The sequence below is a fragment of the Devosia sp. Root413D1 genome, from assembly GCF_001425235.1.
Lineage (GTDB): Bacteria > Pseudomonadota > Alphaproteobacteria > Rhizobiales > Devosiaceae > Devosia_A.
Genome location: NZ_LMEA01000008.1, coordinates 278483 through 389860 on the forward strand (window position 1 = coordinate 278483; position 111378 = coordinate 389860).

Annotated in this window: 114 protein-coding genes and 1 pseudogene (2 of these 115 only partly in view); 67 read left to right on the top strand and 48 right to left on the bottom strand. The window is 65.6% G+C overall.

The window, feature by feature from the left end:
* Positions 1-253: the start of a transglycosylase domain-containing protein gene (locus ASC89_RS09875; RefSeq protein ID WP_055997211.1), read on the bottom strand. The gene continues 1901 nt to the left of window position 1, outside the view; 253 of the gene's 2154 nt are visible here — the first part of the coding sequence; it begins with the start codon at positions 251-253; its stop codon lies beyond the left edge, outside the window.
* A gap of 192 nt (positions 254-445) precedes the next feature.
* Between ASC89_RS09875 and ASC89_RS09880 the strand changes: the two genes are divergently transcribed.
* Positions 446-901, top strand: coding sequence for a YcgN family cysteine cluster protein (locus tag ASC89_RS09880; RefSeq protein WP_055885318.1), 456 nt, complete (start codon positions 446-448; stop codon positions 899-901).
* 272 nt (positions 902-1173) lie between these two features.
* Here ASC89_RS09880 and ASC89_RS09885 read toward each other — a convergent pair whose 3' ends face one another.
* Entirely contained in the window at positions 1174-1674 is a 501-nt protein-coding gene (locus ASC89_RS09885; protein ID WP_055885321.1) for a GNAT family N-acetyltransferase, read from the bottom strand.
* A 303-nt stretch (positions 1675-1977) separates the two neighbouring features.
* Here ASC89_RS09885 and ASC89_RS09890 point away from each other — a divergent pair, with 303 nt between their 5' ends.
* The gene (locus tag ASC89_RS09890; protein ID WP_197421391.1) at positions 1978-4620 is read left to right on the top strand and encodes an autotransporter outer membrane beta-barrel domain-containing protein; all 2643 of its coding nucleotides are present in this window, start codon (positions 1978-1980) and stop codon (positions 4618-4620) included.
* Positions 4621-4645: 25 nt separating this feature from the next.
* Here the strand turns inward: ASC89_RS09890 and ASC89_RS09895 are convergent, their stop codons facing one another.
* A complete protein-coding gene (locus ASC89_RS09895; RefSeq protein WP_055885324.1) occupies positions 4646-5509 on the bottom strand; it encodes a LysR substrate-binding domain-containing protein in 864 nt (287 codons plus the stop codon).
* A gap of 94 nt (positions 5510-5603) precedes the next feature.
* Between ASC89_RS09895 and ASC89_RS09900 the strand changes: the two genes are divergently transcribed.
* The 3 genes from ASC89_RS09900 (at position 5604) to ASC89_RS09910 (ending at position 8116) form a co-directional block, all read left to right on the top strand.
* The gene (locus tag ASC89_RS09900) at positions 5604-6614 is read left to right on the top strand and encodes a YeiH family protein (RefSeq protein WP_055997213.1); all 1011 of its coding nucleotides are present in this window, start codon (positions 5604-5606) and stop codon (positions 6612-6614) included.
* A gap of 163 nt (positions 6615-6777) precedes the next feature.
* Positions 6778-7506: a PIG-L deacetylase family protein gene (locus tag ASC89_RS09905; RefSeq protein WP_082533276.1), complete on the top strand. Its 729-nt coding sequence runs from the start codon at positions 6778-6780 to the stop codon at positions 7504-7506.
* A 226-nt stretch (positions 7507-7732) separates the two neighbouring features.
* Complete coding sequence (locus ASC89_RS09910; RefSeq protein ID WP_055997219.1) at positions 7733-8116, top strand: DUF2147 domain-containing protein; 384 nt, start codon at positions 7733-7735, stop codon at positions 8114-8116.
* Between the two features lie 75 nt (positions 8117-8191).
* On the opposite strand, the gene ASC89_RS09915 is transcribed toward ASC89_RS09910, so the two are convergent.
* Together ASC89_RS09915 and ASC89_RS09920 are read right to left on the bottom strand one after the other, a co-directional pair.
* Positions 8192-8572 (bottom strand): RidA family protein, encoded by a 381-nt coding sequence (locus ASC89_RS09915; RefSeq protein ID WP_055997222.1) that lies wholly within the window; start codon positions 8570-8572, stop codon positions 8192-8194.
* A gap of 109 nt (positions 8573-8681) precedes the next feature.
* A complete protein-coding gene (locus ASC89_RS09920) occupies positions 8682-10754 on the bottom strand; it encodes an autotransporter outer membrane beta-barrel domain-containing protein (protein ID WP_055997225.1) in 2073 nt (690 codons plus the stop codon).
* Positions 10755-11232: 478 nt separating this feature from the next.
* Here ASC89_RS09920 and ASC89_RS09925 point away from each other — a divergent pair, with 478 nt between their 5' ends.
* Positions 11233-11790, top strand: coding sequence for a GNAT family N-acetyltransferase (locus ASC89_RS09925; RefSeq protein WP_055997228.1), 558 nt, complete (start codon positions 11233-11235; stop codon positions 11788-11790).
* A gap of 33 nt (positions 11791-11823) precedes the next feature.
* Here the strand turns inward: ASC89_RS09925 and ASC89_RS09930 are convergent, their stop codons facing one another.
* Positions 11824-12120: a PRC-barrel domain-containing protein gene (locus ASC89_RS09930; protein ID WP_055997231.1), complete on the bottom strand. Its 297-nt coding sequence runs from the start codon at positions 12118-12120 to the stop codon at positions 11824-11826.
* 279 nt (positions 12121-12399) lie between these two features.
* Entirely contained in the window at positions 12400-13806 is a 1407-nt protein-coding gene (locus ASC89_RS09935; RefSeq protein ID WP_055997234.1) for an MFS transporter, read from the bottom strand.
* 127 nt (positions 13807-13933) lie between these two features.
* Between ASC89_RS09935 and ASC89_RS09940 the strand changes: the two genes are divergently transcribed.
* Genes ASC89_RS09940 through ASC89_RS09950 form a run of 3 tightly spaced genes read left to right on the top strand, consistent with a single transcriptional unit; the run spans position 13934 to position 15740 of the window.
* Positions 13934-14893 carry a LysR family transcriptional regulator gene (locus ASC89_RS09940; protein ID WP_055885365.1) on the top strand — a complete coding sequence of 320 codons (960 nt, stop codon included), beginning with the start codon at positions 13934-13936 and terminating at the stop codon, positions 14891-14893.
* 40 nt (positions 14894-14933) lie between these two features.
* On the top strand, positions 14934-15326 hold the full coding sequence (locus ASC89_RS09945) for a VOC family protein (protein WP_055997237.1): 393 nt from the start codon (positions 14934-14936) through the stop codon (positions 15324-15326).
* Positions 15327-15329: 3 nt separating this feature from the next.
* Positions 15330-15740: a GNAT family N-acetyltransferase gene (locus tag ASC89_RS09950; RefSeq protein WP_055997240.1), complete on the top strand. Its 411-nt coding sequence runs from the start codon at positions 15330-15332 to the stop codon at positions 15738-15740.
* Positions 15741-15761: 21 nt separating this feature from the next.
* Here the strand turns inward: ASC89_RS09950 and ASC89_RS09955 are convergent, their stop codons facing one another.
* Together ASC89_RS09955 and ASC89_RS09960 are read right to left on the bottom strand one after the other, a co-directional pair.
* Positions 15762-16007: a KTSC domain-containing protein gene (locus ASC89_RS09955; protein WP_055997978.1), complete on the bottom strand. Its 246-nt coding sequence runs from the start codon at positions 16005-16007 to the stop codon at positions 15762-15764.
* A gap of 63 nt (positions 16008-16070) precedes the next feature.
* Positions 16071-16301: a DUF2442 domain-containing protein gene (locus ASC89_RS09960; protein WP_055885373.1), complete on the bottom strand. Its 231-nt coding sequence runs from the start codon at positions 16299-16301 to the stop codon at positions 16071-16073.
* Positions 16302-16522: 221 nt separating this feature from the next.
* Here ASC89_RS09960 and ASC89_RS09965 point away from each other — a divergent pair, with 221 nt between their 5' ends.
* The 5 genes from ASC89_RS09965 to ASC89_RS09985 all read left to right on the top strand — a co-directional run bounded on the left by ASC89_RS09965 (position 16523) and on the right by ASC89_RS09985 (position 20925).
* A complete protein-coding gene (locus ASC89_RS09965) occupies positions 16523-16813 on the top strand; it encodes a hypothetical protein (protein WP_055997243.1) in 291 nt (96 codons plus the stop codon).
* 95 nt (positions 16814-16908) lie between these two features.
* On the top strand, positions 16909-17568 hold the full coding sequence (locus ASC89_RS09970; RefSeq protein WP_055885382.1) for a response regulator transcription factor: 660 nt from the start codon (positions 16909-16911) through the stop codon (positions 17566-17568).
* 95 nt (positions 17569-17663) lie between these two features.
* Positions 17664-19082: a sensor histidine kinase gene (locus ASC89_RS09975; RefSeq protein ID WP_055997245.1), complete on the top strand. Its 1419-nt coding sequence runs from the start codon at positions 17664-17666 to the stop codon at positions 19080-19082.
* Between the two features lie 27 nt (positions 19083-19109).
* Positions 19110-19598: a hypothetical protein gene (locus ASC89_RS09980; RefSeq protein ID WP_055885390.1), complete on the top strand. Its 489-nt coding sequence runs from the start codon at positions 19110-19112 to the stop codon at positions 19596-19598.
* A 190-nt stretch (positions 19599-19788) separates the two neighbouring features.
* A complete protein-coding gene (locus tag ASC89_RS09985) occupies positions 19789-20925 on the top strand; it encodes a hypothetical protein (RefSeq protein ID WP_055997248.1) in 1137 nt (378 codons plus the stop codon).
* Positions 20926-21079: 154 nt separating this feature from the next.
* Here ASC89_RS09985 and ASC89_RS09990 read toward each other — a convergent pair whose 3' ends face one another.
* The gene (locus ASC89_RS09990; RefSeq protein ID WP_055997251.1) at positions 21080-23089 is read right to left on the bottom strand and encodes an FAD-dependent oxidoreductase; all 2010 of its coding nucleotides are present in this window, start codon (positions 23087-23089) and stop codon (positions 21080-21082) included.
* Positions 23086-24165 carry a hypothetical protein gene (locus tag ASC89_RS09995; protein ID WP_055879751.1) on the bottom strand — a complete coding sequence of 360 codons (1080 nt, stop codon included), beginning with the start codon at positions 24163-24165 and terminating at the stop codon, positions 23086-23088. Before ASC89_RS09995 ends, ASC89_RS09990 begins: the two co-directional genes overlap by 4 nt.
* A gap of 134 nt (positions 24166-24299) precedes the next feature.
* On the opposite strand from ASC89_RS09995, the gene ccmI reads away from it, so the two are divergent.
* The 4 genes from ccmI (at position 24300) to ASC89_RS10015 (ending at position 28396) form a co-directional block, all read left to right on the top strand.
* Positions 24300-25367, top strand: a complete 1068-nt coding sequence (gene ccmI / locus ASC89_RS10000; protein ID WP_082528131.1) for a c-type cytochrome biogenesis protein CcmI — start codon at positions 24300-24302, stop codon at positions 25365-25367.
* A complete protein-coding gene (gene ccmE / locus ASC89_RS10005; protein WP_055879745.1) occupies positions 25364-25807 on the top strand; it encodes a cytochrome c maturation protein CcmE in 444 nt (147 codons plus the stop codon). Before ccmI ends, ccmE begins: the two co-directional genes overlap by 4 nt.
* A 178-nt stretch (positions 25808-25985) precedes the next feature.
* Entirely contained in the window at positions 25986-27953 is a 1968-nt protein-coding gene (locus ASC89_RS10010) for a heme lyase CcmF/NrfE family subunit (RefSeq protein ID WP_055997254.1), read from the top strand.
* Positions 27950-28396 carry a cytochrome c-type biogenesis protein gene (locus ASC89_RS10015; RefSeq protein ID WP_055879741.1) on the top strand — a complete coding sequence of 149 codons (447 nt, stop codon included), beginning with the start codon at positions 27950-27952 and terminating at the stop codon, positions 28394-28396. The genes ASC89_RS10010 and ASC89_RS10015 overlap by 4 nt, the downstream gene beginning before the upstream one ends.
* Before the next feature lie 3 nt (positions 28397-28399).
* Here ASC89_RS10015 and ASC89_RS10020 read toward each other — a convergent pair whose 3' ends face one another.
* Positions 28400-29005: a LysE family translocator gene (locus ASC89_RS10020; protein ID WP_055997257.1), complete on the bottom strand. Its 606-nt coding sequence runs from the start codon at positions 29003-29005 to the stop codon at positions 28400-28402.
* Between the two features lie 74 nt (positions 29006-29079).
* Between ASC89_RS10020 and ASC89_RS10025 the strand changes: the two genes are divergently transcribed.
* The 6 genes from ASC89_RS10025 to ASC89_RS10050 all read left to right on the top strand — a co-directional run bounded on the left by ASC89_RS10025 (position 29080) and on the right by ASC89_RS10050 (position 34735).
* Positions 29080-29532, top strand: a complete 453-nt coding sequence (locus ASC89_RS10025; RefSeq protein ID WP_055879736.1) for an Lrp/AsnC family transcriptional regulator — start codon at positions 29080-29082, stop codon at positions 29530-29532.
* 244 nt (positions 29533-29776) lie between these two features.
* The gene (locus ASC89_RS10030; protein WP_055997260.1) at positions 29777-30574 is read left to right on the top strand and encodes a sulfite exporter TauE/SafE family protein; all 798 of its coding nucleotides are present in this window, start codon (positions 29777-29779) and stop codon (positions 30572-30574) included.
* 103 nt (positions 30575-30677) lie between these two features.
* Positions 30678-32240 carry a Do family serine endopeptidase gene (locus tag ASC89_RS10035; RefSeq protein ID WP_055879732.1) on the top strand — a complete coding sequence of 521 codons (1563 nt, stop codon included), beginning with the start codon at positions 30678-30680 and terminating at the stop codon, positions 32238-32240.
* A 125-nt stretch (positions 32241-32365) separates the two neighbouring features.
* The gene (locus ASC89_RS10040) at positions 32366-33037 is read left to right on the top strand and encodes a response regulator transcription factor (protein ID WP_055997263.1); all 672 of its coding nucleotides are present in this window, start codon (positions 32366-32368) and stop codon (positions 33035-33037) included.
* Positions 33038-33039: 2 nt separating this feature from the next.
* Positions 33040-34452 (top strand): HAMP domain-containing sensor histidine kinase, encoded by a 1413-nt coding sequence (locus ASC89_RS10045; RefSeq protein ID WP_055879728.1) that lies wholly within the window; start codon positions 33040-33042, stop codon positions 34450-34452.
* Positions 34453-34525: 73 nt separating this feature from the next.
* The gene (locus ASC89_RS10050) at positions 34526-34735 is read left to right on the top strand and encodes a hypothetical protein (protein WP_055879725.1); all 210 of its coding nucleotides are present in this window, start codon (positions 34526-34528) and stop codon (positions 34733-34735) included.
* A gap of 77 nt (positions 34736-34812) precedes the next feature.
* Here the strand turns inward: ASC89_RS10050 and ASC89_RS10055 are convergent, their stop codons facing one another.
* Positions 34813-35433 (bottom strand): hypothetical protein, encoded by a 621-nt coding sequence (locus tag ASC89_RS10055; protein ID WP_055997265.1) that lies wholly within the window; start codon positions 35431-35433, stop codon positions 34813-34815.
* A 123-nt stretch (positions 35434-35556) separates the two neighbouring features.
* Between ASC89_RS10055 and ASC89_RS10060 the strand changes: the two genes are divergently transcribed.
* Positions 35557-38328 carry a bifunctional [glutamine synthetase] adenylyltransferase/[glutamine synthetase]-adenylyl-L-tyrosine phosphorylase gene (locus ASC89_RS10060; RefSeq protein ID WP_055997268.1) on the top strand — a complete coding sequence of 924 codons (2772 nt, stop codon included), beginning with the start codon at positions 35557-35559 and terminating at the stop codon, positions 38326-38328.
* A gap of 3 nt (positions 38329-38331) precedes the next feature.
* On the opposite strand, the gene ASC89_RS10065 is transcribed toward ASC89_RS10060, so the two are convergent.
* Entirely contained in the window at positions 38332-39060 is a 729-nt protein-coding gene (locus tag ASC89_RS10065) for a CPBP family intramembrane glutamic endopeptidase (protein ID WP_055997271.1), read from the bottom strand.
* Between the two features lie 62 nt (positions 39061-39122).
* Complete coding sequence (locus ASC89_RS10070; protein WP_055997274.1) at positions 39123-39548, bottom strand: VOC family protein; 426 nt, start codon at positions 39546-39548, stop codon at positions 39123-39125.
* A gap of 75 nt (positions 39549-39623) precedes the next feature.
* Here ASC89_RS10070 and ASC89_RS10075 point away from each other — a divergent pair, with 75 nt between their 5' ends.
* Positions 39624-40316, top strand: a complete 693-nt coding sequence (locus ASC89_RS10075) for a YafY family protein (protein ID WP_055997277.1) — start codon at positions 39624-39626, stop codon at positions 40314-40316.
* Positions 40317-40385: 69 nt separating this feature from the next.
* Here ASC89_RS10075 and ASC89_RS10080 read toward each other — a convergent pair whose 3' ends face one another.
* Both ASC89_RS10080 and pepN read right to left on the bottom strand, forming a co-directional pair.
* Positions 40386-41642 carry a HAMP domain-containing sensor histidine kinase gene (locus tag ASC89_RS10080; protein ID WP_055879708.1) on the bottom strand — a complete coding sequence of 419 codons (1257 nt, stop codon included), beginning with the start codon at positions 41640-41642 and terminating at the stop codon, positions 40386-40388.
* A 179-nt stretch (positions 41643-41821) separates the two neighbouring features.
* Entirely contained in the window at positions 41822-44461 is a 2640-nt protein-coding gene (pepN, locus tag ASC89_RS10085) for an aminopeptidase N (RefSeq protein WP_055997280.1), read from the bottom strand.
* Between the two features lie 323 nt (positions 44462-44784).
* Between pepN and ASC89_RS10090 the strand changes: the two genes are divergently transcribed.
* The 4 genes from ASC89_RS10090 to ASC89_RS10105 all read left to right on the top strand — a co-directional run bounded on the left by ASC89_RS10090 (position 44785) and on the right by ASC89_RS10105 (position 51219).
* Entirely contained in the window at positions 44785-46635 is a 1851-nt protein-coding gene (locus ASC89_RS10090) for an ABC transporter ATP-binding protein (protein WP_055879959.1), read from the top strand.
* 187 nt (positions 46636-46822) lie between these two features.
* The gene (locus ASC89_RS10095) at positions 46823-48691 is read left to right on the top strand and encodes an ABC transporter ATP-binding protein (RefSeq protein WP_082528130.1); all 1869 of its coding nucleotides are present in this window, start codon (positions 46823-46825) and stop codon (positions 48689-48691) included.
* Between the two features lie 125 nt (positions 48692-48816).
* Complete coding sequence (locus ASC89_RS10100) at positions 48817-49230, top strand: cupin domain-containing protein (protein ID WP_055997283.1); 414 nt, start codon at positions 48817-48819, stop codon at positions 49228-49230.
* Positions 49231-49350: 120 nt separating this feature from the next.
* Positions 49351-51219, top strand: coding sequence for an ABC transporter ATP-binding protein (locus tag ASC89_RS10105; RefSeq protein WP_055997284.1), 1869 nt, complete (start codon positions 49351-49353; stop codon positions 51217-51219).
* 4 nt (positions 51220-51223) lie between these two features.
* On the opposite strand, the gene ASC89_RS10110 is transcribed toward ASC89_RS10105, so the two are convergent.
* From ASC89_RS10110 to ASC89_RS10125, 4 genes are all read right to left on the bottom strand, one after another.
* Positions 51224-51829 (bottom strand): dihydrofolate reductase family protein, encoded by a 606-nt coding sequence (locus tag ASC89_RS10110; RefSeq protein WP_055879697.1) that lies wholly within the window; start codon positions 51827-51829, stop codon positions 51224-51226.
* Positions 51830-51906: 77 nt separating this feature from the next.
* A complete protein-coding gene (locus ASC89_RS10115) occupies positions 51907-52464 on the bottom strand; it encodes a TetR/AcrR family transcriptional regulator (protein WP_162247927.1) in 558 nt (185 codons plus the stop codon).
* A complete protein-coding gene (locus ASC89_RS10120) occupies positions 52448-52864 on the bottom strand; it encodes a DUF4260 domain-containing protein (RefSeq protein WP_055879691.1) in 417 nt (138 codons plus the stop codon). Before ASC89_RS10120 ends, ASC89_RS10115 begins: the two co-directional genes overlap by 17 nt.
* A gap of 224 nt (positions 52865-53088) precedes the next feature.
* Positions 53089-53655 carry a TetR/AcrR family transcriptional regulator gene (locus tag ASC89_RS10125; protein WP_055997290.1) on the bottom strand — a complete coding sequence of 189 codons (567 nt, stop codon included), beginning with the start codon at positions 53653-53655 and terminating at the stop codon, positions 53089-53091.
* A 112-nt stretch (positions 53656-53767) separates the two neighbouring features.
* Here ASC89_RS10125 and ASC89_RS28795 point away from each other — a divergent pair, with 112 nt between their 5' ends.
* Together ASC89_RS28795 and ASC89_RS28800 are read left to right on the top strand one after the other, a co-directional pair.
* Positions 53768-54292, top strand: coding sequence for an FAD-dependent monooxygenase (locus tag ASC89_RS28795; RefSeq protein ID WP_200940438.1), 525 nt, complete (start codon positions 53768-53770; stop codon positions 54290-54292).
* Entirely contained in the window at positions 54253-54936 is a 684-nt protein-coding gene (locus tag ASC89_RS28800) for an FAD-dependent monooxygenase (RefSeq protein WP_200940439.1), read from the top strand. The genes ASC89_RS28795 and ASC89_RS28800 overlap by 40 nt, the downstream gene beginning before the upstream one ends.
* Positions 54937-54974: 38 nt before the next feature.
* Here the strand turns inward: ASC89_RS28800 and ASC89_RS10135 are convergent, their stop codons facing one another.
* Both ASC89_RS10135 and ASC89_RS29180 read right to left on the bottom strand, forming a co-directional pair.
* A complete protein-coding gene (locus ASC89_RS10135; protein WP_055879687.1) occupies positions 54975-55283 on the bottom strand; it encodes a YciI family protein in 309 nt (102 codons plus the stop codon).
* Positions 55284-55316: 33 nt separating this feature from the next.
* Entirely contained in the window at positions 55317-56063 is a 747-nt protein-coding gene (locus tag ASC89_RS29180) for a metalloregulator ArsR/SmtB family transcription factor (protein ID WP_055879684.1), read from the bottom strand.
* A 160-nt stretch (positions 56064-56223) separates the two neighbouring features.
* Between ASC89_RS29180 and ASC89_RS10145 the strand changes: the two genes are divergently transcribed.
* On the top strand, positions 56224-58716 hold the full coding sequence (locus tag ASC89_RS10145) for a glycosyl hydrolase 2 galactose-binding domain-containing protein (protein WP_055997292.1): 2493 nt from the start codon (positions 56224-56226) through the stop codon (positions 58714-58716).
* A 140-nt stretch (positions 58717-58856) separates the two neighbouring features.
* Here ASC89_RS10145 and ASC89_RS10150 read toward each other — a convergent pair whose 3' ends face one another.
* Complete coding sequence (locus ASC89_RS10150; RefSeq protein ID WP_055879678.1) at positions 58857-59846, bottom strand: zinc-binding dehydrogenase; 990 nt, start codon at positions 59844-59846, stop codon at positions 58857-58859.
* A gap of 106 nt (positions 59847-59952) precedes the next feature.
* Between ASC89_RS10150 and ASC89_RS10155 the strand changes: the two genes are divergently transcribed.
* The 4 genes and pseudogenes from ASC89_RS10155 (at position 59953) to ASC89_RS10170 (ending at position 62699) form a co-directional block, all read left to right on the top strand.
* On the top strand, positions 59953-60333 hold the full coding sequence (locus ASC89_RS10155) for a helix-turn-helix domain-containing protein (RefSeq protein ID WP_156384564.1): 381 nt from the start codon (positions 59953-59955) through the stop codon (positions 60331-60333).
* A gap of 26 nt (positions 60334-60359) precedes the next feature.
* Positions 60360-60764: pseudogene (locus ASC89_RS10160) on the top strand (DUF6580 family putative transport protein); the annotation flags it as partial.
* 103 nt (positions 60765-60867) lie between these two features.
* Positions 60868-61779 (top strand): DMT family transporter, encoded by a 912-nt coding sequence (locus ASC89_RS10165; RefSeq protein ID WP_055997295.1) that lies wholly within the window; start codon positions 60868-60870, stop codon positions 61777-61779.
* A gap of 2 nt (positions 61780-61781) precedes the next feature.
* The gene (locus tag ASC89_RS10170) at positions 61782-62699 is read left to right on the top strand and encodes a DMT family transporter (RefSeq protein WP_055997299.1); all 918 of its coding nucleotides are present in this window, start codon (positions 61782-61784) and stop codon (positions 62697-62699) included.
* Here the strand turns inward: ASC89_RS10170 and ASC89_RS28125 are convergent.
* The 6 genes from ASC89_RS28125 to ASC89_RS10195 all read right to left on the bottom strand — a co-directional run bounded on the left by ASC89_RS28125 (position 62696) and on the right by ASC89_RS10195 (position 66785).
* Complete coding sequence (locus tag ASC89_RS28125) at positions 62696-62854, bottom strand: CcdB family protein (protein WP_082533280.1); 159 nt, start codon at positions 62852-62854, stop codon at positions 62696-62698. The two genes, ASC89_RS10170 and ASC89_RS28125, sit on opposite strands and share 4 nt — an antisense overlap.
* A 138-nt stretch (positions 62855-62992) precedes the next feature.
* Positions 62993-63223, bottom strand: a complete 231-nt coding sequence (locus ASC89_RS10175; RefSeq protein WP_055879669.1) for a type II toxin-antitoxin system CcdA family antitoxin — start codon at positions 63221-63223, stop codon at positions 62993-62995.
* 49 nt (positions 63224-63272) lie between these two features.
* Complete coding sequence (locus ASC89_RS10180) at positions 63273-64115, bottom strand: metal ABC transporter permease (RefSeq protein WP_055997302.1); 843 nt, start codon at positions 64113-64115, stop codon at positions 63273-63275.
* Complete coding sequence (locus ASC89_RS10185; RefSeq protein WP_055997304.1) at positions 64115-64972, bottom strand: metal ABC transporter permease; 858 nt, start codon at positions 64970-64972, stop codon at positions 64115-64117. The genes ASC89_RS10180 and ASC89_RS10185 overlap by 1 nt, the downstream gene beginning before the upstream one ends.
* Positions 64969-65892, bottom strand: coding sequence for a manganese/iron ABC transporter ATP-binding protein (locus tag ASC89_RS10190; protein WP_274532702.1), 924 nt, complete (start codon positions 65890-65892; stop codon positions 64969-64971). Before ASC89_RS10190 ends, ASC89_RS10185 begins: the two co-directional genes overlap by 4 nt.
* Positions 65889-66785 carry a metal ABC transporter substrate-binding protein gene (locus tag ASC89_RS10195; protein WP_055879659.1) on the bottom strand — a complete coding sequence of 299 codons (897 nt, stop codon included), beginning with the start codon at positions 66783-66785 and terminating at the stop codon, positions 65889-65891. The genes ASC89_RS10190 and ASC89_RS10195 overlap by 4 nt, the downstream gene beginning before the upstream one ends.
* Before the next feature lie 194 nt (positions 66786-66979).
* Here ASC89_RS10195 and ASC89_RS10200 point away from each other — a divergent pair, with 194 nt between their 5' ends.
* Positions 66980-68368 carry a Xaa-Pro peptidase family protein gene (locus ASC89_RS10200; RefSeq protein WP_055997307.1) on the top strand — a complete coding sequence of 463 codons (1389 nt, stop codon included), beginning with the start codon at positions 66980-66982 and terminating at the stop codon, positions 68366-68368.
* Positions 68369-68562: 194 nt separating this feature from the next.
* A complete protein-coding gene (locus ASC89_RS10205) occupies positions 68563-68772 on the top strand; it encodes a cold-shock protein (protein ID WP_055879654.1) in 210 nt (69 codons plus the stop codon).
* 55 nt (positions 68773-68827) lie between these two features.
* On the opposite strand, the gene ASC89_RS10210 is transcribed toward ASC89_RS10205, so the two are convergent.
* The 7 genes from ASC89_RS10210 to ASC89_RS10240 form a co-directional block, all read right to left on the bottom strand.
* On the bottom strand, positions 68828-69241 hold the full coding sequence (locus ASC89_RS10210; protein WP_055997310.1) for a VOC family protein: 414 nt from the start codon (positions 69239-69241) through the stop codon (positions 68828-68830).
* 60 nt (positions 69242-69301) lie between these two features.
* Positions 69302-70171, bottom strand: a complete 870-nt coding sequence (locus tag ASC89_RS10215; RefSeq protein ID WP_055997313.1) for an AraC family transcriptional regulator — start codon at positions 70169-70171, stop codon at positions 69302-69304.
* A 37-nt stretch (positions 70172-70208) separates the two neighbouring features.
* Entirely contained in the window at positions 70209-71483 is a 1275-nt protein-coding gene (locus ASC89_RS10220; RefSeq protein ID WP_055997315.1) for an NAD(P)/FAD-dependent oxidoreductase, read from the bottom strand.
* A 220-nt stretch (positions 71484-71703) separates the two neighbouring features.
* Complete coding sequence (locus ASC89_RS10225) at positions 71704-72051, bottom strand: helix-turn-helix domain-containing protein (protein ID WP_055997317.1); 348 nt, start codon at positions 72049-72051, stop codon at positions 71704-71706.
* Between the two features lie 58 nt (positions 72052-72109).
* The gene (locus tag ASC89_RS10230) at positions 72110-73663 is read right to left on the bottom strand and encodes a DHA2 family efflux MFS transporter permease subunit (RefSeq protein ID WP_055997320.1); all 1554 of its coding nucleotides are present in this window, start codon (positions 73661-73663) and stop codon (positions 72110-72112) included.
* A gap of 1 nt (position 73664) precedes the next feature.
* Complete coding sequence (locus ASC89_RS10235) at positions 73665-74816, bottom strand: HlyD family secretion protein (protein WP_082533281.1); 1152 nt, start codon at positions 74814-74816, stop codon at positions 73665-73667.
* A gap of 2 nt (positions 74817-74818) precedes the next feature.
* Positions 74819-75283: a MarR family winged helix-turn-helix transcriptional regulator gene (locus ASC89_RS10240; RefSeq protein ID WP_162247929.1), complete on the bottom strand. Its 465-nt coding sequence runs from the start codon at positions 75281-75283 to the stop codon at positions 74819-74821.
* Positions 75284-75374: 91 nt separating this feature from the next.
* Here ASC89_RS10240 and dusA point away from each other — a divergent pair, with 91 nt between their 5' ends.
* Positions 75375-76391, top strand: coding sequence for a tRNA dihydrouridine(20/20a) synthase DusA (dusA, locus tag ASC89_RS10245; protein WP_244488433.1), 1017 nt, complete (start codon positions 75375-75377; stop codon positions 76389-76391).
* Between the two features lie 10 nt (positions 76392-76401).
* On the opposite strand, the gene ASC89_RS10250 is transcribed toward dusA, so the two are convergent.
* From ASC89_RS10250 to ASC89_RS10265, 4 genes are all read right to left on the bottom strand, one after another.
* Positions 76402-76686, bottom strand: coding sequence for a hypothetical protein (locus tag ASC89_RS10250; protein ID WP_055997323.1), 285 nt, complete (start codon positions 76684-76686; stop codon positions 76402-76404).
* Positions 76683-77174: a nucleoside deaminase gene (locus tag ASC89_RS10255; RefSeq protein WP_055997326.1), complete on the bottom strand. Its 492-nt coding sequence runs from the start codon at positions 77172-77174 to the stop codon at positions 76683-76685. The genes ASC89_RS10250 and ASC89_RS10255 overlap by 4 nt, the downstream gene beginning before the upstream one ends.
* 41 nt (positions 77175-77215) lie before the next feature.
* The gene (locus tag ASC89_RS10260; protein ID WP_055879630.1) at positions 77216-77902 is read right to left on the bottom strand and encodes a TIGR02281 family clan AA aspartic protease; all 687 of its coding nucleotides are present in this window, start codon (positions 77900-77902) and stop codon (positions 77216-77218) included.
* A 109-nt stretch (positions 77903-78011) separates the two neighbouring features.
* Entirely contained in the window at positions 78012-78899 is an 888-nt protein-coding gene (locus ASC89_RS10265; RefSeq protein WP_055997329.1) for a LysR family transcriptional regulator, read from the bottom strand.
* Between the two features lie 118 nt (positions 78900-79017).
* On the opposite strand from ASC89_RS10265, the gene ASC89_RS10270 reads away from it, so the two are divergent.
* Entirely contained in the window at positions 79018-79650 is a 633-nt protein-coding gene (locus ASC89_RS10270) for a glutathione binding-like protein (protein WP_055997332.1), read from the top strand.
* Here the strand turns inward: ASC89_RS10270 and ASC89_RS10275 are convergent.
* Positions 79647-80501 (bottom strand): adenosylcobinamide-GDP ribazoletransferase, encoded by an 855-nt coding sequence (locus ASC89_RS10275; protein ID WP_162247930.1) that lies wholly within the window; start codon positions 80499-80501, stop codon positions 79647-79649. The genes ASC89_RS10270 and ASC89_RS10275 overlap by 4 nt on opposite strands.
* A gap of 61 nt (positions 80502-80562) precedes the next feature.
* Here ASC89_RS10275 and ASC89_RS10280 point away from each other — a divergent pair, with 61 nt between their 5' ends.
* The 3 genes from ASC89_RS10280 to ASC89_RS10290 all read left to right on the top strand — a co-directional run bounded on the left by ASC89_RS10280 (position 80563) and on the right by ASC89_RS10290 (position 82984).
* Positions 80563-81027 carry an SRPBCC family protein gene (locus tag ASC89_RS10280; protein ID WP_055997335.1) on the top strand — a complete coding sequence of 155 codons (465 nt, stop codon included), beginning with the start codon at positions 80563-80565 and terminating at the stop codon, positions 81025-81027.
* Between the two features lie 79 nt (positions 81028-81106).
* Positions 81107-82147 (top strand): nicotinate-nucleotide--dimethylbenzimidazole phosphoribosyltransferase, encoded by a 1041-nt coding sequence (gene cobT / locus ASC89_RS10285; protein ID WP_055879615.1) that lies wholly within the window; start codon positions 81107-81109, stop codon positions 82145-82147.
* Between the two features lie 54 nt (positions 82148-82201).
* The gene (locus ASC89_RS10290; RefSeq protein WP_055997338.1) at positions 82202-82984 is read left to right on the top strand and encodes an aminoglycoside adenylyltransferase domain-containing protein; all 783 of its coding nucleotides are present in this window, start codon (positions 82202-82204) and stop codon (positions 82982-82984) included.
* Between the two features lie 69 nt (positions 82985-83053).
* On the opposite strand, the gene ASC89_RS10295 is transcribed toward ASC89_RS10290, so the two are convergent.
* A complete protein-coding gene (locus tag ASC89_RS10295) occupies positions 83054-84586 on the bottom strand; it encodes a HAMP domain-containing sensor histidine kinase (RefSeq protein WP_082528124.1) in 1533 nt (510 codons plus the stop codon).
* Positions 84587-84694: 108 nt separating this feature from the next.
* Here ASC89_RS10295 and ASC89_RS10300 point away from each other — a divergent pair, with 108 nt between their 5' ends.
* The 3 genes from ASC89_RS10300 to ASC89_RS10310 all read left to right on the top strand — a co-directional run bounded on the left by ASC89_RS10300 (position 84695) and on the right by ASC89_RS10310 (position 86841).
* Positions 84695-85369, top strand: a complete 675-nt coding sequence (locus ASC89_RS10300; RefSeq protein WP_055997341.1) for a thermonuclease family protein — start codon at positions 84695-84697, stop codon at positions 85367-85369.
* Between the two features lie 109 nt (positions 85370-85478).
* On the top strand, positions 85479-85958 hold the full coding sequence (locus ASC89_RS10305; protein WP_055879605.1) for an Lrp/AsnC family transcriptional regulator: 480 nt from the start codon (positions 85479-85481) through the stop codon (positions 85956-85958).
* Between the two features lies 1 nt (position 85959).
* Positions 85960-86841 carry a S9 family peptidase gene (locus ASC89_RS10310; protein WP_055997346.1) on the top strand — a complete coding sequence of 294 codons (882 nt, stop codon included), beginning with the start codon at positions 85960-85962 and terminating at the stop codon, positions 86839-86841.
* A gap of 247 nt (positions 86842-87088) precedes the next feature.
* Here ASC89_RS10310 and ASC89_RS10315 read toward each other — a convergent pair whose 3' ends face one another.
* Entirely contained in the window at positions 87089-87370 is a 282-nt protein-coding gene (locus ASC89_RS10315; protein ID WP_156384565.1) for a helix-turn-helix domain-containing protein, read from the bottom strand.
* A gap of 547 nt (positions 87371-87917) precedes the next feature.
* Between ASC89_RS10315 and ASC89_RS10320 the strand changes: the two genes are divergently transcribed.
* Both ASC89_RS10320 and ASC89_RS10325 read left to right on the top strand, forming a co-directional pair.
* Positions 87918-89564: a GMC family oxidoreductase gene (locus tag ASC89_RS10320; RefSeq protein ID WP_055997349.1), complete on the top strand. Its 1647-nt coding sequence runs from the start codon at positions 87918-87920 to the stop codon at positions 89562-89564.
* A gap of 72 nt (positions 89565-89636) precedes the next feature.
* A complete protein-coding gene (locus tag ASC89_RS10325; protein ID WP_055879593.1) occupies positions 89637-90404 on the top strand; it encodes an SDR family NAD(P)-dependent oxidoreductase in 768 nt (255 codons plus the stop codon).
* Positions 90405-90581: 177 nt separating this feature from the next.
* On the opposite strand, the gene moaA is transcribed toward ASC89_RS10325, so the two are convergent.
* Both moaA and ASC89_RS10335 read right to left on the bottom strand, forming a co-directional pair.
* Positions 90582-91622, bottom strand: coding sequence for a GTP 3',8-cyclase MoaA (gene moaA, locus ASC89_RS10330; RefSeq protein ID WP_055879590.1), 1041 nt, complete (start codon positions 91620-91622; stop codon positions 90582-90584).
* A gap of 91 nt (positions 91623-91713) precedes the next feature.
* Positions 91714-92310 carry a L,D-transpeptidase gene (locus ASC89_RS10335; RefSeq protein WP_055879950.1) on the bottom strand — a complete coding sequence of 199 codons (597 nt, stop codon included), beginning with the start codon at positions 92308-92310 and terminating at the stop codon, positions 91714-91716.
* 238 nt (positions 92311-92548) lie between these two features.
* Between ASC89_RS10335 and rpiA the strand changes: the two genes are divergently transcribed.
* The 5 genes from rpiA to ASC89_RS10360 all read left to right on the top strand — a co-directional run bounded on the left by rpiA (position 92549) and on the right by ASC89_RS10360 (position 98881).
* Positions 92549-93241, top strand: a complete 693-nt coding sequence (gene rpiA, locus ASC89_RS10340; protein WP_055997352.1) for a ribose-5-phosphate isomerase RpiA — start codon at positions 92549-92551, stop codon at positions 93239-93241.
* Between the two features lie 140 nt (positions 93242-93381).
* On the top strand, positions 93382-93921 hold the full coding sequence (locus ASC89_RS10345) for a DUF2059 domain-containing protein (protein ID WP_055997355.1): 540 nt from the start codon (positions 93382-93384) through the stop codon (positions 93919-93921).
* A 114-nt stretch (positions 93922-94035) separates the two neighbouring features.
* Positions 94036-95409, top strand: coding sequence for a glutathione-disulfide reductase (gene gorA / locus ASC89_RS10350; RefSeq protein WP_055997357.1), 1374 nt, complete (start codon positions 94036-94038; stop codon positions 95407-95409).
* Positions 95410-95474: 65 nt separating this feature from the next.
* A complete protein-coding gene (locus tag ASC89_RS10355) occupies positions 95475-96857 on the top strand; it encodes a class II 3-deoxy-7-phosphoheptulonate synthase (protein WP_055997360.1) in 1383 nt (460 codons plus the stop codon).
* A 158-nt stretch (positions 96858-97015) separates the two neighbouring features.
* Complete coding sequence (locus ASC89_RS10360) at positions 97016-98881, top strand: PAS domain-containing protein (RefSeq protein WP_055879577.1); 1866 nt, start codon at positions 97016-97018, stop codon at positions 98879-98881.
* Here ASC89_RS10360 and ASC89_RS10365 read toward each other — a convergent pair.
* The gene (locus ASC89_RS10365; RefSeq protein ID WP_055879573.1) at positions 98838-99266 is read right to left on the bottom strand and encodes a response regulator; all 429 of its coding nucleotides are present in this window, start codon (positions 99264-99266) and stop codon (positions 98838-98840) included. The two genes, ASC89_RS10360 and ASC89_RS10365, sit on opposite strands and share 44 nt — an antisense overlap.
* Before the next feature lie 235 nt (positions 99267-99501).
* Between ASC89_RS10365 and ASC89_RS10370 the strand changes: the two genes are divergently transcribed.
* The 3 genes from ASC89_RS10370 (at position 99502) to gltX (ending at position 103951) form a co-directional block, all read left to right on the top strand.
* Positions 99502-100635 carry a hypothetical protein gene (locus tag ASC89_RS10370; protein ID WP_055997363.1) on the top strand — a complete coding sequence of 378 codons (1134 nt, stop codon included), beginning with the start codon at positions 99502-99504 and terminating at the stop codon, positions 100633-100635.
* 108 nt (positions 100636-100743) lie between these two features.
* Positions 100744-102468 (top strand): NAD+ synthase, encoded by a 1725-nt coding sequence (locus ASC89_RS10375; RefSeq protein ID WP_055997988.1) that lies wholly within the window; start codon positions 100744-100746, stop codon positions 102466-102468.
* A 157-nt stretch (positions 102469-102625) separates the two neighbouring features.
* Positions 102626-103951: a glutamate--tRNA ligase gene (gene gltX / locus ASC89_RS10380; protein WP_055997371.1), complete on the top strand. Its 1326-nt coding sequence runs from the start codon at positions 102626-102628 to the stop codon at positions 103949-103951.
* On the opposite strand, the gene ASC89_RS10385 is transcribed toward gltX, so the two are convergent.
* On the bottom strand, positions 103896-105056 hold the full coding sequence (locus ASC89_RS10385) for a DUF2865 domain-containing protein (protein WP_055997374.1): 1161 nt from the start codon (positions 105054-105056) through the stop codon (positions 103896-103898). The genes gltX and ASC89_RS10385 overlap by 56 nt on opposite strands.
* 407 nt (positions 105057-105463) lie before the next feature.
* On the opposite strand from ASC89_RS10385, the gene ASC89_RS10390 reads away from it, so the two are divergent.
* From ASC89_RS10390 to ASC89_RS10435, 10 genes are all read left to right on the top strand, one after another.
* Positions 105464-105937 carry a cytochrome c gene (locus ASC89_RS10390; RefSeq protein ID WP_055997377.1) on the top strand — a complete coding sequence of 158 codons (474 nt, stop codon included), beginning with the start codon at positions 105464-105466 and terminating at the stop codon, positions 105935-105937.
* Positions 105938-106064: 127 nt separating this feature from the next.
* Positions 106065-106511: a hypothetical protein gene (locus tag ASC89_RS10395; protein ID WP_055879557.1), complete on the top strand. Its 447-nt coding sequence runs from the start codon at positions 106065-106067 to the stop codon at positions 106509-106511.
* A gap of 209 nt (positions 106512-106720) precedes the next feature.
* Complete coding sequence (cysS, locus tag ASC89_RS10400; RefSeq protein ID WP_055997380.1) at positions 106721-108121, top strand: cysteine--tRNA ligase; 1401 nt, start codon at positions 106721-106723, stop codon at positions 108119-108121.
* Between the two features lie 5 nt (positions 108122-108126).
* A complete protein-coding gene (locus tag ASC89_RS10405) occupies positions 108127-108516 on the top strand; it encodes a VOC family protein (protein WP_055997991.1) in 390 nt (129 codons plus the stop codon).
* On the top strand, positions 108513-108896 hold the full coding sequence (locus ASC89_RS10410; protein ID WP_055879552.1) for a VOC family protein: 384 nt from the start codon (positions 108513-108515) through the stop codon (positions 108894-108896). The genes ASC89_RS10405 and ASC89_RS10410 overlap by 4 nt, the downstream gene beginning before the upstream one ends.
* Positions 108883-109392, top strand: a complete 510-nt coding sequence (locus tag ASC89_RS10415) for a GFA family protein (protein WP_055997383.1) — start codon at positions 108883-108885, stop codon at positions 109390-109392. The genes ASC89_RS10410 and ASC89_RS10415 overlap by 14 nt, the downstream gene beginning before the upstream one ends.
* Entirely contained in the window at positions 109362-110345 is a 984-nt protein-coding gene (gene pip / locus ASC89_RS10420) for a prolyl aminopeptidase (protein WP_082533285.1), read from the top strand. The genes ASC89_RS10415 and pip overlap by 31 nt, the downstream gene beginning before the upstream one ends.
* On the top strand, positions 110342-110854 hold the full coding sequence (locus tag ASC89_RS10425; RefSeq protein ID WP_055879547.1) for a GFA family protein: 513 nt from the start codon (positions 110342-110344) through the stop codon (positions 110852-110854). The genes pip and ASC89_RS10425 overlap by 4 nt, the downstream gene beginning before the upstream one ends.
* Positions 110847-111335, top strand: coding sequence for a GFA family protein (locus tag ASC89_RS10430; protein ID WP_055997386.1), 489 nt, complete (start codon positions 110847-110849; stop codon positions 111333-111335). Before ASC89_RS10425 ends, ASC89_RS10430 begins: the two co-directional genes overlap by 8 nt.
* Positions 111328-111378, top strand: the 5' end (the start) of a protein-coding gene (locus ASC89_RS10435; protein WP_055997388.1) for a GFA family protein. 438 nt of this gene lie beyond the right edge of the window; 51 of the gene's 489 nt are visible here — the first part of the coding sequence; its start codon is at positions 111328-111330; its stop codon lies off the right edge, out of view. The genes ASC89_RS10430 and ASC89_RS10435 overlap by 8 nt, the downstream gene beginning before the upstream one ends.

Consider the following 111378-nt stretch of genomic DNA (forward strand, 5'->3'; position numbering starts at 1 on the left):
CGAACGCCGGCAATGCCAGCGCGGTGACCAGCACCATGCCGATGGCAAGGAAGCTGAAGCCGTCCGAGAGGATCTCGACGAACAAGCGCTTGATACCGGAAACGCGGAAACGCGAGAAGAAATCCTCGACCCGGGTGTAGCCGCGCCCCAGCGATTGGCCGAACTCATAGAGCGCCGAGTCGAGCCAGGCGTCGGCCGCCAGCATGCGGGTTTTCTTGCGCCGCTTCTCTTTGTGGTAGAACGGATCTTGCACCGAACACTCCGCGGCGTGCCAACAGCGCCCCTATGGTCTTGAATCTCCCCAATTTGGGGCGCATTGGCAAGGCAGTCGCTCGAATATGATCAGCGGACAGTTTGCGCAAGCGCAGTTGCTTTGCGTAGCGGGACCCAAACGGAAGAGTCCACGGCTTTTCCCGGGTCCCGTTCAGCCGTCACAGGAACCTGAATGGCCTTCTGGGAAGAAAAGACGCTCGAGGAAATGACTGACGTGGAGTGGGAATCGCTCTGCGACGGCTGCGGGCGCTGCTGCCTGATGAAGCTCGAGGACGAGGATACCGGCGACATCTACGTCTCGGACGTGCGCTGCCAGCTGCTCGACGGCGAAAGCTGCAAATGCTCGGACTATCCCAACCGGCTGAAGCTGGTGCCCGACTGCATCAAGCTGACGCCGGAGAACGTCCGCACCATCGAGTGGATCCCGAGGACCTGTGCCTATCGCCGCATCGCCGAAGGCAAGGGCCTCGCCTGGTGGCACCCGCTGGTCTCGGGTGACCCCGAAACCGTCATGGCTGTCGGCGTCTCGGTCCGCGGCCGCACCGTGCCCGAGCAATCGGTAAAGCCCGGAGAGTGGGAAGAGCATGTGGCGGATTGGCCGAACTGGGAGCCGCCGGAGGAGATCTAAATGATCTCACGATTGGGCTGCACCGGCGAAACTGATGGGCTCGGCCTTTGAGCCCCGGCTGTCATCCTGGCGAAAGCTCACGTGCGCTAAGTTACCGGATTTCCCGCCCTGATGCGGGGGCCATCGGCGAACCTGTCACCAGAAGGCGCCCCAAACTCGGTGTAACCGGGGTGAGCGCGGTGGTCTGCTCGACCTCGGCGCGTCCCGACTCTCCACCGGCCGGGATTCGCAGGGATGGCCCCGCAGGTAGCTCAACTCACCTGTGAAGAGATCTAGAGCTGCTTGGTCAGCCACAGCAGCAGCTCGTCGTCGATCGGGAAGGTTGCGCCCGGCACGACCGGGGCGTGGCGGTAGGTGATGCCGTGGCCGTCCGGTCTGTAGCCGAGGCGGGTATAGAGCCGTTGCGCCGGGCCGTAGTCGGCGTAAAGGCCGACGCCGAGGCCGGTCACATGGTGGCCGCGCTGGCGCGCCAGGTATTCCAGGGCGGCGATCAGGCTGGTGGCGACACCCTTGCCGCGGTGCTGCGCCTGCGTTGCGAGGTCGTGGACTTCGGGAATGTTGGCGGCGGCGAAGCCTGGGTAGCCCGAGCGCCACAGCAGGCTGCCATAGCCAACCACCTGCGCGCCGAGCACCGCCACCAGTGTGGTGCGCTGCCCCGTCTCGATCTGGGCGAGCACGCCCAGCCAGTGCTCCTCGCGCCGGTTCCAGCCGTTGCCGCCGTCCTGAGCGATGATCGACGCCGCGCGGGTCGGTGTGAGGGGAAGGATGTTCATGCTGTGCCGAAGCTAGCCCATGACAGGCGCACTCGAAAGCAGCCGTCCTCACCTCCAGGCACACGCTCTGCACCGCGCGGTGGCGGATCGAGAACTGATCGGCGGCGTTTCCATGCGCTCCCAACTTGCCGTTGTTTGATCAGTCAAAGCTTTCGTTGCAGATCCGCGGCGGGTGCAGCGTCGTCGCAAAGCTTTCTTAATTATGACAGTGCTTTAGCTCGAAAGCTGTGCTTGTCTAAGCTTCGGGCTCGCGGCAGTTTGAGTCGACACTTTACGTCATATCTTATGGATTTTGAGGGCGGCATGTCTGTTGGGGCAACCGGGCGCGGCTATGCTGATCGCGGCTGGAACCTTGGCAGGGCGAGGCTGCTATCGGGCGTTGGCTTGGCAGCGCTGGCGCTGGCGGCCCTGTGGGCGGGTCCCGCGGCGGCCCAGAGCTGGACGGGAACCACCAGCGACGACTGGACGGTCGGGAGCAACTGGTCCGGAGGAACGGTGCCAGTTGCCGGCACTGTCAACATTGATCCGACTTCGCCAAGCCCGACTGTCCTCGGTAAGAACGGTCCCGCTGTCGGCACGACGGGTTCCCTGACGGTCGGCAATACGCCTGGCAGGTTCGGCAATCTGACAATCCAGAACGGCAGCACGCTGACAAGCACTGGCGCCGAGCACCACATCGCCGACGGCAATGGGACCAATGGCACAATCACGGTCACCGGAGCCGGATCGCAGTGGATCGTGTCCGGTGCCCAGATTGAAGTCGGCGCCGGCGGCGAGGGTGTTCTCAACATTGAGAACGGCGGTAAGGTCGTCGCTCAATCGGGAGTCACTTTCGGGAGCTTTACGAATGGCGACGGCACGATCAACATCAGTGGCGGGAGCACGCTCGAGACCAATAGACTTTCACGTGCCTCTTCCGGCACCGGTCAGGTCAATTTCGACAACGGCATTCTGCGAGCACGGGCCGACAACAACTTCTTCATCTCCGGATTTTCGCCAGGCACGCTCAATATTGCGGCAGGCGGCCTGACCGTCGACACCCAGGCCTTTGAGGTGCGTGCGGGCTCCGGTTTTTCCGGCATCGGCGGGCTAACCAAGACCGGTGCGGGCATCCTCGATGTCCGGGCCGTCAATAGCTATGCCGGGGAGACCGTGCTCCAGGCAGGCACGCTCGAACTGGTGGGCAATGGCTCGATCGCCGCCTCAAGTCGGGTGGTGGTGAACGGAATTTTTGACATTTCCGGTGTCAGTGCGGCCGGTACCAGCATCCAGAGCCTCGCCGGCAGCGGCGTCGTCACGCGCAACGCCAAGAGCCTGACGATCACAGATGCGAAGAACGATGTGTTCTCCGGCATCATCTCGGGCAGCGGCACACTGACCCTCACTGGCGGCACGCAGACGCTGTCGGGCGCCAATACCTATACCGGCGCTACCAGCGTGAACGGCGGCACGCTGCGGGCCGGGGCCGCCAACATCTTCGGCACGACATCGGCCTTCAACGTCGCCTCCGGCGGCACGTTCGACCTTGCCGGCTTCAACCAGACCCTCGTTTCGCTCAACAATGCCGGGATCGTTCGCCTGGGCGGTGCTGGTCCTGGCACCAAACTCACGGTGACCGGCAACTATGTCGGCAACGACGGTACCGTCTATCTCAATACGGCGCTTGGCTACGACAATACCTCGGCCACCGATCAGCTCGTCGTCAACGGCTCCACCTCGGGCAACTCGTCGCTGGTTATCACCAATGTCGGCGGCGCCGGCGCACAGACAGGCAATGCAGGCATCAAGGTCGTCGATGTTCTCGGCGCATCGAACGGCACCTTCTCGCTGCTCGGCGACTATGTGTTCGAGGGCGACCAGGCGGTGGTTGGCGGGGCCTATGCCTACCGGCTGTACCAGGGCACCCAGACCACAGCCGACGGCGATTGGTACCTGCGCTCCGAAATCATCGACGCCGGCCCGCTCTATGCGCCGACCGTGCCGCTCTACGAGAACTATGCCAACGCGCTGCAGGCGTTCAACGAACTGGGCACCCTGCAGCAGCGCGTCGGTGGCCGGCAATGGCTGAATGGCGGGGAGGGCAGCACCGATGGCGCGCTGGCGCCCAACGCCATCTGGGCCCGCATGGATGCGTCGCAGGGGCATTTCGAGCCCGGTGTCTCGACCACCGGCGCCAGCTATGACGTGACCACCTGGCGGCTGCAGGCTGGGCTCGATGGCGTGCTGCACCAGGGTGAGGCCGGCACGCTGGTCGCCGGGGTGAACGCGCAGTTTGGCACCGTCAGCTCGGATATCACCTCGATCTATGGCGCGGGCTCGGTCAACGCCCTGGGTTTTGGCGTCGGCGGCACACTCACCTGGTACGGCGCGGGCGGGCTCTATGTCGACGGCCAGGCGCAACTGATCGGTTATTCGACCGATATCGTCTCCGACGACACCGGCGCCACGCTGGTCGAGGGCAACGATGCCTTCGGCTACGGGCTCAGCCTCGAGGCCGGCCAGAAGATCGGGCTCAACGACAACTGGTCGCTGACGCCGCAGGCCCAGCTCAGCTATTCGGCCGTGCGCTTCAGCGATTTCACCGACCAGTATGACGGCACGGTCTCGCTCGACGATGGCGGCGACACCCTGGTGGGCCGGCTCGGGCTTTCCGCCGACTACGAGAGCGAATGGCAGGACGCGGCCGGCGAGACCAAGCAGACCCACCTCTACGGCATCGGCAATCTCTATTACGATTTCCTCGACGGCTCGACGGTCGATGTCTCCGGCACCAAATTCGCCTCGCAGAACCAGGGGGTGTGGGGCGGTGTCGGTGTCGGCGGTTCGCTGAGCTGGGCCGACGAGCAGTACAGCGTCTTCGGCGAAGCGCTGGTGCGCGGCAGCCTCGACGATTTCGGCAATAACAACGCGATCGGCGCCAAGGTCGGGTTCAACGGCAGGTGGTAAGGGCGCTCAACGGCGCCCACCCACCTCATTCGCGATCCGGCTCCCGGCACAGCGCTTCGAATCGTGCCGCAGCGGCCGAGAGGCGGCGTTCGCGGTGGCGGAGGATCGAGAACTGCCGGGGTGGCAGCTCGATATCGAGCACCTGCAGCTCGCCGCTTCTGACAAACGGGGCGACCACCATCTCGGAGAGGGCGGCGGCGCAACTGCCCGAGCGGACAGCGCTGAGCACGGCCTCGTTGGTGGGCAACACCAGGGCAACCTGCAGTTCGGCCGGATCATAGCCGGCGGCGCGCAGCCCGGCTTCGAACACTGCCCGCGTGCCTGAGCCGCGCTCCCGCATGATCCAACTGAGGTCGCTGAGTGTCGTGCGAGCACCTGCTGTCGCAACCACCACCAGCCGGTCTCGCACCACCGGCGTGCTGGCCAGCACCGGCTCGTCGATACTGCCTTCGACGAGGCCGAGTTCCGCTCGTCCGTCGACCACGGCCGCAGCGACGGCGCTGGTATTGCCGACCTCGAAATTGATTGTGACGCCGGGGTATTGCCGCTGGAAGGCCAAGAGGCGCGGCGGCAGCCAGTAGTTGGCGACGGTCTGGCTGGCCAGCACGTCGAGGATACCAGTCCTGAGGCTGCCCAGTTCGCTGAGCACGGATTCGGTGTTGCGCACCTGCGCCAGGGTGAGCCGCGCCTCGGCCAGCAGCACGCGCCCCTCACGGGTGAGCTCGATCCGCCGCCCGACGCGATCGAACAGGCGCACATCGTAATAGGCCTCGAGCGACTTGATCGCCGCGCTCGCCGCCGACGGCGAGAGGCCGACGGCATTGGCGCCCTGCGTCAGGTGCTCGCGTTCGGCGACGGCGATGAATATCGAGAGCTGCTCCAGCGTCATCGTGCGATCCAGCAGAATGAAACATGCATTTCTATGTCATTATTCAGAATGATCGCAATGCCTATGCTGTCCGCGACTTGGTCTGGAGCATGCTGTGCTAGCGAGGCGGAAAATCGTGGCTGTCCTGCCTGGGCTGGGACTGGCCCTGGGCGTGACGGCAGTGGCCCTGGGCGCGGAGGCGCTGCAGGAGCGGTTGCTGGGCGCGCGCTGCGTTGATGGCCTGGTCATCGCCATCCTCGCCGGCACGCTGATCCATACACTGATGGGCCTCGCGCCACGCTTCGTCGCCGGCGTACAGTTTGCCTCGAAGACCATCCTGGAAATCGCCGTCGTACTGCTGGGTGGCACGATCAGCGCAGCTGCCCTGGCGCAGTCGGGCATTGAACTGATCGCCGCGGTGGCCGCGGTGGTGCTGTTGGCACTGACCACCAGCTACCTCGTCGGTCGTTGGCTCGGGCTGGACGAGCGGCTGGCGACGCTGGTCGCCTGTGGCAATTCGATCTGCGGCAACTCGGCGATCATGGCGACGGCGCCGGTGATCGAGGCGCCGGCGGAGGACGTCGCCGCATCGATCGCCTTCACTGCAGCGCTGGGCATCGTGGTGGTGGTGATGCTGCCGCTGGCATTCGGCGCGCTCGGGCTGACGCAGTGGCAATACGGCGTGGTTGCCGGCCTCAGCGTCTACGCGGTGCCGCAGGTGCTCGCTGCGACCGGGCCGGTGGGCGTCATGAGCACGCAGGTCGGCACCCTGGTGAAGCTCATGCGGGTGCTGATGCTGGGGCCGGTGGTGCTGTTCGTCGGGTTGCGCCACGGGCGGAAGGAGGCGGTGCGACCGTCCTTCTCACTGCTGCTGCCCTGGTTCATCACCGGCTTCCTGCTGATGATGGCGGCCCGCTCGCTCGGGCTTTTGCCGGAGGCGACGTTGCAGCCGCTGCAGGCGGCCTCGTCGCAGCTGACTTTGGTCTCCATGGCAGCCCTCGGCCTGTCGGTCGACCTGCGCAGCGTGCTGTCGTCGGGCGGCCGGGTGCTGGCCGCCGGCTTCATCTCGATCCTGGTGCTGTTGGGCCTCGCGCTGGCCACAGCGTTGATGCTGCAGGCCGGCTAGCTGGCCGGGGACTCGATTGGCACGACCGACGCAATCTCCCGCCGGCACACCCATCAGCAGGCGCGGCGTCATTGCAGCACACATCGGGTTCATATACGGGCTACCATGAGAGCCGCCGGCGCCCCAGGCGAAGATTACTGTCCGTCTGGCAAAGGACAATCGAATGGCAATGTCTTGGGCCCCAAACGGCAATATCTACCTTTCTCCGCATCATGACGACATTGCCTTCTCGCTTGGCGCGCGGATTGCGGCGGAGCCTGGTGGCCGGCTGGTGAACCTCTTCACACGCAGCGGTTATGTCGCCGGCGCGCCGCTCGCCTTGCCCCCGGATGTCGCGACGATCGAGCGGGTCACCACGCTGCGGGTCGCCGAGGACATGGCGTTTGCCGAGCGCTTTCGGTTGGAGCGGATCGATCTGGGCCTGGAGGATGCCCCAGTGCACGGCCGTTCGCCGTGGGATCTGGATGGACTGGCTGACGACATCGTGCAGGTGCGGGCGCCGCTGGCCGAGCTGTTGCGGGAGACTGAAGGCGCCCGGGTGTTCTGCCCCGCGGCGATCGGCGGGCATGTGAACCACCTGGCCGTACGGGCGGTGGTGATCGAGCTGCTGCCGGAGCTGGAGCGGCGTGCCGAGGTGCTGTTCTATGAGGACCTGCCTTATGCCAGCTCGAGCCGGGCGCGGCGGCATTGGCTGCCGGATTTCAGGGCAGCATTGGGCGTCCGGCGACTGTGGCGACGCACCTCGGCAGCGGGGCCCGAGAAGCTGGCGGCAGTGAACCTCTACCCTAGCCAGCATGCCAACACGGTGATCTCGTTGCGGCAGTTCTCGCCGAGGACACTGTGGCCGATCGGGCCGCATGAGGCGGTCTGGCGGGCGTTCACGACTTCGTGATCGGAACTTTATCCCGGCCTTGCCGTTCCGCCAAGGCGAGATTGTGGCAGCGCGGCTGCTCGCAGACTCCTGACGCATAAAGCAAGTCAGCATCGCTGCCATTTCAGGGCCCGTGCCTCGCCGCAAAGATGAACGGCAGATGAACGGAGCCTTTATTCAAGATTCAGCCAAAGTTCCCCTTTATCCGGCCAACCAACCGAACCGACCCGAAATTTTCCGGAGACGCATGACCATGCACCTCGCGACCAAACTTGCCGCCGCCGTGTTCGCCACCCTCTGTGCCGCGGCCCCCGTCTACGCTATCGCTGCCGATCCGACCGGCACCTGGCAGGCCGATGACGGCAAGAGCCGTTACAAGATCACCGAGTGCGGCAGCGGCGCCCTGTGCGCGCGCCTGATCTGGCTGCGCGACAAGGATGACGTGAACCGGCAATACCTGAACCAGGTCATCGTGCAGGGCACGCAGGCTTCCCAGAACAAGTGGACCGGCACGGTCAAGAACGCCGGCGACGTCTATTCCGGTACGATGATCATGACCGGCGAGGACAGCCTGAAGGTCAACGGCTGCCAGGGCGTGTTCTGCCAGACCGTCAAACTTAGCCGCGTTTGAGGCGCTGCTTGAAATAGGCAGCCTCCAAGAACTGCCGTACTTGAAACCCGCGCCTCCGCCGGCGCGGGTTTTTTGTCAGCCCTCGGCGATCATCGCGATCGAGATCCTGAGCCCGGGCACCCGGACCGGCAGCCTGGCGCCCTGCCGCGCCGGCGGATCGACGGGAAACCACTTGAGCCATTCCTCGTTCATCCCGGCGAAGTCATCCTCCTCGGCGAGGATGACGGTCGCGCTCACCGCCCTGTCGAGGCTCGTGCCTGCGGCCGCGAGGATGGCGCTGATATTGCGCAGCGCCTGGGCGGTCTGTTCCCCGATGGTCTCGCCCACGATCTTGCCGGTCTCAGGCGAATAGGGGGCGGTGCCGGAAACGAACACCAGCCCGGCACTCTTTACCGCATGGCTGAAATAGGGGGATGGCTTGGGCAGGTGTTCAGAAGAAACGATGGTGCGCGGCATCCGCTTGACCTCCAGCCGTGATCTCGGACGCGGATAGCGAGCCCGCCGTGAACCACGCCTGAACGGCTGCAGCCCGCCGAACCATCTCGGCGGGCTGTCGTGCTTCGGGTTAGAGCTTACCCCTGATCCCGGCGGTAACGCCGAGGCTGTAGCTGTCGCCGGGGTGGTTGAGGCTGGTACCGAGATTGGCCTCGCCATAGAGCGACAGCGCGCCGCCGGCCCAGTCGATCGAGCCGCCCAGCCCGATGCCGGCCCAAAGCGGGTCGGCCTTGCTGCTCAACGTGTCGCCGCCGACGCTGGTCGACGTGCCCTGAAGGAACTCGTAGGTGAGGTTGGCGATGCCGTAGAGCCGGGTGCTCCCGGTCTCGCCGGCCGCGTCCTGCCACTCGCTTTGGTGGTCGACCGAGAGGCCGAGGCGGCCGAGCAGGCTGTCGCCGCTCTCAAGCGCAACGGTCGAGCCGTAGGAAACGAACTCGTCGAAATCGACCGCCGAATAGGCGAGTTGCGCCTGCGGCGTCACCGACCAGTTGTCGCCGAGCGCGACTTCCTGGCCGGCCTCGAGGCTGAGTGCATAGCCGAACCCGGCATTACCCGAAACGATGGTCGTGCCCAGCGTCTCCGAGTCCAGCCTGCTGTCGAACCAGGTGAGCTTGCCCTGCGCATCGAGATAGAAGCCCTCGTCCCCGTACCAGGTCAGTGTGGCGCCGAGGCCATAGCCGTTGCTCGCGACGCTGCCGCGGCCCGAAGCGGAGCTGATATCGGCGGAGATGACGCCGAACTGCGCGTTGACGCCTGCGACCAGCGAGCCGGCATCGGACCGGTTGAGCACGCCATCGAAGCCTGCCTGCAGTTGCCACGTGGTGACATCGTAGCCGGCGCCAGTGCTCGAATCCGGAGCGATGGAGACGCGAGCGGCTTCGATTCGTCCCCAGAGCCCGTTGCCCTCGCCAGACCAGGAGCGGTTGCCGATGCGCTGCGCGAGACTTTCGGTGGTGTTGAAGGCCTGCAGTGCTGCGCCAACATAGGCTTCGATCACGGGGGCGGCCGGCTGGAACACCGGCTCGTCGTCGATGATGTTGCGAAGGTACCAGTCGCCATCGCCAACGTCCTGGTAAAGGCCATAGAGATAGGCGCCGCCGATCACTGCTTCCTCGCCGTTGTGCACGGTGTCGCCCAGCAGGCTGAAGGTGCCAGCCGAGGTGCCGCCGACCTCGATGATCCTGATGCCCGCGTTAGTGACGCCGCCGGCGCCGCCCATATTGGTGACTGCGACGTTGGTGGTGCCGCTGGTATCGCCGGTGATGACGAGGCGGTCGGTGTCAGAGCTGTCGCCGCCGAGCACGGTGTCGATCCGCAGCGTATTGCCGGTCCCGACGTGGTTGCCGTTGATGGTCAGCTCACCGAGAGCATTGTCGCCACCGGGTGAAATCACGTCCGCAGTCAGCGTCTTGGTACCGAGCACGACTGTGCCGGTGCCTCCGAGATAGGCGGTGGAGAATCCGGCCGCGGTCACTGCAGAGATGTCGAAGGTGCCGTCGGCGCTAATACGAGTTGAGGCGATGGAGCCAGCGCCAGAAAGAGCGAGCGTGCTACCGGCGGCGATTGAGGTATCGCCGGTGTAGATACTGGCCTCTGTGAGGGTGAGCGTACCCGTGCCCGCGACGCTGAGACCGCCGAGGCCGCTGAAGCCCTCGGCGCCGATGGCGAAGCTGCTGGTGTCGATGGTGAGGCCGCCGGCGCCAATGTTGAACTGGCTAACGTTCACGCCAGCTTGACTGTAGACGAAGGTGGCGTTGTCGCCGGTCGCGCGTAGCGTCGCGTTGTCGAAGCTGACCTGGGCCGAACCCAACTGGGTGTAAAGGCTGCCGGTCTCGAGCACGCCGCCACTGCGAATGTTGAGCGTGCCGTTGCCGGCGGCCGAGGCCGCAAGGCGAGTCAGCTGGGAACGCACCGCTGCACTGTTCTCGATGTTGAGCGTCCCTGTGGCGTTAGGGGCGCCGCCGATGCTGAGATGGTTGCCGACGAACCACTGGGACCCGGTTCCTGTCACTGTAACCGTGCCGGTGCTACCGTTGCCGGAAGCAATGCCGCCGAGGCCCGCGCTATTGAGCGTGCTGCCGTTCTGAATCGTCAGTTGACCGCCGGATCCCGCGACGATCAGGCCGTTGGTGCTGCGAGTCACGGCGCCGGAGACACCTAGGACCGCCGGATTCGAGTTGTTGACGGTGACACCTAAGCCACCTAGCGGCACTATGCCACCCGTCCAATTTGCCGGATTGGTCCAGTCCGTGCTGACGCTTCCGCCCCAGTTCTGGGCTAATGCTGGGGTGGCAAGTAGGAAAGCAATCACGGCGCCGGCTAACGCTGGAATCAGGGACGCACACCCGCGGCCCCCGCGATGGCACACGGAATCAACTGCTCGCCCGCTCCGGGCGCTCACTGTCGTGGTCATATTATCTCTCTAGTTGGCGAGTGGCCTCGCCATGGTCCGCCCTATGCATCGGCAAGATCAGATGCGTCTCAATCGCTCAATCTAGACAATGACTTATTCGCAACGAGGCGGACGTTAGCTCAGGCGATCCGTCTTGAGAATGACATCATTGATCACAATTTAGTCGACTTTCGACTAAGCTTGCTGAGACAGGCTTAGGGGTCCCAACATGACAGCGATCAGCATCATCCCGTTCACCGATCTCACCCCGGCGCAGCGGGAGGCTGCCGCCGAAATTCTGGTCGCAGCGCTCGCGCATGTACCGGCTGCGTGGAAGACTGCCGAGGAGGCGCGCGGCGAGATCGCAAAGCTGACGGCTGATGCGGAATGGGCCGGCCTTGCGGCGGTGGAGGGTGATGTCGTGTGCGGCTGGGTCGGCGCCATTGCCAGCTATTCGCACGCCGCGGAGCTGCATCCGCTGGTCGTCGCGCCTGATCGGCAGGGGCAGGGGATCGGCAGCCAACTGGTAGTCGCCATCGAAGACCAGGTCCGCGCCGCCGGCGCGCTGACGCTGTTCCTCGGCAGCGACGACGATTTCGGCGGCACCACCGCGTTCGGCGCCGATCTCTACGCCGATACGCCTGCCACGCTGCGCGAGTTGGCCGCCACACCGGGCGGCAAGCACCCACTCGAGTTCTACCGAAAATGCGGGTTTCGCGTCATCGGCTTCATCCCCGACGCCAACGGGGCGGGCAAGCCGGACATCTGGCTGGGCAAGCGTCTGTAAGGAAGGCGGCCGGGATGCCGGCCGCCTGATGAGTCAGTGGTGATGCTCGGGCATGGCCTCGAGCGCGTCCTTGGTCCACGTCGTCACGGCGTGCACGTCGCCACTCTCGTCGCGCATGAACTCGAGCTGGCTGGCGGACACGGCCACGGGCTTCGCGCCGATGCCGAGGAAACCGCCGACATCGATGATGATCTCGCTGCCGAGGCCGGCGCCGTGGACATGCGAGACAGTACCGACCTTCTCGTCATCGGCGCCGTAAACGGTGGCGCCTTCGAGCACGGCCGGGGTGAGCTCGGTATTGCCGAGGCGGGTGTGGGTGGAATGGTCCATCTGAGGTCTCCTCTGAGGTTAGTGGAATGAACCAAACCCGCCGGGCGGCCGACCGTTCCCAAGTTGCCCGCGATAGGTCGCCGGCGACCATCCACAGCACTCGAAATCTCCACGGATGTCATTCCCGCGCAGGCAGGAACCCAGTGCGATGTCGCAACGCTGGCGGAGGGTGAAGTATCCCACTGGGTCCCCGCCTGCGCGGGGATGACGCCGGTGGGCGGCGAGCGCACGGGTGCATATGATCGCCCCCTCCGCCGGTGCGGGGAGGGGGCGATCCGGTTACTCCGCCGCCTGTGGCACTGCGCTGGGGACGCGGTTGGTTGCCGACCGCGGCCCAACCGCTGCGATCAGCGTGGTGACCACTGCCAGCGCCGCGACGAACGCTCCACCGGCAATGTAGGGCTCCCAGCTGAAGCCCGGTGCCGCCGTGAAGATGGCGGAGACCGCTGCGAGGACAATGCCGCCGCCGATCTGGAACGAGGCGAACAAGAGCCCCGAGGCAAGGCCCGACTTATCGTCTTCGACGTCGGCGAGGGCTGCGACCTGCACCGAGGGGTAGGTGGCGGCGTAGCCGAGGCCGAGGAACAGCTGCGTGATGATGACCAGAGCGATCGGATCGAACCGGCCGATGGCCAGCACCCAGAAGACGTAGCCGATGGCCTGCAGCGCCACGCCGATGGCCATCACCTTGGTCGTGCCGTTGCGCTGTGCCACGCCGGCGAGGCGCGGGGCGAGGAACATCACGCAGGCACCGCCGAGGGCGAAGCTGAAGCCGGTAGCGAAGGCCGACCAGCCATAGACATGCTGGTAGTAGAGCGTCGCGAGGAACTGGAAGCCGACATAGACCCCCTGGAACAGCGCGGCGACGATGTTGGCGTGGCTGAGCTTACGCCGCTTGAAGATCGACAGCGGCACCATCGGATCGTGATGGCGGGCCTCGACGACAAGGAAGATGACGATCAGCGCGATGGACGCGGCCAGCGGCCCCCAGGTGAGCGGGGCGGTAAAGCCGGCGGCCGAGGCGTTGGTGACGCCGAACACGAACAGCAACAGGCCCGGCGTGATGGTGATGGCGCCGGCCCAGTCGAACGAGGCGCGTGACCTGCCGCTAGCCTTATCAGGCGGCAGCACGAACGGCGCGATGAGCAGGACGAGGATGGCGACCGGCGCCGCCATCACCAGCGTGGCGCGCCAGGTGAAGACGGTGACCGCGCCACCCAGCACCATGCCGAGCACGAACCCGGCCGCACCGGTCGAGGCGAAGAGCCCGAGCGCCTTGGCCCGGGCCTGGCCCTCACCGAACACGCTGAGCAGCAGCGCCAGGGCGGCCGGCGCGGTGAAGGCGGCGGCGATGCCCTTGATCAGCCGGGCGGCGATCAGCGTCGGCCCCGAATCGACGAAGGCGCCGGCGATCGAGGCGGCGGCGAAGATGCCGAGCGCCCAGAGGAAGACGCGGCGGTGGCCGAAGATATCGGCAACCCGGCCGCCGAGCAGCAGGAAGCCGCCGTAACCCAGCACATAGGCGCTCACCGCCCATTGCAGCACATTGGGCTCGAGCCCGAGTTCGGCCTGGATGGCGGGCAGGGCGACGCCGATGGTGGAAACGTCCATGGCGTCGAGGAAGTTGGCGGCGCAGAGCAGGAACAGGGCCAGCCCGGCGACACCTCCGATCTTGGTAGAGGTCATCGAAATTATCCCTTTCGCAATGCCGCCGTCGCGTGAGGGAGGAGCGCCGGCCGGCAGAGGGAGCGGAAACTGACGAGCTGCCATCCATATTGCAAATTGATAGTGATCATGCGAGGTATCACTGGCAATGATGAATGATACCGCCCTCCGCAAGATCGATCTGAACCTGCTGCTGGCCTTTTCGGTGCTGATGCAGGAGCGCAATGTCAGCCGCGCCGCCGAGCGGCTGCTACTGGGTCAGCCCGGCCTCTCGGCGGCGCTGAAGCGGCTGCGCGAGGCGCTCGACGACGAGCTGTTCGTGCGGGTGGGGCGCGGCTTGCAGCCGACCCCGCGGGCCCTCGATATCGCGCCGGCGATCGAGGACGCGCTGGGCTCGATCGAGCGGGCCATCCGCATGCCGGATGCGTTCGACCCGCTCAGCTATGAGGGCACTTTCCGCATCGGCATGTGCGACAACCTCGAAACCGCGTTCTTCGGGCCGCTGGCGGCGCGGATCCGCCGCGAGGCGCCCAGGGCGAAGCTGGTTTCGGTGGCTTCTCACACCCACCACCCGGGCCAGCAACTCGATGATGGCGATTTCGATCTCTCGGTCTCGGTGCACCCCGAGCCGGCCTCGTGGCATGTGCGCCAGCCTCTGTTCCACCAGAGTTCGGTTTCCATCTATGACCCCGATCAATTGAAGCTGACGGCACCCCTCACCTTGGCCGATTTCACCCGCGAGGCGCATATCGCGGTCTCCTTCGAGGGCGACATGGCGGGCGATGTCGACGCGGCGTTGAAGAAGGTTGGGCGGACCCGCTCGGTGGTGGCGACAGTGCCACGGTTTTCGGCCCTGCCGACGGCGCTCAGCGCCATGCCGGCGATCGCCACCATCCCCGAATCGATCGCCCGCTGCATGGCATCGCTGCACGGCCTCGCCATCTCAAAACCGCCGGTGGAGCTAGAGGCTTCGCCGGTGTCGCTGCTCTATCGCCGGGTCGACCGGGCCGACGGGCGGGCCCAATGGTTCCGCCGGGTGTTCGTCGAGGTGGCGCGCGAAGCGTTGAAAACCAGCGGCTGCAGCTGCGATATTGCGGTAGCGGCGTGAGCAAGAGCCGGAACGGCTCGGGACTTACTGGAGGAACTACATGACCAACACCGTCCGTGAACTGCGCCTGGTGATCACCGTCGACGATTTCGAAGAGGCGGTAGCGTTCTGGCGGGACAGCATGGGGCTCGAGGAACAGATTTCGGTCGGTGACGATGACGGGCATGTGGCGATCCTCGGCGCCGGGATCGCCACGCTCGAGATCAGCGACAAGAAGCATGCCGAGTTCATCGACAAGATCGAGGTCGGCCGGACCGTCGGCGGGCAGTTCCGCGTGGCGCTGCGCTTCGACGACGTGCCGGCGGCGACCGACCGGCTGGAGGCAGCGGGCGCCAAGGTATTGGGGACGCCCCGGCCGACGCCCTTCCGCTCCACCAATTCGCGGCTCGAGGCGCCCGAGGGCGTGCAACTGACCTTGTTCGATGCGGAGTGAAGCGTGAGCGACTACCAACTGATTGAGCGGATCCCGACCATTGAGGAATATCGCGAGCTGCGCCGGCTGTCGGGGCTGAGCGGCAAATCCGAGGAGGCAGCGGCACGCGGCCTGCCCAACACCATCCATGCGGTGGTGATCGAACACGCCGGCCAGACCATCGGCATGGGCCGGGTGATCGGCGATGGCGGCACGGCGTTTCAGGTGACCGACATCGCCGTGCTCGAAGCGCATCGCGGCAAGGGGCTGGGCAAGCAGATCGTCGCGGCTTTGGTCGATTGGCTCAAGGCCAACGCGCCGCCGACCGCCTATGTCAGCCTAATCGCCGACGGCCCGGCCAAGGCGCTCTACGCCCAATACGGCTTCGCCGAAACGGCGCCAAAATCCGTCGGCATGTACCTGTGGGTGAAGTGAAGCGGTCGCGGTCCTCGCACCTCAGCGGGCGGCGACATGCGGCTGCAGCCTGAGGCGCGGCTCCGCCCGGTCCGATTGGGTGAACGGATAGCTGTCGCGGATATGGGCGTTGAAATACCGCCCCTTCGATGGCGAGTGCCGGAGTGCGTCGTACTCGACCGCGGGGACTTCGAAATAGTCGTAACGGCGGCCCGAGGGGCGGAACCAGACCGAGAGCGTCTGGGTCTCCGGGTCGTAAGCCATGTCGGCGATCACGGTGGATGGCATGTGGAATTCCTCCATGCCCCTCACAACGCGCCGCACGACCGTCCGTTGCCCAGTTGGCGGGGGCTATTCCAGCTCCGCCACCGAAATATCGACGTCGAGGTCGGGCCAGCGCAGGCCCGTGCCGCCCTCGGTGAAGCGCCAGTTGAGGCGGGCGGCGGGCGGACCGTCACGGAGGCGGGGATAGCGGGTGAGCGGAGCGATCAGCTCGCGCCCGTCCTCGAGTTTGACTTCAAGCGTGGCGGTGCCGAAGCGGACGTCGATGGCCCGGGAGCCGGTCTTGGTCGTCGTGCTCATTGGTCCTCCTCCTCAGAGCATCCAAGGCGCTGTCCGGCAGGATTGGAGCCTCCCGCCTTGAAAGCGCAACAGATCACGGCGAGCCTAGCTGTGTTCCGGCGAGTGGAGAAGGTGCGAACTGCGGCTGTCCCGTCCATCGCCAGCGCCATGTCGGCGCCATTGTGATTCCATTCCGGTCCCTGTTCATCCCACATTCAGCCATCTTCCCGCATAACCCTCTGATGAAACAGAAACTGACATTGGTGGCGGCCGGCGTATTGACGCTGGGGCTGGCGTTCGGTGTTGCCGCTCCCGCGGTGGCGCAGGAATGCCTGAGTAAGCGCGAGATCCAGCAGATGATCGACAATGGCGAGCTGGTGCAGCTGTCGCAGGCGATTGCGCAGTCGGGCGTCGACGGCAAGATCATCAGTTCGCAGGCGCGCGTCTGCATGGTTGGCGGCCAGTGGGAATGGCAGGTCAACGTGATGGACGAATATGGCGAAAGCAAACCTGTGAGCTTGCCGGCTCAGTGAAGCCTCACATAAAATCAACGTCGGACACTTCTCGCGCGTAGGGCCGGCCGTTGCCGGGCGCGGGAGTTGTCGTGGCGGCAATAGGGGACTTTTCGATGCGCATTCTCGTCGTGGAAGACGACACTAATCTCAACCGGCAGCTGAAGGATGCGCTGACGGAAGGCGGCTACGTTGTCGACGTGGCGTTCGACGGCGAGGAAGGCCATTTCCTCGGCGACACCGAACCCTACGACGCCGTAGTGCTCGATATCGGCCTGCCGCAGATGGATGGCCTTTCGGTGCTCGAGGAATGGCGCCGTGCCGGCAAGAAGATGCCGGTGCTGCTGCTGACCGCGCGTGACCGCTGGAGCGACAAGGTGCAGGGCATCGACGCCGGCGCCGACGATTACGTCGCCAAGCCCTTCCACATGGAAGAAGTGCTGGCCCGCGTTCGCGCGCTGGTGCGCCGGGCCGCCGGGCAGGCCTCCAACGAGATCAGCGCCGGCTCGGTGCGGCTCGACGTCAAGGCCGGCAAGGTGACGGTGGACGGGCACTCGGTGAAGCTGACCAGCCACGAGTTGCGGCTCCTCAGTTACCTGATGCACCACAAGGGCAAGGTGATCTCGCGCACTGAGCTGACCGAGCACCTCTATGACCAGGATTTCGATCGCGATTCCAACACCATCGAGGTGTTCGTCGGGCGGCTGCGCAAGAAATTGCCGGACGATTGCATCCAGACGGTGCGCGGGCTGGGCTACCAGATCGCCGAGGACTGACACCATTCGTAGCGGGAGAGCACCGGCGGACTATCGGCCCGAGTGCCTTCTCCCGTTGTGGAAGAAGGCGCGACTGAAAGCTCGGGGGCAGGGTGGTGACTGACGCGCCGGGGCAGCCCGTATCGCAGCGCAAGGGGTCGATTGCCGCCTCGCTGTTCCTGTTGTCGGCCGGCTGGCTGATCGTAGCCTTGGTGGCGACGGCGTTCCTGCTCACCGAGCTCTATTCGCGGGCGCTCGACAACAGCCTGGTCGAGACGCTGGAGTTCCACGTCGAGACGCTGACCGACCTCAGCCTCCTCTCCGACACGCCGAAATCGGACCAGATCAAGGTCGCCGATCCGCGCTTCGACCGCACCGGCTCCGGCTGGTACTGGGCGATCCGCGACGAGACGGGCGAACTGCTCAACTTCTCCAACTCCTATGTCGGCATGGTGCTGGGGCCGCTGCCGGGGCCGTTCGACGCGACCAACTCGAAGTCGGCGGTGCTGACCGACCCGTTCAACATCAAGATCCGGGTGATCGAGCGGGCCGTGACGGTGAACGGCATGCCGCTCCACATCATGGTCACCGGCTCGCTCGACGAAATCCTGTCGCTGGTCGACGAATTCCGCGGCCAGACGCTGATCGTGCTCGGCGCGGTGGCGATCATGCTGGCGGTGATGTCGACCATCGTGGCGCGGCTGGCGCTGCGGCCGATCGGGCGACTGCGGCGCGAGGTGGAGCAGGTGCGCGAGGGCGATGCGGCCTCGCTCACCGGCGCCTACCCGGCCGAACTGGCGCCGCTCTCCGAAGAAATCAACGAACTGCTGCGCTCCAACGCGCAGATCGTCGAGCGGGCCCGCAACCAGGTGGGCAACCTGGCGCATGGGCTGAAGACGCCGATCGCCGTGCTGCGCAACGAGGCCAACGCCGACAAGAAGAACGGCCTCGCCAAGGTGGTGGCTACCGAAACCGAGAAAATGAGCCAGTTGGTCAGCACGTATCTCGATCGGGCCCGGCTGGCGGCGCGCTCGACCGTGGTGGGGAAGAAAGCCGACGCAACGCATGTCATGCTGCGGCTGACCCGGGTGATGCAGAAACTCAACCCGCAGGTGACCATCGCCATGGTGCGCCCCGACGCCTCGCTGCCCTGGTTCCGCGGCGACGAGGGCGATCTCGAGGAGATGGCCGGCAACCTGCTCGACAATGCCTGCAAATGGGCAAAGTCCTCGATCGGCGTCACCGTGGTGGCCGAGCGCAGCGGCGGCGCTGCGAACCTCCTGATCAAGATCGACGACGACGGACCGGGGCTGACCGAGGAGGAAGCGACCAAAGTGTTGCGCCGCGGTGTCAGGCTGGACGAGAAGACCCCCGGCTCGGGGCTGGGCTTGGATATCGTCAAGGAACTGGTTGACGTCTACGGCGGCTCCCTGCAATTGAAGCGCTCAGTGCTGGGGGGCCTCCTGGCAGAATTGCGGCTTCCGGCCGCAAAGGTTGCGGGTTTCCGCACTTTTGCCTCAATACGTAAGGAATAAGGGCCCCGGCCACCCCTCGAGACCGACATGCAGCAGATCGTCCGCGCCGTTCCCCTCTTCGCCATGCTCCTGCTTGCCGGTTGCAGCATGGGCCCCTCGACGTCCGACGTCGCCCTGGGGCCGACGCTGCCGCAGCCGAACTCGACGCTGGGGACGCAGCCAACGATTACGCCGGCTTCGCTGCCGGCGCCGGGCGCGATTCAGTCTGCCAACACCACGATGAACGACGTGAGCGCTTTCCTCGACCCCTCGGTGCTTGGCCAGCTCTCGGCCAAGGACAAGTCGGAAGCCGCGAGCGCCCAGTTCAACGCCCTGACCTTTGGTCGCCCCGGCGCGCCGCGCGCCTGGACCGGCGACAAGGGCACATCCGGTAACGTGACCGTCGGGCCCTATGTCCGTGTCAACAACATCGACTGCCGCGATTTCACCCACACCGTGACCATCGGTGGCGCGCCGCACGCTCGCAAGGGCACGGCCTGCCGCGAGGTCGACGGCACCTGGAGCGTCGCCGGCTGAGGTCGGCGCGGTCGCTGCATGCATCGTCGCCTGACAGCGATGTGATCGGCAGCGGGCTTTCGGATAGTCTTTTGTTTACCGTCGCGCGCTAGGTTCGAGGACTATCCTCGGACCCTGATGCCCGCCGGTTTTCATGCCCAATACTGCCACTCGTCTTTCATCGTCTGAGACTGCTCGGTCGCAGCGGGCCGTGCGGCCGTTCTTCGGGCTGATCGATGCGGTGATCGTTCCCGGTACGGCCGGTTTCGATTTCGACGGCGGCATCGCCGAAGCGCATGCGCAGGGCATCTGGACCTGGATGGTGCGCGATGTGGCGCCCGACCTGATCGACCCCAATGCGGCCGATGATGACCAGGCGGCGCGCCAGGCGCTCGATCTCCTCGTGCCCGAACTGCTACAACGCGCCCGCGCCGCCATCTCGGCGGTCGGCACCCCTGACGCGGAGCGCCGGATCCAGCTGCAGATGGGCGGCGATGACGCCTTTCGCCGCGTCGGCGTGGTGCTCAATGCGCTGAAATGCCGAAGCCTGCTCGACAAGGCCCAGGCCTTCGGCCGGGCCGCCAACGGCATGACCGACGAGACGGCGCTGGGCGTGGCGCTGCAGTCGATGCCGCTCAACGATCATGCCGTCTCGGCGCTGCTGTTCCAGGCGGCAATGGGGCAGGTGAGCCACCCCGGCCGGATGATGGCGGCGGCGATTCGGCTGGCCGGCTCCGCCACCGAGGCATCGATGCAGCGCGCCGGCTTCGCGCCGCTGATCGAGGCGATGCTGTCGCATGCGCAGGCCCAGATCCCGGCGCTCTACCAGCACGGCGCCTTTGCCGATATCGATCTGACCTGCCGCGCCATCGACCGGTTCCATCGCTTGATGCGGGCTGTGACCGGCTATGTCGAACTCGGTCGGCTGACCCGCTGGTCGACGGCGGTCGCCGCATTGACCAAAACCGTGTCGGAGCTGGTCGAACCAAAGCTGCGCGACGTATCGCCGAACGTAAACCTGGCGCTGCGCCGCCATTCCGGCCAGGACCGGCTCGATGGCGACCAGGTGCTGGCGGCGCTCAATGGCTGCTACGTGCTGGCGACGATCCGCGATTGCCGCGACTCGCTGGCACTCAACGCCATGTTCGACCAGACCTGGACCCAGGTGGGTCAGGCGCTGGAAATGCACGTGCAGCGCAACCTCGAGCTGTTTCGGCAGAACCCGGGCGACCGGGTGATCGGCGCCCGGCTCGATGCAGCCATCAAGATGGCCGAACTGCGCTTCAACCCCGATTATGCCGACGTACTGCGCCGGGCGCGGGAAACGGCTGAGAAGCGGGCGAGCTAGCAACCTCGCCACAAACGGCCATCCTGCGGACTCTCAACACCCTCGATGTCATCCCAGCGAAAGCTGGGACCCATTTCACAGCCCGCGCCGGGGGAGAGTTGGGTCCCAGCTTTCGCTGGGATGACACCGGTGGTGTGGAGGGCTTAGTGGCCTCTTATCCTGCCTTCGCCTTCAGCCTCTCGGTGAGCCTTGCCGCCACCGCCGTCCCCGCATCCCGCACATAGAGTTCCGCACCCACCGCCTCCGGGACCTTGCCCATCAGCACGATCCCGCCATTGGCGCCCGGGCGGTGCGGGGCGTAGGTGACGCCGATGGCTTTGAGCGGGTCGCGTTGCTCGGAATTCTCGAAGACGAGGCACCCGGGCTCGAACGAGCGGGCGTCGGCGGCGGTCAGCGTCCAGATCTGTGGCTTGTCGCCGAACCGCCCGGCGAGATAGGCGGGTGGCGTCGGCACCTCATCCTCCGGCACGGGCCGAGCCGGGACGCGCCAGCCGGTGTCGCTGATTTCGCCCGACAGCGCGCAGCGTTCGGCGGCGACCGAGCCGGCATCGCGCGCCGCCATGGCGCCGATATCGACTGCGGCGGCGATATCGCCCAGTCCGAGTTGCACTGCGCGGGTGGCGAGGCCGGAAACGCCATGCTTGCTGGCCGCTGCGGCGCGGCGAGTGATCAGCGATTGGCCACGATCGAGATAGGTGGCGCCGCGGGCGGAGGGGCGGAACGGCGCCACCGGATTGCGGGCGTCCGGGGTTTCAAAGGCTTCCTCGATGACATCGTCGACCACCGGCGGTGCGGCTTTGCCGAGAAAGCCGAGGACGGCCGCCTTGCCGCTGCTGAGCGCCGCCGCGGTAGTATGAAGGCCTGCCGCCGAGCCGGCCAGCGCCACGGCGGGCAGGGCGCCGCGCGGGCCAAGCCAGCCATTTGCCGCATCCCAGGCGGCAGCCCCACCGGCACGAAGCCACAGCAGGATTTCGGGCTGCCAGGCGCCGGCGGCCACCAGTTGGTCGGTTTCGATGGCGCTCGAATCCTGGGCGATCTCGTCGATGGCGACGGCGAACCCGACCTTGAGGCCCGGCTTGTTGCGTTCCAGTGGTTCGGCATGGCTGGGGGCGAGCGCCGAGGCGAGCGTGATGCCGGTCGCCTTGGCGAAATCGACGAAGCGCGAGGTGGTGCTGAGCCGGCTGTCGACGATGCGCTGGACTTCGACGCCGGCATCGGCTGCGTGCAGCGCCAGCCGATAAGCGAAGCTGTTGGGGGTGGTGAACAGCGCGCGGCGGCCGGGCCAGACCCCGAACCGTTCGGCGCGCTGGAACGCGGTCAGCGCCCCGACGATGCCGGGCGTGCGGTTGCCCGGAAACAGCGGCAGCCGCTCGAGCGCGCCGGTGGCGAGGATGACGTACTTGGCAGCAACGACCACAATGCGGGACACCGGGCGGCCCGCCTCGACCACCACGTGGTGCACTTTCAACTGCGTGCCGGTGATGGCGAAGGCTTCGGCACGGAGCAGCGGCGTGACCTGGCCCTTGCCATCGAGGCTGGCAACCAGCCGTTCGATCGTGGTGTCGGGCGAGGCCTCGGCATCGACGGCGCCGAAATAGCGGATGGTGCCGCCGAGACTTTGGGTGCGCTCGATCAGCACGGCGCGCTTGCCGGCAGCCGTAGCGGCGGCCGCAGCGCTGAGACCCGCGACGCCGCCACCGACGATGGCAAAATCGGTCTCGATGGTTTCGTCGACCGCGCCATTGTGCCAAGGCTGACTGGCCAGCGGCGTGTCGCCGAAGCGGTGGTTCAGGGTGCGCGCCGGGCCGAGCAGTTTGTGGCGCAGCGCTCCGAGCAGGCCGCCCGAGGCAATCGGATCGCGGCGCGTGCCGATGGTGACGAGGTTGAGCCCGTTCAGCGCCGGGGTGCGCTCCATCGGCAGCGCGCCGCCCTTGCCGGAGCTGACCAGCGGCGCAAAGCTTTCGTCGAGCGCCAGCGCTTCGTCGCCATGGCGACCGGCAATCTGGATGCCGTTGGCCAGTGCGGCAGAGAGCACGGTGTCGCCGGCAAAGCCGTGGATCGTCCGGCCATTGAGGCGAAACTGCAGCGGTGCCTTGCGATCGAGCTCGGCGCCGCCCAGGCCGTGCGGCGCATCGCCGGGGAGACGGTTGCCATGCTCGCTCACGCCGGCACCGCCAGATCGTCAGCGGGCAGGTAATCAGCGGCAAGCAGGCGCTGGTTGCCACGGGCGGGGCCACGCGCCGCGAACCACTCGGCTTCATCCGCTGGAGCGGTTCCGGCAATGTAGCGCGCCAGCGCCGGTGCAAAAAACGCGGCAGCGGGGCCGAGGGCGGCGATGACCATCGCCTTATGGCCACGCGCCGGACCGACCAAGGGCGCGCCATCACTGGTGCGGAGATTATTGACCACGGTTTCTCCGGCGAGACGCAGCGCATCGCCGCGGGAGGCGGCGCTGCCGAGCCGGGCCCGGGCAGTGGCGGGGTCGCCAGTGAGCAGCGCTGACACGCTGACTTTGCCATCCTGCACCAGCACCACGCCCCGATCGAGGAACGACACATAGGGGGCGGGCAGGGGCTTGGCCGCATCGAGCAGCATGGCGGCGCCGGGCACGGCCTCGAGGCTGCGGTCGCGCGCCTCCTCGGGCAGGTGCTCGAGCACGGCATCGTCGCCGGCAAGGATCACCTGAGCCGCCTCGACGCTGCGGCCACTATGGACGATGCGCGCGGTGCCGTCCTTGCGCAGCGTCAGCTCGGTATCGGCGCGATCGAGGTGGCGCACCTCGTGCTTCGACAGCCAGCCTTCGAGCGCTGGCTCGAGCCGGCCGTGGCCGAACAACTGCACATCGCGCACCCTGAGCAGCAAGCCTTCGGCAACGGCCCGATCGGCAACCGGCTCGACCGCATAGCCGAGCCCGATGGCGAGGTGGCGGAAATGACCGAGGGCCGCGATGCTCTCGGGCGTTTCGGCAACCAGCAGCGGATCGACGCGGCTGATGAGGCCCTTGCCCCAGCTGGCGACCAGCTTGCTGGTCTCAGCGGCGGCGCGCTTCAGCAGCAGCAGCGTTTCCGGACGGGTGACCGGCGCGATCGAGACATCGATACTGCGCTGCAGCCGGAACGGCGAGAACGGCTCGCCGACGAGGCAGACGCGTCGCTTGTGCTCGACGGCAAGCAGGCCCGCCAGCAGCCCGGCAAGCGGGGTGGAGCCTAGCACCAGATAGTCGTAACTGTCATCGGCCATGGGATCAGCGAACCATCGTGCGGGCTGCGGCAATGCGCCTCCCACACATCGATGTGTGCGGGTGCATAAATTGCCCGAATGCCTTTATAGATCGGGCGCGTTTCCGCACCTTCGCATGAGGCAGAGCCCTGCACATGATATTTTGGTCGCTCGCTTTTGTGGTCACTGCCGTCGCCTGCGCCGCGCTCTATTATGCGGGGGCCGGGCGAAGGGTCAACGCGACTGCCACTGTTGTAGACAGCCCTGAGATGGCGCACCTGAAGCTGCAGCTGAAAGAGATCGAGTCGGATCTCGCCTTGGGCCGCCTCGGCGCAGCCGAAGCGACAGCGGCGAAGGGCGAACTGGCGCGGGAGCTGCTGCGGCTGAAAGCGACGACGAAGACGGCGACGGAACCGGGCGCGCGCCGCGGCATCGTCGCGGCTGCAGCCGTCGTGACGGCCGTGCTGGCGTTCGGCGTCTATGGCGCAGTGGGTCGCCCTGACCTGCCGGCGCAGCCGCTGGCCGAACGGCAGGACGTGCCGCCGCCGGAAATGACCCTCGACGATGCGATCGCCCGGATCGAGGCACAGCTCAAGGCCAAGCCCGAGGACCTGCGCGGCTGGACGGTGATCGCCCCGGCCTACATGCAGATGGGCCGCTTTGCCGACGCGGCGAACGCGCTGCGCAAGGCGATCGAGCTCGACGGCCCGACCGCCGACCGCGAGACCGATCTCGGTGAAGCGCTTATGATGGCCAATAGCGGCAACGCCGCCGGCGAACCGCTGGCGCTGTTCCGCAGCGCCTCGAACCGCGACGTCACCCATGTGCGTTCGCGCTACTATCTTGCCAGTGAAGCGATGCGCGAGGGCGATTTCGCCACCGCCAAGGCCGAATGGCAGGGCCTGCTGAAGCTCAGCAAGGGTGGCGAGACCTGGCTCGCCAATGCCGAGGCCGGGCTGGCCGCGGCGGAAGCCGGCCTCGGCGGCGACATGCCGGCCAATGCCGACATTGCCGCCATGGTCGAAGGGCTGTCGAGCCGGCTCAACCAGAGCGGCGGCACGATCGAGGAATGGACCCGGCTGGTGCGCTCGCGGCTGGTGCTCGGGCAGACGGAGCTGGCGCAGACGGCCTATGATGCGGCCCGCAAGGCCTACCCGGCGGCGGGCGATCGCGCAGAACTCGATGTTCTCGCAGCGGATAATGGATTGGTAGCAAGTAATTGACTCGTAAGCAGAAACGCCTGGCTATCATTGCCGGTCTGGGCGCCGTCCTCGCCCTCGCCGCGACGTTGATCTTCGTCGCCATGCGCGACCAGATCGTGTTCTTCTATTCGCCCAGCGAGATCCACGAGAAGGCCATCGCCGCAGGCACCTCAATTCGCCTGGGCGGGCTGGTGAAGGAGGGGTCCTGGAAGCGTGTGGGCGAGACCTCCGATTTCGTGGTGACCGATGGCCAGACCGAGATGGCGACGCATTATGTCGGGCTGCTGCCCGATTTGTTCCGCGAGGGACAAGGTGTAGTGATCGAGGGCAGCGTCACGCCGAACGGCACCTTCGCCGCCACCAACGTGCTGGCCAAGCACGACGAGAACTACATGCCCAAGGAACTAGTCGACGAGCTGAAGAAGCGCGGCGAATGGCAGCGCGAGGGGGCGGGAAGTTGATTGGCGTAATTCCAGAAGGCCCCCTCACCCGGATCGCTTTGCGATCCGACCTCTCCCCCCAGGGAGAGGTGGCGAGGGGCACCATCTCGCCACAGCACACCTCTCCCTTTGGGGGAGAGGTCGACGCGTCAGCGTCGGGTGAGGGGGCCTTTGGGTTCCGCCTCGAAGGAGCCCGTGCATGAGCATCGAACTCGGCCATTTCGCCCTTGTCCTGGCTTTTGCCATTTCCACCATCTCGGCGATCGTCGGGCTGATGTTCTGGAAGCGCGAGACGCTGGCGGGCTATCTGCAGCAGGGGGCGGTGCTGCAGTTCGTGCTGGTGGCGGCGGCCTTCGCGGCGCTGATCCAGGCCTTTGTCGTTTCCGATTTTTCGCTGAAGCTCGCCTATGAGCATGCCAATTCGGCGCAGCCGCTGATCTTCAAGATCACGGCGGTGTGGGGCAACCACGAAGGCTCGATGCTGCTCTGGGTGCTGATCCTGGTGATCATGGGCGCCGCCGTCGCCGCCTTCGGACGCAGCCTGCCCAAGGACCTCCTGACCCTGGTGCTGGCGGTGCAGAGCCTGATCGCCGCGGCGTTCACCGGTTTCACGCTCTTCACCTCGAACCCGTTCCTCCGCCTGTCGCCGGCGCCGTTCGAAGGGCAGGACCTCAACCCGATCCTCCAGGATATCGGCCTCGCCATCCATCCGCCGCTGCTCTATCTCGGCTATGTCGGCTTCTCGGTCTGCTTCAGCTTCGCCATGGCGGCGCTGATCTCGGGCCGCATCGACGCCGCCTGGGCCCGCTGGGTGCGGCCGTGGACGCTGCTCAGCTGGTGCTTCCTGACGCTCGGCATCGCCATGGGCTCCTACTGGGCCTATTACGAACTCGGCTGGGGCGGCTGGTGGTTCTGGGATCCGGTGGAGAATGCCAGCTTCATGCCCTGGCTCGCCGGCACGGCGCTGCTCCATTCGGCGCTGGTGATGGAAAAGCGCAACGCGCTGAAGATCTGGACGATCTTTCTCGCCATCATCACCTTCTCGCTGAGCCTGCTCGGTACCTTCATGGTGCGCTCGGGCATCCTCACCTCGGTGCACACCTTCGCCTCGGACCCGACCCGCGGCATGGTGATCCTGGCGCTGCTCGCTGCCTTCATCGGCGGCGCCTTCGCGCTCTTTGCCTTCCGCGCCTCGACGCTGCGGGTGGGCGGGCTGTTCGCGCCGATCAGCCGCGAGGGTGCGCTGATCCTCAACAACCTGTTCCTCGCCACCGCCACCGTGGCGGTGCTGGTGGGAACACTCTACCCGCTGCTGCTCGATGCGCTGGTCGGCGAGACCATTTCGGTGGGCGAGCCGTTCTTCAACCTGACCTTCGGGGTGATCATGGCGCCGCTGCTGATCATCCTGCCGTTCGGGCCGTTCCTCGCCTGGAAGCGCGGCGACGTGATCGCCGTGACGCAGCGGCTGGCCGGCGCAGCGGGGCTTGCTCTGTTCGCCGCGGTGCTATGCTTTGCGCTCACCGGCGGCGAGGTGTCGCTGGCCCCGCTCGGGCTGCTGCTCGGCTTCTGGGTGGCGTTCGGCGCGCTGGCCGAACTGGTCGATCGGGCAAAGTTCTTCCGCACCGATGTCGTCACCTCGTTCAAGCGGCTGTTCGGCCTGCCGCGCACCGCGTGGTCGACGGCGATCGCCCATTTCGGCATCGGCGTCACCGTGATCGGCATCGTCGCCGCCAGCGCCTGGCAGCAGGAGCTGGTCACCACCATGGTGCCGGGTGAGGGCGTGGTGATCGCCGAACACCAGGTGACGTTCGAGGGCATGGAGCATGTCGAGGGACCGAACTTCGTCTCCGACACCGGCCGCTTCGCCATCCGGGCGCCGGGCGGTGGGGTGCGCACGGCGCTGGCCGAGCGGCGCGTCTACAATGCCAGCGGCCAGCCGACCACCGAGGCGGCAATCGAAACCTACGGCTTCAGCCAACTCTACGTGCAGCTGGGCGAACCGCAGGCCGACGGCAAGTCCGTGGTGCGGCTCTGGTACAAGCCCTATGTCACGCTGATCTGGCTCGGTTGCCTGATGATGGCCGGCGCCGGCTTCCTGTCGCTGAGTTATCGCCGGCTGCGCGTCGGCGCGCCGCGCCCGGCCTCCGCCCGGGCGGCAGCCGAATGAGGGCGCTGCTTGCCCTGATGCTGCTGGTGCTGCTGAGCGCGCCCGCGCTGGCGGTGCGCCCCGACGAGGTGCTGGCCGATCCGGTGCTCGAGACCCGGGCCCGGGCGATCTCGGAAGGCTTGCGCTGCCTCGTCTGCCAGAACCAGTCGATCGATGATTCCGACGCCGACCTGGCGCACGACCTGCGCGTCCTGGTGCGCGAGCGCCTGACCGCCGGGGACAGCGACCAGCAGGTGCGCGATTACCTCGTCGCCCGCTACGGCGAATACGTGCTGCTGAACCCGGTGATGGCGCCACACACGGTGCTGCTGTGGATCGCCGCGCCGGCGGTGCTGGTGATCGGCGGCATCGTGGTGTTCATCGGCGCACGGCGCAAACGCGCCGCAGGCCAGACCACCCTGACCGAGGATGAAGCCAAGGCGCTCGAGGAACTGGAGCGCTGAGCGCTAGTGCGCGCCAAACAGGATCGGCACGGTCGCTGCAACCAGCAGCACCGCCGCGCCGATGTTGAAGGCTGTGGCATAGGCCGGCTGGACGAGGAAGCGGCGCAGTACGGCGCCGCCGGCTGACCACACCGAAACACAGGGGATCGAGATCAGCGCCATCGCCGCCGCCGCGAGGGCGAGGTTCAGCGCATAGCCGTCGGCCGGCAGATACGTGGCGGCAGCCCCCGTGGTGATGGCCCAGGCCTTGGGGTTGATCCACTGGAAGGCGACTGCTCCGGCAAAACCGAGCGGCGGACGCTCGTCGGCCTCGACATCGATCGGCCCGCTGCGCGCGATCTTGATCGCCAGCCAGACCAGATAGGCAGCGCCGGCCCAACGCATCGCATCGTGCAGCGCCGGAAACGACTGCAGCAGCGCGCCAATGCCGAGCCCGACGGCCACCAGCTGCAGCGCGACGCCCACCGCGATGCCGGCGACCAGCGGCATCGAACGGCGCACGCCGACCCGCACGCCTGAAGCGAGCGCCATCATGTTGTTGGGGCCGGGCGTGCCGGTGAGCACGACGCAGAAGATGAGGAACGGGATGAGGACGGCTGGATCGGTCATGGCCCGGACAGTACAGCGGTCGACAGGGCGTTGTGTTGCAATCTGCAGCGCTGACTGGCAGTCTTGTGCAACAAATGACCGACCTTGATCGCATCGACCAGCAGATATTGCGCGAGCTGCAGCGCGACGCGCGCATTCCGAACCTGCGCCTGGCCGAACGGGTCGGCTTGTCGCCTTCGGCCTGCCTCCGACGGGTGCAGGAACTGGAGCGGAGCGGCATTATCAAAGGCTACCGCGCCGTGATCGACCGCTCGCGGCTGGGCGCGGGGTTTCGCGCCTATGTGTCGGTGGGCCTCTCGAGCCACACCAAAGCCAGCCAGGAGGCGTTCGAGAAGGCCGTGGCGCTGTCGCCGGAAGTGGTCGAGTGCCACAACGTCACCGGTTCGATCGAATACCTGCTGCGCATCGAGGTGGCCGACATCGAAGCCTACAAGGCATTTCACACCGACGTGCTTGGCACCCTCCCGACCGTAAGCGCCATCACCACCTTCGTGGTGCTGGGCTCGCCTAAGGACGAGCGAGCTTAGGGGGACTTGGGCTCGATCTCTCCGACATCTCTCCCCTTGTGGGGGAGATGTTCTTGGGCTGGTGGGCACCATCTCTCCTCCTCACCGGTGTCATCCCAGCGAAAGCTGGGAGCCATCCATCCGCTGGCGCTGGCGGCGAGTTGGGTCCCAGCTTTCGCTGGGATGACACCTGAGGTGGGGCGCGCACCATGCCTCCAACATCCCTCATTCTCCCGTGCCGATCGTGAGATGAGACGCCCGCCGCTTGTCCCGACTCGGCGCGCGGCGCTACGCCTTCCCCGTGTCTCTCACCGATCTCCTCCCCGCCGATCTCGACCTGACCCTGGCGCTGGCGCTCATCGTCCTCAGCTTCGTCACCTCGCTGATCACTGCGACGTTCTCGCTGGGCGGCGGCACGCTGATGGTGGCGGTGCTGGCGCTGGTGTTCCCGCCGCTGGTCGTGGTGCCGCTGCACGGCGCCATCCAGCTCGGCTCGAACAGCGGGCGGGCGCTGGTGCAGCGCGCCCATATCCAGTGGCCGCTGGTGCTGTGGCTGTCGCTGGGCGGAGCGATCGGCACCGTTGTCGGCGGGCAGTTCGCCAGCCTCCTGCCGGCGACGGCGCTGCAGATCGCCATCGGCGCCTTCGTGCTGCTCACCACCTGGCTGCCGCAACCGAAGATCGTCGGGCACTCGCGACTGGCGCAGGTGCTTGGCGGCGGGGTGATTGCCGCGGTGTCGATGGTGGTCGGAGCCACCGGGCCGCTGGTCGCGGTGTTCATCAAGGGGCTGGCCGACCGGCGACAACTGGTTGCCACCCACGCCATGCTGATGACGCTGCAGAACAGCTTCAAGGTGGCGATGTTCGTTTGGCTCGGCTTTGCCTTCGCCGCCTACCTGCCGTTGATCGTCGTGATGATCGCTTCGGGTTTCGTCGGCACGGCAATCGGCAGCCGGCTGCTGGTGAAGGTGCCCGAGGCGGCGTTCCGCTGGGGCTTCAAAATCGTGCTGACGCTGGTGGCGCTCGACTTGCTGCGCACCGCCCTTTCTCAGGGGCTCCGATAACGTTCGGAACATTACCGATAATTAACGCCCGGGTCACCGTGCAGAAAGGCGATGGGCTCCATATCTCTCGGCCATCAAGAGTGCCTGACTGAAGGAGATCATCATGCCCTCGACTAAGTTCAACGCTCGCCGCTGGCTCGGGGCTTCGGCTCTGGCGATCCTCGCCGGCATCGGTGGTGGTACCGCCTTCGTTGCGGCAACCGCCCCCTCTACCGCACAGACTGCCACACTGGTCCCCGCCGCGCAGATCACCGCGCCGGCCGTGACCAACGCCCCGAACTTTGCCGACCTCGTCGAGGCGGTGAAGCCGGCGGTGGTCTCGATCATCGTCGAGGGCGGCGAGAAGGAAGATGCCCGCGACCTGCAGCGCGGCGGCCCGCAGTTCAAGTTCGATTTCCCGGATTTGCCGAACGACCATCCGTTCCGCGATTTCTTCGAGCAGTTTGGTGACCAGTTTGGCCAGGGCCGTGGCGGCCCGGGCGACAACCAGGCGCGTCCGCAGGCGCCGCGCAAGTTCATGGCGGCCGGTTCGGGCTTCGCCATTTCGGCTGACGGCTACATCGTCACCAACAACCACGTCGTCGACAACGCCGACAAGGTGACCGTGGTGTTCGACGACGGCAAGGAAATGACCGCCAAGGTGATCGGCACCGATGAGAAGACCGATCTCGCGGTGGTCAAGGTCGATGGCGTCACCGACCTGCCGTTCGTCAAGCTGGCCGATAACGAAGTGCGCGTCGGCGAGTGGGTGGTGGCCGTGGGCAACCCGTTCGGCCTTGGCGGCACCGTGACCGCCGGTATCGTCTCGGCCCGTGGCCGCGACATCGCCGGCTCGGCTTATGGTGATTTCCTGCAGATCGACGCGGCGGTGAACACCGGCAACTCCGGTGGTCCGGACTTCAACCTCCAGGGTGAAGTGGTCGGCGTGAACACCGCCATCTTCTCCCCCAACGGCGGTAATGTCGGCATCGCCTTTGCCATCCCGGCCAGCGTCGTCAAGCAGGTGACCGGCCAGCTGATCCAGAGCGGCACCGTGACCCGCGGCTTCCTCGGCGTCGGCATCCAGGACGTCAACCGCGACATCGCCGACAGCGTCGGTCTGAAGGATGCGGCTGGCGCACTGGTCACCGAACCCACCAAGGACAGCCCGGCCGACAAGGCCGGCGTCAAGTCCGGCGACGTGATCACCGCGGTGGATGGCCAGGCCGTCACCAACGCGCTCGACCTGAGCCGCACCATTGCCGGCAAGAACCCCGGCACCGCTGTGGAACTGTCGGTGTGGCGCGACGGCAAGGAGCAGAAGATCTCGGTGACCCTGGGCAAGCTCGAAGAGGCGGCCAAGCCGTCCGAAGAGCAGCAGCAGGCTCCTGCCGAGGAACCGGCCGCTCCGGCCCCGACCAGCGTCGGCCTGACCCTCGTGCCGAACTCGGGCGGTGAAGGCCTCTTGATCCAGGACGTCGATCCGAATTCGGCGGCTGCCGAGAAGGGCTTCGCCGTGGGCGACACCATTCTCGAGGTCAACAACCAGGCCGTGTCGTCGGTCGCCGACTTCGAGAAGGCCGTGCAGGGCGTCAAGGACGCCGGCCGCAGCACTGCCCTGGTCAAGGCGCAGCGCGACGGCAACACTCGCTTCATCGGCTTGCCGATCACCGAAGCCAAGTCTTAATCACTGCCGGGCTCCGGGGCATCTGCTCCGGAGCCCGTTTCCCTTACGTCGTCCTCGCCAAGACCGGGATCCGCAAGGGTTCCGGTCTTTGCCGGAATGACGCAGAATAGCGTGGGGCCTGTCACATGAAGATTCTGCTGATCGAAGACGACCGCGAGGCAGCGAGCTACCTGATCCAGGCGCTCGACGAAGCGGGTCACATCACCCACCACGCCAGCGACGGCGAGACCGGCTACGCCATGGCGTCGTCGATGGATTACGACGTGCTGGTGGTCGATCGCATGCTGCCGCGCCGTGATGGCCTCTCCATCATCGAGAGCCTGCGTGCCGAGGATGACAAGACCCCGGTGCTGATCCTCTCGGCGCTCGGCGAGGTCGACGACCGGGTGACCGGCCTCCGGGCCGGCGGCGACGACTACCTGGTCAAGCCCTATGCCTTCACCGAACTGCTCGCCCGCATCGAAGTGCTGGCCCGCCGCTCGTCGCCGGCCGAGGCCGCGACCAGTTTCGAGGTCGGTGGGCTGGCGCTCGATCGGCTCAGCCGCAAGGTGGAGCGCGACGGCGAGCAGATCCTGTTGCAGCCGCGTGAGTTCCGGCTGCTCGAATACCTAATGAAGAATGCCGGCAAGGTGGTGACCCGCACCATGCTGCTCGAGAACGTCTGGGACTATCACTTCGACCCCCAGACCAACGTCATCGACGTGCACATGTCGCGGCTTCGCGCCAAGATCGACAAGGGTCACGCCAACCCGCTGCTGCACACCATCCGCGGCGCGGGCTACATGATCCGCGACTGACGATGTTCAGGCTCGCCCAGCTCTGGCGCACCACCACCGTGCGCCTCACCGCGCTCTTCATCGCAATCTTCGTGATCTTCGCGGTGGTGCTGCTCGGGCTGATTACCTGGCAGACCTCGGTACAGTTGCAGCGGCAGCAGACCGATGCCATCGACCGCGAGGCGGTGCAGTTCAAGCGGCTCGACAGCGACGGCGGCTTCCGCGCCACTATCATTGCTGTGCAGCGTCTGGCGAGCCAGCCGGGGCCGGGCATCTACTACCTCGCCGATCCCGCTGGGCAACTGATCGTCGGCAACGTCACCGACCTGCCGCCTGAAGTGCTGGCCGAGCCCGGCACCTACAGTTTCAACTATTCCAAGCCCCGGCTGTTCGACGATCCGGACGGCGAAGCCGACGACCCGACGCCGCAGCGCCAGGGCTACGCCATGGTGCGCTCCGACAAGCTGCCGAGCGGGCTGATCCTCGTGGTCGGGCGCGACGTGGTCGAGCGGCGCGGCTTCACCGCCATCGTGCTGCAATGGTTTGCGGTCGGCGCCGGCGGCATCCTGCTGTTCTCGCTGGTGGCTGGTGTGCTGACTGCGGTGCGCGTGCTGCGCCGCATCGACACCATCTCGTCGACCTCCAACAAGATCATGTCAGGCAACCTCAGCGAGCGCGTGCCGGTCACTAGGCGCAACGACGAGTTCGACGCGCTCGCCACCAACCTCAACCTCATGCTCGACCGTATCGAAAAGCTGATGCAGGGGATGAAGGAGGTGACCGACAATGTCGCCCACGATCTCAAAACCCCGCTCACCCGGCTGCGCAACCAGGCAGAATCGGCGCTGCGCGATGGGCAGGGCGAAGAGACGCGCAAACAGGCGCTCGAGACGACGATCGAGGAGAGCGACAAGCTCATCAAGACCTTCAATGCGCTGCTGATGATCGCCCGCGCCGAGGCCGGTACGCCATCGGGCGCACTGAGCGAGATCGACCTGAGCGCGGTGGTGACCGACGTCGCCGAACTCTACGGCCCATTGGCCGAAGATGAAGGGCTGACCATCGAGACCGACATCGCCGAGGGCATCAGGATCAACGGCAACCGCGAACTGCTCGGGCAGGCGCTGGTGAACCTGATCGAGAACGCGCTGAAATACTATGAGCCAGAAGCGGGCAAGGCGGGCCGGATAGCGGTGAGCCTCAAGCGCGACGGCAGCAAAGTCCGCATCGAGGTGGCCGATAACGGCCCGGGCATTCCCGCCGAAGACCGCGGCCGCGTGGTCGAGCGCTTCGTCCGGCTGGAAAAAAGCCGCACGGAGCCCGGGTCGGGGTTGGGCCTGTCGCTGGTGGCGGCGGTGGCGCAGCTGCACAAGGGCGAGCTGCGGCTCGAGGACAATGCTCCGGGCGTACGGGCGGTGGTCGAGCTGCCGGGCTGAGCGCGCCAAACTCCATGCAATTTGCAATCGTCTTGTAAACCTGTGGAGATACAAGCCGTGGCATGAGGCAAGCATGACCACCTTCGTTGTCCACATACCGGCCGCGGAAGTCCACCGGTTCTACATGTTCGATCAGGGCGCCGTGCAAAGGGTGCCCGCACCTCACGTGGTGAGCCTCCGGCCGGACCGCTCGATCATGGTCGTGCGCACCACCTTCCGCACCGTCAGCAAGATGGCCAAGATGTTCCCCGACTGGCATTTTCAGGCACTGCTCGGGGCTTAGTGGGCCTGGCCCAAAGGTATCAGTCGGCGGCCCTCCCCCGTAAACGGGGGAGGATCACAGAAGACTGCACGTCCGGTCTAGTGCGCGGTCTGTACCGACGTCTCGCCGATACCGATGCCGGCGACTTTGCCGCCCTTGATCAGGTAGCCGATATACTGCGCGATGTCCGAATAGCCGCCCGGGCGGTCGGAGCGGTAGGCGATCTTGCTGCCCGAGGCGGCGCCGAAGGTGGCCTTGAGCTCGGCGGTGGAGGCGCCGAGGCCCGGGATGCCGAAGTTCGGCGCGGTGAGCCCGGCTGGCGCGGCGTCACAGCTCTTCGACGGCTTGCTGGCAGCTTCCGCGGCCACCATCATCACGAACTCGTATCCGCCCAGTGCGTTCGAGATGAACCACACATTGGCGCCCTCGGCGCCGTAGCACAGCCAGTCGGCGCGGCCGGTGCCGTCGCCCTCGCGCCGGATCGTGCCGCCAAAGGCCTTCTGCACGTCCTTGAGCTTGGTGCGCTGCAACTGCACGGTCAGCTTGCCGACGCCGATCGCCTTGACCGGCGCCTTCTCGATATTGGCTTTGCTGAAGTTGAAGCTGTTGCCGAAGATCGCCTCGCCCATGCCATCGAGACCGGCAGCGGAGGCAGGGATGGTCGTGAGGACGAGGGCGGCCAGAAGGGTGACAGTAAGGGCGGCAATACGGGTGCGCATGCGGGGCTCTTCGGATTTGGCTGGCGCGGGAACATAGCGGGACCGATGCCGAAATCCAGTGACTTTTAGGCTTAGCGCCTGCGCCGCAATGACATCCGGGGTGGGGCAGGGTATCGAGGGGGCATGAAAGTCGCGCTCGAAACCCTTCTCGCTTCAGCCCCTTACCTCCAAAGTCTCGCCGATCGTCACGCCGACTGGTTCGCCGCGGCGCGAAAGCTGTCGCCCGATACGGCGCTGGCGGCGGTGCTCGATCAGGTGGCGAAGGCCGGGCAGGCAGCGTCGACTGAGGACGAGATCGGGCGCGAATTGCGCATTGCCAAGGGGCGTGTCGCGCTGCTGGCGGCGGTGTCGGAAGTCGAGGGGCGCTGGACCACGGCACAATCCACAGCGGCACTCTCCGATCTCGCCGATGCGGCGCTCGACGCCGGGCTCGAGGTGCTGCTGCGGCTTGCCGCGGCGCGTGGGCTGACCGGGGCGACGGCGGCCAATTCGGGGCTGGCGCTGTTCGCGCTCGGCAAGCATGGCGGGCGCGAGCTCAACTATTCGAGCGACATCGACATCGTGGCGTTCTTCGATCCCGACAAGGGGGCAGTGAAGGAGCGCGGTGAGGAGACAAAGTTCTTCACGCGCATCGTGCAGCGGCTGGCGAGCCTGATGCAGGACCGCACCGAGCACGGCTACGTGTTCCGCACCGATCTGCGGCTCCGCCCCGACCCCGGCGCCACCCCGGTGGCGCTGCCGACCGAGGCGGCGCTCGCCTACTACGAGAGCCGCGGGCAGAACTGGGAGCGGGCGGCCTGGATCAAGGCGCGGCCCTGCGCCGGCGACAGGGAGGTGGGGGAACGGTTCCTCAAGGACCTCGCCCCCTATGTGTGGCGGAAGCACCTCGACTTCGCGACCATCGCCGACATCCAGGCGATGAAGCGCCAGATCAATATCACCAAGAATGTCGGCGATGCGCGCGTCGCCGGGCACAACGTCAAGCTCGGCCTGGGCGGCATCCGCGAGATCGAGTTCTTCACCCAGACCCAGCAACTGATCGCCGGCGGGCGCGACCAGGCGCTACGCGTCCGCCCTACGGCACTGGCGCTGAAGGCGCTGGCGGCGGCCAACTGGATTTCGAGGCGGGCGGCCGAGGATCTGACACGGATCTACTGGTTCCTGCGCGGCGTCGAGAACCGGCTGCAGATGCTGCGCGACGAGCAGACCCATGTGATGCCCGAGGCCGAGGCGGATATCGCGGTGATCGGCACACTGATGGGCGAAACCAATCTGCCAGCGTTCGAAACGGCTTATCGGGCGGCGTTGAATCAGGTTGTGGGGTACTATTCCGACCTCTTCGCCGAGGGCGAAAGCCTCGCGGCGGGCGGCGGCAACCTGGTGTTCACCGGCTCGGACGATGACCCCGAGACCATCGAGACGCTGAGCGGCATGGGCTTCAAGGCCCCCTCCAAGGCCATCGAGACGGTGAAGAAGTGGCACTATGGCAGCTACGCTGCGACCCGCGCTGCGGCAGCGCGAGCCCATCTCACCGAGCTCTTGCCAGCTCTGCTCGCGACCATTTCGGGTGCCGGCAATCCCGACGAGGCGCTGGCGCGCTTCGACGACTTCCTCTCCCGTCTGCCCTCCGGCGTGCAGCTCTTCGCGCTCCTCCGCAACCACGAGAACCTCAGGAGCCTGCTCGTCGCGCTGATGGCCTCGGCGCCGCGCATGGCCGACGCGGTGATCCACCGCGCGCATGTGATGGACGGGCTGATCGACCCGGCTTTCGCCGACGACGTGCGGCGACGCGAGACGCTGCTCGGCAAGATCGAGGCGTTCTTCGCCGATGCGCGCGACTACCAGGATGTGATCGACCGGGCCCGCATCATCGGCCAGGAGCAGATGTTCCTGATCGCCGCGGGCTTGCTCGCCGGCTCGATGGACGCGGCGCGGGCCGGGGAGCAGTTCACCACTTTGGCCGAAGCGTTGCTGACCCGGCTGTTCGACGCCGTGCGGCGCGAGTTCGAGAAGCGGCATGGCGTGGTGCCCGGCGCGCGGGTAGCGCTGCTCGCCTTCGGCAAGATGGCGAGCCGCGAAATGACGGCGCGCTCCGACCTCGACTTCATCATGCTCTACGACACCGCCAGCGCCGACGAGTCCGATGGCGAGAAGCCACTGGCGGCTAGCCAATACTATGCGCGGCTGACGCAGCGACTATTGGCGGCGCTGAGCGCCCCGACCTCCGAGGGGGTGCTCTACGAGGCCGACATGCGGCTGCGGCCGTCGGGCAATGCAGGCCCCTTGGCCACCAGCCTTTTGGGCTTCATCCAGTACCACCACGAGAGCGCCTGGACCTGGGAGCACCTGGCGCTGAGCCGGGCCCGCGTCGTCTATGCCGATGGCGAACTGGGCGCCAAGGTCGATGCGACCGTGGCCGAAATCTTGGCCCGACCACGCGACAGGGCAAAGACCATCGACGACGTGCTGACCATGCGCGCCCTGATGAGCAAGGAGCGGCCGCCGCGCCACGCCTTCGACCTGAAGCTCGCGGCGGGCGGGCTGGTCGATCTCGAGTTCATCGCGCAATCGGCACAGCTGGTGGCCGGCGACACGGTAGCGGCACCGCAGGCTACCACCGGCGTGGTGCTGCGCCGCCTGGCCGAAACCGGCTTGGTGCCCGAAGGGCTGCGGCTGGCCGAGATCCTCGAGCTTTACTCCACCGTGCTGCAGGTGATGAGTGCGGCGCTGGCCGACCCGTTCAAGGACGAAGGCTGGACCGAAGCCTTCCGCGAACTGCTGGCGCAGCGCACCAACACCCCGAATTTCGAGCGGCTCGCCGCCGATATCAGCGAGATGGAAGCCGAGGTCAGCGCCGCAGCCGGGGCGTGGTACGCCAAGGCGCGCGGGCTCTAGTCTTCACGCCCCGATCGGCGCGTGACCAATGGCATAGGCGCCGAGGAACAGCGCCCAGTCGTTGATGATATGCGCGCCCGCCGACACCCAGAGGTTGCGCGTGACGAGGTATGAGAGCGTCAGCACGATACGCGCCGTGCCGATGATGCCGAGGCACTGCACGATGTTCCAGCCATAGGTCGGCAGGTGCAGGGCGGAGAACCACAGGGTCGAAACGACGACGGCGATGGCGAGGCCGACGCGCTTCGACAGGCCGAACCGGCTGACGCAGAGCCACAGCACCGCCAGCAGCGGCAGGATGGTGGTCACCTCCTCGCCGATCAGCTGGATGAAGGTGCGGGCGAGGAACAGCACGAGCTCGGCCGGCCCAATCCCGGCGAGCGACGTCACCGCCGGATTCGCCACCATCGGGGTCAGCAGGCCGAGCAGGAAGCCCGCCGTCCCGGAGACGACGATGGTGAGCACTCCAAAACCGAGCGACTGGCCGAACTGCTTGATGCCATAGCGGCCAAACAGCGCCCTCCAATTGGAGCCGGCGACCATTGCGAGAGCGCCGAGCGGGATGGCGACGAAGAGGACCGTGGGGACGAAGTTGAGGGGAGCATCGCGGAGCGGCAGGGCGACCAGGGCCGCGAAGCCGAGAGCCACGGCCAGCAGAATCAGCAGCCAGCCGCGGCCGGAAATCTCGACCGGCCGTCCATCATAGAACGGCAGGTCCGTGTGTTCGCTCATCTCTGCCCCCGGTGCTCTATCGGCCCACTAGGCCATGGAACCCCTGGTGGCGTCGAGGTGGCTCAGGCGGGGGCGTACGCGACTTCCACATCCAGCACCCAGGTGATGCCGAAGCGGTCCCTGAGCATGCCGTAGAGCGGCGACCAGTTGGCCGGGGCGAGCGGCTGCAGGACCGTCGCGCCAGCCGCGAGCTTCTGCCAGTAGGGGGCGACTTCCTCGGCGTTGCTGCCGCGCACCGAGACGAAGACCGGGATTTCGCCCGGGTTCCAGCCGAGGCGCGATGGCACGTCGTAGGCCATGATGCGGAAGCCGCTCTCGGCCTCCACCTGGCCCCACATCACCTGGTCGGCCTCGTCGGGGCTCTGCACCGCGCCGGCGTCCCTGTAGGTGACGACTGCTTGCTGGCCGCCGAACACCGACTGGTAGAAGGCGAGGGCGGCGCGGGCATCGCCGCGGAAGTTGAGGTGGGTGGTGGTCTTGATGGTCATGGCATGGCTCCTGTTTGCTGGCCTGATGCGACCTGCTATAGCCGGGGCCAACTGCCACTTTCTGTCAGTTGGATGATGGCCCGACCCGACCGGCTTTTCCGCCTGCTGCAGGCGATGCGCGTGCTGCCCGCCCCGATCACCGCCGCTCGCCTCGCCGAGGAGACCGAGGTGTCGCTGCGCTCGCTGTATCGCGACATCGACAGCCTGCGCGCTGCGGGGGCGCGCATCGAGGGCGAGCGCGGCTATGGCTACCGGCTGATCGAGGACTATGCGCTGCCGCCGCAGACCTTCGACCGTGATGAGATCGAGGCGCTGGCGCTGGGGCTGGCCGAAGTGAAGCGGATGGGCGATCCCGCGCTGGCGAAGGCCGCAGCCTCGGTGCTGGCCAAGGTTGCGGCGACGCTGCCGGACGATCGCGAGCAGCATCTGTTCCACGCCGTCTCGCAGGTTTACCGACCGGACGCCCGCTTTGCCGCCGGGCTCGATATGGACCTCGTGCGCCAGGCCTGCTGGCGCGAAGAAGCGCTCGCCATCCGCTACACCGACAAGGCCGGCGCAACCTCCGAGCGCACCATCCTGCCGCTGGCCGTCGTCTACACCGAAGGCACGCTCACCGTTCTCGCCTGGTGCTGCCTGCGCGAAGCGTTCCGGATGTTTCGGGCGGATGGGATCAGCCAGCTGCGGCTGGCCGGGACCAGCTTTCGGCCGCGACGCGTGGTGCTGCTGCGGGAGTATCTGGCGGAGCTGCAGGGGAGGAGGACGGGATAGCGGTAATGTCGCCTTGCGGCTTCACCAAGCTCGACATGGGGGGGACGAGCCCGGTGGCTACCGAAGTCCCTAAGCCGCCTTCGCCGCTTCCTCGGCCAACACCGGCAGGCTCACCGCCACCGTGGTGCCGAGGCCCTGCCGGCTGTCGATGGCGAGGTGGCCGCCCGACAGCTCGGCAATGGCGCGGGCGATGGCGATGCCCAGCCCGGCGCCTTCGCGGTCACGGGTGAGGGCGGCGTCGCCGAACACGAACGGCTGTGACAGCGTGGCGAGGCGTTCGGCGGTCATGCCGATGCCGGTATCGGTGATTTCGAGCACCACGCCGTCGCTGCCGGCATAGGCTGCGAGGGTGACCTTGCCGCCGCGCGGGGTGAAGCGCACCGCATTCTCGACCAGGTTCGAGACCATCCGTTCGAGCGCGAAGCGATCGGCGGTGAGTGGGGCTGTGCAGGGGCCGCCGAGGCCGAAGATCACTCCGGCGTGCTGTGCCTGGCCGGCAAAGCGGCGGAACACCCCAACCAGCAATTCGTCGGCAGTGAAGCGGTCGCTCTTCAGCTCACGCCGGCCGCCTTCGAGTTCGGCCAGCTCGAGGATCGAGCCGAAGAAGCCGAGCAGCCGCTCGCCCGAGGTTTTTACCGCTTCGACGTAACCGAGGTAGCGCGGGTCGCCGAGCGACCCATAGGGCTGCTGCCGCATCATGTCGGCAAAGCCGATAATGTGGTTGAGCGGGGTGCGGATGTCGTGGCTGAGATGGGCGAGGAAGCTGGTCTTGGAGCGGCTGGCGGCCTCGGCGCGGAGCTTTTCCTCATGGTAGCGCCGGGCAAGCAGGCGCTGCTCCTCGCGCACCGTGGTCAGCAGCTGATTGGTGCGGCGGCTCTCGGTGACATCCATCAGCAGCGTGACGAAGCCGGAGCCGGCGAGCGGGCGCTCCTCGATGAGGAGGGTCGAGCCGTCCTCGCGATGCAGCTCGAGCAGGCGGTTCTCGAAATCCTCGCGCACCGATTGCATGTAACCGCCCTGCGCCAGGCTCTTCACCACTTCGTGGTAGGCCGCGCCGGCCGCCAGTGCGTCGGGCGCCACGCCCAGGCGCTCGGCGAAGCGGTCGTTGCTGGCGAGGAGCCGCGCATCGGCGCCCCAGCAGGCGACCCCGAACGGCAGCGTGTCGATCAGCGCGGCATAGCCGCTGGCGGTGTCGCGGCCGGTTGCGCGGACGAGCAGCCACTCCAGCGCGCCGATGATGGTGCGGCGCAGCCAGTTGCCGCGCATCAGTCCATCAGGCGCGCGGAATCGCTTCGCCTCGTCGCCGGATTGCTCCGTCGGCCGCATCAAGTTCTCCGTCTATGTGATTGGAGCGACCCAGTGATTTGCCCCTTGGCGGGGACTTTGAATCGGCTTCGCCGTCACTGTCCAGAGGGGTTTCTGAACGGGAAGACGGCGAAGCCAAAATCATGAGTCGGCTGAATCACTTAGCGGGAAAGAAAAATTCTTCTAGCGCTAAGGTTCTGTTAACCAGCCAGCGTCCGCTCGAGGATATCGGCAGTGTTGCGGCTGAGCCCACCCGATTCCTGCAGCGATTTCAGCGCTTTCTCCGCCTCGCCGCGACGTACGGATTCGAAGCTGCGCCATACGCGGAAGGCCGTAAGCACGCGCGCCGCGACCTGCGGGTTGCGTTTGTCGACATCCCCGACGAACTCGGCGAGGAAGCGGAAGCCCGCGCCGTCCTGGCGCGCGAACTGCGTCGGATTGTTCATGCCGAAGGTCGCCATCAACGCCCGCAGCCGGTTCGGGTTGTTCCGTGGGAAATCCGGCGAAGCAAGGATGGCCTTGATGCGCTCGAGCGCCGCGTCGTCGGCGGCGAGCGCATTGAGCGACAGCCACTTGTCGAGCACCAGCGGGTCGGCGGTGTACTGCCGGTAGAAATCCGACAGCAGCGTATCGGCATCGGCGGTCCAAGACTGCACCACCGTCGAAAGCGCCGACAGCCGGTCGGTCATGTTGAGCGCCCGCTGATATTGCTCGCGCGCCAGCTTGTCCGCGCCCTCGGCCTTGCCGAGCACCAGGAGGGCAAGAGCGGTGTTCTTCATCGAACGCCGGCCGGTCTGCTGGAAATCGGGCGAATAGGCGAGACGGCTGTCATTGGTCAGATAGACCTTCTCCAGCGTCGGGGTGAGGCGGGCAACCAGGGCTGTCACCAGCCCGGTACGCACTTCGTGCACGCGGTCGGGGTCGACATCGCTGCCGACCGCCCGGGCGATGGTCTGTTCGTTCGGCAGGTTCAGCGCCAGCGCCTTGTAAGCCGGGTCGAGCTCCTTGGAAGCCAGCGTCTCCTCCAACGCGTCGGCGATGGCGACGACCTGTGCGTCGCTCCATGGCCTGCCGCCGATTGCCTCGAGCATCAGCCGCATCGACACGTCCTGTAGCGCCTGCCAGCGGTTGAACGGATCGGCATCGTGACGGGCTAGGAACAGCTGGTCGGCTTCGCTGGCGCTGCTGCTCAGCTGCACCGGCGCCGAAAAGCCGCGGAACAGCGACGGCACCGGGCGGTTGGGGATGCCGGTAAAGCTGAGGCTGAGCCTGTTGGTATCCATGACGATCAGGTCGTCGCGCACCTCGCCGCCGGACACCGAGGCCCAGCTCATCGGGCTGCCGTTCGGACCGATAAGGCCGAACTTGATCGGCAGCACCATCGGTTGCTTTTCGTCCTGGCCAGGGGTCGGCTTGTTCTCCTGCACGATATCGAGCGTATAGGTCTGCGTCGCCGCATCGAACCGGTCGGTGACGCTGACCTCGGGCGTGCCGGCCTGCAGGTACCACTGCTGGAAGTGCTGCAGGTTCTGGCCAGAAGTGTCCTCGAACACCTTGATGAAGGCCTCGATGGTGGTGGCCTCGCCGTCATGGCGCTCGAAATAGAGGTCCATCCCCTTGCGGAAGCCGGCTTCGCCGAGCAGCGTTGCCAGCATGCGGACGATCTCGGCGCCCTTCTCGTAGACGGTCGCCGTATAGAAGTTGTTGATTTCCTTGTAGCGGTCGGGCCGCGCCGGATGGGCGAGCGGGCCGCCATCCTCGGGAAACTGCGTCTGGCGCAACTGCCGCACGTCGTCGATGCGGTTCACCGGGCGCGAGCGCTCGTCCATCGAGAACTCCTGATCGCGGTAAACCGTCAGGCCCTCCTTGAGGCAGAGCTGGAACCAGTCGCGGCAAGTGATTCTGTCGCCTGTCCAATTGTGGAAATACTCGTGCGCGATGACGCTCTCGATATTGATGTAGTCGGCGTCAGTGGCGCTCTCGGGTTTGGCGAACACCAGCTTGTCGTTGAAGATGTTGAGCCCCTTGTTCTCCATCGCGCCGAAATTGAAATCGGAGACGGCGACGATGTTGAACACGTCGAGATCGTATTCACGGCCGAAGCGGCGCTCGTCCCAGGCCATGGAGCGCTTCAGCGAATCCATGGCGTAGAGGCACTCGCTCTCCTTGCCGTGCGCGCAGTAGATGCCGAGCGCCACCTTGCGCCCCGAGGCGGTGGTGAACTCGTCATGGATCGAGCCGAGATCGCCCGCCACCATGGCGAAGAGGTAGGCCGGCTTCGGAAACGGATCTTCCCACACCGCGAAATGCTTGCCGTCGGGCAGGGCGCCCTTCTCGACCAGGTTACCGTTGGAGAGCAGGATCGGCGCCAGCACCCGGTCGGCGGTCATCCGCACTTTGAACGGCGCCAGCACGTCGGGGCGGTCGAGATAATAGGTGATGCGGCGGAAGCCCTCGGGCTCGCACTGCGTACACCAGGTGCCGCTGGAGCGGTAAAACCCCATCAGCCGGATGTTCTTTTCCGGCTCGACCGCCACTTCGGTCTCGAGCACGAAACGCTTGTTCGGCGGCTGGTGTATGGTGAGGCTGGTGGCAGTCGCCTCGTAGGCGGTGAGCGCCTGCGGCAGCCCGTCGATGGCGACAGTGCGCAGGGTCAGCTCTTCGCCATCCAGCACCAGCGGCGTGCCGGGCGCGGTGTTGGCGCGCGGCACCAGCGTCAGGAGGGCACGGATCACCGAGGTGTCGGGGGCGATCCGGACGTCCAGTTCGACCTTCTCGATGGCGTAGGGGGTCTCGGCATAATCCTTGAGGAAGACCGTCTCTTCGTTCTCGCCGCGCATTAAATTCTCCGCAACATCAACTCGTTAACCAACTGTGGCGCAGGAGCAACAGCCGAATCCCATGGTTAGTGTATTCTGTGCGGCTGACAACCAGCCAATTTGGACACGATCCTTGCCGATTCCGGCGGTAATGGGATTGGCGCCTGGCTGGCCCGCCAGCACGCACCTCCGTCACGCTATTGGCGTGGCGTGTGCGTAATCCAAAATACAGAAGAGGGCAAAGCCCTCGGATGGCAAGAGCCGCTTGACCTCAACCTATGTTGAGGTCGTAGCCGTGCCGCCATCCTGACGATGGGACGAGGGAGACGGCCGTGTTCGACAGAGTGTTCAAGTGGTTCGAGGATCGGCTCAACCCCTATCCGCTCGGTGAGCCGCAGCAGCCGCCCAAGGGGCTGGTGGCGTTCTGCCTGCACTACTGCAAGGGCGCCAAGCGCTGGCTGATCGCGATGGCGGTGCTGGGCGCGTGCATCGCACTGGGCGAGATTCTGCTGTTCAGCTTCATGGGCTCGATCATCGATTGGCTCGGCACGGCGGACCGCGCCACGTTCTTACAGACTGAAGGCTGGAAGCTCATCCTGATGGCGGTGGTCCTGCTCGCCATCCTGCCGTCATTGCAGATCTTCGACACGCTGATCATCCACCAGACGCTGATCGGTAACCTGCCGCAGCGCATCCGCTGGATGGCGCATCGCTACCTGCTGCGCCAGTCGATGAGCTATTTCCAGGACGAGTTCGCCGGCCGCATCGGCGCCAAGCTGATGCAGACCTCGCTGGCCGTGCGCGAAGTGGTGATGAAGCTGCTCGACGTGACGGTGTTCGTGGTCGTCTACTTCGCCGGCGCCGTGGTGCTGGCGGCGATGAGCGACCTGTGGCTGGCCGTGCCGTTCCTGGTGTGGCTCGCCATCTACGTTTCGCTGCTCTGCTACTATGTGCCCAAGCTTGGCAAGGTCGCCGAGGCGCAGGCCGACGCGCGCTCGCTGATGACTGGGCGCATCGTCGACAGCTACACCAATATCGCGACAGTAAAGCTGTTCTCGCATTCGCACCGCGAGGAAGCCTACGCGCACGAGGCCATGGATCAGTTCATGGGCACCGTGCACAAGCAGATGCGGATGTTCGCCCTCTTACAGATCGTCATCCCGCTGATGAACAACCTGCTGCTGTTCGCGGTCATGGCGGTCGGCATCAACCAGTGGCTCAACGGTTCGATGACCCCTGGGGCGATTGCCGTCGCCACGGCGCTGGTACTGCGCTTCCAGGGCATGAGCCAGTGGGTGATGTGGGAGATGTCGCAGCTGTTCGAAAATATCGGCATCGTCCGCGACGGCATCAACTCGATCTCGCTGCCGCGCGTCGTCGCCGATCAGCCCGGCGCCAAGCCGATCGGCCCGGTGAAGGGCGACGTGCGCTTCGACGATGTCGGGTTCCACTACGGCAAGGCGTCCGGCGTCATCGACCATCTCGAGCTCGCCATCAAGCCGGGTGAGAAGATCGGTCTCGTCGGCCGCTCCGGCGCCGGCAAATCGACCATCGTCAACCTGCTGCTGCGCTTCTACGACCGCGAGAGCGGCAGGATCACCATCGACGGCATCGACATCGCCACCGTGCAGCAGGATACGCTGCGCGAGCAGATTGGCGTGGTGACGCAGGATACCTCGCTCCTGCATCGCTCGGTGCGCGAGAACATCCTCTATGGCCGTCCCGACGCGACCGAGGCGGAGATGCTTGCCGCCGCCCGCCTCGCCGAAGCCGACGTGTTCATCGACGGGCTGGTCGATTTCAAGGGCCGCAAGGGCTACGACGCCCATGTCGGCGAGCGTGGCGTGAAGCTCTCGGGCGGCCAGCGGCAGCGCATCGCCATCGCCCGGGTGCTGCTCAAGAACGCGCCGATCCTGGTGCTCGACGAAGCCACCTCGGCCCTCGACAGCGAGGTCGAGGCGGCGATCCAGGGCCAGTTGCAGCTCCTGATGCAGAACAAGACGGTGATCGCCATCGCGCACCGGCTCTCGACCATCGCCATGATGGACCGCCTCGTGGTGCTGGAGCAGGGCAAGATCGTCGAGCAGGGCACCCATGCCGAGCTGATCACGCTGGGCGGAGTCTACGCCAAGCTCTGGGCCCGCCAGTCCGGCGGGTTCCTCGAGATGGACGTACAGGAGGAGGCGGCCGAGTAGGCCGCCTCGCAACACATAATTTCAACCACCCCAAGGAGGGGACAAATGGAAACTCGCAATCAACCCGGATTCATCGACCTCAGCGCGGGCCCCAACGCCAGCCGGTCCAAAGTGAAGCGAAAACAATCCGTTAGAGCCCTGACCTGACTCGGATAGTCAGTTACCGGGCTCGGAAAATGAGTTCAAAATGCTCAACCGAGTCATTGCCTGGTTCGATGCCCGCTACTCTCCGGTAGCGCTGGCCAAGGACACCCAGCCCCCGATGGGGGTTACCAAGTTCACCATGTATTTCGTCAACCAGTTCCGCGGCGCGTTCCTGCTCCGCATGGTGCTGGTGGCCATCGGCTCGATTGCCGATGCGATGATGCCGGTCTTCGTCGGCGTCGTCGTCGGCCTGCTCGCCACGACCCCGCCGGGGCAGATGTTCGAGCTGCACTGGCAGACCTTCCTCTGGATGATCCTGGTGATCGCCGTGATCCGGCCGATCACCTTCCTGCTCGATACGCTGGTGCGTAACCACGCGATCGTGCCCAACCTCGTCGACATTGTCCGCTGGCAGAGCCATTGGCACGTCATCCGGCAGACCTGGAGCTATTTCCAGAACGACTTCGCCGGGCGCATCGCCAACAAGATCATGCAGGCCGGGGAATCGATCGAAACCTCGGTCAACATGACCATCGATGCCGTCTGGTACGCCGGCATCTTCGTCATCGTGGCGGTGGTCGTGCTGGCCCGGCTCGATTGGGTGCTACTGGTGCCGATTGCCGTCTGGCTGGTGCTCTACGGCATCCTGTTCACCATCGTCATGCCGCTGATCGCCAAGCATTCCGAGGATCTCTCGGAGGCCAAGTCCGTGATGACCGGCCGCGTCGTCGACAGCTACACCAACATCCACACGCTGAAGACGTTCTCGACCGACGGTCACGAGGATGCCTATGTGGCGGACTCGGTGAACGAGCACGCGGTGGAGTTCCGCAAACTCATGCGGGTGTTCACCTACATGTGGTCGACGCTGTTCCTGCTCAACGCCGGCCTCGTGATCTCGATCGCCTGGATCGCGCTCAGCAGCTGGAACGCCGGAACGCTGAACGCCGCCGCAGTGGCGACGGCCATTCCGTTCGCGTTGCAGATCATGAACATGAGTGGCTGGATCCTCGATGTCGGCTCCAACATCTTCCGTCAGATCGGCACCACGCGGGATTCGATGATCACCATCGCCCAGCCGATCACCATGCTCGACAAGCCTGAGGCCAAGCACCTGGTGGTGAAGGAAGGCGGCATCGCCTTCGACAACGTCACCTTCAACTACTGGCGCGGCAAGGAAGGCACTGTGATGGAGGGGTTCAACCTCACCATCAAGCCGGGCGAGAAGGTGGGTCTGGTCGGTCGTTCCGGCGCCGGCAAGTCGACGCTGGTCAACCTGATGCTGCGTCTGTTCGACGTGGAGTCCGGTTCGATCCGCATCGATGGGCAGGACGTTCGCGACGTCACGCAGGAAAGCGTGCGCGCCGCGATTGGCCTGGTCAGCCAGGACACCTCGCTGCTGCACCGTTCGGTGCGCGAGAACATCAAGTACGGCCGCCAGACCGCGACCGACGAGGAGATGATCCGCGCTGCCGAGCACGCCAAGGTGGCCGACGTGATTGCCGGGCTGATGGACCCCAAGGAACGACGGGGCTACGACGCCCATGTCGGCGAACGGGGCGTCAAGCTCTCGGGTGGGCAGCGCCAGCGCGTCGCCATTGCCCGGGTGCTGCTGAAGAACGCCCCGATCCTGGTGCTCGACGAGGCGACCTCGGCGCTCGACAGCGAGGTCGAGGCGGCGATCCAGGAACAGCTGGTGTCGCTGATGCAGGGAAAGACCGTTATCGCCATCGCCCACCGCCTCTCGACCATCGCCGCGATGGACCGGCTGGTGGTGCTCGAAAAGGGGCAGATCGTCGAAGAGGGCACCCATGCCGAGCTGCTCGCCGGCGGTGGGCACTATGCCCAGCTCTGGGAGCGCCAGTCCGGCGGGTTCCTCGACATGAAAGCCGAGGCAGAAGCCGCGGAGTAAATAAGGGGCGGCGGACACCAATCCGCCGCCCTTGCTCTTCCCTTGGGAATATCGTTACTACCGGTATCAATATCGGAACTGTCTTGTCTGCGGCAATGATGCAAGCCGCCAACAGGGAGTAGTCGATGAGCGCTACCGATGAGGGTCGAGCGTCTATTGTTAAGGGGCAGAAGAGCGAAGCTGCTGTGCAAGGCTCGGTATATGCTGCCGGCGTCAGCGCAGAGACCGTCGGAGCGAGATCTCTGTTCCTGGGCGTCGTGACACTGCCGCCCGGCAAACGCACGAAGGCTCACGTGCATGAGTTCCACGAAACGGCGATGTACATGCTGTCCGGCGAGGCGGTGGACATGTACTCGGGTCCCAATCTCGAACACCATGAGCAGCTCAACATTGGCGACTACGTCTATATCCCCGCCAACGTTCTGCATGTCGCCGTCAATCGCAGCTCGACGCCCGCCGTTTTCGTCGGATCCCGCAACGAGGCGACCGTGAACGAGAGCGTGGTCCTGTTCCCCGAGATGGATGGAGTCGTTCCCTAGGCCCGTCCTTCACGATGGCGGCAATTTTCGTTCACGCGAAAACCCTCGAGAACACCCTTTCCGCGATTTCACGTTCCCTTCGTTAGGACTCAAGCTATTGAGTGTTCAACGAGAACACCCATGAAGCTCCTCGAGCCCATTCACCGCTTCTTCGAGCGCTGGACTGACCCATTCGGGAAGTCCGGCGATCTGCAGCCGCCGGCGGTGACCTGGCGGTTTTTCTGGTTCTACATCTCGCAGGCGAAGCTGGCATTCGCCTCTCTGCTGGTGCTCGGCGGGGCGGTGGCGCTGGTCGAGGCGGCGCTGTTCTACTATGTCGGCCGCATCGTCGACATTCTCGATAGCTCCAGCCAGGCCGAGGGCTGGGCCGGGCTGATCGCCGGGTTCGGGCCGGAGCTGGTCTGGATGCTGGTGGTGACGCTGGGCGTGCGCTTCATCATCACCTGGCTGTCGGCCACGGTGGAAGAGCAGACCGTCAACCTCGGCTTCTACAACCTGGTGCGCTGGCAGGCCTACGCCCATGTGATCCGGCAGAACCTCACCTTCTTCCAGAACGATTTCGCCGGCTCGATCGCCAGCAAGGTCTGGCAGTCCGGCGGCGCAGTGGGCGACTTCATGGTCAGCCTGCTGCAGGTGGTGTGGTTCATCGGCATCTACACCGTGACGACGGTGGTGCTGGTCGGCCAGCTCGACTGGCGGCTGGCGGCGGCAGTGCTGCTGTGGGTCGCGGCCTTTGCCGCGTTGGCGCGCTACTACGTGCCGCGCATGCGAAAATACTCGGCCGCCGCCGCAGAGCAGGCCTCGGTGCTAACCGGGCGCATCGTCGACAGCTTCTCCAACATCCAGACGCTGAAACTGTTCGGCACGGCCGAGGCGGACGACAAGTTCGTCAAGTCGGGTTTCGAAAGCTTCATCGCCGCCATGACCAGGTTGGCGCGGACGCTGGTCGGCGTGCGCACGGCAATGGGCATGCTGTCCGGCGTGGCGATTGCCGGCATTGCGGCGCTCTCGGTGCACCTGTGGACCGAAGGGCTGGTGAGCGTCGGCGGCGTCGCCTTCACCACCGGGCTGGTGCTGCGGCTCTATAACCTCCTCGGCCGGCTGATGAACCAGCTCAACGGCCTGATGCGCAACTATGGCACCGCGCAGAACTCGGCCGAACTGATCGCCCGGCCGCTCGGACTGGTCGATGCGCCGGATGCCAAGCCGCTGCTGGTGACGGAAGCCGCGATCAGCTTCAACCATGTCAGCTTCAAGTACGACAATGCCCTGCCGGTGATCGACAACCTGGAGCTTCACATCAAGGCGGGCGAGCGCGTCGGGCTGATCGGCCGCTCAGGGGCGGGCAAGTCGACCATCGTCAACCTGCTGCTGCGCTTTTACGACGTGCAGGGCGGCACCATCACGATCGACGGTCAGGATATCGCGAACGTCACCCAGGAGTCGCTGCGCGCCAATATCGGCGTGGTGACGCAGGATACCTCGCTGCTGCACCGCTCGATCCGCGCCAACCTGACCTATGGCCGGCCCGATGCCACCGACGACGAGATGTTCGCCGCGGCGGCTTCGGCCGAGGCCGACGATTTCATCGAACAGCTGATCGACCAGAAGGGCCGCACCGCCTACGACGCCTTTGTCGGCGAGCGCGGCGTCAAGCTCTCGGGCGGCCAGCGCCAGCGCGTCGCCATTGCCCGCGTGCTGTTGAAGAACGCCCCGATCCTGGTGCTCGACGAAGCCACCTCGGCGCTCGACAGCGAGGTGGAGGCAGCGATCCAGGGCCAGCTGAAGACGCTGATGCAGGGCAAGACCGTGCTCGCCATCGCCCACCGGCTCTCCACCATTGCCGAGATGGACCGGCTGATCGTGCTCGAAGCGGGGCGGATCGTCGAACAGGGCACCCATGCCGAGTTGCTGGCGGCCGGCGGCCACTATGCGACGCTCTGGGCCCGCCAGTCAGGCGGCTTCCTTGATTTGAGGGCGGCGGAGTAGGGGGCTACTTACGCACCCGGTAGTGCAGGTGCGTGACGCCTTCGCCCTCGAGCACCCGCAGCCGCTCCAGGTTGCGCAGGCCAAACCCCAGCGTGTCGAACAGTCGCGTGCCGTCGCCGAGCAGGAACGGCACCTGGTGGAGCATCAGTTCGTCGAGCAAGCCGGCCTTCAGCGCCATCGGCACCAGCGTGCCGCCGCCATGCATCATCACGTTCCGCTCGCCAGCTGCCACCTTGGCTTCGCGCATCGCGACACCGAGATCGTCGACATAGTGCACGTTCGGCCATTTGCGCACCCACTCCGGCGCCTCGTGCCGGCTGACGATGAAGATCTCGACGCCGTCGTGATGATCGCCGTTCCAGCCGCCGGCGGGCTCGAACGTATGGCGCCCGGCGACCACCGCGCCGGTCGCCATCATCTCGTCCCAGATCTGCCGGTTGACGCCCTTGAGCTGCGCGACCGCGGCATCGAAATCGCCGCCTTCGGCATCGCCGAACACCCAGTCGTGGAGGTGCTGGCCCTCGTCGCCGAGACCGTTGTCCGGCCGGACGTTCGGCCCGGTGATGAAGCCATCCACCGATATCGACATGTACAATACGCTCGAACCCATCGTCTTTCTCCTCGGTTGGGCGGCGTTGGCCGCTCTCACCATCCCGACGAGTGAACGCAGCCGGGATCGACAGGCTGCTAGGCTATTTCTCGCAGGATCGTCTCGAGGCTGGAGTCGAACGCCTCCTCGATGCTGCCGCCGAGATTGAAGGCGTTGCCGATCTCCATCAGCACGAAGCCGTGCAGGAACGCCACCAGCGTGCGCGACAGCGGCAGGATGCGTGCCTCGGCAATGCCCGCGGCTTTCAGTTCCTCGAACAACGGTTGCGCCGAGAACAGGCAAGCGGTGCGGATCTCGGGGTCGGTGAAGGCGTTGCCGCTGTAGATCGCCTTGTAGCGATTGGGCGCGGCAAGGCCGAAGCGGCGATAGGCAGTGGCCATGGCGATCAGCCGCGCCTTGGGCGCCACCCCCTTCGTCTCGCGCCGGAGATAGGCCTCGAGCTCGTGGAGGATCCCGATCTCGACCACCTTGAGGATCGCCGCACGGTCGGCGAAGTGCTTGTAGAGCGAAGGCGGCTTGATGCCGGCGCTCGCCGCTACGGCGCCCATGGTGAGGGCGTCGGGACCCGTGGTTTCGACCAGCGTCCGAGCTATGCTCGCCAACTGGGCAGGGGAGGTCTTAGCGGGCGTCGGCACTGCGTGCGGCCTTCTTCGCCGGGCCAATGAGGCCGAGATGGGTGTGGTGGGCGACGCCCGGATATTTGAGGCCATAGCCGACGGCCCGGTCCATGCCGATATGGGCGGCCCAGATCAGTGCGACTTCCGTCAGCCAGAAGATGCCGCCGAACCAGCCGATGGCGCCGAGCACGGCGGGGACCGCATAGGTATGGGCGAGGTTGTAGATTTTCGCCCCGGCCGTTTCGCCGGCATAGAGCCCGAAGAAGCTGAGATCGGGCGCCAGCAGCAGCACCGCGAACAGCCACCAGTTGCCGCCGAGGAACCAGTAGGCGGTGACGGCCGCAATGAGCGCCACCAGCCCTTCGACGCGCAGCGTGGTCACGACGGACTTCGGCGGGAAACCGGTAGTGGTGGGCATGGAAAACCTCAATGGCTAACGTATGTAGCTATGATAGCTATATTCGTTAGCTATGAGAGTCAAGCAGTCGTGTTGCTCTGCCGTCTCACCGAACTCGATGTCATCCCAGCGAAAGCTGGACCCAACTCACAGCCGCGCCAGCCGATAGATGGTCCCAGCTTTCGCTGGGATGACATCGAGTGGCTAAGGGACCTGGTAGCCTGTCATCACCACTGAAGACGCCCTCACTTCCGCACAAACGCCTCGCCGATGGCGTGGAAGGCCTTCACGATGTCGTCGGGGGTAGGGGAACGCACGGGATCGACCAGCCACTGCGCGATGACGCCGGTGGTGACGGCCAGCATCAGCGAGCCGACGGCGCGTTTCGTTTCGACATCGGCATCCGGTTCGGCGAAATCGTCGCCGAGCCCGACTCGCGCGTCTTCCTGGCCGGCCGCTATGATGTGGATGAGCTCGGGCATGCGGATGGCGGTGGCGGCGTTTTCAAAACTGGCAGCCGACAACTGGCGATCGCCTGATACGGCAGCGGCGAGGTCGCGCCAGTGCCTTGCGAAGCGCTCGCCATAATCGGCAATCGATGCCGCCGGCTCACTACCGAACTGGTCGCCCCACTCCCCAAGCATCTCGACGATCGCCTGGGTCATCAGCGCGTCTTTCGAGCCGAAATGGTAGCCGATGGAGGCGAGATTGGTGCCCGACGCGGCGACGATGTCGCGTGCCGTGGTGTTGGCGTAGCCCTTCTCGCGCAGGCATTTTTTGGCGCCGGCGAGCAGATCTTCCTTGTGTCCCATGATCCTTCCTAGCGGCTGCGACGAGTCGTTTCTATACGATCGTATGAAATTCATCTAGACAGATGTTTTATACATACGTATGAATATCGACATCGCAACAGGAGATGCCGTGATGACCCACCACCCGATCCGTACCGTGCTGATCTCCGGGGCCAGCGTCGCCGGCCCGTCCCTCGCCTTCTGGCTCAGCCGCTATGGCTTCCAGCCGACCATCGTCGAGCGGGCCAGGCAGCTGCGCGAGGGCGGCTACGCGGTGGATTTCCGTGGCACCTCGATGGAGGCGCTGCGCCGCATGGAGCTGCTCGATGCGGTGAAGGCCGAGGCGACCAATATGGGCGACATGTACTATGTCGATCGCCACGACCGCGAAGTCGCCACCATGCCGGCCGCCGCCTTCAGCGGCGAACTCGAGATCATGCGCGGCGACCTGGCGCGCATTCTCTACGATGCCACCAAGGCCGGCGCCGAATACATCTTCGGCGACTCGATCGCCGAACTCACCGACCTGGACGACGGCGTCGAAGTCCGTTTTGAGAGCGGCAGGGTCCGGAGCTTCGACCTGGTGATCGGCGCCGATGGGCTGCATTTGTGCGCCGATTGGCCTTCGGTCCGGAGGAGCAGTTCGTCCGCGATCTAGGGCTCTATGCCTCGATCTTCACCGTGCCCAACCGGCTGAACCTCGACTATTCCGGCCGGCTGTTCAGCGCCCCCGGCACCATCGCTGGCGTCTACAGCGCCCGGCAGAACCGCGAGGCGCGGGCGCTGATGTTCTTCGACGGCGATTTCGGCGATTGCGACTATCGCGATGTCGGGGCGCAGAAGCAGTTCGTACGGCAGCGCTTTGCCGGGCAGGGCTGGCACGTGCCGCAGATCCTCGCGGACATGGAGTTCGCCCCGGATTTCTACTTCGACACCATCAGCCAGGTGGTGATCGAGCGCTGGTCGCGGGGCCGCGTCGCATTGCTGGGCGACGCCGCGCATTGCGCTTCGCCGCTCTCCGGCATGGGCACCGGGATGGCGGTGGTGGGGGCGTATGTCCTCGCCCAGGAGCTGAACGCCTCGCCCGACAATCGCCAGGCGGCGTTCGCGAACTACCAGCGCAGGCTGCAGCCGTTCGTCGATGCCAGCCAGACGCTGGCGCACAAGGCCGTCGGCGGCTTCGTGCCGAAAAGCAAGTTCAGCATCTGGATGCGCAACCTGATGATGAAGCTGCTGCCGCTGCTGCCGGTAGAGGCGATGCTGAAGGAGACCTACGCCGCGGCCAACGCCATCAGCATCTGAGGGAAGGGGGCGGCGTCGCGGGGGCGCCGCCCTTCGTATTACATCGGCATCAACTCGGCGACTTCAACCGAGCCGCCGGCGGCATAGATCGGGCAGCCGCGCGCCAGGGAGATCGCGTCGTCGAGGCTTTTGGCCTCGAGGATGGAATAGCCGGTCAGCGCGTTGCCGTTGGTGCTGGCCACACGACCGTCGGCGCCGATGGTCTTGCTCGGCCCAGCCGGGTTGCCCATGTCGGCGACGGCGCTGCCCATGCCCTGGTACCAGGCGACCCATTTCTCCATTGAGCCTTCGAGGTCTGCCGGTGAGGTGGCGGGCGATCCGTGAAAGCCCAGAATGTATTTCGCCATTTTCTTTTTCCCTGTTTTGCCGCTGCTTGATGGTCACATGCTGGTCGGCAGGTTCAGCGGTTTGCCTGTCTCGAGCAGCGTCTTCAGACCCGCGACGACCACCGGCCAACCGGTGTCGATGCCGGCATTGGCTTTCTCGTAGTCGTGGTGGGTGATGGTGAACTTGACGACCTCGCCCATCGGCTCGATCGCGAAGGTGACGAGGGTCGGCTGCGAATTTTCGGCCCAGCTCGGAATGAAGCTCGAGACGATTTTCTTCAGCGGTTCGACCTCGATGACTTCGCCATCAAGCATCACCTGCCCGTCGCCGGTAAGGTAGCGGAACGGCCCCCCGCGCTTCAGCGCGCTGTCGATCCGGGTGCCGTAATAGTAGAGCGCCGTCAGCTCGGGTCGGGTGAGGGCATCCCACAGCGCCTGCGGCGTCGTCCGGATATAGGTCTCGAGCACGAAATTCGGTTTGTCGGCCATCGGTACTGAACTCTCCAACTGGTTCTTCAAATCGAGTGCGAAGCGCGCGAACGGCTTTTGGTAGGGCGCGATCCACCGGTCCGCGACTTCCTGGATCGGGGAGGCGTTGAGGTAGTGGTACTTGAACCGCCCCTCCTTGCGGCTCGTCACCAGCTTCGCCTCTTCCAGCACCTTGAGGTGCTTCATCACCCCGAACCGCGTCATCCCGAGCCCGCTTTCGAGCTCGGTCAGGGTCTGTCCGGCCTTGTCGCGCAGGCTGTCGAGCAGCTGCCTTCGGGTCGGATCGGCCAGGGCTTTGAAGACGGCATCCACAGTCACCACAATAGGTGACCAGATGGTCACATGTCAAGAGTGGGAGGTTGCCGGAGCTACGGGGAGGGGGATTGGCAGCTGGAATGGCAGCGGCTACATCAGTCGCCTGCCGGCGCTGCAATCGATTGCGCGTCGGGCATCTATCGGAGGAACTCCCCACATGGCGAAGACCAGGACCGCGGCTGTGCCTGCCACGACCGGCTACGGCGAACTCGATCTCGCGGGGCAGTTCCAGCTGACGTCGCCGAAGCTGAAGCTCAAGGCGCCGATCACGCTTCCCGGCGACGTGCATACTGCGCTGCTCGACGCCAATGAGATCCCCGACCCATATTTCGGCCAGAACGAAGTCGACGTTATGTGGGTCAACAAAACCCCGTGGACGGTGGAGCGGAAGTTCGAGGCGAGCGCCGCCGACATCGACGGCTACCTGACGCTGACCCTCGACAACGTCGATACCATCGCCACGGTGATCCTCAACGGCGAGGCGGTCGCCGAGACGCAGAACCAGTTCATCCGCTACGACATCGACGTCACCGGCAAGGTGAAGGTAGGGGTCAACACGCTACGCATCGAGTTCGCGGTGACCCGCGATGTGGCCAAGGCCCGCTCCGACGCCCACCCGTTCCCGATCCCCTTCACCTACAACTATCTCTCGAACGGCCTCGAAGGCGTGCACATGAACTTCGTGCGCAAGGCCGCCTGCCACGCCGGCTGGGATTGGGGCATCTGCCTGATGCCGACAGGTGTCTACGGCAAGATGGCGATCCGCCGCTCGCGCCTCGCCCGCCAGGAGAGCGTGACGGTCGAGCAGGCGCATGGCAAGAAATCCGTCGAACTCTCGATCACGACTCGGGTTTTCGCCTTCGCCGAGGGTTCGGTTGAGCTGATGCACGAGGTCGATGGGCAGAAGCTTGTCGACAAGGTGGTGGTGCGGCCGGGCGAGAACGTCTTCACCCACAACGTTACCATCAAGAACCCAAAGCTCTGGTGGCCGAACGGGCAGGGCCAGCAGCCGCTCTACGAGCTCTGGACCACACTCGACGGCGAAGTGACGAAGCGCAAGCTGGGTCTGCGGAAGCTCGAATGGCTGGTCGAGAAGGACGAGATCGACCACAGCTTCAAGGTGCGGATCAACGGCCGCGACATCTCGATGTTCGGCGCCAACTGGATCCCGGCCGACGCCATCCCGTCGCGTATCACTCCCGACACCGTTCGCGACCTGCTCGAAAGCGCCCGGGCGGTAAACATGAACATGCTCCGCATCTGGGGCGGCGGGCAGTACGAGCCGGACTATTTCTACGAGATGTGCGACGAGCTCGGCATCCTCATCTGGCACGACTTCATGTTCGCCTGCATGAGCTACCCATCCGATCGGGCCTTCCTCGCCGATGTGCGCACCGAGATCACCCAACAGATCCGCCGCCTCAGCCACCACGCCTCGATCGCGCTCTGGTGCGGCGACAACGAGGTGATCGGCTCGCTCCACTGGTACCCCGAGACCAAGGCGGCGCCGGAGCGCTACGTCGCCAACTACGACCGGCTCAACTCGATGCTCGGCTATATCGTCGAGGACGAGGATCCGACCCGCCGGTTCTGGCCGTCCTCGCCCTCGCTCGGCTACATGGATTATTCCGACGGCTGGCTGATGGATACGCGCGGCGACACGCACTACTGGAGCGTCTGGCACTCGGCCAAGGACTTTTCCGCCTATCGCGAGGTGAACCCGCGCTTCGCCTCGGAGTTCGGCTTCCAGAGCTTCACCTCGATGAATGTCATCGAGAGCTTCACCAAACCCGAGGATCGCAACCCGACCTCGCCGGTGATGGAAGCGCACCAGCGCAATACCGGCGGCAACTCGCGCATCCTCGAGACCATGACGCGCTATTTCCGCTTCCCCTCGGGCTTCGAGAACATGGTGTTCCTGAGCCAGATCCAGCAGGGCCTCGCCATCAAGACCGCCATCGAATACTGGCGCTCGACCAAGCCGCGCTGCATGGGCACGCTCTACTGGCAGATCAACGACGTCTACCCCGTCGCCAGCTGGTCGAGCCTCGACTATGGCGGGCAGTGGAAGCTGCTGCATTACATGGCGAAGCGCTTCTACAATCCCATCAACGTCGTGGCCGTGCCGGACGGCGACACCATCCTCCTCAAAGCCATCAACGATACCGCCGAAAAGGCTGAAATCGCTGTGGAAGTTCAGGCGGTAGATGCCAATGGCAAGGCCCGCGTCATCGCCACGGCAAAAGTGAAGAGCAACCCCGACAAGGCAGTGGTGGCAACCAAGCTGAAGCTTGCCGATCTGGGGCCCAACGAGTTCCTGTTCTTCTCCTGGACCGCCGAGGACGGCAAGCTGCTGGGCGAGAACGACTACTTCCCCAAAGCGTACAAAGCGTACGATCTTGCCGAAGCCAAAGTGAAGGCGAGCTGGTCGGGCGGCGACAAGGCGCCGGTGCTGACCCTCACCGCCGACAAGCCGGCGGTCTTCGTCACCGCCACGGTCGATGTGCCCGGCTATTTCTCGGACAACGCCGTGACGCTGCTGCCGGGGCGGGAGGTGAAGCTAAGCTTCACGCCGCGCAAGGGGGCGGCGGTGACGAAGGATGCACTGGCCAACAGCCTCAAGGTTGGGCACCTCAGGCAGACGTACTGAGAAGCCGGCGAGGGCAGCCCCCCACCCTTAATCCCTCCCCGCAAGGGGGAGGGAGACGCGAACTGAGATGGTGGTGAGAGGGTCTCCCTCCCCCTTGCGGGGAGGGGGCAGGGGTGGGGGTCCACAGCCACCGGCCTCGCCTACGGCACCAGCACAATCTTCCCCACCGACCCCCGGCTTTCGATCAGCCGATGCGCCTCGGCAGCGTCGGCCAAAGCAAAGCGGTGACCGATCTCGACCGTCAACGAACCGTCCGCCACCGCGCCGAACAGCCGCTCGTACGATGCCGCGAGGGCAGGGCCCCGCCGCATGGGATCACCGAGCAGCGACCACAGCGAGAACCCTGCAATGGTCTGCGCTGCGGCGGTGACACCGGCCATCTGCGCCGGGCTGAAGCCCGGGTAGACCCCGCTCGCCCCGCCATAGACCGCATAGCGCCCCTCCGGCGCGAGCAGGGGCAGGCTCGCCGCGGTGATCTCGCCGCCGGCCGCATCGAAGATCACATCGTAGGGACCGGGCGCTTCCGTGCTCCAGTCCGGCGTCGCCGACAGCACTACGTGATCCGCACCTGCCGCCATCGCCGCGTCCCGCTTCGCCGCACTGCCGACCGTGCCGACAATCCTGCCAACGCCACCAAGCCGGGCCAGCCGCACCAGCAATTGCCCAACGCCGCCGGCTGCCGAATGCACCAGCACCGACTTGCCCGCGACCGGGTTGCGCGCCAGCAGCTGCTCCGCCGTCAGCCCCTGCACGGCCAGCGCTGCAGCGACGTCGAACGACACCGCGTCGGGCAATTTGAACGCCACGTCCGACGAGAGCGCCACGAACTCGGCATAGCCGCCATCGAGCCGCGGCTCAGCAAAGATCGCGCCCAGCACCCGATCGCCGACCCTCAGCCCGCTGACGCCGTCGCCGACTGCTGCCACCGTTCCGGCCACCTCACCACCGGGGATGAACGGCATCGGCAACTCAAGCCCCGAGTGGCCCGAGCGGATGATGGCGTCGCCGAGGTTGAGCCCGATCGCCTCCACCTTGATCAGCACCTGACCCGGCCCGGCGGTAGGTGTCGGCACTACGCCAACCCGTAGCTCCTCGGGACCGCCGAACGCCGAGATCGAAACAACCTTCATGACAAAATCTCCTTGTCGAAGGCGTCCCTTGTTCCGATATCGTCCTCTGCCCGCTACAGACTTTCTGGTGTCATACGCACCATCAGGTGCGCTTGGAGAACCCGCGATGAACCGCCTTTCGACCTGGCCGCTCGAACGCACCCTGCAGATCATCGGCGGGCGCTGGAAACTCTACATCCTGTTCCATGTGCTGGGCGGCCCGCAGCGGCTCTCGCAGTTGCAGCGCGGCATTCCCGGCATCTCGCAGAAGGTGCTGGTGCAGCAGCTGCGCGAGATGGAGGAGCACGGGCTGATCGTGAGGACGGTGTTCGCGGCAGCGCCTCCGCATGTCGAATACAGCGCCACCGAGCTCGGCCTGTCGCTGGCGCCGCTGATGGATACCCTGCAGAACTGGGGTATCCGCCACGCCAAGGCCTCTGGCGACCACGGCCGCATGGTCTATTGCGACGGCTTCGCCGCACAGAACCGGGCAGCAACCGCCGCCTGAACGGTTGATGCTGGCTCGGCGCCTACGCCATCCGCAGCCCCTGGCTGGCGGCGTTCGTCCCTGTTGCAGTGATGGCGCTGGCCGACATCGTGCTCGGCTGGCACAGCTCGGCGCTGTTCACCTATGCCGGCATGCTGGCTGGCGCACTGATCGGGCGCGGACTGCTGCGGCAGCTCTCGGTGCTCCGGCTCGGCGGCGCTGCCATCATCGCCAGCCTCGCCTTCTTCCTCATCTCGAACTTCGGCGTCTATCTCGGCGGCTATTACGGTCTCGGCCTCGACGGGCTGGTCGCCTGCTTCATCGCTGCCCTCCCGTTCTGGGGCCTGAGCCTGATCGGTGATCTTGGCTCCACGGTGATCCTCTTCGCGCTGTTCGTCCTCGCCCGCCGCACTGTCGAGCGTGACACCGGCGCAGCAGGCTCCAGACTTTAGTTCAACTGAACCGATTGCCGCCGCCCTGCCATTGACAGGCCGGGGCGGCGCGCCCTTTGGTGGATCGGCGCCCGCATCCCTCAGCGGCGCACCGGACCTGTCAATGACCTCCACCATCGCCCCCGTCGAGGAGCGCCGCAATCTCGGCATCGGCATCCTGCTGATCTCGCAGCTGTTCTTCGCCACGCTCGATACCTCGGCGAAATACCTCTCCTTCATCGGCCTGCCGTTGGGCGAGATCGTCTTCGTGCGCTACGCCATCCACGTCGTGCTGGCGATTGCACTGTTCCTGCCGCTGCAGCGCGACCTCTTCGTCACCCGCAACTGGCCGCTGCAACTGCTGCGCGGGCTCTGCCTCCTGGGCGTGACGGGCGCCAACTTCCTCGCCATGCGCTTCCTGCCGCTGACCGTCACCGGCGCACTGATGTTCACCATGCCGCTGATGGTGACGGCGCTTTCCGGCCCGTTCCTTGGTGAAAAGATCGGCTGGCGCCGCTGGGCCGCGGTGGGCGCGGGGTTTGTCGGCATCCTGATCATCGTGCGCCCCGGCACCGAGGCCTTCCATCCGGCCTCGCTGATCTGCCTCGCGGGCGCTCTCTCGGCCGCCTTCTACAGCATCATCACCCGCAAGCTCGCCGGCGTCGATTCCGCCGCGACGCAGCAGGTCTATTCGGGGCTGATCGCTCTCACCTGCATCACCCCGTTTGCCTTCAACGAATGGGTCTGGCCCTCGACCGGCGCCGGCTGGTTCGCCTTCATTGCCATCGGCGTCACCGGCATGATCGCCCACCAGCTCAACACCATCGCCCACCGCTATGCACCGCCCTCGGCGCTGGCGCCGTTCAGCTACACCGAACTGCTGCTGCTGGCGCTGGCGAGCTGGCTGATCTTCTCCGAGCCGCCGGACGTCTGGTTCTATGTCGGTGCGCCGGTCATCATCGGCTCCGGCGTCTACATCTGGTTCCGCGAGCGCCAGCTTAACCGCACCGTCACCGTTGCGCCGGTGGAGGACTGAGCGTGGCCGGCCTGGTGAAACCCGTCGAGGATCGCCGACCCTTCGCCATTGGCCTGATGGTCGCGGCGCTGTTCTGTTACACGGTGATCGACAGCTGCGCCAAACTCATGGTGCAGGCCGGGTTGCCGCCGATGGAGGTGGTGTTCGTCCGCTATGCCGGCCAGTTCATCCTGGTGCTCGCCTTCTTCCTGCCGCGCGAACGCAAGGCGCTGGCAAGAACGCGGAACCTGAAGCTCGAGGTGGCGCGCGGGCTGTTCCTGCTGGGCTCGACCATCTTCAACTTCATTGCCGTGGTCTACCTGCCGCTGACCATCACCTCGGCGATCTCCTTCACCATGCCGCTGATCCTGTGCGCCCTGTCGATCCCGCTGCTGGGGGAGACGGTGGGCTGGCGGCGCTGGCTGGCGATCGGCGTCGGCTTCCTCGGCGTGATGATCATCGTGCGGCCGGGCACTGAGGCCTTCCATCCGGCCGTATTGCTCTCGCTCGGCACTGCCGTCTGCGCCGCCCTCTACAACCTCTCGACCCGCCGCCTGGCTGGCGTCGATAGCACCTCGACGCAGCAGTTCTATGCCGCCGGCGTGGCGACAGTCTGCGTGCTGCCCTTTTCACTGGGCGGCTGGACCTGGCCGACCGATCCGGTGATCTGGGGTTGCTTTGCCGGCATCGGCGTCGCGGCGCTGATCGGCCACCTGTTCGTCACCACAGCACACCGCTATGCGCCGGCCTCGGTGTTGGCGCCGTTCGGCTACCTGCAGATATTCTTCATGACCGGCGCCAGCTGGCTCGTTTTCAACCAGCCGCCAGACATCTGGATCTACATCGGCGCGCCGATCGTCATGGCCTCCGGCCTCTACATCTGGCTGCGCGAGCGCCAGCTGTCGAAGAGCGTGATCACCGAAGTGGCGGTGCAGGACTAGAAGCCGTTGAAGATCATGTCATAGGCAAGCTTGATCTGGTCGTAGTAGCGATCGAGGTTGTCGACGCGGACGCCCAGTTCGTGACGGTCCAAGGCAATCATGAATTGGGCGACGGGCACGCAGGTTTGCCCGTCGATGACCACTTCGGGGTTCAGTCGGGGGTGCCGGACCGGAGCGTCGCCGGGCTACATTAGTGGGATAACAAGTCGGTTGTCGAACGAACCAAGCAGGTCCGTTTGAACGTCCAACGCGAGTTCGCCATCTGCCAACCGGTAGACGTCGAACTGCGCCATTCAGAACGAGCGGTACTTTCGCAGCGGCAGCCCGTGGCGTGCGACGTACTCGTTGTTGCTCCGGATGACATCGGCGTTTTCCTCAGCCCATTGGCGCGCCGTCTTCTCCGCGACAATGGCCCGGGCGATACCAGCCTCCGCTGCGCGGGAGAGATTGATGTTCATCGACCTCGCCTCTTCAATGAGGTCGCTGTCCAGGGTCACCTTCGTTGAGCGTCGTGTAGCCGTTATGTCGCCTCCGGCCTGAGCTGCATAATGATGGGGTGGGCAGCGTGTTGCGTCAGGCCACCCGTCGCCGCAGCAATCCGCTGCCCGGCGCGAACAGCAGCGCCATGAGGAACACCCCGGCCTGGATCAGCACGATGCACGGGCCCGTTGCGCCGTTGATGCTGAAGCTGATCAGCGTACCCAGTACGCCCGAGGCGATGGCGACGGTCATGGCGATGGCGAGCATCGCCTCGAAGCGCTTGGCCAGCAGGAACCCGATGGCGCCTGGGGCGATCAGCATGGCGACGACCAGGATGATGCCGACCGCCTTGAGCGAGGCGACGATGGTGATCGAGAGCAGCGCCAACAGGCCGTAATGCAGCAGCTTCACCGGCAGGCCGATGGCGCGGGCGTGTTGGGGATCAAAGGCATAGAGCAGGAAGTCGCGACGCTTGGCGAGGACGATGAGGAGCGTGCCGAGCGCGATGATCGCCGTCTCGATCAGGTCCTGCCAGGTGACGCCGAGCATGTCGCCGAACAGGATGTGGCTCAAATGCTGGTCGGTCTCGATGCGTGAGAACAGCACCAGGCCCACCGCGAACATGCCGGTGAAGACGATGCCCATGGCGGTGTCTTCCTTGATCCGGCTGTTGTCCTTCAGATACCCCGTGCTCACTGCCGCGAACAGTCCGGCGACGAACGCCCCGATGGCTATCGGCAGGCCGATCACATAGGCGATGACAATGCCCGGCAGCACGGCATGCGAGATGGCGTCGCCCATCAGCGACCAGCCCTTCAGTACCAGGAAGCACGACAGCACCGCCGAGACCGCGCCGACGAGGATAGCGACGAGCAGCGCGCGCTGCATGAAGTCGTAAGTCAGCGGCTCGACGAAGAAGGCGTAGAGCGCGTCCATCAGTTCACTCCCGCTTCGCGCAGCGCCCGGCGCCGCGCCGCGAGCCGCCCGTGCTTGGGGGCAAGAAAGAAGGCGAGGAGGAACAGCGCCGTCTGCAAGGAGACGATGACGCCGCCGGTGGCGCCGTCGAGGAAGAAGCTGATATAGGCGCCCACCGCCGCCGTGGCCGAACCAAGGATCACCGCGATGATGAGGAGGTTCCGGAACCGGTCGGTGAGGAGATAGGCGGTGGCGCCCGGCGTCACCACCATGGCGATCACGAGAATGGCGCCGACCGTCTGTAGGGCGGCAACGGTACAGGCGGCGAGCAAAGCGAAGAACAGCACCTGCAGCGCCCGCGGGTTGAGCCCGACGGTCCGCGCATGGTTTTCGTCGAAGAACACCAGCATCAGGTCCTTCCACTTGAGGATGAGGATCGCCAGCGACACCAGCGAGATGATCACCACCTGGATGACGTCGCCGTCTGAGATGCCGAGGATGTTGCCCATGACGATCGCCTGCACGTCTACCGCGGTGGGGTTGAGCGACACGATGAGCAGGCCCAGCGCAAAGAACGAGGTGAAGATGATACCGATGACGGCGTCCTCCCTCAGCCGGGTGCGCGCCCGCACCAGCACCATCGAGGCGGCGGCGAGGCCACCGGCAACGAATGCGCCGGCGGAGTAGGGGAGGCCGAGCAGGTACGCCGTGGCAACGCCGGGGACGACAGCGTGTCCGAGCGCGTCGCCGATCAGCGACCAGCCCTTCAGCATCAGGTAGGCCGAGAGGAAGGCGCAGACGGCGCCGACCAGCGCCGACACCCACATGGCCTTGACCATGTAGTCATAGGTGAAGGGGACGAGCAGCTCCTCGATCATTTCTCGTCCCGCTGCGTCTCTTTGCTGGGCGATGCCGGCTTGCTGCCGCCATTCTCGCCGTAGAACACCACCGGGCGCTCGTCGTCGGTCAAGACGGTGACGCGGCGCTGATCTTTGTCGTCGTGGAGATCTTCGCCGGCGAGATGGAAGTGCCGCAGCACGCCGCCGAACGCTTTCTCGAGATTGGTCTGGGTGAACACTTCGGCGGTGGGGCCGAAGGCCAGCACCGTGCGGTTGACCAGCACCACCTGGTCGCAGAAATCCGGCACACTGCCGAGGTTATGGGTCGAAACCAGCATCAGGTGTCCCTGGCTGCGCAACTCCTGCATCAGCGTAATGATCGCCGCTTCGGTCTGCACGTCGACGCCGGTGAACGGCTCATCGAGGAGGATAATCCGGCCTTCCTGGGCCAGTGCGCGGGCGAGGAACACGCGTTTCTTCTGCCCGCCCGACAGCTCGCCGATCTGGCGCTTGCGATAGTCGCTCATGCCGACCCGGGCCAGCGACTGCTCGACCAGCTCGCGGTCGCGTGCCGAAGGCATGCGGAAAAAGCCCATATGGCCCTGCCGCCCCATCATCACCACGTCCTCGACCAGGACGGGGAAATTCCAGTCGACCTCTTCGGCCTGCGGCACATAGGCGACGATGTTGCGCTTCAGCGCTTCGCGCACCGGCAGGCCGGCAATGCGAACCTCGCCGGCGATGGGCTGCACGAAACCCATAATCGCCTTGAACAAAGTGGATTTGCCGCTGCCATTGACGCCGACGAGGCCGGCAATGGTGCCAGCCCCGAGCCCGAAAGTTGCATCACGCAGCGCCACGTTGCCATTGGGGTAGGCGACCGTCACGCCCTCGACCTCGAGGCTCGGTTGCGGCGCCGGATTCCATGCCTCGTGCGGCACGCTGGCGGTAAGGCTCACTTCCCAAATCCCTTGGCGATGGTGTCGACGGTAACTTCGAGCAGCTTGAGGTAGGTGGGCGTCGGGCCGTCGGCCTCGCTCAGCGAGTCGACGTAGAGGATGCCACCATAGGCGGCGCCGGTTTCCTTGGCGACTTGCTTGGCCGGCTTGTCCGACACCGTGCTCTCGGAGAACACCACCGGGATCTTGTTAGCGCGCACCGCGTCGATGACCTTTCGCACCTGCTGCGGCGTCCCCTGCTGGTCGGCGTTGATCGGCCAGAGATAGAGTTCCTTCATGTCGTAGTCGCGGGTCAGGTAGCTGAAGGCGCCTTCGCTGGTGACCAGCCAGCGCTGCTCGACGGGAATCTGCTCGAGACGGGCCCGCAAAGGCGCGTCGAGCGCCTTGATCTGCTCCGAATAGGCCGCGGCGTTCGCGTCGTAAGTTGCAGCGTTCGCCGGATCGTACTGCACCAGCGCCTTGCGGATGTTCTCGACATAGATCAGCGCATTGTTCGGCGACATCCAGGCATGCGGGTTGGGCTTGCCGGTATAGGGCCCTTCGCCGATGCTCATCGGCTCGACCCCGTCGCTCACCACCACCTGCGGCACGTCCTTCACGTTGTCGAAGAATTTCACGAACCACTGCTCGAGGTTCATGCCGTTCCACAGCACCAGGTTGGCGCCCTGCGCCCTGACGATATCGCGCGGCCCCGGCTGGTAGCCGTGGATCTCGGCGCCCGGCTTGGTGATCGACTCGACCACTGCCGCGTCGCCCGCAACGTTGCGCGCGATGTCAGCGATGATGGTGAAGGTCGTCACCACCTTGAACTTGTCCTGGGCGAGAGCAGGCAAGGCCGTCATCCCGGCCAACAATGCGAGGGCCAGGACGGTGAGGCGGCGGCGCGTAATCATCGGTCGGGGCAATCTCTTGTTGCGAATGGTTCTTAATAGCATCTAGTTTTCGACGCTTGTCAACTCTCTCCAGCATTCCGGCGGTGGGGCAGGGAAAGCACCGTGCGCGGTTGCTTTCGCGGGCGGTTTCTTCCACGATTGCGAAAAACACCGAGCCGCGAACAAATCGCCTCGGGTTTGGGGGAATCCGTCCTATGCCTGCCTTCCGCCTGATCGACGCCAAGCTGCCTGACTTCGGCATTCCAGCAACGCGTCCGGAACTCGACCGTTCCGTCTATCTTGCCCGCTTCGCCGCCCTCGGCCGGGCCCGTCGTGCCGCCGGGCTCGATGCGCTGGTCGTCTATGCGGACCGCGAGCACTCGGCGAACCTCTGCTACATCACCGGTTTCGATCCGCGCTTCGAGGAAGCGCTGCTGCTGATCGCTCCCGACGCCACCCCGACCCTGCTGGCTGGCCCCGAGAATCTCGGCCGCGCCGCCAATGCCGCGATCGAGGTCGAGGCGCGTCTCTACCCCCCTTTCGGGCTGCTTGGGCAGGACCGCACCAAGACCCCGGCGCTGGCCGAGGTACTGCGCAACGCCGGCATCGCAGCGAACCAGCGTGTCGGCGTGCTCGGCTGGAAGTACTTTGGGCCCGATGAGGCTTCCAAGCCCGAGGCCTGGCTCGAGACGCCATCCTACATCGTCGACACGTTGCGCCAGATCGTCGGCGCCGACGGCCGCGTGGTGAATGCCAATGCCCTGCTGATGCACTCGGTGACCGGCCTGCGCGCCGTCAACGAGATCGTGCAGCTCGCCCAGTTCGAGTTCGGCGCCGTCGCCTGTTCGGAAGCGGTCAAGGCGGTGATCGCCAACGTGCAGCCCGGGATGAGCGAGTTCGAAGCGGTGCAGCAGATGCGCCTCGGCGTGCTGCCGCACTCCTGCCACACCATGTTCTCGTCGGGCGACAAGCTGGTCGGCCTCAACAGTCCGTCGGGCAAGAAGCTCAAGAAGGGCGATCCGATGACCTCGGCGGTCGGCTACTGGGGTGGCCTGTCGAGCCGCATGGGCTGGCTGGTCGAGGATGAGTCGGAGCTTCCATCCAATGTTCGCGACTATGTCGATCGCCTCGCCGGCCCGTACTTCGCCTGCGCTGCGGAATGGTACGAGACCATTGGCATCGGCGTCACCGGCGGTGAGCTCGACGCGCTGGCGCGCCGGCACCTCGATACGCCGTTCTTCAAGCTGGTGCTCAACCCAGGCCACCTGATTCACCTCGACGAGTGGATGAACACTCAGGTCTATCCCGGCTCGAAGGAACCGTTCCTGTCGGGCCAGGCGGTGCAGTGCGACATCATCCCGGCGGCCGGTCCGCCCTATTACGGCGCCAACATCGAGGATGGCATCGCGCTGCTCGACGAGCGGGGCAGGGCCGAGCTGAAGGTGGATTTCCCCGAGGTCTGGGGCCGCATCGAAGCGCGCCGGGCCTTCATGGGCGACGTGCTCGGCATTCGGCTGAAGCCGGAGGTGTTGCCGCTCTCCAACCTCGCCGGCGCGATGCCACCCTACTGGCTGTCGCCGAACCGTATCGTTTCCAAAGCGTGATGTGATCGTGCGCGCTCACTTGCCAATCTTGCGCGCGCCGATTATCTCGTTTGCCATCGACATTTGGCTGACTTCCGGCCGTATGCCCCCGCTCTCGGTCAGGCGCACGATAGGACTTCCAAAATTCGACTGACCGGGCAGGGTGATCGCATGTCGTTCTGTCCACCACATCACTGCGAAGAGGGACTCCCCCGATGGAAAAGGGCACCGTCAAATTCTACAACGATCAGAAGGGCTACGGCTTCATTCAGCCTGACAGCGGCGCGAAGGACGTGTTCGTGCACGCCACCGCTCTGCAGCGCGCTGGCCTGACCGGCCTGAGCGAAGGCCAGAAGGTCTCGTTCGAGACCGGCGAAGACCGCCGCACGGGCAAGATCGCCGTCACCGAGATTTCGGCCGCCTGATCTGGCGTAGAAATTGAGTTGAATGGCCGGGTACCGCAAGGTGCCCGGCCTTTCTCTATTCAGGCCGCCGCCACGGGCTGTAGCTGCCGACGCTCCACAGGTGCCCCTCGGGGTCGAGGCAGGCGAAGCCCCGGCCGCCGTAACTCTCGGTGCGAATCTCGCGGACGATCTCGGCGCCGTTTGCCTTGGCCTTCTCATAGACCCCGTCCACATCGTCGACGATCACGTAGGGACTCTGCGTCGTGCCGCCCAGCTTGTCGGGTGTCGAGATGGCGCGGCCGAACTCGGTGTGCGGATGCGGCGAGCCCAGCATGATCATGCCGTCGCCGAGCCGCAGTTCGGCATGCGAGATGCCGCCATTGCCGTCGCTGTTGATCTCGTGCCGGACGAAGCCGAAATTCTCGCACAGCCAGTCGATCATGGCGGGTGCGTCCTCATAGGTGAGGCAGGGGATAACGGTGGAAGCCATTTTCATCTCCGTTGCTGCGGTGAGTCTGGCTCCTGCGCCCGCGCCGGTCTTGGAGATTTGTTACCTCGGCGGCGCCAGCACGCTCCCATCCGGCAGGCTGGCGCGCAGCAGCGCGGTTGGCGATTGGCCGCTCATCGAGCGGAACTCGCCGTTGAAGTGCGACTGGTCGGCATAGCCGCAGGCATAAGCGAGATCGGCCAGCGACTGCACCCGGCCGGAGCGCAGGCCCGCGAGCGCGGACTCGAACCTGAGCAGCCGCGCCACCGTCTTCGGCGCCATACCGATCTCTCGCTGGAACAGCGTGCCGAGGTGCTTGCGGCTGACATCGAGCCTCGCCGCCAGCGCGCTGATATCGAGGTTTCCACCGGCCGCGACGAGTTGCGCATAGCCGGCCTCGACCAGCGGCGTGGGCGACGCGTTGCGGTCGAGCCGCTCGAGCAGGTAGCGCTCGATGATGGCGAAGCGCTGCGACCAGCCGATGGTATGCGCCAGTCGATCCTCGAGCCCACGGAACGCCGCGCCGAGCACAGCATCCGCCGGCACCACCAATCCCGCGATCTCGTGGAGGTCGAGGTCGAGGATGCGGCGGGCGCCGAGCGGGGTGAAGTTGACCTGCATGCAGAAGGCGTGGCCCGGCGAGCCGACCAGCGTCGGCTGGTCGGTGAGGCCGGCGATAAACCCCTGTCCCAGCCGCACGCTTTCCGCGCCATCATCAGCGAAGACGCTGAAGTGATGCTCGAACACCAGGATTAGCGGGATGCCCGAGAATGGCAGCTCATGCCGCACCAGCGGCGCGCCGCCGGTCTCGACATAGCCCTCGAGTTCGATGACGTGTGGTTGCAACAGCGCGGCGGCCTGCTTCCGCCACAGCGTCCAGCGGCCATGTTCCGATGCGTGATCGAACCTGTCGATGCCGGCCAGCTCGTCCATCCGGCAACTCTAGCTCTTCAGGTCGTTAGGCAAAACCTCACTTCTTGCCGCTGCCGGCCTCGCCCCAGGTGATCAGCCGGGCGCTGCGATGGCCGGTGAGGTAGATCCACAGCCAGCTGATCGCCACCGAGATGCGGTTCTTGAGCCCGATCAGGAAGTAGATATGGGCAAGGCCCCAGGTCCACCAGCCGATCCAGCCGGTGAGCTGGAGCCAGCCGAAGTCGATCAGCGCGGCGCTCTTGCCCACCGTGGCGATGTCGCCCAGGTGCTTGTAGCGGAACGGACCGACCGTCTGCCCGGCGAGCCGGGCGCGGATCACCGAGGCCGCATACTTGCCGCCCTGCTTGGCCGCGTCGCCAATCCCCGGCACCGGCTTGCCGTTCGGCGCCAATACCGTGACCGTGTCACCGATGGCGAAGATATTCGGGCTGCCGGGAACGGTCAGGTCGGGTTCGACCTTGATCCGTCCGGCGCGATCCGCCTCGACCCCCAGCCACCTGGCCGCCGGCGAGGCCAGCACGCCCGCCGCCCAGATGATGGTGTTGGCGCGGAGCTCCTGGCCGTCGAAGCGCACGGTGTCGGTCGTCACCTCGGTCACCGGCTGGCCCAGCATCACCTCGACGCCGAGCTTTTCGAGCGCCGACTTGGCATAGCCCGAGAGGTTTTCGCGGAAGTTGGCCAAGACCCGCGGCCCGGCTTCGATCAGGACGACGCGCGCCTCCTCCGGCTTGATCGAGCGGAACTCGTGCCTCAGCGAGGTGCGCGCCAGCTCGATCACCGCTCCGGCCAGTTCCACGCCGGTCGGGCCGGCGCCGATGATGGCGAAGGTCAGCAGCGACTTGCGCTTGTCCGGATCGGTCTCGCGCTCCGCCGCCTCGAAGGCCAGCAGCAGCCGGCGCCGCATCGCGGTCGCGTCTTCGAGTGTCTTGAGGCCAGGGGCGAAAGGCTCCCAGTCGTCATGGCCGAAATAGGCATGCCGCGCCCCGGTGGCGATGATCAGGCTGTCATATGGCACCCGCCCGCCATCCTCAAGCTCGACCAGTTGGGTCGCCTTGTCGATGCCGGTGACATTGCCGAGCAGCGTTGTCACCTCCGGCCGGTGCTTCACCAGCATGCGGATCGGCCAGGCGATCTCCGATGGGCTGAGGGCGGTGGTCGCCACCTGGTAGAGCAGCGGCTGGAACAGGTGATGGTTGCGCCGGTCGATGACGGTGATGTCGACATCGGCGCCCTTGAGCCTCTGGATGGCAGCCAGACCGCCAAACCCGCCGCCGATCACGACGACCCGATGCCGTTGAGCCGAGTTGGTCATTTCAAACCCCACTTGCAGTGCCCGCACTGCATGTAGGTCTTTGATCCGTAATGCTCAATGAACGGCGGCCGCGCCGGGCGCAGGCCTCACATGCGTTGCGGGCACACAAGCGGGATAAGAGAGAACGGAGGGAGCCTTGCACGATCATGCATGGGGTAAGGCTCCCTCCGGCCGGCGCTCTTCGCGCCATGCCCCGCCACGAACCGGCGGGGGGACTGAGCTAAGCGGCTGAGCCGTCGAAATCGCGGCGCGCCGCCTCGATGCTCTGTTGGTTGCGCACCGCGAATGAGCCGAGCGGGCGGACGCTGGCGGCGAAGTCGCGACCGAGCTCGGTCAGCTCGTATTCGACCCGCGGCGGGATGGTGGCGAAGGCGGCGCGCGCCGCGAAGCCGTGGCGTTGCAGGTTCCGCAGTGTCTGCGTCAGCTGCTTCTGCGAGATGCCGTCGACGGCGCGCGAGATCTCGTTGAACCGCAGCTTGCCGTCACGCATCACCGACAGCACGTCGACGGTCCAGCGGGCGCCGGCGAGATCGAGGAGGTCGTGAACAATCTCAAACTGGTTGGCCATGTCGTAATACCCTGTAGTTGTGGTGGTCCACCCGGCCGCGTGCGGCCGGGCTTGGTCGTTATTCGCCCATCGCGTGGGCGCGCTCTTCCGCCGTCATCGGCTTTGCCGCTTTCGGCCGGCGGAGCAGGAAGACGATCGGCAGCGACACGAAGGTCAGGATCATCATCAGGTGGAAGTCGTCGAGGAAGGCGAGCATCGCTGCCTGCTGGGTGATCATCCCGTGGATCGTCCCGACCACGTTGGCAAAGCCGCCATAGGCCGCCGCGAAGTCGCGCAGCGGGCCCGAATCGAGGGTGATCCGTTCCGCCAGTTCGCCATAGTTCACCACCTGCATCTGCGCGAGGATCGTCGTCACCACCGAGATGCCGACACCCTGGCCGACATTACGGATCAGGCTGAACATCGCCGTCGCATCGACCCGGTACTTCGCATTGATGGTGGCGAAGGCCAGCGAGTTGAGCGGCACGAACACAAAACCCATGCCGATGCCCTGCAGGAACCCCGAGATGAGGATCGGCCCCGAGCCCATGACGATGTCGAACTCGGTCATCATATAGAGCGAGTAGCCCATCACCAGGGTACCGCCGACCACCAGCAGGCGCGGGTCATACTTCGACACCAGCCGGCCGACGACGATCATCGACACCATCGTGCCGATACCGCGCGGTCCCATTAAGAGGCCTGTCTCGATCACCGGAAAGCCCATCAGGTTCTGCAGCATCGGCGGCAGCAGCGCGAGGCCCGAGAACAGCGTGATGCCGGTGATGAAGATCAGCACCAGCCCGGTGACCAGGTTCCTGTCCTTGAACATGGCCATGTCCATGAACGGGTTCTCGGCCGTCAGGCAATGGACGATGAACACCCACAGGCCCGAAATGGCGAGCAGCAAATAGAGCCAGATCTCGGCCGAGTCGAACCAGCCGACGCCCTGGCCGCGATCGAGCAGCATCTGCAGCGATGCCACCGCCAGCGCCAGCATGCCGAAGCCGAAGAAATCGAACTTGCGGATCTTGATCACGGTGTTCGGCATCAGCGCCGCCAGCATGAAGAAGGCGACGATCCCGACCGGCAGGTTGACGAGGAACACGGCGCGCCAGTTGAACGTCTCGGTCAGCCAGCCACCCAGCGTCGGCCCGATGATCGGCCCGAACATGATGCCGGCGCCGAAGATCGCCATCGCCTGCCCGAGCTGTTCGCGCGGGTTGATGTCCATCATCGTCGCCTGGGCCAGCGGCACCAGCATGGCGCCGCAGACGCCCTGGATGACGCGGAACGCCACCATCTGCGCGAGGTTGGTGGCGATGCCGCAGAGCAGCGACGCCGCGGTGAAGCCAACGACGGCCGCGAGCAGCAGGTTGCGCCGGCCGAAACGGTCGGAGAACCAGCCGGTCAGCGGCGTCGCGATGGCCGCGGCGACGATATAGGAGGTCAGTACCCAGTTGATCTCGTCCTGCGACGCGCCGAGGCTGGCGCGCATATGGGGCAGGGCGACGTTTGCGATCGTGGTGTCGAGCACCTGCATGATCACCGCCACCATGATGGCGGCGGTGAGCAGGCCCTTGTTCTTGACGACGACTGTGGGGGCCGACACGGAGGCAGCGGCGGCAGCCATTTTAGAGCGCCTTCTGGCTTTCGGCAGCCTCTGCCCCGGCGGGCTTGGTGTCGACGTTGACGGTGGCGCTCATGCCGGCCCGGAGCAGGTCCGTGCCCGTATCGCAGGCGATGTTGACCGGCACGCGCTGCGTGACCTTCACCCAGTTGCCGGTGGCGTTCTGCGCCGGGATCAGCGCGAACTCCGCACCGGTTGCGGCGCCGATCGAGGCGACCTGGCATTCGATCGCGAGGCCCGGATAGGCGTCGACCTTCACCTCGGCCGGCATGCCGACGGCCAGCGTGGTCAGCTGCGTTTCCTTGAAGTTGGCCTCGACCCAGGTGTCGCCGGTTTCGACCAGCGTCGCGATGGTCGAGCCGGTATTGATGAACTGGCCGACATTGAGGCTCGCGACCTGGCTAACGATGCCATTCGCCGGCGCGAGCACCGTGCTCTTGTCGAGGTTGCGCTGGGCGTTGTCGCGCGCCGCGAGGGCCGCACGCACTGCCGGGTGGTCGTCGGTCTTGATGCTGGGGTCGCCGCCGAGCGCTGCCGTGGCGTTGGCCACGTCCTGCTGCTCGAGCGCCACGTTGCTTTGGGCCTGCTGCAGCGCCAGCCGCGAGTCATCGAGCGCCGACTCGGCCGAAATTCCTTGCTTCTGCAGGTTGGAAGCGCGGTCCCACTCCTTCTGCCGGATGGCGAGCGTGGCGTTGGCGGCATCGAGTTTGGCGCTGGCGATCGAGTAGCCGACGCGCAACTGCTCGACATTCACCCGCGCCGTGGCGAGCGCCGCGTCGGCCTGGCTGAGCGCGATGCGATAGGGCTCGGGGTCGATGGCGAACAGCGCGTCGCCGGCCTTCACCGACTGGTTGTCCTTGACTGCCACCGAGACGATGCGGCCCGCCACGTCCGACGAGATCGACACCTTGGGCTGCTGCACATAGGCATTGTCGGTTTCGACATATCGCCCGCCGGTCAGCCAGAAATAGCCGCCACCCACCGCCAGCACCACCGGCACGGCCAGCATCAGCGCCAGCTGTCGACCCGAGCGCTTCTTCTTGGCCGGAGCCTCAGGCGCCGCGGCAGCTGCAGCCTCGGGCTTGCTGGCTTCAACGGCCGACGTGGCGACGGGCTTGGCTTCGCCGGGGGCAGGGGGCGTGACACGGGCGTTCATAATCAGACTTCCTCGAGATCGGCCGTCTGGCCGGAAAGGTTTTCGCGCATCTTCGAGAGCGCAGTGATCACAGTCTGCCGTTCCTCGGGGCTGACCCCCTCGAGCGCGGCCTCATACATCGCCAGCCCGACTTTCCGGGCGGTGGTGAAAATCTCTTCGCCCTCGGCGGTCAGCCGGGCGAGCTTGGCGCGGCTGTCGGTGGGGTCGGGGTAGCGGTCGAGCAGGCCGCGTTTCTCCAGCCGGTCGAGCACGCCCGACACCGTCATCGGGTCGGTGTCGGTCGCCGCCGCGAGCGCCACCTGGGTGATGCCCTCGTTGATCGCCACCTGCGCCAGCACCCGCCATTGCGGTAGGGTGATGCCGTGAACCCGCGCCTCTTCCTCGAAGCGCCGCTTCATCAGCCGGGCTACTTCGTGGATCAGGTAGCCCATCGGGGCCTGGTGCTTGTACGTCTGGTTGGATTTCATAAGCGCACATATAATAAGCGCACATACGAAGTCAACGAACGGAACTATTAGAAACCAAGCTAAATCTGCATGGCTGGCATTTTTGCGCCGCATGCCCTATCTCCCGGCCATGGCACACGACCTCGCAACCGCCCGCCGCTTCTCGGTGGCCCCGATGATGGATTGGACTGACCGTCACTGTCGGGTCCTGCATCGGCTGCTCACCTCCGAGGCGCTGCTGTTCACCGAGATGGTGACCAGCGCCGCGGTGGTGCACGGCCCGCGCGAGCGGCTGCTGGGCTTCGACCAGGTCGAGCAGCCGGTGGCGCTGCAGCTCGGCGGTTCCGATCCGAAGGAGCTGGCCGAGGCCACCCGCATCGCCACCGAGTTCGGCTATCGCGAGATCAACCTCAATGTCGGCTGCCCGTCCGATCGGGTGCAGTCGGGCCGTTTCGGCGCCTGCCTGATGGCCGAGCCGGAGCTCGTCGCCGAGTGCGTCCGCGCCATGCGCGATGCCACCGACCTGCCGGTAACGGTCAAATGCCGTATCGGCATCGACGACCAGGACACCGAGGAAAGCCTCGATCGCTTTGCTGACGCCATGGTGGCGGCCGGGGTCGACGCGCTCTACGTGCACGCCCGCAAGGCCTGGCTCAAGGGCCTCAGCCCCAAGGAAAACCGCGAGATCCCGCCGCTCGACTACCCGCGCGTTCATCGCCTCGCCGCGCGCCTCAGGCCGCTGCCGGTCATGATCAATGGCGGCATCAAGACCATCAAGGACGCCGAAGCGCATATGGCGCACATGTCGGGCGTCATGCTCGGCCGCGTCGCCTACCATGAGCCGATGCTGCTGAGCCTGGTCGATGAGCGCTTCTTCGGCGCGCCCAAGAAATCGATCGAGCTGCGCGATGTGATGGTCGCGATGGCCGACTACGCCGAGCGCGAGATCGGCAAGGGCGCGCGGCTCAACAACATCACCCGCCACATGCTGGGCCTCGCCAACGCCCGCGCCGGCGCCCGCACCTTCCGCCAGATCCTCAGCGTCGACGCGGCGAAGCGCGGCGCTGGTCCGGAAGTGATCATGCGGGCGTTCGAGGCGCTCGAGCCGGAACTGCAGCTGGCGGTTTAGCTCGCCGCCGCTAGCGGTTTCGCCTCGAAGCGTAAGCGAGTGCGACCAGGCCGAGCAGGACGGCCAGGATAGGCACCGCCAAGCCGATTGCGCCAAGGACGATCGAAGACCAATCGAGGCTCGAGACTTCGATGCCGTCTCGAACGTCGAATTTCAGGTAGTCGTCACCGATCTCGTTGGAAACGAGCAACGAGGTGATCGCTGCGGCTGCAATCAGCGAAACGGCAGCACAGATCGCGGCAGGGACCAGCAGTGCCGAGAGCGCTGGCCGGACGCTGGGGAGCTCGAACCTCACCCCTTCTCCTTCCAGAAATCCGCCTGCAGCTGCGCCGCTTCCTCCGCCAGCAACGGTCCGACGATCTCGGTCGGCCGCTGCCCGGCCTCGAACACGATATGGCACGGCAGATCCAGCGTCGGGTTTTCCTCGTGCGCACCAGTCTGCGCCTTCAGGTCGCGCTCGGTCTGGCCGAACACCACCCGGCCAATGCCGGCCCAATAGATGGCGCCCGAGCACATGGCGCAGGGCTCGGCCGAGGTGTAGAGCGTGCAGTCCTTCAGCTCTTCGAGGCTGAGGTTCTTGGCCGCCCACGAAGCCAGCAGCTTTTCGGCATGCGCGGTGCGGTCGCCACCTTCCGAACTGTAGCCGTTCCCCTGTTCACGCAGCACCTTGCCGGCTTTGTCCGCCAGGAGGGAGCCGAACGGATGGTCGCCGCCATCGCGCGAGCGTTTGGCGACGGCAAAGGATTGGCGCAGCAGGGCTTCGTCATAGCTACGTTGTGGCATCGAGGTCTCCGTGATCTCGGGAGACTATGCCCCAGCGCTGCTCAGTCGACCAGTTCCAGCGCGTTGCCGCTCACCGCATAGCGGCTGAGCGTGCCGAGGAAGGTCATGCCGAGCAGGCTCTGCTCCAATGCTCCCTGTTCGGCGATGAAGGCGCGCACATTGTTGCGCACGATCCCACCCACCTCGACCTGGTCGAGCGTCACCGCCGCCGCCTTGCCTGTGCCGTTGGCGGTGGAGACCGAGATATCGTAGCGCAGTGTCTCCGTGGCGTAGCCGGCCTTCTGCGCGTCATCATGCGTCAGCACCACGGCGCTGGCGCCGGTGTCGAAGATGGTCCGGATGTCCGAGCCGTTGATGGTGGCGTTGATCTGGAAGTGCCCGTCGCGACCGCCGCGGAAGGTGGCGCTGCCACGTTCGCCGTCGACCACCGCGATCCCCGGCATCAGCTCGCCGAACACGCGTGACGCCACCAGGGTCAGGTCGTCGCGATAGGTGTAGCCGACCAGCACCACGCCGAAGATACCGGCCCACAGCACCAGGTTGCCGAACAGCTCGGAAAACTTGTAGCGCCGCGAGAACAGCCCGCCGGCGATAAAGATCAGGATCACCACCAGCGGCAGCAACTGCCCGAGCTGGTTCTGCGTGAGGCCAACCATCGACCCGGCGTCGGCGCTGACCAGCAGGGCCAGTCCGATGGCGATGACGAGGGCGAAACCGATGAACAGCATGCAGATCCCCAAGAGCGCTTTCAGGAAAAGTTGTGAGACTTTTCCACCTCGAAAGCGCGACTACTAAGCCACGGCGCTCTCCACGATAATGGGGAGCCCCAGACGCAATTCAAGCACCGCGCCGGCCGGAGAACAGTGAACTCTGCGCGACCAGCCCGTCGCCGACGATATCGAAGAAGGCCCTGACTCGCGCCGTCTTCCTGAGGTCAGCATGGGTGACGATCCACAGCTCGCGTGTCAACTCGATGACCGGCCCGGCGGCGGCGCGCATGAGGTCCGGCTCGATGTCGCCGAGGTAGCAGGGCAGCATCGCATAGCCGATTCCGGCCTTGGCGGCGGTGAACTGGTTGATCAGGCTGTTGGCGCGATAGACGATATGACGCGGCTCGATGTTTTCGCCCAGCCAGTCGGCGGCGGCGATTCCGGTCACCTCGGCGCCCCAGCCGATGAAGTCACGCCCGGCAATGTCGTCCAGCGGTCCGAGCGATGGCGCGCCATAAATGGCCCAGGCAATGTCGGCGAGCTTGCGTCCGAACAGGTCCGGCTCCTTGGGTCGCGTCACCCTGAGGGCAATGTCCGCCTCGCGCCGGCTGAGGCTCAGCACCCGGTTGTCGACGACGAGTTCGACCACGATCCCCGGATGCGCCTCCCTGAACCGCGCCAGCTGCTCGGTCAGCACGCTATAGGCCAGCGTTTCGGACGAGGTGACGCGCAGCGCCCCAACCAGCCGCTGGTCCCGGCCCCCGACCTCGCGGCTCAGGGCATCCGCCTCGGTCTCCACCCGCTCGGCGGTGGTGGCGACCCGCTCGCCCTCGGTCGTTGTCTGGTAGACGCCGCCCGGCAGTCGCTCGAACAGCCGCACCCCGAGCTTTTCCTCCAGCGTATTGAGACGCCGGAAGGCGGTGGAATGGTTGACGCCGAGCGCCGTGGCGCCGCCGCCGAGGGTGCCGGCCCGCGCGATGGCGAGCACCAGCTTCAGGTCGTTCCAGTTTTCCATGCCGTAGACATAGCACTTCCAGCGTTTGCAATCATGCAAATGCTGATGGCGAAATCACCATTCGCCTTTCGTTGGTGCGGCAACTAGCTCTTCGGCATCACCAACCGGAGAGACTGAAATGCAGCTCTACTACCACCCCTATGGATGCTCGCTCGCCCCGGCAATTGCCGCCGCCGAAGCCGGGATCGCGCTGGACCTCGTCTATGTCGATATCCTCGGCGAACCGCACACCCTGGCCGATGGCCTGCTCTATACCGAGATCAACGCCCGCAACTATGTGCCGCTGCTCGGGCTCGACGACGGCACCGAGGTCAGCGAGGCCGGGATCATCCTGCAATATCTCGCCGACCTGAATCCGGCGGCCGGGCTGGCGCCCGCCCAGGGCACGACCGAGCGGCGGGAACTCAACCAGTGGCTGACCTTTCTCGGCACCGAACTGCACAAGACCTACTCGCCGTGGTTGTTCCACCCCGAGGTCGGGGAGGTGGCGCAGGACTATGCCCGCAAGCGCGTCGCCGCTCGCTACGCCATTGTCGAGCAGCAGCTCAGCGGCAAGACCTGGCTCTTGGGTGAGAGTTTCTCCATCGCCGACGCCTACCTGTTCGTGATGGTCAACTGGGCCGCGGCGGCGAAGACGCCGCTGACCGACTTCCCCAACATCCGCGCCTGGTTCGAGCGGATGAAGGCTCGCCCGCAGGTTCGCGCTGCGCTGAAGATGCATTCGGCCAGCCCGGCTGCGCAGGCCGCTTAGACGAACACCAGCAGCACGGTCAGCACGGCGACCTCGATCAGCGCCTGCAGCGCCCCGATCAGGTCGCCGGTCTGTCCGCCGATCAGTTTGCGGCAGACCCACACCCACGCCGCCGCGACGCCTGCCGCCGCGGCGAGCGACAGGATCACCGCGACGACGCTGGTGAACGGTGCGGCGAGGACGAATGCCAGCAGCACCGCAAATCCCATGCCCCCGAAGAACGCTTTCCGCGACACCCGTCCGACTGAGGCCGACGCCCCACCCTCGCGGGCATTGGGCAGCGCGACGCTTACCCACAACGACGCCGAGCGCCCGATCACACTCGAAGCCAGCCAGATCGCACCGGCGGCCAGCGGATTGTACGCCGCTACCGCGCCGATCGCCGTCACCCGCAGCAGCAGGTAAAGCCCGATCGCTGCCACTCCATAAGTGCCGTGCCGGCTGTCCTTCATGATCTCGAGCCGCCGCTCGATCGTCGCTCCGCCGATCAGCCCGTCGGCGCTGTCGGCCAACGCATCGTCCGCCATCGCCCCGGTGGCCACCAGCACCGCGGCGACCCCCAGCGTCGCTGCGAAATAGCTCGGCACCCCGAGCCAGGCGGCAATCATCATCAGCAAGGCCGGCAGGAACCCGATGGCGACGCTGGTGAAGCTGAGCCCCACCGCGATGCGGTTGAGGTTCGGTTTCTCGAACGGACTGTCGCCGGTCGGCAGCCGCGAGAAGAACCTGAGCCCCATGATCAGGTCATCCGCCAGGCGCCAGCCATAGGCTTCGGGCTGCGGCGGCTGAGGCTCTGCGCCCGGGCGATGGTTGTCCTGCCGCGGGGGCGTCCGAGGCGCGTCGTCGCTCACTTGCAGTTCCCTTGCCATGGGTCGATGCTCGCTTGTCCTTCAGCCGAGGGGGCAATGCAAGGTGAGTGTCACTGAGTTCGAACTGGTGTCGCAGTGGCGGATTGCTGCGCCGCTGGACCAGGTCTGGCCGGAGATCTTTGATGTCGATGCCTGGCCCTCGTGGTGGCGCGCCGTCCGCAAGGTGGAGCGGCTCCGCGACGGCGATGCCGGTGGTGTCGGGGCGCTCCGCCGTCTGACCTGGGCGACGGCGCTGCCCTACAGCATCACCTTCGATGTCCTTTCGACCCGTATCGAGCCGATGCACCTGATCGAGGGGCGCGCCACGGGCGAGCTCAGCGGCGTGGGGCTCTGGACCCTGGTTGCCGACGGAGCAGGAACGGCAGTGCGCTACGATTGGCGCGTCGACCTGGGCAAGCCCTGGATGCGAATCCTGGCGCCGGTGCTGCGTCCGGTCTTTGCCTGGAACCACAACGTCCTGATGGGCTGGGGCGAGGCCGATCTCAAGGCTCGGCTGGGCATCGGCTGAGCTCCGGGTCAGTCTTGCTGATCCCCGGGTCAGTCTTGCTGATCCCGATCGCGCTGGACTCTTGGGGCCGGACTCGCCCATGAGTGGCGTCCCCGAGCCGGAGCCGAAATTGCCGTCCCCCTTCGCCGATATCATTGACCTCCTGCACATCGCACCCTCGGGTGATGAAAGCGCGGTCGCCGCCATCCGCCAGCGTGATCGCCAGCTTACCAAGCCGCCCGGCTCGCTCGGCGAACTCGAGCAACTGGTCGAGTTCCTCGGCCGCTGGCAGGGTAAGTCCAAGCCTACCCTGGACAACCCGATGGTCGCGATCTTCGCCGCCAATCACGGCGTCACCGATCAGGGCGTCTCCGCCTTTCCGCGCGAAGTGACGGCGCAGATGGTCGCCAATTTCACTGCCGGGGGCGCCGCCATCAGCCAGATCTGCGCGCTGCATGAGCTGAACCTGCGCGTCTTCGAGCTGGCGCTGGAGCTGCCCACCGGCGACATCACCCGTACCGCCGCAATGGACGATCGCATGTGCGCCGCCACCGTCGCCTATGGCATGGAAGCGGTAGCCGGTAAGCCCGATCTGCTTGCCATCGGCGAGATGGGCATTGGCAACACCACCGTTGCCGCCGCCATCTACGCCGCACTGTTCGGCGGCACCGGTGCCGATTGGGTCGGCCGCGGGACCGGCGTCGACGATGCCGGCCTCGCCCGCAAGGCCGATGCCGTCGATCGCGCCCTGGCGCTGCACCGTGACGCGCTGACCGATCCGCTCGCCATCCTCGCCCGGCTCGGCGGCCGCGAGATTGCTGCCATGCTCGGCGCCATCATCTCCACCCGTCAGCAGAAAATCCCGGTGATCGTCGATGGCTTCGTCGCCACCGCCGCAGCCGCCATCGCGCAGGCGGTGAACCCGGAGGCGATCGAGCACTGTATCTTCGGGCACCTGTCGGGCGAGCACGCCCACGCCCGTGCACTCGAGGCGATGGGCAAGCGCCCGTTGCTCAACCTCGGCATGCGGCTGGGGGAGGGGAGCGGCGCAGCGCTGGCCGCCGTGCTTGCCAAGACCGCGCTCCACCTCCACAACAACATGGCCACTTTCGGCAGCGCCGGGGTCAGCGACAAGAACTGACCCGGGGTCAGCGACAAGAACTGACCCGGGGTCAGCGACAAGGAGAGCTAGGCGATGATCGTGGCCGGTGCGGAGGCAACCATTGACCTCGCTACTGGCCATTTCGTCAGCCTGCTGCAGCGCAACACCGCCGACCTGATCACCGGCCTTCATCTCATCGGCTCCATCGCCGACGGCGACTTCCGTCCGGCCATGAGCGATCTTGATTTCGTTGCCGTGCTGTCGCGCCCGCTGACCGACGAGGATGCCGAGGCGCTGGTGCTGGTTCACCGCAGCTACCGCACCGATCCGACCCTGCCCAACCTCGACGGCATCTGGCTCACCGAAGCCGAGCTCGGCGCCGGCCCCGACCCCATCGGCGATGGCCCGACCTCGCAGCAGGGCGATTTCGTCATCGCGGCCCGGGGCAACCGCAACCCGGTCACCTGGCACGCGCTGCCTGGTGCGGTGACGCTGATCGGCGAACTTGATCGCTCGGCCCTGTGGCAGGATCGCGCGCACCTGGTGAGCTGGGTCCGCGACAATGCGGCCACCTACTGGCGCCGTTGGCTGGCGCGGGCTTCGGGCATCTCGCCCGCCATGCTCGGCCGCGCCGCCCCGATGTGGGGCGTGCTCGGCATCAGCCGGCTGGCCTACACTGGGGTCACCGGCGAGATCGCTTCGAAGTCCGCCGCCGGCGAATGGGCGCTGACAGCGTTCGATCCGCGCTGGCGCCCGATCATCGAGGAAGCATTGGCTTATCGCCGCGGCCAGCCGTCGAACTACGGCAATCCGTTCGCCAGGCGCAGAGATACGCTGGCCTTCGTCGAGATGGCGATCGGCGAGACCGTGGCCTGACGTAGCTGCATGCTCGATGCCCCATCTCCCCCGCAAGGAGGGAGATGGGGCCGGTACCTGCAGCCACCCTCAGCTCGCTTCGGAGTAGATCCGCAACCGCGGCTTCTTTTCCACCACCGGCGCCAGCGCGTCCATGACACGGGCCCGCGGGAATGTCGCGATCACTTCGGTGCCGAAGCGGAGTTTTGAGAACAGGTCGAACCGGCCCTGGTGCAATTCCATGATCTTCTGCACGATGGGCAGGCCGAGGCCCGCCCCCTGTTCCGCCGTCTTCTGCGCCAGCGAACCCTGGCCGAACGAGCTCAGCACCGTCTCGATCTCGCTCTCCGGGATGCCCGGGCCGTTGTCGCGCACGCTGATCAATTGGCCGCCATCGCCCGAACGCGTCACCATCAGGTGCACCTTGCCCGATTGGGGGGTGAACTTGATGGCATTGGAGAGCAGGTTCAATACCACCTGGCGGATCGCCCGCTCATCGCCCCAGAGCTTGGGCAGGTTGTGTGCATAGCTGACACTGAGTTCGATGCCCTTGCCCTTGGCGCGGATCTCGACCATACGCCGGCAATCTTCGGCGATGTCGATCAGCGACACCGCTTCCTCGTTGAGGTCGTACTTGCCCGCCTCGATGCGGCTCAGATCCAGCAACTCGTTGATCAGGTTGAGCAGGTGCTGGCCCGAGGAGTGAATGTCCCCGGCATATTCCTTGTATTGCGGCACGTTGTGCGCCCCGAGCAGCTCGGACTGCAGCACCTCCGAAAAGCCGATGATGGCGTTGAGCGGCGTGCGCAGCTCGTGGCTCATCGTGGCGAGGAACTGCGACTTGGCGATGTTCGCCTGCTCGGCATGCCGCCGGGCTTCGTCGCTCATCTCGCGCGCTTCCTCGAGTTCGTTGATCAGCGCGTCCTTCTCCGACTGGTGCTCGATGGTCTCGAGCTCCGAGGCGTAGAGCTGCTTGGCGAGGTAGACAAAGAACATCTCGCCGCCCACCACCACCGCGGCCAGCGCCCAGTTGAGCGTTCCTCCCGCCAGCAGCAAGGTGATGGTCACCGTGGCCGCTGCGGGGAGGGTGCTCATCAGCGTCGCACCGGGCAGGGTGCGTGTCGCCACCGCATTGGCGGCGATGCCCACCAGCGCGATTGCAAACATCGCCACCAGCAGCGCCATCCGGTCTTCAGCCACCAGGGTGAACAGCGCCAGCAGCGCCCACGCGATGCCGTTGACCAGCTCTGCCGCGATGAACGTCGTGGTCCAGCGGCCGGCATTGAACTTGGCGGGGTCCTCGGTCTTCAGCCGCCGGCACAGCCAGATCACTGCGAGATTGGCGACGATCACCAGCGCTGCCCATCCGGCCGCCGCCAATGGCGGAACCCACAGGCTCGAGAACAGCGCGAGAATGAGGACCAGCGCCGGCACCGCGAGAAGCCCGCCGAGCCGCGAGCTGGCATATTCGTCGAGCAGTTCGAAATCGAAGGAAGCGCGGGTGCCGGAACTGGAGGTGAGGCGCTGTCGCGCGTCGAACACCGCCCGCTGCGAGTTGCGACGAAGCTCGCGGCCCATCTGGGCGCGCACGTCCTGATCGTGCATCGCGGGCTTCAACGACATTTACGCAGTACTCGACTAAACACTACGAACAGGAAACGCGTTCGTTACGCTTGTGCAAAAACCCTTAGCCTCGCATGGTTAAGTTAGGGTGAAGGGCGGGGGCTCGGGATGGGAAAAGCCCGTGGCGAGAAGCAGTTGCAGCCGACCCTCCACCGGGCCATGCCCGCCTGGGCGAACGGCCGCCGCAACCCGCTGCCTCGCCGTCGCAGGTTTCGTTGGCGCAGCTGGCTGGTCATTCTCGCCGGGCTGGGGATCGTCGCCTATCTGCTGCTCGCTGATGCTCCATTCACGCTCGATGGCCCGCTGCTGACCGGTCAGGTCGAGCGGGTGAGCGACGGCGACACCATCGACATCAGCGGGCAGCGCATTCGGCTGCCGGGGATCGATGCGCCGGAATGGAACCAGACCTGCCGGACGGCCAATGGCGGCTCGTGGGATTGCGGCAAGGCCGCGGCCACCCGCATGCGGGAATTGACCCGTAACCGCACGCTGTCCTGCCGACCGGAGGGCCACGATCGCTACCGCCGGCTGCTGGCCGTCTGCCGCGCCGGCAAGGTGGATATCGCCGAGACCATGGTCACCGACGGACTTGCAACTGCAACGGACCGCTACGCGGGGGCCGAGAGCCAGGCGAGGCGGGCCAGGCGCGGGCTGTGGCAGGGGCAATTCGATACCCCGGCGGATTGGCGTCGGCGCGAGGCCGAGGGTGGTGCCGGCGAGGCCGGGAATCCCAGCCGCTTCGAGCGCTTTTTGGCCTGGCTTTGGGGGCTTCTACCCAGTTGACAGGCGCAAGATATTTGCGTTGTATGGCCACCTTATCCGACCATCTTTGCGTCGTGGCGCTGATTTTCTCACAGTCACGCAATCTGATTTCTAGGGGGCTGCCATAGCTTTGGACAAGATCGACCGCAAGATTCTGGCGCTCCTGCAGAAGGATGCGACGACTCCGGTTGCCGAAATCGGCCGCAAGGTGGGGCTGTCAACGACGCCGTGCTGGCGCCGCATCCAGAAGATGGAAGAGGACGGGATCATCAAGGGCCGCGTCGCGGTGCTGGACCCCACCAAGATCAATGCCGGCGTCACGGTGTTCGTGTCGATCCGCACCAACGAGCACAACGATGCGTGGATGCGGAAGTTCGCCGCTGTGGTGGAAGATTTCACCGAGGTGGTCGAGTTCTACCGGATGAGCGGCGAGGTGGACTATCTGCTGCGTGTCGTCGTTCCCGATATCGCGGCCTATGACTCGTTCTACAAGAAGCTGATTTCGAAGATCAATCTGACCGACGTCAGCTCGTCCTTCGCCATGGGCCAGATCAAGTACACCACGGCATTGCCGCTTGAGTTCGCCATCGTCTCCGACGACGACAAGTAACATGGCCATTACCCGTGAGAGGCTGCGCCAGCTCGTCGGGCTGGTGGAACCGGCTGTGTCGCTCAGCGCTGCCCGCATCCAAGAGCGCAACGGCTACGAGGTCGAACACCTGACCTTGCTGCTCGGCGACACCGAGGTACGTGGCATTCTTACCCGGCCGTTGCATGCCGAGGGTAGGCTGCCCGCGATCCTCTACGGGCACTCGCATGGCGGACGCTATGATATCGGCGCCGACGAGCTGCTCGATGGCCGCGAATATCTGCTCGATCCGCTCGGTCCGGTCTTCGCCCGTGCCGGCTATGTGACCCTCTCGATCGACATGCCGGTGTTCGGCAAGCGCTCTACCATCACCGAGAGCGCGGCCGCCAAGGCGCTGCTCTGGTACGGCAAGGGCCTGTTCGGGCAGATGCTCTGCGACCACTCGGCGGCGCTGACCTACCTCGCCTCGCGCCCGGATGTCGATCCTGCCCGCATCGGCGCCTTTGGCATCTCGATGGGCTGCACGTTGAGCTACTGGCTCGCCGCGATGGACGAGCGCATCAAGGCTGTCACCCACCTCTGTTGCTTTGCCGACCTCCGCAAGATGATCGAGCTCGGCAACCATGATGGTCACGGCGTTTACCTGATCGTACCGGGGCTGCTGAACGAGGCGGATGCCGGCGCCATCGGCGCACTGGTGGCGCCGCGCCCGCAGCTCATCTGCATCGGCGAGGCCGACTCCCTGACCCCGCCGGCCGCCGTGGCGCTGGCATGGGAAGAAACCAGCGCCGCCTATGCGAACACGCCCAGCCGGCTGCAACTGGTGTCGGAGCCGGGTGTGAAGCACCAGGAGACGCCGCGCATGCGCGAAGCCGCGCTGAGGTTCTTCGCCGAGAACCTTTAGATTCGGCTGGCTAGGTCGTTTCATGATTGGGCAGCACTATTGCTCCACCAACTCGATGTCATCCCAGCGAAAGCTGGGACCCATCTGTCCGCTGGTGCAGGTGGCGAGTTGGGTCCCAGCTTTCGCTGGGATGACATCCGGTGGGGAGGTGAAGCAGTGGGCCTACCTCGTCCGCCGCATCGCCGCAGGTAAGTGATCCGGTCGTACTGCTCCTGCGTCCCGTGGTTCAACTCACCCGTAAAACACGCTAGCTGCGCCCGGCGATCCCCAGACTGCCATCGGAGTGGGTGACGAAGCGGACGCCATGACGGGTGAATGCTTGGCGGATCGCCGCGACATTCTCGTCGCGCACGGCTCGGTGCCCGGGCATCTCGACCCGGCGAACCGTGGAGAACGACACCCCGGACTCCTCGGCAAGTTCGAGCGCCGTCCAACCCAGATAGGCGCGCGCGGCGCGGATCTGAGCGTGTGACAGGGTATCTGTCGGAGTTTCAATCAGCCCCGGCTGCATGTGCGAATGCTGGTTCACGGGCGGGATCCCTCCCACCACAGATTCGTCCGGTCCTTCGCCTCGCAGTCGCTATGCCCAGTAATGCCTGGTCGCGTATTTATTATTGTCATTTCCCCCACATCAGAACGCTGGTTTGTTGCCCCCCAACGCCTGAAGTCACGCTATCGCCTTCATCACGCACCCTATGCGGCGAAATTGGATCGGGACAGTGCCGGCCACAATCACATTTTGCCGATGAGCAAAAATCGCTCAGTCGATGCAGTGTGTTGATCAAAAAAGAACAAAAACTGCTCTGGATGTATAGTTGCAGTAACTGGACACAATCGGCAGTCCAGTCCGTCGCAACAGAAAATGTAACTTGAGCCCGACTGTCAATGATCAATTGACCACAGGCCCGCCGGGCGCGGCGGTTTCCGTGTATCGGCGTGACGGACGCCAGGAGCAGGTGCGAAAAGTTCGGCGCCTGACCGTTCGACATTTCCCGCGCGCCGTCTATTGTGCTCTGCCAGCAAGGACGAAAACGTCCGTCTGGCGCCGGTCGGCGCAGTCCTGGAGGGGGCGAGAGATGCGGGAGGAATTCGATCACATCGTGATCGGAGGGGGAGCGTCGGGCTGCGTTGCGGCGGCCCGGCTGGTGACCGATGGTGGGCGCCGCGTGCTGCTGCTCGAGGCGGGCCACTCGCACCACCACCCGCTCCTCGACATGCCGCCTGGCATCTTCAAGCTGATCAACGGCTCGAAATACATGACCTATCACCACACGGTGCCGCAGCAGCACCTGAATGGTCGCGTCCACGATATCCCGCAGGGCAATGTGCTCGGCGGCGGCACCTCGGTAAACGCCCAGGTCTATATGCGCGGCCGGCCATCGGACTATGACGAGTGGGACCAGATCCTGCGCGGCAGCAACGATGGCGCGGCCTGGGACTGGTCGACCGTGCTGCAGCACTTCCGCCGCATCGAAGGCAACAACAGGCTCAGCAATGATTTCCACGGCAACGATGGTCCGCTGCTCGTCTCCGATCCTGGCCATGTCGACGATGTGTCGCGCTGGTTCGTGCAGAGCGTGCAGCAGAAGGGCGAACCCTTCACCAATGATTTCAACGGTGTGACGCAGCGCGGGGTCGGCTTCTACCAGTTCATGAACAGGAAGGGGAAACGCTCCAGCGCCGCCTACGCCTATATCGAGCCGCTGAAAGACGACCCGCGCCTGACCGTGCGGCTCCGCGCCGCCGTGCAGAAAATCAACATCGAGAACGGCCGTGCCGTCAGCGTCACCTATCGCGATGGCAGAGGGGCCGAGCATACCGTCCATTCGTCCGGCGATATCGTGCTCAGTTCCGGCGCCTTGGTGACGCCCAAGCTGTTGATGCTCTCGGGCCTCGGTCCCGCCGAACAGCTCGACAGCCACGGCATCAAGACGCTGGTCGATCTGCCCGGCGTCGGGCGCAACCTGATCGACCACCCGGAGGTCCCGGTGATCTCTGTGGCCAACGGCCCCTACGGCTACTTCAGGCAGGGCGTCGGCTGGCGCATGCTGAAGAACGGCCTCAACTTCAAGCTGTTCGGCAACGGCCCGATCCTCTCCGCCGGCTTCGAGGCAGGCGCCTTCATCAACCCCGTCGACCGCGACGCACCGCCGTCCATCCAGGCCTTCTGCGTGCCCATCGTCTATCTCGACCGCGACCTGCTCAAGGTGTTCGACGACACCTATGGGGTCACCATCACTACGGTGCTGGTGAAACCCAAGTCGCGCGGCTATGTCGAACTCCGCTCCGCTAACCCGGCCGATATGCCGCTGGTTTCGCCGCACCTGCTGCAACACCCCGACGATATGCGGATGATGGTCGAGGGCCAGCGCTTCTTCCGCGACGTGCTGCTGTCGGGCGCACTTGGCAAGCGTATCGAGAAGGTCATCGCGCCACCCGGTCCCGATCTCAGCGACGAAGTGATGGCCGAACATTGCCGACGCTTTGTCAAGACCAATTACCACCCGGCCAGCACTGCGAAGATGGGCGCCGACGGCGATCCGATGGCGGTGCTCGACGCGCGCCTGCGCGTCCGCGGCGTCGACAACCTCAGGGTCTCCGATATGTCGGCGGTGCCCAACATCAATGCCGGCAATACGACGGCGCCCGCCATGATGCTGGGCGACCGCTGTGCCGATTTCATCCTCGGCCTCGATCGGCCGCCGCACGCCGCAACGCACTGAAGTCTTGGTTGTCGCGTGGTCGAGCTGGAAAGGTCTGCAACTTTTCCTGACCACGCCTTGGAGGGAAATACGATGATTTTCGATCTGTTTCGTCTGGACGGCAAAGTCGCGCTGGTCACCGGCGCCACCCGTGGCATCGGCCTCGGCATCGTCGAAGCGCTGAGCGATGCCGGCGCCCACGTCATTCTCTCGTCCAGGGTGCCCAAGCCCGATGTGGTGCAGCGCTTCAAGGACCTGGGCCGCCAGGTGGACTACCTGCAGGGCGACGTGCAGGATCCGGCAGTGCCGGCGCAACTGGTGGCCGAGGCCGTAAAGCTCGGCGGCGGCAGGCTCGATATCCTCGTCAACAATGCCGGCGTTGCCCAGCACGGCGACACCCACAGCTTCCCCGAAGAGCAGTACCGCCGGCTGATGGATATCAACGTCGACAGTGTCTTCCGCGCCTGCCAGGCGGCGCTCGGCCCGATGCGGGCCCAGAAGAGCGGCGTGATGCTGAACATCGGCTCGATCTCCGGCCTCATCTCCAACATCCCGCAGCCGCAGGCCGCCTACAATGCGTCAAAGGCCGCGGTGCACATGCTGACCAAGAGTCTCGCCTCCGACTATGCCGATGACGGCATCCGCGTGAACGCCATCGCCCCCGGCTACATTACCACCGACATGACCAATGGCGGCCTCGCCGACCCGGTCTGGGGCCCGGTGTGGCGTGACATGACGCCGATGAAGCGCCCGGGCTCGGCCATCGATATCGGCGCCGCGGCGCTCTACCTTTGCTCGCCGGCGTCCGGTTACGTGACCGGCGAAGTGCTGGTGGTGGATGGCGGGTACACGGTTCGCTAGTTGGGGCTGACGGAAACAGACGGCCCCCTCCCATCCTCCCCCATGAAGGGGGAGGTGCCGCATCCAGTGCTGGGCACGATTGAAGACAGAGCCTCAACTCTTCACCTCCCCCTTCATGGGGGAGGCCGGGAGGGGGCCGTCTCTATCAGTAAGGCACTACTCCCCGCGGGCGAGACGCTACCCCCCCGTGACACTCATGTGCCGGCTCAAGGCCGGTGCAGTGTGGTCGCGATCCAGCACGAAATCGTGCCCTTTGGGCTTCAGCAGCATCGCCCGATCCAGCGCCGTGTCCAACGCTTCCGGGCCGCCCTCGCGGATCGCCGCGCGCAGGTCGACCATGTCGTCCTGTCCCAGGCACATATAGAGCTGACCGGTTGCGGTCAGCCGGACCCGGTTGCAGCTCTCGCAGAAATTGTGGCTCATCGGCGTGATGAAGCCGACCAGCCCGTTGGTCTCAGCCACGTAGTCGTAGCGCGCCGGCCCGCCGGTGCGGTGACCGGTGGGCTCCAGCGTGTACTTGGCCTGCAGCCGCTCGCGCATTTCCTTGAGCGGCAGGTAGGTGTCGACCCGGTCGATGCCGACCTCGCCCAGCGGCATGCCTTCGATCAGCGTCAGCCCGAAACCGCGGCCATGCGCCCAGTGCAGCATCGGCTCGATCTCGTCTTCATTGACGCCGCGCATCGCCACCATGTTGATCTTGATCTTGAGCCCGGCATCATCAGCCGCGTCGATCCCATCGAGCACATCGGCGATCCGACCGCGACGGGTGATCTCGGCGAAGCGCTGCTCGTCGAGCGTGTCGAGCGATACGTTGAGCCGCTTCACTCCGGCGCGCGCCAGGCCCTCGGCATGACGGCGCAGCTGGCTGCCGTTGGTGGTGAGCGTCAGTTCCTCGAGCCCGTGCCCGATATGGGTGCCGATCTTCTCCACCAGTTCCATGATGTCGCGTCGCACCAGCGGTTCGCCGCCGGTCAGCCGCACCTTCCTCACCCCGCGGGCGACGAAGGCGTTCACGATGGTGTCGATCTCCTCGAAGCTCAGCACGTCCTTTTTGGGCAGGAACGTCATGTGCTCCGACATGCAGTAGACGCAGCGGAAGTCGCAGCGGTCGGTCACCGATACCCTGAGGTAGGTGATCCGCCGGCCATAGCGGTCGACGAGCGGGCGCTCCGCACCGGTCGGAGCGAGGTTCGGCTGTTCGAGAAGCGTCAGGGACATTCCCCTTTTTACCGCACGTTTGCCCGGACAGCAAAACAAGAAAGGGCCGGCTCCGTGGAGCCTGCCCTTCCGAATTCGCAGTGCTCTGCCGTTACTGGTGCACGACCACCAGGGCGCCGACCTTCACACGCTCGTAGAGATCGGTGACATCTTCGTTGGTGAGCCGGATGCAGCCCGAAGATACGGCCTGGCCGATGGTCCAAGGCTCCGACGTGCCGTGGATACGGTAGAGCGTCGAGCCGATGTAGAGCGCGCGAGCGCCGAGCGGATTGTCCGGGCCACCCGGCATATAGGCCGGCAGGTCGGGAACACGCTTGCGCATCTGCGCCGGCGGCGTCCAGCCCGGCCACTCGGCGGTGCGGGTAATGCGGTGCTGGCCCGACCAGCGGAAGCCGTCACGGCCGACGCCGATGCCATACTTCATCGCCTTGCCGTCCTGGAGCACAAGGTAGAGCCGGCGCTCGGACGTCTCGACGACGATCGTGCCCGGCTTGAACTTGCTGTCGTAGTCGACGATCTGCTTGGCGATTGCACTGCCGCGCCTGGAGCCGGCCTTGACCGCGCCAGCTTCCGACCAGGTGTCGGTGGCGGGATCGTAGACACGCCTCGCTGCCGTGGCCGGAGCGGCTAGTGACAGCGACAGGATCGCCGACAAAAGAGCGGCGACCACAATCTTGGTCTTGGAGATTTTCTTCAAACTGCGCCTCTTGACGTAATCGACCCTGATTCTGAGCCAGTTCCGGATGGTTGATAAACTGTTCCTAACAGGCAGTGAACGGGCCATGCCACGATTCGGACAAACTCAGAACACCACAGCCACAATGTGTTGCCTCGATGTGACATTTCCATTCACCTCTGCGTGAAAAGGCTAGGTTGACAGGCCTTCGCGCCTCTCCTAGGTCCGGCCGGAAGGGGAGGACTGCTTGATGAGCGATGACCAGAAGTACCGCGCCGCCGAGGCGGCAATGGCCGAAGTCACGAGCGGCATGCGATTGGGCCTGGGCACCGGTTCAACGGCCAAACACTTCGTCGATATCGTCGGCCGTGCCGTGCAGAACGGGCTGGATGTGATCTGCATCCCGACCTCTGAAGTCACTGCGGCTCAGGCAAAGGGCCTCGGCATCCCGCTCACCGACCTCGAAAAGACGCCCGAACTCGATCTCACGGTCGATGGTGCCGATGAACTCGGCCCCGGCCTGGCGCTGATCAAGGGTGGCGGCGGCGCCCTGCTGCGCGAAAAGATCGTCGCTGCGGCCTCCAAGCGGATGATCGTCATTGCCGACCAGAGTAAGCGGGTCGAAATGCTCGGCCGATACCCCCTGCCGATCGAGGTCAATCACTTTGGTCTCGGCGCCACCGCGGCCGCCCTTGGCGCCGTGATGGCCGATTTCAATGCCGAGGGTGACCTGCGTCGCCGCCTGAAGCCCGATGGAACGCCCTTCGTCACCGACGGCGGACACGCCATCCTCGACGCTTTTTTTGGCCGTATTCCTCAGCCAGAAGCACTGGCGAAAGCCTTGGCCGACATTCCGGGCGTGGTCGAGCATGGCCTGTTCATCGGGCTCTGCAAGCGGGCCTACGTGGCTGGTTCCGCGGGTGTCGACGTTCTGGACGGCTGATTGCCGCTCGGATAGAGGCTAAGAGAGCTTCCGGGAAAAGTGCAGACTTTTCCGGTTCGGAAGCGCGACAAACAACGACTTGGGGATGTCGGCGTTTCACGGAAACGGCGATCAGCTCCAGCAGGGGAAACAAGAACCAGATGGGCACCAAGCTGATGACGTCCACCTTCAAACGCGCGCCGATGCTTGTCGCCGCATTGCTGTCTCTGATCCTGTCGAGCTTCGCGGCGCTGCCCGCCCTGGGGCAGGGAGCCTCGGAAATCTCGCCCGAGCACCTCGCCCTGGCGCGCAAGTACGTCGATCTGACCGACACCGGCGGCCTCTACGAAGCCACCATCGTGCAGGCAGGCATCAACACCTATAAGCAGCTGCTGCCGCAGAACCCGGAGATCGCCGAGCCGCTGAACTCGGCGATCGAAAAGGTGATCGCGACCTACAAGGGCCGCAAGGGCGAGCTGTTCGACCAGTTCGCGCGGGTCTATGCGCTCTCCTTCACCCAGGAAGAGCTGCAGCAGATCGTCGATTTCTATTCGACTCCGACCGGCGTCAAGCTGGCCAAGTCGAACTCGGCGATGAGCGGCACCATCAATCGGATCATGGACGTCTACTCGGGCAACCTGAACACCGAATTCTTCACGGCCGTTCGCGCCGAACTGAAGGCCAAGGGTATCGACAGCTGAGCTTAGGCACCCTATCTGATTGAAGGCCCCGCCATCGCGCGGGGCTTTTTTACGTCCGGGGTAGGCCCCTAAGGCCCTGCCACCGCGCGAGGCTTTTTGGGTTCGGGGTAGGCAATGAGCGACAGTTACGATCTCGTGGTGATCGGCGCCGGTTCGGGCGGCGTGCGGGCGGCGCGGATCGCCGCGACCTATGGCGCAAAGGTCGCCATCATCGAGGAGTACCGGGTCGGCGGCACCTGCGTGATCCGCGGCTGCGTGCCCAAGAAGCTCTTCGTCTACGCCTCGCGCTACAAGGATCTGTTCGAGATCGCGCCCAGCTTCGGCTGGGATGTCGGCACGCCAAGCTTCGACTGGGCAACCCTCGTTGCCAACAAGGACAAGGAGATCGCCCGGCTCGAGGCGGCCTATGTGGCGGGGCTCGAAAAGCCTGGCGCCGAGATCATCCGCGACCGCGCGACGGTGACCGGGCCGAACAGCGTGAAGCTGAGGTCGGGCCGGGAGCTGACCGCCAAGACCATCCTGATTGCCACGGGCGCGCATCCCTTCATCCCGGATATCCCGGGCAAGGAACTGGGCATCACCTCCAACGAGGCGTTCCATCTCGAAAAGCTCCCGCACTCCATCCTCATCGAGGGCGGTGGCTTCATTTCGGTGGAGTTCGCGACCATTTTCTCCGGTCTGGGGGTGCACACCACCATCGTCTATCGCGGCGACCGGCTGCTGCGCGGCTTCGATGAGGACCTGCGGGTCGGGCTCGAGGCCGGGCTCGCAGCGCGCGGCGTCAAGATCATCCACCAGACCAACGTGCTCGGCCTGCGCCAGACCGGCAAGGACATTACCGTCAGCTTCTCCGATGGCGTCGATGCCCCGTTCGGCGCGGTGATGTTCGCCACCGGCCGTTCGCCCAACACCGCCGGGCTCGGGCTCGAAACTGCCGGGGTCGAGCTGGCCTGGGACGGCGCGGTGGTGGTCGATGCCTATTCGCGCTCCAGCGTGCCCTCTATCTATGCCGTGGGCGACGTCACCAACCGCGCCCAGCTGACCCCGGTCGCCATCCGTGAAGGGCACGCCTTCGCCGACACTGTATTCGGCGATAAGCCAACTGCCGTCGATCACTCGCTCATCGGCGAGGCGGTGTTCGCTGAACCCGAGGTCGGCACTGTCGGGCTCCCCGAGCATGACGCCGCCACGCATGGCGATATCGACGTTTACGTCACCCGCTTCCGCCCGATGATCAACACGCTGTCGCTGAAGTCCGACCGCATGATGATCAAGCTCATCACCAGGCCTGATGGCGGTGAGGTGCTGGGTGTCCACATCCTTGGCCCGGGCGCTGCCGAGATTATCCAGATGGCTGCGATCCCACTGGGCATGAAGGCGACGAAGGCCGATTTCGACCGCGCCATGGCCATGCACCCGACCGCCGCCGAGGAGCTCGTGACCTTCAAGAAGCCGAGCTACGTCTATCGCGGCGGCCAAAAGCAGTAGTGGGCGGCGGCTTCACACCGCCGCAATCCCCTGCTATTCCGCCCGCCGACTGGGAGATACGCGTGATGCCGACGACTTGGACGCCGCAAAGCTGGAGACAGAAACCGATTTCGCAGGTGCCGGCCTATCCGGATCCGGCGAAGCTGGAAGCGGCCGAAGCGCAGCTGCGCAAGTTCCCTCCGCTGGTTTTCGCTGGCGAGGCGCGCGAGCTGAAGCATCAGCTGGCTGAGGTTGCCGAGGGCAGGGCTTTCCTGCTGCAGGGCGGCGATTGCGCCGAGAGCTTTGCCGAGCATGGCGCCGACCACATCCGCGATTTCTTCCGCGTCTTCCTGCAGATGGCAGTGGTGCTGACTCACGGTGCTTCGAAGCCCGTGGTGAAGGTTGGCCGCATCGCCGGCCAGTTCGCCAAGCCCCGCTCGTCCGACACCGAGACCATTGATGGCCTGACGCTGCCGAGCTATCGCGGCGACATCATCAACGACATCGGCTTCACCGAAGCCGCTCGGGTTCCCGATCCTGAACGCCTGCTGCTCGCCTACCGCCAGTCGGCTGCGACGCTCAACCTGCTGCGCGCCTTCGCCTCGGGCGGCTATGCCGACCTGACCCGCGTCCATGAGTGGACCATGGGCTTCATGAAGGACTCGAACGCCTATCCGCGCTTCGAGGAACTGGCCCAGAAGATCGACGATGCCATCGATTTCATGCGCGCCCTCGGCCTCACCCCCGACAATACCCCGTCGCTGCGCGAGACCAAGTTCTACACCTCGCATGAAGCGCTGCTGCTCGGCTTCGAGGAAGCGCTGACCCGCCGGGACTCGATCACCGGCGACTATTACGCCACCTCCGGTCACATGTTGTGGATCGGCGACCGCACACGCCAGGTCGACGCGGCACATGTCGAATACTTCTCGGGTATCCGCAATCCGGTTGGCGTAAAGTGTGGCCCGAGCCTCGTGGCCGACGACCTGCTGCGCATCATCGACAAGCTGAACCCCAGCAACGAGGCCGGTCGCATCACGCTGATCGGCCGCTTCGGCTCCGACAAGATCGCCGATCACCTGCCGCGCCTCATCGAAGCGGTGCAGGCCGAGGGTAAGGTGGTGGTCTGGTGCTCCGATCCGATGCACGGCAACACCGTCAAGGCGTCCAATGGCTACAAGACCCGGCCGTTCGAGCGCGTGCTCAGCGAAGTGAAGAGCTTTTTCGAGATCCACCGCACCATGGGCACCTATGCCGGCGGCATCCATATCGAGATGACCGGTGACGACGTCACCGAGTGCACCGGCGGTGGCGTAGCGGCGATCACTGAAGCGGGCCTGCAGGATCGCTACCACACCTATTGCGACCCGCGGCTCAATGCCAGCCAGGCGCTCGAGCTCGCCTTCCTCGTCGCCGAGGAACTGCGCCTGCAGCGCCCGGCCCGCGAAAGAATTGTGGCGGCCGAGTGAACTAAACGGCAGCTGGCGGCGTTCCTGGGTTTCACGGATCCGCGCCCGCGGCCGGTGATTTCTCGCGCCTCACGCGCCAGTCTCGGTGATCGATGCCACGTTCTTTCTTCCCGCGGGCCGATGCCGCGACCAAAGCCCGGCTGGACCGTGATCCAGTCATGCTTCTCGCCAACAACTTCGACTGGTCCGCCACCGATCTTGGACCGATCGCCGCGTGGCCGGTCGCCGTGCGCTCCGCCGCCCGCCTGATCATGACCTCTGCCGCACCGATGGCCCTGCTGATCGGACCGCGCGGCATCATGCTCTACAACGCCGCCTACGCGCCGATTGCCGGTGCCAGACACCCCAGCGCCTTTGGCAGTTCCGTGTTTGACAGCTGGCCCGAGGTTGCCGATTTTAATCGCGACGTAATACAGCGCGTGCTGAACGGCGAGTCTCTGGTGTTCACCAGCCAGCCCTTTGTCTTCAACCGCAATGGCGAGCCTGAGGACGTCTGGCTCAACCTCGACTACTCCCCGGTGCTTGATGATGACGGCAGTGGCCTGGCCGCGCTGGCCATCGTGCAGGAAACCACCATGGGTGTGGTGGCCGAGCAGGCCCTCGAGGAAAGTCGCGAAAAGCTCGATCTGGCCCTCAGCGCCTCGGGCCTGGTCGGTACCTGGGACTGGAATATTGCCGACAACGTCGTCACCGCGGATGAGCGTTTCGCCGCGCTCTATTCGGTCAGTCCGGGCGCCGCCGCCGTGGGCCTGCCGATTGAAAAGTTTCTCGCCGGGATTCACCAGGACGATCGCCAACGGGTCATCTCCGAGATCGGCGATGCACTGAAGCATGCCGGGCCGGTACGCTTCGAGTACCGGCTGGCGGGCACTGGCGCGGCCCCCGAGCGCTGGGTCGTTGCCTCCGGACGCGTCATCACCGATGCGCATGGCAGGGCCGTTCGACTGCCGGGCATTGTGGTCGATGTCACTGATGAGCGCCGCATCGCGGAGCAGCTGGCGGAAAGCGAGATGCGGTTTCGCACCCTCGCCGACACCATGCCGCAGATGGTCTGGTCCACCCTGCCGGACGGCTACCACGACTACTATAACGCGCGCTGGTACGAGTTCACCGGCGTGCCGGCCGGAACCACCGACGGCGAGGGCTGGAACGGCATGTTTCATCCTGACGACCAGGAGCGCGCCTGGACCGTCTGGCGCCATTCACTCGAAACCGGCGATCCTTACCGCATCGAGTACCGCCTGAAGCACCACACCGGCGCCTATCGCTGGGTGTTGGGGCAGGCGCTGCCGATGCGCGACGGGTCCGGCCGCCTTACCCGCTGGTTCGGCACCTGCACCGACATTCACGAAGAGCGCCTGGCCCAGGAGGAGCGCGAGGTCATCGCGCAGGAACTCAGCCACCGCATCAAGAACATTTTCGCGGTCATCAGCAGCATTGTCAGCCTTGCGTCGCGATCGCATCCCGAGGCCAAGGACTTTGCCGACCGCCTGCGCGGGCGCATTCTGGCTCTCGGTCGCGCGCACGATTTCGTCCGCCCGCATTCGCGTGAGTCGGCGCCGAGGTCCAACCCATCCTCGCTTCAGGCGCTGGTCCGCGATCTGCTGCAGCCATACCGTGACGGCGATCTTGAACGGGTGAGCTTCACTGGGGTCGACGCCTCTATCGATGACGGTACGGCGACGCCGCTGGCATTGCTCTTCCACGAACTGGCGACCAACGCCGCCAAGTATGGCGCCCTGTCGCGGGATGATGGTCGTGTCGAGATCCGCGGCGAGCTGATCGGCGACAACTATCGGCTGCACTGGCGCGAGATCGGCGGCCCGCCGCCGCAGCCCGGCAGTGCCGGCTTCGGCTCGAGGCTGATATCGCTGAGTGTGGAAGGGCAACTGCGCGGCACGCTTGAGCGTCGCTATGGGGAAGGCGGTCTCGAGGTCGACCTCAGTATTCCCCTGGCATCACTAAGTCAGCGAGCTGAACTCAAGCCAGCGCCGGGCTCGCATCGAGCGAGCCAAACAGCCTGAGGCGCCGCGGCGGGTTGGGCTTGGGCTGAGACTTGCGTCGCACCGAAACGGCGAAGTCCACCGCCTGGCGCAGCTCGTTGTTGTCGACCGGCTTGGGGATGACACCAACCGTTCCCGGCACGCCGTCACCCAGTTGGGCCGGATTTGCGGTCATGTAGACCACCGTTACGCCGCGTTCCGCGAGCGAGCGGCCCACTTCGATCCCCGTGGGACCATCGATGAGATTGAGGTCGACAAAGGCCAGCTCGGCCTCGTCGGCGAGCGCCATTGCCTGTCGGCTGTCCGAAGCAATGCCTACCGGCTCGTGGCCGAGATCGTAGAGAAGGCTTTCAAACTCGATGGCCACGAAGATCTCGTCTTCCACCACCAGAACCTTGCAACTCATAATCATATCCAAAGTCAGATTACGTCTCGCCAGCCAAACTCACGGCTACGGTGAAGGTTGCAGCCTAAATACGCATGCCTCACCTGTGGCGGTGGAAAACCTGTTGATGCTTATCAACTCGTGGACGGTAGCGGCCTTGTCGCCCAAACCGTTGCATTCTGCCAGTTCATTTAGCGGAACATTAACCCTAACCGGTCATGAATAGCTCACGTACGCGTTTGTTGCGGAGCATCCGATGTCCATCCGTCTGGCAACCAGTCTCGCCGTTCTCGCTGCCGCTATCGGCAGTCCGGCCTTGGCCGCCGACTGGGGCGAGGACTGGTCGCCCGAAGAGGTCTATCGCGGCGCCTACTCGACCGAGCCCAAGGACTGGAGCGAGATGGGCGACGAGAGTGACGGCATCCACATCGAGACTGGCCTGCGCTACTGGTATTCGTGGGGTAGTCAGAACTATGAAGTGGGCGGCCAGAGCTTCGAGAGCACCGACAACGCTCACACGGTCGAGGCGCACATCCGCGTAGAGGAGGATGCGACCCGCACCTACGCCAAGGGGTGGGCCGGATACTCGGCGGCCATTACGGGGGGGTACTCCGACCCGTCGGGTAGCGGCGATGTCACCGACGGCGTCCTCGGCTACGCAGGTGCCGATTTCGGCTGGAACGCGCTGGGCGATGGCAAGGGTACCGGCGTTGGTGGCTTTGTTGGCTACAACTACTGGAACAATTCGCCCCGGACCTCTCGCTACAATTTCACCACGGCAACCAGCGCAGCCGACGTCACCTATAGTAATGCCAGCGGCAACTGGTCGGTCCCAGGCGACAGCGTTGACGACAAAATCGAGTTGCACATGCTCCGATTGGGGCTGAGCGGCAAGGCGGAATTCAACGAGTTTCTGGACATCAGCGCCGAGGTTGCAGCTGTCCCGTTCAGTACAATCTCGGGCGTTCTCGGCGGTCATGCCGCTGGTGGCGGCGCCTTTGGCGGGCCGGGCTGCAATGTCCTCCCACCCGACAGCTGCGCACCCGAGATCCTCAAGGGATCGGCCACCGAGATCAACGGCTGGGGCTACGGCGCCATGGGCGAGATCATGGCGGGCATCAAGCCGATGGAGAACCTGACGCTGCGTGTCGGCGGGCGGGCCTGGTATGTCAACGGCACCTACGACGCCACCTGGACCCAGGTCAGTGTGACGGCGCCGCAGATCCGGCCGCCCGTACCCAATCCAGATACGCCCGATCCAAATGACACAATGCCGCCGGATCCGCTTTACAGTGCGCCGACCGTGTCGACCCAGCAGGTCATCTCCACCGAGAATCCCTTCTCGCTGTTCCGCTATGGCCTGCTGGCCGAGCTGACCTACTCGTTCTGATCTCCTGCTGATCTCCTGATCAGGCTGATCAGTTCCTGCATGACCGGCTGTCCGCTTGCCCCGACCGGGGTGAGCGGATAAGTCTTGCCGCGTTTTCAAACGGCTCGGATTTCTCACGTGACCGATCGTCTCCGCATCGCCCTCGCGCAGCTCAATCCGACCGTCGGCGCCATCGCGCAGAATCTGGCGCTGGCCAAAGAGGCGCTGGCTGATGCGGCCGGGCAGGGCGCCGACATCCTCTTGTTCTCCGAGCTGTTCCTCACTGGCTACTTCCCCGACGACCTGCTGTTCAAGCCGCGGTTCATTGCCGACGCAATGGCGGCCGCCGAGGATTTCGCCCGCGCCACCGCCGGCACCTCGGTCACCGCCATCATGCCGACCATCTGGCGCGAAGGCGGCAAGCTGTTCAACGCCGTGGTCGTCTGCGAAGCGGGCGCCATCACCGCCAGGCGCTACAAGCGTGAGCTGCCCAACGACGACATCTTCTACGAGAAGCGCTATTTCGAGCGCGCCGACCTGCAGGAACCGGTGACCATCAAGGGCGTCTCCATCGGTATCCCGATCTGCGAGGACATCTGGCACCCGGAAGTCTGCGCTCATCTCGTCGATCACGGCGCTCGCATTCTGCTCTGCCCCAACGGTTCGCCCTATTGGCGCAACAAGCAGGCCACCCGCTACAAGCTGGTCACCGATCGCGTCGCCGAAGACAATGTGCCGCTGCTCTATCTCAACCAGGTCGGTGGCCAGGATGAGCTGGTCTATGACGGCGCCAGCTTTGCCATCGAGCCCGGCGGCCGCCTGGTCGTGCAGGCCAAGAGCTTCGAGCCCGAAATCCTGATGTCGAACTGGGCCCGCACCGAGGATGGCTGGCGCTGCACTGACCCGCACGTCACCCCGCTCTCGAGCGTCGACGAAGCGCCGTGGCGCGCCTGCGTGCTCGGCCTGCGCGACTACGTCAAAAAGAACGGCTTCAAGTCCGTGCTGCTCGGTCTTTCGGGCGGCATCGACAGCGCCATAGTCGCCGCCATGGCGGTCGATGCCATCGGCGCCGAGAACGTCCACTGCCTGATGCTGCCCTATCGCTACACCTCGGAGGAGAGCCTCGCCGACGCACGCGACTGCGCCCAGCGCCTTGGCGTCCGCTACGATGTCGTGTCGATCGGCGATCCGGTCGAAGCCGCGCTCAACGAGCTGCAGCCGGTGTTCGGCAACCGCCCGCAGGACCTCACCGAGGAAAATATCCAGTCGCGCATGCGTGGCGTCTACCTGATGGCGGTCTCCAACAAGCTCGGCTCGCTCCTGCTCACCACTGGCAACAAGTCCGAGATGGCGGTCGGCTACGCCACCATCTATGGCGACATGAACGGTGGCTTCAATCCGATCAAGGACATGCTCAAGATGCGTGTCTACGAGCTGGCCGACTGGCGCAACAAGCACCGCCCGGCCGATTGCCTTGGCCCGTATGGGCTGGTGATCACCCAGAACATCATCGACAAGGCGCCCTCGGCGGAACTTCGTCCCAACCAGACTGACCAGGACTCGCTGCCGCCCTATCCGATCCTCGATGAGATCCTCGTCGGGCTGGTCGAGCTCGAGCTCAGCGTCGCCGAGGTCGTGCAGCGCGGCGAAGGCCGCTTCGACCGTGCGTTGGTCAAACGGATCGAAAAGCTGCTGAACATCGCCGAATACAAGCGCCGCCAGTCCGCTCCCGGCGTGAAGATCTCCCGCAAGGCCTTCGGGCTGGGGCGCCGCTACCCGATCACCAACGGCTATCGCGACGAGAACCTGATCGCCGAACCGATCGGTCGGCTGGATAGCAAGGGGCTGGAATGAGGGACGACTGCTTGCCGGACGGCCCCCTCCCATCCTCCCCCATGAAGGGGGAGGTGCCGCATCCAGTGTTTGGCGCGATCGAGCCCCAAACTCGACTCTTCACCTCCCCCCTTGTGGGGGAGGCCGGGAGGAGGCCGTCTGCCTCAGTCAGTACTCCATGACCACCGTCCGCTACGCGCCATCGCCGACTGGCCGGCTGCATCTCGGCAATGCCCGCCCGGCGCTGATGAACTGGCTGTTCGCCAAATCGACCGGCGGCCGCTACATCCTGCGTCTCGACGATACCGACGCCGCCCGCTCCACCGAGGCCTTCGCCGAGGGCATCCACACTGACCTGAGCTGGCTGGGTATCGCCCCTGACCTGAAGGTCCGCCAGTCCGATCGCGCCGCGCTCTATGACGCGGCGCGCGATCGGCTGATCGCCGCCGGCCGCCTCTACCCGGCCTACGAGACCGAGGAAGAGCTCGAAAGCAAGCGCGGCCGGGCCCGTCTGCTCGGCCGTCCGCCGATCTATGATCGCGCTGCGCTGCAGCTTACGCCGGAGCAGAAGGCGAAGTACGAGGCCGAGGGCAGAAAGCCCCACTGGCGCTTCAAACTCGATGGCCGTCCGGTCGCGTTCAATGACCTGATCAAGGGGCCGCAGACCGTCAATACGGCCTCGATGTCCGATCCGGTGCTGCTGCGCGCCGACGGCTCCTACCTCTACACGCTGCCCTCGGTGGTCGACGATATCGAGCTGGGCATCACCCATGTGATCCGCGGTGAGGACCATGTCAGCAATACCGGCACGCAGATCGAGATTTTCGAGGCCTTGGGCGGCAAGGTCCCGGCCTTCGCCCACCACAACCTCCTGACCGGCGCCGATGGTGAAGGCCTGTCCAAGCGCCTGGGATCCCTGTCGCTGGCGGAGCTGCGCGAGGTCGGTTACGAACCGATGGCTGTCGCCATGGCCGCAGTGCTCACCGGCACCAGCCTGCCGCTCGAGCCCTATGCGGATTTGTCGGCGCTCGGCCAGATCTTTACGCTCGAAGCCGTGTCGCACGGCTCCGCCCGCTTCGATCCGGCAGAACTCTCGAGCCTCAACGCCCGCATCCTGCACCAGATGCCCTATGAGACCGCCAAAGCGCGCCTCGAGCCGCTCGGCCTCGCGTCCGAGCCGCTTTGGCTGGCACTCCGCGGCAACCTCGCGGTGTTCGCCGATATCGCCGACCTCGCGACGCTCGTCTCCGGTCCGGTTACCCCGGTGGTGGCCGACGAGGATCGCGAGTTTCTGCGCGCGGCGCGTGAACTGCTGCCCGTCGAGCCTTGGGACGAAACCACCTGGTCGAAATGGACCGAGGCCCTGAAAGCCGCCACCGGCCGCAAAGGCAGGGCGCTGTTCCACCCGCTGCGCCTGGCCGTCACCGGCCGGGAGCAGGGGCCCGAACTCAAGTCCCTGCTGCCACTTGTGGGGCGTACGGCGTGTCTGGCCCGACTACCCTGACCCGCTTGTCGCCGAACTGAACGATCCGTCCGGGCTGATTGGCCGCCGCCGGTGCGACCACGGTGACCACTGGCTTCGGCGTCTCGCCGGGCGCCGCCGGACGCGGGCGCGGCAGCGGCACGTCGACGAACTGGGTCAACTCGGCAACCTGCGTCACGGTCGTGGCGACCGTCGGAGAGATCCGCCGCCCGTCCCGCAGCGGCAGCGGGAACGTCGCGCCGCGGAATGTCACCATGGCTCGCGTGCCGCCGGTCGATAGCTCGGCGAGGGTGATGGCGCCCTGGTCCTGCGTCGAGGTGCACTTGTTGGTGGTGTCGAACTCGGTGCGGAACTTGAAGGCGTTAGGGAGCGACGAATAGGGCTCGCCCCACTCGTTGATCATCTGTTCCGGTTCCTGCCCCGGGTTGTCGTAGTAGTAGAGATCGACATCCAGCCCCGGGCACATCGCCCGGCATTGCTGTGCATCGTTGGCGACATAATCCACCAGCGTCGAATAGCTGATCGGCCACCAGAAGCCGTCGGTCTTGCGCACGCACAGCGTCCGCACCGTGTGGTAATCGCCATACGGGTTGAACTCTTCGCCGCGGATGCCACCGGCGCCGTCATCGCCGTCGGTGAACACGCCGAACAGCCGCTCGAACAGGTTATCGCGATTGCCGCGTTCCAGGTTCACCCGCGAACGGCCGTCGCAATCGAAGCGCGCCATTTCCTGCAGGATCGCCTCGCGCTGCTGCGCCACCGCTTCGCCGGTGCTGACGCTCTGTGACAGCTGCTGCACTTCTTCCCGCCCGCGCAGCACCTCGCGCGCCAGAGCCCGGCATTCGGGGGTGAGCCGCCGGCCGGCCTTGGCGTCGTCGTTGCAGCCCTGGCGCACATAGGCGCTTTCAGAGCGCTGCACTTCGCGCTGCAGTCGCTTCAGCGCGCCGCCCTGCGAATTCTGGAAGTCGGAGTTCCGGTCGAGCGAGCGCAGCGTCGCCTGCAGGCGGGCGCAGCTGTCGGCCTGCGCATAGGCAGTCGACACATCGACCAACAGCCCAACCCACGCCACCAGGAAAAGCAGGGCGAAGCGCAGGAGGCCGGAAGCGCGTAGGTGGGCGCGGGTCATCAGTTCGAACCGGATCGTGTGGCCCTCCGCCAGAGCGCTTTCAGAAAGTTGCAGACTTTTCCCCCCTCGAAAGCGCGGAAAACCAAAACCTGGAGCATTTCGGCGCTTCATGGAAGCGATGAAATGCCTAGTCGGCCAATACGCCCAAAGCGAGACAGCGCCGTGAGATTCGTTTGAAGCAATAACACAGCATCGGCGCCGGTTAACGCCTCGTGATGGCCCACGCAACGTCGCACGGAGGTCGTCACGCAGCCGTGACCGCAGCCCCCGGGGTTTGTGAGGATCGGCCGGCTGCCAAACCGCGAAATTCACGGCTACGCTCCCTCGCAGATTCTGCCAAGCAGCCGTGCCTGCTTCAGAATTCAGCGTCACCAGGCCCGTTCCCAGGACCTCCAGGAGTTGCCGATATGCCGTCGAATAGGTTCACAGCGTTCGCGCTGACGATTGTCGTGGCTGCCGTCGCCACCCTCTCATTCGCCCAGGACATCACCATCACCGCTGATCCGGCGCTCGCCGCGCTCAGCGCCGAGGAAATGGTGGCCAAGCGCCAGGCCATCATGAAGGAGGACGGCGGGATCCTGAAGGGCGCCGATGCCCTGAGCGGAGCCGATGCCGTTTCCGCCGCCGGTCACCTGATCACCAACCTCTCCAATCTCACCGTGCTGTTTCCCGAGGGTTCGGCGGTTGGCGATACCGAAGCGCTGCCGGTCATCTGGGAGAAGAACGCCGAGTTCCAGGCGCTTCTCGCTGCCGCCGTTACGGCCGCCACCGCCATGAAGACGGCGGCCGAAGCGGGCGATGCCACCGCCTACGCTGCTGCGATCAAGGCAGTTGGGGCGACTTGCGGCCAGTGTCACGAGACCTTCCGGCTCAAGAGCTGAGACTCGGCGAATCGGGCGACAGAAGGGCGGTAAGCCGCCCTTCCGTTGCATTTCTATCGGTGGTCGGGACGGTCGTTCTGTGCTTAGGTATCTTCCAATCGTGCCTTGAGCCGTTGGAGTATCACCCTTGCAAGTTCGTATCGTCATCGCCGCCATCGCCGGCCTGCTTAGCTTTTCCGCCGGCCCTGCCGCGCTGGCTCAGACCCCGGCAGATTTCACCAAGTTCAACGAGACCTGCCTCGCCGCAGAGGCCTTCCTGCTCGGAGAGGTGCCCGCCGGTGTCGATTCATCGCTGATCCTCACGCCGCTGTGCGGCTGCCTGACCGGCGCCTTCAAGGACATGCCGCAAAAGGACGTCGACATCCTTGCTGCCGATCTGCGCGGCGAGGGTACCGATGAGGCGCATACCGCGCACGGCAGCTACGAACAGGTCACCAACCTCGCCCGCGAGGGCCTGACCACCTGCTTCGCCAGCCCCGAGGTCACCGCCGCCATGCAGGCCGTTACCCCGCCTGCCGCCGATCCGGCAGCGCCGGCGCCGGCCGATCCTGCGGCTCCGGCAACGCCGCAATAACCTATCGATGAGGGGGGCGCTTCGGCGCCCCTTGCTTTTTGCCGGCGCTGCAGTCAGATTGCGCGCCATGAAAACCGGCACCGCGACCTGCATTACCGGCTGCATTATTATCCGCTAAGCATTGCTGGCGGCGCGGTTTTCTTCATCCTCTGATCTCTAGTCCGAAGAACCTGTCCGCGAGCGTCTTATCGTGCGCGAGGAACTGTGACTTGGGCCAAACCACACTGAAGCTCCACAACACGCTGACCCGGGCGAAGGAGGACTTTGTCCCCATCGATCCCAACAACGTCCGCATGTATGTGTGCGGGCCGACGGTCTACGACTATGCCCATATCGGCAATGCCCGTCCGGTGATCGTCTTCGATCTGCTCTACCGGCTGCTGCGCCACGTCTATGGCGCCGCTCACGTCACCTATGTCCGGAACATCACCGACGTCGATGACAAGATCAACGCGCGCGCCGTGCGCGACTACCCGGGCCTGCCGCTCAACGAGGCGATCCGCAAGGTCACCGAGGAGACCGCCAACCAGTACTTCAAGGATGTCGCCGCCCTCGGCACGCTCGAGCCCGACCACCAGCCGCGCGCTACCGACCACATCCCCGGCATGCAGTCGCTGATCACCTCGCTGATCGGCAGCCGACACGCCTACGAGGCGGCCGGTGAGGTGCTGTTCGACGTCGGCTCCATGCCCGATTACGGCAGGCTCAGCGGCCGCAACCTCGACGACAACCTCGCCGGCGCCCGCATCGCCGTCGAAGCGCACAAGAAGAACCCGGCCGACTTCGTACTCTGGAAGCAGTCGAGCCCCGAGGAGCCCGGCTGGGAGAGCCCGTGGGGCAGGGGGCGTCCGGGTTGGCATATCGAGTGCTCGGCGATGAGCGAGCGCTACCTCGGCCAGCTCTTCGATATCCACGCCGGCGGCCTCGACCTGATCTTCCCGCACCACGAGAACGAGATCGCCCAGTCGCGCTGCGCCCATGGCACGCCCGCCATGGCCAACTACTGGTTGCACAACGGCTTCCTGCAGGTCGAAGGCCAGAAGATGTCGAAGAGCCTCGGCAACTTCATCACCATCTCCGAGCTGCTGGAGACCGAGAAGTTCGGCGGCCGCAAATGGCCGGGCGAAGTGCTGCGCCTCGCCATGCTGATGACCCACTACCGCGAGCCGATCGACTTCTCGGTGAAGCGGCTGGAGGAAGCCGAGCAGAAGCTCCGCGACTGGCAGCGCGCCGCGCAAGCCAGGCCCGGCACTCCGCCGGAGCCGTCAGTCATCGCCGAGCTCACCGACGACCTCAACTTCCACCGCGCTTCGGTGGCGCTGGATGCCATCGCCCGCAAGGCCAATCGCGGCACCGAAACCGCCGCCAACTGCCTCGCCGCCACGCTGGAGTTCCTCGGCTTCACCACCGACGGCCTGCTGACCGCCGCTGCCGCCGACGCGCCGGAAGGCGTCGCCGAAGCCGTCGCCGCTCGCCTTGCCGCCCTCAATGCCAAGGATTTCGCAAAGGCTGACACCATCCGTGCGCAATTGCTGACACAGGGTGTCCAACTGATGGACTACAAAGACGAAGCCGGCCAACGCCAGACCAAATGGGAGGTGGTGAGGTGAGTGCCATCATCGACCACGTCGGCCTCAAGGTCACCGACTTCGTCCTGTCGCGGGACTTTTACACTGCCGCGCTCGGCGCCCTCGGCATCAAGCTGCTCGCCGAGTTCGAGTATGAAGGCGTGAAGTCGGCCGGTTACGGCGTCGATCGTCCGACCTTCTGGCTCGGCACCGGCAAGACGCTGCGCGGGGGCGATACGCATGTTGCCTTCGTCGCCTCGAGCCGCCCTGCGGTCGAGGCTTTCTACACCGTGGCGCTTGCCGCGGGCGGCCGCGACAACGGTCCGCCCGGCCTTCGCCAGCACTACTCGCCTGACTACTACGCCGCCTTCGTATTCGACCCGGATGGAAACAACATCGAGGCCGTTTATGTCGGCCCGGAGGGAGGACGCCAATGAGCGCTTTGGATCACGTAGCCATTTCGACCGCCGATTATCCCACCTCGCTCGCCTTCTACGAGAAGGCGCTGGCCCCGCTCGGCATCAAGACGCACATGAAGTTCGAGGGCGAGGAAGGGAACGTCGCCGGTCTCGGCTCCGAGCAGCCGTTCCTGTGGATCGGCGACGGCGGCAGGCTCACCGGTGGCCGGGTGCATCTCGCCTTCAGCGCTCCCAATCGGGCCGCTGTCGATGCCTTCTACGCCGCCGCGATCGCTGCCGGCGGCAAGGACAATGGTCCGCCGGGTCTGCGCCCGCACTATCACGCCACCTACTACGCTGCCTTCGTCTACGATCCGGACGGGCACAATATCGAAGCGGTGTGTCATGCCCCGGAGTGAGGCGACCGGCGGTCTGCCGTTCACCGGCGGCTGCCAGTGCGGCGCGGTGCGCTTCGCCGTCGGCCGGCTCGGCCGCGGCTCGATCTGTCACTGCCGCATGTGCCAGAAGGCCTTCGGCGCCTTTTTCGGTCCGCTGGTCACCTCGTTCGAGGTGACCTGGACCCGCGGCGCGCCGAAATATTTCGAGAGCTCGGACAAGATCAAGCGTGGCTTCTGTGCCGACTGCGGCACGCCGCTGACCTATGAGGAGATTGGCCGTCCAGCCGATCAGCAGGTCGAGATCGCCATCGGCGCCTTCGATGATCCGACGGTCGCCGCGCCGGCGATCCAGGTCAATCTGGCCGACAAGCTGCCGTTCTTCGATGGCCTCGCCGCCCTGCCGGTGCGCACCGAATACGCGGCCGGGTGGCACGAATTCATGGCGAACCTCGTCAGCCACCAGCACCCCGACCACGACACGGCCGAATGGCCACCGAAACAAGGTTTCCCGGCGTGACTCTGCGCAGCTATTACCCCGAGATCGAGCCCTACGCCTTCGGCCATCTCGACGTCGGCAACGGCCACCAGGTCTACTGGGAGCGCATCGGCACGCCTGGCGCCAAGCCGGCGGTGTTTCTGCATGGCGGCCCCGGTGGCGGGTTGAGCGCTAACCAGCGTCGCGTCTTCGATCCGGCGCGCTACGATGTGCTGCTGTTCGATCAGCGCGGCTGCGGCAAATCGCGTCCCTTCGCCGAGCTCGAGCACAACACGACCTGGGATCTGGTCGCCGATATCGAGCGGCTTAGGCAGATGGTCGGCGTCGAGCAGTGGCTGGTGTTCGGCGGCTCCTGGGGCTCCTCGCTGGCGCTGGCCTATGCGCAGAAGCACCCCGAGCGCGTTACCGAGCTGGTGCTGCGCGGCATCTTCACGCTGCGCCGCTGGGAGCTGCTCTGGTACTACCAGCACGGCGCCTCGCTGCTCTTCCCCGACAAGTGGGAGCGCTTCATCGCCCCGATCCCGCCAGCCGAACGGGCCGATATGATCGCCGCCTACCGGCAGCGGCTGACCAGCCCGGATCGCGATGTCCGGCTTGGCGCGGCGCGGGAATGGGCGCGCTGGGAAGGCGAAACCATCACGCTGCTGCCCGACCGTGAGGTCAGCGACGCGTTCTACGGCGAGGAATATGCGCTGGCCTTCGCCCGCATCGAGAACCACTATTTCGTCCATGCCGGCTGGATGGACGAGGGCCAGCTGATCCGCGATGCCGAAAAGCTTCGCGACATCCCCGGGGTCATCGTCCAGGGCCGCTACGACATCGCCTGTCCGCCGCAGACCGCCTGGGACCTGCATCAGGCCTGGCCGGAAGCGGAGTTCATCATGGTCGAGGGGCAGGGGCATGCGCTGAGCCAGCCCGGCATTCTGCACCATCTGATCGAAACCACGGATCGCTTTGCGGGAGGCGGAATGTGACTGACGACAGCTATCGTTTTCGCGAGTATTCGGGCGGCTGCCAGTGCGGCGCGGTGCGCTGGCATGCCACCGAGCTCCGGGACAATCCCCATTTCTGCCACTGCCGCATGTGCCAGAAGGCCGCCGGCAACGTGTTCATCGATCTCGTCGGCATCCGCCACGAGCACCTGACCTGGACGCGCGGCAAGCCCAGCGAGTTCAATAGCTCTGATGTGGCGGCGCGCGGCTTCTGCAGCAATTGCGGCACGCCGCTCTACTATCGCTCGCTCGGCGGACCGCATGTCTCGATGACCATCGGCTCGTTCGACACCCCGCACCTGGTGCCCATTCTGTACGAGATGGGCCTCGAGGGCCGCCACCCGAACCTCCGACCCGTCCCCGGCGCCGAGCAGATCGGCACCACCGAGGAGGGGGACGGCGTCGAAGCCGTGGCCCGCGTCCGCGCCTCCAACCATCAGCACCCCGACCACGACACCGACAAGTGGGTCATGGGAGGTGCCGATGGCTGAAGCACTCGCCACCGGCGGCTGCCAGTGCGGCGCCATCCGCTATCGGTTCACGGCGCCGTTCGACGACGTGAGCCTTTGTCATTGCCGCATGTGCCAGAAGGCGACGGGCGGGCTGTTCGGCGCTTTCGCCGGCGCGCCGGCTGAAAGCTTCGAACTCACTCGGGGCAGTCTCGGGGTGTTCCGCTCGTCCGATACGGTCGAACGCGGCTTTTGCCCTGCCTGTGGTACGCCGCTGACGTTCCGCCGTCCCGGCGGCAGCTACGTCAGCGTCACCATCGGTTCGCTCGATCACCCTGAAGTCGTGTCACCGACCGAGCAGACCTGCACCAACAGTCGCCTCCACTATGTGGGGGCGCTGGCCGAGGTTCCCGACCTGCCACCGATCGAGGAAGTTGCCCCCGATCTCGCGCAACGCATTCGCGCGACCAATCACCAGCACCCCGACCATGACACCACCGACTGGGTCCCGCGCTATGTCTGAAGTCCATCTGTCCGGCGGCTGCCAGTGCGGCGCAGTCCGCTTT

What these genes read in the sequence shown, in the direction of transcription:
- ASC89_RS10135 (WP_055879687.1), bottom strand. Translation starts at nt 55,283, where the DNA reads ATGGCGAAATACATTCTGGGCTTTCACGGATCGCCCGCCACCTCACCG.
- gorA (WP_055997357.1), top strand. Translation starts at nt 94,036, where the DNA reads ATGAGCGACAGTTACGATCTCGTGGTGATCGGCGCCGGTTCGGGCGGC.
- ASC89_RS10200 (WP_055997307.1), top strand. Translation starts at nt 66,980, where the DNA reads ATGCCTGCCTTCCGCCTGATCGACGCCAAGCTGCCTGACTTCGGCATT.
- ASC89_RS10110 (WP_055879697.1), bottom strand. Translation starts at nt 51,829, where the DNA reads ATGGGTTCGAGCGTATTGTACATGTCGATATCGGTGGATGGCTTCATC.
- ASC89_RS10390 (WP_055997377.1), top strand. Translation starts at nt 105,464, where the DNA reads ATGCCGTCGAATAGGTTCACAGCGTTCGCGCTGACGATTGTCGTGGCT.
- ASC89_RS10145 (WP_055997292.1), top strand. Translation starts at nt 56,224, where the DNA reads ATGGCGAAGACCAGGACCGCGGCTGTGCCTGCCACGACCGGCTACGGC.
- ASC89_RS10055 (WP_055997265.1), bottom strand. Translation starts at nt 35,433, where the DNA reads ATGCGCACCCGTATTGCCGCCCTTACTGTCACCCTTCTGGCCGCCCTC.
- moaA (WP_055879590.1), bottom strand. Translation starts at nt 91,622, where the DNA reads ATGTCCCTGACGCTTCTCGAACAGCCGAACCTCGCTCCGACCGGTGCG.
- ASC89_RS10215 (WP_055997313.1), bottom strand. Translation starts at nt 70,171, where the DNA reads ATGGACGAGCTGGCCGGCATCGACAGGTTCGATCACGCATCGGAACAT.
- ASC89_RS09970 (WP_055885382.1), top strand. Translation starts at nt 16,909, where the DNA reads ATGCGCATTCTCGTCGTGGAAGACGACACTAATCTCAACCGGCAGCTG.
- ASC89_RS09965 (WP_055997243.1), top strand. Translation starts at nt 16,523, where the DNA reads ATGAAACAGAAACTGACATTGGTGGCGGCCGGCGTATTGACGCTGGGG.
- ASC89_RS09945 (WP_055997237.1), top strand. Translation starts at nt 14,934, where the DNA reads ATGACCAACACCGTCCGTGAACTGCGCCTGGTGATCACCGTCGACGAT.
- ASC89_RS10035 (WP_055879732.1), top strand. Translation starts at nt 30,678, where the DNA reads ATGCCCTCGACTAAGTTCAACGCTCGCCGCTGGCTCGGGGCTTCGGCT.
- ASC89_RS10100 (WP_055997283.1), top strand. Translation starts at nt 48,817, where the DNA reads ATGAGCGCTACCGATGAGGGTCGAGCGTCTATTGTTAAGGGGCAGAAG.
- ASC89_RS09905 (WP_082533276.1), top strand. Translation starts at nt 6,778, where the DNA reads ATGGCAATGTCTTGGGCCCCAAACGGCAATATCTACCTTTCTCCGCAT.
- ASC89_RS10345 (WP_055997355.1), top strand. Translation starts at nt 93,382, where the DNA reads ATGGGCACCAAGCTGATGACGTCCACCTTCAAACGCGCGCCGATGCTT.
- ASC89_RS10355 (WP_055997360.1), top strand. Translation starts at nt 95,475, where the DNA reads ATGCCGACGACTTGGACGCCGCAAAGCTGGAGACAGAAACCGATTTCG.
- ASC89_RS10210 (WP_055997310.1), bottom strand. Translation starts at nt 69,241, where the DNA reads ATGGCTTCCACCGTTATCCCCTGCCTCACCTATGAGGACGCACCCGCC.
- ASC89_RS10105 (WP_055997284.1), top strand. Translation starts at nt 49,351, where the DNA reads ATGAAGCTCCTCGAGCCCATTCACCGCTTCTTCGAGCGCTGGACTGAC.
- ASC89_RS09980 (WP_055885390.1), top strand. Translation starts at nt 19,110, where the DNA reads ATGCAGCAGATCGTCCGCGCCGTTCCCCTCTTCGCCATGCTCCTGCTT.
- ASC89_RS10185 (WP_055997304.1), bottom strand. Translation starts at nt 64,972, where the DNA reads ATGATCGAGGAGCTGCTCGTCCCCTTCACCTATGACTACATGGTCAAG.
- ASC89_RS09895 (WP_055885324.1), bottom strand. Translation starts at nt 5,509, where the DNA reads ATGACGCTGGAGCAGCTCTCGATATTCATCGCCGTCGCCGAACGCGAG.
- ASC89_RS09910 (WP_055997219.1), top strand. Translation starts at nt 7,733, where the DNA reads ATGACCATGCACCTCGCGACCAAACTTGCCGCCGCCGTGTTCGCCACC.
- ASC89_RS28795 (WP_200940438.1), top strand. Translation starts at nt 53,768, where the DNA reads ATGACCCACCACCCGATCCGTACCGTGCTGATCTCCGGGGCCAGCGTC.
- ASC89_RS10410 (WP_055879552.1), top strand. Translation starts at nt 108,513, where the DNA reads ATGAGCGCTTTGGATCACGTAGCCATTTCGACCGCCGATTATCCCACC.
- ASC89_RS10120 (WP_055879691.1), bottom strand. Translation starts at nt 52,864, where the DNA reads ATGCCCACCACTACCGGTTTCCCGCCGAAGTCCGTCGTGACCACGCTG.
- ASC89_RS10180 (WP_055997302.1), bottom strand. Translation starts at nt 64,115, where the DNA reads ATGGACGCGCTCTACGCCTTCTTCGTCGAGCCGCTGACTTACGACTTC.
- ASC89_RS09940 (WP_055885365.1), top strand. Translation starts at nt 13,934, where the DNA reads ATGATGAATGATACCGCCCTCCGCAAGATCGATCTGAACCTGCTGCTG.
- ASC89_RS10075 (WP_055997277.1), top strand. Translation starts at nt 39,624, where the DNA reads ATGGCCCGACCCGACCGGCTTTTCCGCCTGCTGCAGGCGATGCGCGTG.
- ASC89_RS09995 (WP_055879751.1), bottom strand. Translation starts at nt 24,165, where the DNA reads ATGGCCGATGACAGTTACGACTATCTGGTGCTAGGCTCCACCCCGCTT.
- ASC89_RS10155 (WP_156384564.1), top strand. Translation starts at nt 59,953, where the DNA reads ATGAACCGCCTTTCGACCTGGCCGCTCGAACGCACCCTGCAGATCATC.
- ASC89_RS10060 (WP_055997268.1), top strand. Translation starts at nt 35,557, where the DNA reads ATGAAAGTCGCGCTCGAAACCCTTCTCGCTTCAGCCCCTTACCTCCAA.
- ASC89_RS10050 (WP_055879725.1), top strand. Translation starts at nt 34,526, where the DNA reads ATGACCACCTTCGTTGTCCACATACCGGCCGCGGAAGTCCACCGGTTC.
- ASC89_RS10125 (WP_055997290.1), bottom strand. Translation starts at nt 53,655, where the DNA reads ATGGGACACAAGGAAGATCTGCTCGCCGGCGCCAAAAAATGCCTGCGC.
- dusA (WP_244488433.1), top strand. Translation starts at nt 75,375, where the DNA reads ATGCCCTATCTCCCGGCCATGGCACACGACCTCGCAACCGCCCGCCGC.
- ASC89_RS10070 (WP_055997274.1), bottom strand. Translation starts at nt 39,548, where the DNA reads ATGACCATCAAGACCACCACCCACCTCAACTTCCGCGGCGATGCCCGC.
- ASC89_RS09915 (WP_055997222.1), bottom strand. Translation starts at nt 8,572, where the DNA reads ATGCCGCGCACCATCGTTTCTTCTGAACACCTGCCCAAGCCATCCCCC.
- ASC89_RS10010 (WP_055997254.1), top strand. Translation starts at nt 25,986, where the DNA reads ATGAGCATCGAACTCGGCCATTTCGCCCTTGTCCTGGCTTTTGCCATT.
- gltX (WP_055997371.1), top strand. Translation starts at nt 102,626, where the DNA reads ATGACCACCGTCCGCTACGCGCCATCGCCGACTGGCCGGCTGCATCTC.
- ASC89_RS10370 (WP_055997363.1), top strand. Translation starts at nt 99,502, where the DNA reads ATGTCCATCCGTCTGGCAACCAGTCTCGCCGTTCTCGCTGCCGCTATC.
- ASC89_RS10080 (WP_055879708.1), bottom strand. Translation starts at nt 41,642, where the DNA reads ATGCGGCCGACGGAGCAATCCGGCGACGAGGCGAAGCGATTCCGCGCG.
- ASC89_RS10020 (WP_055997257.1), bottom strand. Translation starts at nt 29,005, where the DNA reads ATGACCGATCCAGCCGTCCTCATCCCGTTCCTCATCTTCTGCGTCGTG.
- ASC89_RS10065 (WP_055997271.1), bottom strand. Translation starts at nt 39,060, where the DNA reads ATGAGCGAACACACGGACCTGCCGTTCTATGATGGACGGCCGGTCGAG.
- ASC89_RS10095 (WP_082528130.1), top strand. Translation starts at nt 46,823, where the DNA reads ATGCTCAACCGAGTCATTGCCTGGTTCGATGCCCGCTACTCTCCGGTA.
- ASC89_RS10365 (WP_055879573.1), bottom strand. Translation starts at nt 99,266, where the DNA reads ATGAGTTGCAAGGTTCTGGTGGTGGAAGACGAGATCTTCGTGGCCATC.
- ASC89_RS09885 (WP_055885321.1), bottom strand. Translation starts at nt 1,674, where the DNA reads ATGAACATCCTTCCCCTCACACCGACCCGCGCGGCGTCGATCATCGCT.
- ASC89_RS10300 (WP_055997341.1), top strand. Translation starts at nt 84,695, where the DNA reads ATGGGAAAAGCCCGTGGCGAGAAGCAGTTGCAGCCGACCCTCCACCGG.
- ASC89_RS10235 (WP_082533281.1), bottom strand. Translation starts at nt 74,816, where the DNA reads ATGAACGCCCGTGTCACGCCCCCTGCCCCCGGCGAAGCCAAGCCCGTC.
- ASC89_RS09880 (WP_055885318.1), top strand. Translation starts at nt 446, where the DNA reads ATGGCCTTCTGGGAAGAAAAGACGCTCGAGGAAATGACTGACGTGGAG.
- ASC89_RS10320 (WP_055997349.1), top strand. Translation starts at nt 87,918, where the DNA reads ATGCGGGAGGAATTCGATCACATCGTGATCGGAGGGGGAGCGTCGGGC.
- ASC89_RS10265 (WP_055997329.1), bottom strand. Translation starts at nt 78,899, where the DNA reads ATGGAAAACTGGAACGACCTGAAGCTGGTGCTCGCCATCGCGCGGGCC.
- ASC89_RS10230 (WP_055997320.1), bottom strand. Translation starts at nt 73,663, where the DNA reads ATGGCTGCCGCCGCTGCCTCCGTGTCGGCCCCCACAGTCGTCGTCAAG.
- ASC89_RS10360 (WP_055879577.1), top strand. Translation starts at nt 97,016, where the DNA reads ATGCTTCTCGCCAACAACTTCGACTGGTCCGCCACCGATCTTGGACCG.
- ASC89_RS10025 (WP_055879736.1), top strand. Translation starts at nt 29,080, where the DNA reads ATGACCGACCTTGATCGCATCGACCAGCAGATATTGCGCGAGCTGCAG.
- rpiA (WP_055997352.1), top strand. Translation starts at nt 92,549, where the DNA reads ATGAGCGATGACCAGAAGTACCGCGCCGCCGAGGCGGCAATGGCCGAA.
- ASC89_RS10270 (WP_055997332.1), top strand. Translation starts at nt 79,018, where the DNA reads ATGCAGCTCTACTACCACCCCTATGGATGCTCGCTCGCCCCGGCAATT.
- ASC89_RS10415 (WP_055997383.1), top strand. Translation starts at nt 108,883, where the DNA reads ATGCCCCGGAGTGAGGCGACCGGCGGTCTGCCGTTCACCGGCGGCTGC.
- ASC89_RS10240 (WP_162247929.1), bottom strand. Translation starts at nt 75,283, where the DNA reads ATGAAATCCAACCAGACGTACAAGCACCAGGCCCCGATGGGCTACCTG.
- ASC89_RS10220 (WP_055997315.1), bottom strand. Translation starts at nt 71,483, where the DNA reads ATGACCAACTCGGCTCAACGGCATCGGGTCGTCGTGATCGGCGGCGGG.
- ASC89_RS10165 (WP_055997295.1), top strand. Translation starts at nt 60,868, where the DNA reads ATGACCTCCACCATCGCCCCCGTCGAGGAGCGCCGCAATCTCGGCATC.
- cobT (WP_055879615.1), top strand. Translation starts at nt 81,107, where the DNA reads ATGAGTGGCGTCCCCGAGCCGGAGCCGAAATTGCCGTCCCCCTTCGCC.
- ASC89_RS10150 (WP_055879678.1), bottom strand. Translation starts at nt 59,846, where the DNA reads ATGAAGGTTGTTTCGATCTCGGCGTTCGGCGGTCCCGAGGAGCTACGG.
- ccmI (WP_082528131.1), top strand. Translation starts at nt 24,300, where the DNA reads ATGATATTTTGGTCGCTCGCTTTTGTGGTCACTGCCGTCGCCTGCGCC.
- ASC89_RS10255 (WP_055997326.1), bottom strand. Translation starts at nt 77,174, where the DNA reads ATGCCACAACGTAGCTATGACGAAGCCCTGCTGCGCCAATCCTTTGCC.
- ASC89_RS10040 (WP_055997263.1), top strand. Translation starts at nt 32,366, where the DNA reads ATGAAGATTCTGCTGATCGAAGACGACCGCGAGGCAGCGAGCTACCTG.
- ASC89_RS10225 (WP_055997317.1), bottom strand. Translation starts at nt 72,051, where the DNA reads ATGGCCAACCAGTTTGAGATTGTTCACGACCTCCTCGATCTCGCCGGC.
- ASC89_RS10430 (WP_055997386.1), top strand. Translation starts at nt 110,847, where the DNA reads ATGGCTGAAGCACTCGCCACCGGCGGCTGCCAGTGCGGCGCCATCCGC.
- ASC89_RS09935 (WP_055997234.1), bottom strand. Translation starts at nt 13,806, where the DNA reads ATGACCTCTACCAAGATCGGAGGTGTCGCCGGGCTGGCCCTGTTCCTG.
- pepN (WP_055997280.1), bottom strand. Translation starts at nt 44,461, where the DNA reads ATGCGCGGCGAGAACGAAGAGACGGTCTTCCTCAAGGATTATGCCGAG.
- ASC89_RS10045 (WP_055879728.1), top strand. Translation starts at nt 33,040, where the DNA reads ATGTTCAGGCTCGCCCAGCTCTGGCGCACCACCACCGTGCGCCTCACC.
- ASC89_RS10325 (WP_055879593.1), top strand. Translation starts at nt 89,637, where the DNA reads ATGATTTTCGATCTGTTTCGTCTGGACGGCAAAGTCGCGCTGGTCACC.
- ASC89_RS09925 (WP_055997228.1), top strand. Translation starts at nt 11,233, where the DNA reads ATGACAGCGATCAGCATCATCCCGTTCACCGATCTCACCCCGGCGCAG.
- ASC89_RS10385 (WP_055997374.1), bottom strand. Translation starts at nt 105,056, where the DNA reads ATGACCCGCGCCCACCTACGCGCTTCCGGCCTCCTGCGCTTCGCCCTG.
- ASC89_RS10015 (WP_055879741.1), top strand. Translation starts at nt 27,950, where the DNA reads ATGAGGGCGCTGCTTGCCCTGATGCTGCTGGTGCTGCTGAGCGCGCCC.
- pip (WP_082533285.1), top strand. Translation starts at nt 109,362, where the DNA reads ATGGCCACCGAAACAAGGTTTCCCGGCGTGACTCTGCGCAGCTATTAC.
- ASC89_RS10260 (WP_055879630.1), bottom strand. Translation starts at nt 77,902, where the DNA reads ATGCTGTTCATCGGTTTCGCCCTCGTCATCGCCATCGGACTGGCCCTG.
- ASC89_RS10290 (WP_055997338.1), top strand. Translation starts at nt 82,202, where the DNA reads ATGATCGTGGCCGGTGCGGAGGCAACCATTGACCTCGCTACTGGCCAT.
- ASC89_RS09955 (WP_055997978.1), bottom strand. Translation starts at nt 16,007, where the DNA reads ATGCCATCCACCGTGATCGCCGACATGGCTTACGACCCGGAGACCCAG.
- ASC89_RS10205 (WP_055879654.1), top strand. Translation starts at nt 68,563, where the DNA reads ATGGAAAAGGGCACCGTCAAATTCTACAACGATCAGAAGGGCTACGGC.
- ASC89_RS09930 (WP_055997231.1), bottom strand. Translation starts at nt 12,120, where the DNA reads ATGGACCATTCCACCCACACCCGCCTCGGCAATACCGAGCTCACCCCG.
- ASC89_RS10295 (WP_082528124.1), bottom strand. Translation starts at nt 84,586, where the DNA reads ATGTCGTTGAAGCCCGCGATGCACGATCAGGACGTGCGCGCCCAGATG.
- ASC89_RS09960 (WP_055885373.1), bottom strand. Translation starts at nt 16,301, where the DNA reads ATGAGCACGACGACCAAGACCGGCTCCCGGGCCATCGACGTCCGCTTC.
- ASC89_RS10195 (WP_055879659.1), bottom strand. Translation starts at nt 66,785, where the DNA reads ATGATTACGCGCCGCCGCCTCACCGTCCTGGCCCTCGCATTGTTGGCC.
- ASC89_RS10310 (WP_055997346.1), top strand. Translation starts at nt 85,960, where the DNA reads ATGGCCATTACCCGTGAGAGGCTGCGCCAGCTCGTCGGGCTGGTGGAA.
- ASC89_RS09890 (WP_197421391.1), top strand. Translation starts at nt 1,978, where the DNA reads ATGTCTGTTGGGGCAACCGGGCGCGGCTATGCTGATCGCGGCTGGAAC.